Below are 88,027 nucleotides of genomic sequence, written 5' to 3'. Positions count from 1 at the left end.
GCGGACGCATAGGGGGAGAGAAGTGTCACCTATGTATCCGGTTCAAAGTGTTACCCATCTATCGGCTGGACAGCTGGCCGCAGCCTCGGCGCCATCATGAGATGCTTGAGATTGGCGAAACCATGGACGCGAGCGACCCCTCTCCCCGTCGTACGGGGAGAGGATGCCGGCAGGCAGGTGAGGGGCGGCGCAAACATCGCGAGGACTTCATCCCTCACCAATCCACGGGATCGTTCTCCAACAAAATCGGCTTGCCGTGCGGGGTTGCATGCGCGGCGCGTTCCCAGGCGGCGGCGAGCGTGTCGACATCGTTTTTGCCGGCGACGCCCTTGGCCGCCAGCAGCGTTTCCAGCGCCGCCAGCCAATGCTCGTAGTAGTCGTGGCCGTCGCTTGCGGCGCCCGGCTTCTTCACTTGCGCCGACAGCGCATCGGCCCATTCGCTCCACGAAAACAGGCCCTTGTCATGCAGCGCCACCGTCATGGCGAAGGCTTCGGCCTGCCAGGGTTCGGCGAATACCGGTTCGTCCAGACCCGCCGGCAATGCACCTTCAGGCCGGCTCAAGATAGCTCTCCCAGGCATCGATCGAGACGGTCAGCGTCGAGTCGGCGCCCTCGCCCCAGATTTCCGAGCCATCGAAGACCACGGTATAGACCCATTGCGGGTTTTCACCGTTGCCATGCGCGTTGCTGTCGGGGAACACAAAACCGTCACGCACGGCCTCGATAACTCCGTGCTTGCCGCGCGCATAACGCGGTAGCCTTGTGTGGCCGGTGGGATTGAAATTCTTTGTCCGCACCGGGTCGCCGGCCTTGAAGCGCGGCGCCGTCTCAACCGGCCGGTCGCAGGGACTGCCCTTGGCCAGTACCGCCGGCACGTCTTCGGCCTTCAACACCCTTTTGGGCGTCGCCGCCGGATCGACCGCCCGACCTTCCGTCAGATCGCGCTCGCTGACGAAGCCATGGCGCTTCAGCAGCACCTCGAGCGCTTTGATCCATATCTGGTAGTAGCTTGAGGAATAATAGACGGCCGGATGCAGCGATTCCCTGGCGTGCCGGCTCTCGTCGATGTTCCACGCGCCCATGGCGCCGGCAGTCAGCGTCACGCCGAGCGCCCGCCTCTCCCAATCCGCATGGAAGTAAGGCTCGTTCCTTTCGGGCGCGACCGGCCCGAAACCCATCTGTCCACCTAGATCCTGCGGCCCGTTCATGCCGGTACCTTCTTTGTCCCGGGTTCTTTGGCCACCGCCGTGCCGATCATGGCATCGCGGCTGACCAGTTCGGCGAGTTGGTCCTCGCTCCAGCCTTCGGTACCGCCAGGCCGCATCGGCACCACGAGATAGCGCAGTTCGGCAGTCGAATCCCAGACGCGGATGTTTTTCTCCGCCGGTAAGGTCAGCCCGAACTCCTCCAGCACGCCGCGCGGATCGATCACGGCGCGCGAGCGATAGGGCGGCGCCTTGTACCAGACCGGCGGCAGCCCGAGCACCGACCACGGATAGCAGGAGCACAGCGTGCAGACGACGAGGTTGTGCGTCTCGTCCGTGTTGAACACGGCCTGCATGTGCTCGCCCTGGCGGCCGCTATAGCTCAGCGACGCGATCGCTTCCGTCGCGTCGCGCTTCAGCCACTCGGCAAAGGCCGGATCGCTCCAGGCTTTCGCCACCACCCTGGCGCCGTTGCGCGGCCCGATCTTGGTCTCGTAGGTGTCGACGATGACGTCGATCGCCGCCGGATCGATCAGGCCTTTTTCGGTGAGGATAGTTTCCAGCGCGCGCACGCGCGCCGCAAACGAGTCGAGTTCGTTGTCGTGGTCATGATCATGGGACATGACCTCAGATTAGGATCGGCGGCACGCGGCCGCAAGCATGACAGCTTGGGCCACGGGCCATCGCCTATTCGGCGGCGGCCCTTTGCGGCTCGAGCCGATCCTCGGGAGCGAACAGCGAGGCCTGCTCGCCGCTCTCGACCGCATGCAGCTCCGGCCTGTTCTTTTTCGAAGAGAAGAAGCTCATCAGCCAGCCGGAGAAATTCTCGAAATAGACATAGATGACAGGGGTGACGAACAGCGTCAGCGCCTGGGAAGCGAGCAGCCCGCCGACGACCGCGACACCGAGCGGTTGGCGCAGCTCAGCACTGGCGCCGGTGCCGAGCGCGATCGGGAACGTGCCCATCAGCGCCGCCAACGTCGTCATCATGATCGGCCTGAAACGCATCAGGCACGCCTTGTGTATGGACTCCTTGGCCGACATGCCTTCTCGTCGCAGCTCCAGCGCGACGTCGACCATCATGATGCCGTTCTTCTTGACGATGCCGATCAGCATCAGGATGCCGATCACCGCGATCACCGACAGGTCCATGCCGGCAAAGCGCAGCGCGACCACCGCGCCCAGCACCGCCGAAGGCAGGCCGGTCAGGATGGTGAGCGGATGAATGAAGCTCTCATAGAGGATGCCGAGCACGATATAGATGGTCAGAATGGCGCCGCCGATCAGCAGGCCCTGATTGGCGAGCGAATCCTGGAAGGTCTTGGCGGTGCCGGCAAAGCTGGTCGAAATCGCCGGCGGCATGCCGATCTGCTCCTTCAGCGCGGCGATGCGGGCCGTGCTGTCGCCCAGCGCCACGCCTTGCGGCAGATTATAGGAGATGGTGACCGCCGGCAGCTGGCCGAGCTGGTTGACCGTCAGCGCGCCGGCGGTGCGGTCGACGCGGGCAAAGGCGCCGAGCGGCACCAGGCTGCCGCTTGCCGTCCTGACCTGGATGGCCAGCATGCGCTCGGGCGACCATTCGATGTTGGGATCGAGCTCCATGATGACTTCGTAGCTGTCGGCCGAGCCGAAGATCGTCGAGACCTGCTCCGTGCCGAAGCCGCCATAGAGACTGGAGCGCAGCGTGTCGGTGTCGATGCCGAGCGACGCCGCCTTGTCGCGATCGACCACCAGCGTCGCCTGCAATGAATTGTTCTGCAGATCGCTGGTGACGTCGGTGAAATTCGCATGATCGGCCGCCATCGCATCGTTGAGCTTTTGCGCCCATGTGTCGGTCAGGCCGGTATCGAGGCCCTGAACGACGAGCTGGTAGGCGCTGGCGGAAGAACGCGCGCCAAGTCGCAGGTTCTGCACCGGCTGCATATAGGCATCGATCCCCGGCACGACGGCCAGCTGCCGCCGCAGATCCGACAGCACCTTATCGATGTCGGGGCGCTGGCTCTTGTCCTTCAGCTGCACATAGAGCTGGCCCTGGTTCAGCGCATTGTTGCCGCCGCCGGCTGACCAGGCCACATGCGAGACATAGGGCGAACGCGAGAAGACACTTGCCGCCTGGTTCTGCAGCTTGACCATGGCGTCGTAGGAGATGTCCTGCCTGGCGATCGTCGTCACCGAGATCTGGCCGATATCCTCTTGCGGGAAAAAGCCTTTCGGCGAGACCTCGATCAGCCAGACCGACCCTGCCGCCGTGCCGACGAAGACGAGGAACACCAGAAAAGTGTGGCGCAGGCAGAAGGTCAAAAGCCGGTCATAGCCGCGGGTGACGATATCGTGCTTGTGGCCGGGGGCATGCTTGTCGCGATCGGCCTTGGTCACCGACAGCAAGCGCGAACACAGCATCGGCGTCAGTGTCAGCGACACGAACATCGAAGCCAGGATGGCGACCGTCACCACGACGGCGAATTCGTTGAAGATGCGGCCTATGACGCCGCCCATCAAAAGCACGGGGATGAACACCGCCACCAGCGAGATCGAGATCGAGATGATGGTGAAGCCGATCTCGCGCGCGCCTTTCAGCGAGGCATCGAAGGCCGAGAGACCGTCCTCCTCCATGTGGCGAAAGATGTTTTCCAGCATGACGATGGCGTCGTCGACGACGAGGCCGACTGCGAGCGTCAGGCCCATCAGCGAGATGTTGTCGATGGAAAAGCCGAACAGGAACATGGCGCCGAGCGTCGCGATCAGCGAGATCGGCACCGCCACGGCCGGAATGATGGTTGCGGTCACCCGGCGCAGGAAGACGAAGATCACCGTCACCACCAAAGCGATCGTCAGAAGCAGCGTGAACTGGACGTCGTCGACGGCCTGGCGGATCGAGGTCGAACGGTCGTTGAGCAGCTTGATGTCGGCGGCGGCCGGCATTTGGTCCTTGAACGACGGCAGCATCGCCTTGACCTTGTCGACGACGTCGACCGTGTTGGCGTCGGGCTGGCGCTGCACCGCCAGGATGATGGCGCGCGTGCCGTCGTACCAGCTTGCGGTCGTCGTGGTCTCGACCGAGTCGATGACGCGCGTCACCTCGCCCAGCCGCACCGGATGGCCGTTCTTGGTGGCGATGATGAGGTTGGAGAACCCGGCGGCATTGGTGAGCTGCGTGTTGGCCGTGATGGTCAGCTGCTGCTTGTCGTTCTGCAAGACCCCGAGCGGCGTGTTGGAATTGGCCGAGGCGATCGCCGTCTGCAGCTGGTCGATCGAAATGCCGCGCGCCGCCAGCGCCGTCGGGTCGATCTGCACGCGCACCGCATATTTCTGCTGGCCGAAGATCGACACCTGCGCCACGCCGTCGATGGTCGACAGCGAGGGCGAGATGACGTTTTCGGCGAAGGCGTCGAGGTCGGTGAGCGGAACCGTGTCGCTGACCAGCGACATCAGAAGGATCGGCGCGTCGGCCGGATTGACCTTGCGATAGCTCGGCGGCGACGTCATCTCCGGCGGCAACTGCCGCTGCGTGCGCGCGATCGCCGCCTGCACGTCGGCGGCCGCCGCGTCGATATCCCGGTTGAGCACGAACTGGATGGCAATGGACGTGCGTCCCAGCGAATTGCTGGTCGAGATCGAATCGATGCCGGCGATGGTGGCGAACTGCTTGATCAGCGGCGTCGCCACCGAAGTGGCCATGGTTTCGGGCGAAGCGCCGGCCAGGGTGGCCGAGACGTTGACGACCGGGAATTCGGCGCTCGGCAGCGCCGCCACCGGCAGGAACTTGTAGGCAAACAGCCCGCCCAGCACGAGGGCGAACGACATCAGCAGCGTGGCGACAGGCCTGCGTATGCAGAATTCGGAAATCATTGGGCAGCCGCCTTGCCGGCCTCGGCGACCTTGGGAGCAGCTTGATCACCGCTGGCCGCCTTGCCTTCGTGAATGGCGGCGCCGTCCTTCAGCCTGGTCTGGCCCTCGACCACCACCTTCTCGCCTGATTTGACGCCCTCGCTGATGGCGCTGTTTTCGCCTTCGGTCAGCGCCACCTGCACCGGTCGCATCTCGACCGTGTTGTCGGGCTTGACGACATAGACGAACGGTCCCTTTTGGCTAGGCTGCACGGCCACGGTCGGGATGGATGTCATCTGCGGCATGATGCCGGCGTCGAGCACGACATTCACATATTGCCCGGGCCACAGCGAAAGATCGGCGTTGGGGATGCTCGCCCGTGTCGCGATGGTGCCGGAAGCGGTGTCGACGCTGGAATCGACGAAGTCGAGCGTGCCTCTGCCGATCGGCGTCGGGTCGCCGTCCTTGGTCAGCGTGACTGCCCCCTGCTGCGGGTTGGCCAGCGCCTTGTGCAGCAGCGCCAGGTTGCTCTCCGGCAGGTTGAAGTTGACTTGCAGCGGATCCATCTCGGTGATCGTCACCAGCGGCGTGGCCGTGCTCGAGTTGCCGTTGCTCAAGGTGACGAGGTCACCGACCGAAACGTTGACCGCCCCCAGCCGGCCGGCAATCGGCGCCTTGATGCTGGCAAAGCCGAGCTGGACATTGTCGGCGTCGATCGTCGCCTTGTCGGCATCGACCGTCGCCGCGGCAGCCTTTTGCGCCGCCACCGCCTGATCGTAGGTCTGCTGCGTGCCGGCCTGCTTGGCGACGAGATCCTTGGCGCGCTGGAGGTCGGAGCCCGAACTGGTCAGCAGGGCCTGGTCCTTGGCGAGCGTCGCCTGATCCTTGGCAAGCTGCGCCTTGAGCGCCCTGTCGTCGAGCGAGAACAGCAGGTCGCCGGCCTTCACCATCTGGCCGTCCTTGACGTCGATCGATACGATCTGGCTGGACACGCGGGCGTTGATGTTGACCACGGCCGGCGAAGACACGAAGCCGATGGCGTAACGGCGGATTGGAAAATCGGCCATTGTCGCAGTGGCCGAGACGATCGAGGCCGAACGGGCGGCATTACCGCCGGCGCCGGATTTGCCCCCAGCCTTGTCGGCCGAAGCCTTGTCCGATCCAGCCGGCTTGTCCGTTGCTGCCGCCTGCCTGGCGCCCGGCAGCATCTGCTGCAGACTGCTCATTGCCGCCGGCGAAAAATAGACCCATGCCGCGGCGACACAGGCCGCTGCCACCACCACCGCCAGAACGACTTTTCCGCGCATCGACTAAAAGCCCTATGATCCGACACGCCGAACCCGGTGGTCTCATTCTACCCAATCACGGCGCCTTGCCGCGATCTCGCCGAAGTAGATAGGACGCACATTTGTCGGAAAAGGGCCAAAACACGGCATTACGAAGATTTAATGTGCACTGCACAATGACTATGCAGCCGGCTCAGCAGTCGGAAAACCAGCCAGGATGCGGTTGAGATTTCAGGCCGGATGCGTCTATCTCAGCATCGGCCAGAGCGTCGCCGCCAGGAGCACGCCCATGGCGATGTTGAACCATTTCAGCCGCACCGGATCCGACAGGAATCCGCGCAGCGCCGTGCCGAAGCCGGCCCACACCGAGACGCTCGGCAGGTTGACGACGGTGAAGGCGATCGCGATCAGCGCCACCGACAGGAACGGGTGGTCCGGATTGGAGTAGACGGCCATGGCGGTGATCGCCATCACCCAGGCTTTCGCATTGACCCACTGGAATGCGGCTGCCTCGATGAAGCGCATCGGCCGTGCCTCCGTCTCACCCTTGCTGGACAGCGAGCGCGACATGGCGATCTTCCAGGCGAGATAGAGCAGATAGGCAGCGCCGGCGATCTTCAATCCGGTGTGCAAGGCCGGAAACGCCGTAAGCACCGCGCCCAGGCCAAAGCCGACAGCAAGCAACAGCACCAGGAAACCCATGCTGATGCCCAGCATATGCGGAATGGTTCTGACCAGGCCGAAATTCACGCCCGACGCCAAGAGCATGAGGTTGTTCGGCCCCGGCGTGATCGAGGTCACGAAGGCGTAGACCAAAAGGGCAAGGAAAGCGTCGAGGGTCATGACGGCTCACAAAGGTCAGCAATGCTGACTTAAATCGACAGAGCGCTGGACGCAACCTCATTCCATTGGTCCAAAGCGCTCCGCCGTGATCCGTCTATCCCGAGCCAGCCAGGCCGGCACAGTCTACCTGCCGTGGGCCCGCGCCGACAACAGGCTGGGAGCGGCGGCCGCCTCCTGACGGCCAGCCACACGCCGCAGGCCTTTGCGCCTCGGCGTGTTCCCGGGAAGCTTCACGCCATGCGCGAGGCCGAGGGCAGCCAGGATGCGGATGAAGAGCCAGCCGAGATCGATCTGCCCGAGTTCCAGGCCGAGCTTTGCGGATTCGGGAAACGCATGGTGATTGCCGTGGAAACTCTCGCCAAAGGTCACCAGGCCGAAACGCGGCAGGTTGTAGCCCTGCACGGCAACGCCATCGACGCGCCAGCCCTGCTGCCCGCTGCGATGTGCGAAATGCCCGACCAGCCAATGCCCGGTCAGCGACACGGAGATACGCACCGCAATGCCCCAGACCACCCAGCTCCACCCGCCGAGGAGCAAGAAAAGGATCGCCCACGGCAGTTGCTGCAGCATCCAGGTCCGCTCGACGAATTTGTAGAAGCGGTCGTTTCTGATCGACGGCTCGATGACGAAGTCAGGCGGATTGCGCAACGCTACGGCGCAATGCATTTGCCAGAAAGCGTCGGTGAAGAAAGGCCGGCGGTGGGCGTGCAGGTCGTGACAAGCCGTCTGGCGCTGCGCCCAGTCTCGTATGTCATGCGCATAGATCATGCCGAACGGACCGGCCATGCCGACGAGCGTCCCGAGATAGACCAGCGCGTGTTCGAGCCAGATGTGAACCTTGAACGAGCGATGGATGAGCAGGCGATGCATGCCGACCGAGTGTCCGGCGCAGATCGTCACCGCCGTCGTCGCTACGAACAGGGCGAAAGCGCTCCAGCTGAAGGTCAGCGGCCCGAACACCAACGCAATCAGCGTCATCGCACCGACCCAGATCGACTTGGCCGGCATCCAGACGACCTCGCCATCTTCGGCATCGCTCAAGGGCTGCGAGATCATTCTGCCTGTGGATATGGTCTTCATCGGCACCCCTCCTCTGCAGGAAACATTTCCGGACCAAAGAGCCTTGCCTTCCGGCGCGCCGGCGCTTATTTAGGCAATAAGCTAACTATCTACTATTCCGATTTAGGTATTTAGGCAATAGACTAAATACCGGAAGCGAAACGACAGAGGCAGGCGGTGATCGAAGACAATGCAGCGGATGGCGACACGGCTATCGGGGCAAGCAGCGCCATACAGCGCGTGTTCGAGGCGCTCTCATCGCAGCCGAGGCGCAAGATCCTCGCCTATCTCGCCCACTCCTCGCTGACCGCGGGCGAGATCGCGGCGCGCTTCGACATGTCGAAGCCGTCGATCTCGCAGCATCTGAGCATCCTGGAGACGGCCGGCCTCATCGCCAGGGAGCGGCAGGGACAATTCATCCGCTACTCGCTGGTCCAGAACAATCTGGTTAACACGCTGAACGGCTTCGTCCAGGACGTCTGTCCGGTATCGCGCCCGATCAAAAGGGAGAGTAAGAATCTGGCGAGCGGCAAGGTCGATCCCAAGCCGGTAAAATAGTTGGACTGAGACTACATCCCTTGCGGGCCGCGGTTCATCGCCGCCACGCCGGTGCGGCAGATCTCGACCAGGCCGAGCGGCTTCATGATGGCGATGAACTGGTCGAGCTTCGAACCCTTGCCGGTAATCTCGAAGATGAAGTGCTCGGTGTTGGCGTCGATGACCGAAGCGCGAAAAGCGTCCGCCAGACGCAGCGCCTCGACGCGGGCTTCGCCGGTGCCGGCGACCTTGACCAGCGCCAACTCGCGTTCCAGCGGCCGCTCCTGGCCGAACTCGTGCGAGCGCACGGTGAGATCGACGACGCGATGCACCGGTACGATGCGTTCGAGCTGGTGCTTGATCTGCTCCAGCACATGCGGCGTGCCGCGCGTCACGATGGTGATGCGCGACAGGTGCTTCTCGTGTTCGGTCTCGGAGACGGTGAGGCTCTCGATGTTATAACCGCGGCCGGAAAAGAGGCCGATGACCCGGGCAAGCACACCGGGCTCATTGTCGACCAGCACGGAGAGCGTGTGGTTCTCCGGCTTTTCCGTTTCCTTGGCGATGAAATAGGCGGAGCCGGTCGGTTGAAGCTGTGCGTTCATGACATGAATCTCGATTTCAGACTTTGAGCTAATTCTCTGTTTGCGCACGGCTTCTCGCGACAGCCCTGCCCCGGCTTGGACCTAGACCAGTTCCCTGCCCTTGGCGTCGATGGCGTTGGCCACGGCTTCGTCGGTCGCCTCGTCGGGCAGGAGCATTTCATTATGCGCCTTGCCCGACGGGATCATCGGGAAGCAGTTGGCGAGCGTCGCCACCCGGCAATCGAACAGCACCGGCTTCTTCACCGCGATCATCTCCTTGATCGCATCGTCCAGCTCGTCCGGTTTCTCGCAGCGAATGCCATGACCGCCATATGCGTCGGCCAGCTTGACGAAGTCGGGCATCGCTTCGGTGTAGGAATGCGACAGACGGTTGCCGTGCAGCAGCTGCTGCCACTGGCGCACCATGCCCATATACTGGTTGTTGAGGATGAAGATCTTGATCGGCGCATTGTGCTGCACCGCCGCGCTCATCTCCTGCATCGTCATCTGCACCGAGGCATCGCCTGCGATGTCGATGACCAGCGCATCCGGGTGCGCGATCTGCACGCCGAGCGCCGCCGGCAGGCCGTATCCCATCGTGCCCAACCCGCCCGACGTCATCCAGCGGTTCGGCTTCTCGAAATGATAGTGCTGCGCCGCCCACATCTGGTGCTGGCCGACCTCGGTGGTGATGTAGGTGTCCATGTCCTTGGTCAGTTCGTAGAGCCGCTGGATGGCATATTGCGGCATGATCACATCGTGGTTCATCTTGAACGCGAGCGAGTCACGCGCGCGCCATTTGGCGATCTGCTCCCACCAGGGATGGAGCGCCTTCTTGTCGGCCTTGGCGCTCGCCCGCCACAGCCGCACCATGTCCTCCAGCACCCGGCCGACATCGCCGATGATGGGCACTTCCGTGTGCACGTTCTTGTTGATCGACGATGGATCGATGTCGATGTGGATCTTCTTCGAGTTGGGCGAGAAGGCGGTCAGCCGTCCGGTGATGCGGTCGTCGAAGCGCGCGCCGATGCAGATCATCACGTCGCAATCATGCATCGCCATATTGGCTTCATAAGTGCCGTGCATGCCCAGCATGCCCATCCAGTTCTTGCCCGATGCCGGATACGCGCCGAGGCCCATCAGCGTCGAGGTGATCGGGAAGCCGGTGAGGTCGACCAGTTCGCGCAGCAGATGGCTGGCCTCCGGACCGGAGTTGATGACGCCGCCGCCCGAATAGATGATCGGCTTCTTGGCGCTGGCCATCAGTTCGACGGCGGCCTTGATCTTTTCCAGGTCGCCCTGGACCTTCGGCTGGTAGCTGGTGCGCGGCGCCGCCTGCGGCGGCACATAGATGCCTTTGGCGAACTGCACATCCTTCGGAATGTCGACCACCACCGGGCCGGGGCGGCCGGTCGTCGCGACATGGAAGGCCTCATGGATGGTGGCGGCCAATTCGTTGACGTCCTTCACCAGCCAGTTGTGCTTGGTGCAGGGGCGCGTGATGCCGACCGTGTCGCACTCCTGAAACGCGTCGGAGCCGATCAGCGAAGTCGGCACCTGCCCGGTCAGGCAGACCAGCGGGATCGAATCCATCAGCGCATCCTGCAGCGGCGTCACCGCATTGGTGGCGCCCGGGCCGGAGGTCACCAGCATGACGCCGGCCTTGCCGGTCGAGCGGGCATAGCCTTCGGCCGCATGCCCTGCGCCTTGCTCGTGGCGGACGAGGATGTGCTCGACCTCGTCCTGCTGGAAGATTTCGTCATAGATCGGAAGCACCGCGCCGCCGGGATAACCGAAGACATGCTTGACGCCATTGTCCTTCAGCGCCTGCACCACCATTTCGGCGCCAGTCATTTCCCTGTTTGGCATTTCGCGCCGTTCGTTCTGTCCGTTGCTCATCGGTCTGGTCCCGTACTTCTAGCCATGAGGCGATTGCTGGTCGTTTAGTCGTGTTTCGGGCAATAAAAAAGGCCCCCGATGGGAGCCTGTGTGTTGCGCATGGGAGGTTTTCGCCCGGCGGTTACACCGCCTTGCCCACGCGCTTTCCTACGAGAATGAGTGCCTTTTTCATCGTGGCGGACACTACGAGGGTGAAAGGCAGGGTGTCAACGGGAAAAACGCGCGATGCGAAAGACAAAGCAAGTGGCCCGCCGCCTCTGGTCGGCGGGCCACCGCGGCGCATACGATACCCCTCAATCGCACCGCGCCGGGAACAAGAGTCACTGCCGTGTCACGTCAGGATCAGCACGATCTTGTACGTATCCGGGTCGACGATGACGATGCGCCCGTCGGCCAGCACGAAGTACTCATAGGATTCGTAGGCCGGGACGATCTTGACAATGCGCGCCGGCAGACGGTGCAGGCGCACTTTGTGCCGCGGCACCTCGATGCCGACCGAAATGTCGAAGTCTACGTTCTTCACCGGCTCAACCCTGGTCTCGTGGATGATCTGCGTGACCTGCGTCTTCTGCTCGACGGTCACGTTGTTGATCGAGGCCGTATTGCCCTGGTCGGTCTGAACGTTTGTGTTGCCCTGAGCGTTCTGCTCGGTGGTGGTCCCGGCCTTGCCCTGGGCCTGCTGGTCCGTGCTGGTGCCGGTCTGGCCCTGAGCGTTCTGCTCGGTGCTGGTCCCGGCTTTGCCCTGAGCCTGCTTCTCGGTGCTGGTGCCGGTCTGGCCCTGAGCGTTCTGCTCGGTGCTGGTCCCGGCCTTGCCTTGGGCCTGTTCATCCGTCTTGAGCTTGGCCTTGCCCTGAGCCTGCTTCTCGGTGCTGGTGCCGGTCTGGCCCTGAGCATTCTGCTCGGTGCTGGTCCCGGCCTTGCCCTGGGCCTGTTCATCCGTCTTGAGCTTGGCCTTGCCCTGAGCCTGCTGATCGGTCGTGGCGCCGGCCTGACCCTGAGCATTCTGCTCGGTACTGGTCCCGGCCTTGCCCTGTGCCTGTTCATCCGTCTTGAGCTTGGCTTTGCCCTGAGCCTGCTGATCGGTCGTGGCGCCAGCCTGGCCCTGTGCATTCTGATCGGTCTGTGACTTCATCTTGCCTTGCGCCTGTTCGCCGGCCTTGCCGCCCTTCTGGCAATCGGCCGCGCCGGCGGCGCAGTTGTCGCCACCGCTCGGCTGCACGGCCTGGGTCTGGGCGATCGCGGCGCCGCACCCGACGCCAAGCGCAATCATGCTCGTGATCAACACATGTTTCATCTGCTTTCTCCTTTAAAGAGTCGGTCCCTCAGCCTAGCCAACTCTGCCAAAAATACTTTGTTCCACATTTTGTGAATAAAATCGGGCTTCTAAGAAGACCAATGAATGTTGGCAGTAATTTTGCAACAATCACCTACAAATTGCATCAAACAATTAATGCAACGCAACATTTTGTTTTTTCCTGAGCTTGTGATCCCATAGCGATGACACCAGCCTCACAAGCTTAGAAGTACTCCCGTCGTCATGACCAGGATGGCTACCCCGAAAACAGGCAAGAGCAACCATCGTGCCTGATGGACGCTGTTGTCCATTAACGCCNTAACGCCTCCCACAAGTGCTGATCTCAACGATGCCGAGAACCCTGTGTTCCGCCCTGAGGAGGCTCTAGGACCTCTACAGCCTGGCACCAGACTTTGGTCCCTCCCCCTATCGTCCATTGGCCCGATGACGCCCGGACCGAAGCCCCACGCGGGAACGCAGCCGCGAAAAGCCCGTTCGGCTCCCGGTGTGCATCAACCTCATCAACACCACCCGTATCGGAATCGAGCTCGCGCAAGATGCATGAGCGTTGCTCGCATGAAGGAGAGAATCATGACGACCATGTACCAGTCGACCGCAATTGCCGGATTCTTGCTGCTCGCGAGCGCGGGCGTAGTTGCCGCTCAAGACGTCATCATCGCGCCGGAGCAGGAAACGGTTGTGCGCGAATACGTGAAAAAGCAGCCCCTTGCGTCGGTGAAGATTCCAGGTGTCGAATTGAACGTGGGGACCGCCATTCCCGACACGGTGGAACTGCATGAAGTGCCGAGCGTCAAGTATCGCTACGTTGTGGTCGACGGGCGAACCGTGCTGGTCGACCCCGGCACGCGGAAGATCGTCAAGATCATACAGTAACGCTGATCCCACCGCCGTTCCCCGCGGGTGGCGGTGGGATCATGCCCTGAAATTGCGGTTTCCCCGGCATTCAACCTAGCGCTTGCTCGCACCATCGACCGTTCTAGATGTAGGATGGCTTAGGCATTTTGGCACGGCCAAAGTCGCGGGGTCGGTTGAGACGTGCGCTACATTGATAGTCTCTATCAAAACTGGAACAGGCTATCGTTGGCTTGGCAGTTCATCATAGTCGGAAGCATTGGGCTGCTGTCGCTGATGCTGGTCGTCGGCCTATGGGTCACCTCGCAAATACGAGATGGAGTGATCCGCAACTCTGCAAGCACGACCGCGCTTTACGTCGACAGTGTCATCGCGCCAATCCTGCCGGATATGCGCAAAAGCCAGCAGCTCAGCGACACCGTTAAACGGGCACTCGATGAAACCCTGGACCAGGGTGCTCTCGGAAAAAAACTGGCGTCGTTCGTGCTTTGGCGGCGTGATGGCAAGGTGCTGTACGCCAAAGACGCGGCTCTTATTGGCCAGACCTTCGAGCCAAATGCGAACTTGCTGCATGCGTTCGGCGGAAACGTGGTGGCGCAATTCAATGATCTGGACGAAAATGAAAGGAAGGAACGCAAGAGCCCCACCGCCTCGCTGCTCGAGATCTACAATCCGGTTCGAGAGCCGTGGTCGGGCGATGTTGTGGCCGTTTCCGAGTTCTACGAGATAGCCGACGATCTTCAGGGCACTTTAAACTCGGCACTATGGTCGAGCTGGCTGCTCGTGGCTGGCGCGACCGCGGTCGCCTTGGCGATGCTCTCGGGAATCGTGCTTCGCGGCAGCAGCACTATCGAAACGCAGCGTTCAGCGCTTGAGACACAAGTGGCGGAGCTTCAGTTGCTTTTGGAGCAGAATTCCGCTTTGCGGGAGCGCGTCCAGCAGGCGTCGCGCCGCGCAACGGCAATCAACGAACGTTACTTGCGTCGCATCGGGTCTGATTTGCATGACGGTCCAGCTCAGCTCGTCGCACTGGCTGCGCTGCGCATGGACAGCCCTCTACTGCTCGATCCCGCCGCATCCCCAAGCCACCGCAAGACCGAGATCGCCGATATCCATCATACGTTGGATGAGGCGATGCGGGAGATCCGCGCCATCTGCACCGGCCTCGTGCTGCCACAGATCGAAGCTTCGACAGTCGCGGAGATATTGCGGCTTGCGGTTGCCGAACATGAACGCCGTACAGCCTCTTCCGTATCGCTTTCACTGCCATCTCGCCTGCCCGACCTGGGGACGTCCGAGAAAATAAGCATCTTTCGCTTCGCGCAGGAGGGGCTAAACAATGCCTGGCGACACGGTCTGGGCAAGGGGCAGGCTGTCAAGGCGAGAGTGACGCAGGGCAAGCTCCTCATTCAAGTGCTTGATCACGGCCCTGGATTCCAGTCGGGATCGTGTGAAGGACTTGGACTCGCCGGTATGAGGGAACGTATCGAAAGTATCGGAGGTCACTTCGAGACCTTTTCGAGCCCCAGGGGGACCCGGCTGACCATAACGCTCAACATCGAGGACCAGAAATGACCGCTCCCATAAGGATTGCCATTGTTGATGATCATCCGCTGTTTCGCGAGGGTGTGGCTCGCAGCCTCGCCGAAATCGGCGGCTTCGAAGTCGTTGGTGCGGGCGAAACCGCGGCGGATGCCGAACAGCTTGCGGCCTTGGCAAATCCCGACATATTGCTGCTCGACATCAGTTTGCCGGGAGGGGGTCTGGCGGCAGCGGAAAATATTCTTGCAACTCAGCCTGACTGCAAGATCGTCATGCTCACCGTCTCGGAGGCGAACGCCGATTTGGCGACGGCGCTCAGGCTGGGCGTACGCGGATATGTGCTGAAAGGGATTGGGGCGGCATCGCTGGCCGAGGTGCTGACTTATATAGCCGCAGGAAAAAAATATGTTTCGCCGACCCTGTCAGCGCAGCTTTTGAATGAACTGATCCGGCCGGAAAAGCGCACAACCGATCTCGTTGCCAATCTCTCGGGACGCGAGCTTGGGATAATCTCCTTGGTAGGCGAAGGACTGAGCAATAAAGAAGTCGCCAAACGTCTCAACCTGCAGGAGAAAACGGTAAAACACCACATGACTCGGATATTTCAAAAGCTAAAGGTGCGAAACCGCACCGAAGCAGCCATTCTTATGCACGCGCCCAAAACGGGTCTTGTATAGGGAGATCGGGGCTTGTCTGAAGGTCGGATGCTGGTTGGCGAACCAACAGTTACAGCCCTTTCAGACGAGCAATGTCGGAGGCCCTTACGGCGCGTTCGACAATTGTCCTTCCAAGCGGATCCTTCATAGTGAAGCGGCCGGCCTCGATGCTTTCGCTGAATCCATCGCGATGCACGACCTGGATTTTGGCGCCCTGTACCGTCACCGTGTCGCCAGCGGCATTGACTTGGCTACTGGGAGCTTGGCTACCGGGGGCGTTGTCGCCGGCACCATTTTTTCCCTTTCCGTTGGCGTTGCCATTCCCGGCGTTGCCGCCTGAGCCATTACCATTACCACTACCGTTGCCACCACCGTTACCATTGCCATTGTTTCCGCTCTTGGCGCTGGCAGCGGCGAATTCGATCTTGTAGCCGTCGACATGGCTCAACCGCAGACCAAGCACCGGCATCGTCACCGCAACCGCCGCGAATACGCGCAAGCTAAAGTACGCCCAGCGACGCACGGATGAAAACAGGGGCTGCCTTTCTCCATTCATGCCACCATCACATCATGATGTGTCACGGTATTCAAGAATGAACAGCCCAAAATTGCGGCTTACAAACGCTGAGGAAACTCTCCTTTCGTGCTTTCAGCTCGATTCTCAGACCTTCGTCTGAGTCAAATATACACCGAAGTCTGACCTACTGATCTTGGCCGCGCCGACGGATGTCGCAATAAAATCCGCGGTGACAAGGCTCGTCACCGGTAGGGATCGGCAGCGAGGCGCGAGCGCCTGCGGCACGCAGACGCTTGCGGCAGGTCTCCGGCATACGGTTAGCGCATGCTCGCCGTCGAAGCAGGAGCACATGCCGTTTCTTCCCCGGATTATGATCAGGCGCGATTGGCGAAGTCGCGGACAACCCGTTGCAACAGCGGCACGTAGTCGCGAAATGCCCGGGTCTTCATATTGCCGATCTTGCCGGCCTCGTCCCAGATGCGAACCCGCACCGCTTCCTCGTGGAACGGGTTCTTGCGGAACTCGGCCACCTCTTCGGCATTCATCGGCCCGCCTTGCAGCGACAGCGTGTGGACCGAGGCCTGCGACAGCCTGCCGAAATAGGTGGGGTCGGTAGCGCAGAGGTAGCGCTTGGCCGCGACATGCAGCCTGACGCATTCGACGATCACCGGTGGAAAGAACGGCGCCAGCACCTCGCCGCCGGCTTCGTCATGATGCTTGTCCTCGACATCGTCGGGCGAATAGGTGCCGAACTCGCTGGTGTAGTGGCCGATATCGTGCAGCAGTGCTGCCGCCACCAGCACATCGGGCGCGCCGTCCTTTTCGGCGAACCAGGCGCCCTGCAACATGTGCTCCGACATGGTGACGGGTTCGCCGAGATAGGATTCAGCCCCTCGGCGTTCGAAAATATCGGCGATGAATTCGACGATGTTGCTCGCGTTCAAATCCTGGCTGCTCATTCCGCTGCTTCCTTGAATTCGTGTTCGATCGCCGACAGCGTCGACAAAAGGCCATCCTTGTCGGCGTAGCAGCCCTGCAGCCAGCGCTTGCCGGCGCCGGAGAACTGCTTGCGGGCATGCATGACGCGGGTGTTGTCGACGATGAAGGCCTGGCCCGCCTCGAGCTTGAAGGTCACTTCGAAGGACGGATCCTCGATCAGTTCGGCAAACCGGCGATAGGCGGCGTAGTAGGCCTCCATCTCCGCGAACGGCACATCGACGGTCGGCGCCAGCGAGCGGTTGTTGAAGCGGATGGCGATGAGTTCGCCATCCGGCCCGAGCTCGATCATCGGCCGCTTGGCCTGCAATCGCACGCCCGACGAGCCGGCATATTCGAAGCGCGCCGGGTATGAACTCAACAGCCGGAAGCCTTCGGGGTTTTCGGCCTGCAGCGCGGCCGCCACGGCAAAACCATCGACGACGCTGGATTCGCCGCCCTCGACCGTGTTTTCGATACACGACAGGATCTGCAAGGTCGGCACCGGATCACGATAGGGGTTGTCGGTATGCGCCTGCAGGCCAAGATTGGTGTAGGCCAGATTGGTTGGATTGACCTCGGCGCGCACCTCGAACCAGCGGCCGTAATTGGTCTCCCTGATATAGCCGAACAGATCGGACACTTTGCACAGCGCCCCGGATTCGGCCGGCAGATCGTCCATCACCGCGAAGCCGTAGGTCTTCACCGCCGACAGCCATTGCCGCAAGACGGCGCGGTCGCGGCTGGCCGCGACATAGCCGGCGCGCGGCACCGAATTCTGCATAGAGGCCCTGGTCCATCGCACGGTGCCCTCGCCTGTCCAGCCGGGCTGTCGGGCGGCATCGCGGTCATAGGCATTGGCGCTCAGCCATGCCGCAGGAAAGCGCACCGTCTTTCCCTCCGGTTCGAAACTGACTTCAAGCGCATCGCCCTTGATCGCGGCTGCGCCGATCCGCGTTTGCGCCGGAATGTCGAGAATGGTGATCAGCCGCTGGCCGTTGCCGGCGCTGCGCGTCTTGTCGTCGAGCGCATTGTCGCGCAACCACATGGCGTGAAAGCGAGTGCGCGCGCCGTCCTTCCAACCGAGGTCGATCGTTCTTCCTTCGTCGCCGATCAGCGCCTGGGTAAGCATGGAGATCCGTTCCTGTCCGCTGCGCCCCGCAGCCAACTCCGCAGGGTTTCCGATTGCATCGTGATGATGTCGAAGGCATAACTCAAATTATCATTTTGCAGCCAAAGGCCCTAAACGGTTTATGACTGAAACAACCCTGCCCTTGCCCCCGCTTGACTGGCTGCGGAGTTTCGAGGCCGCCGCGCGGCTGTCGAATTTCACCGCCGCCGCGGCCGAGCTTGGCCTGACCCAGGCTGCGGTCAGCCAGCACATCCGTTCTCTCGAAGAGCGGTTGAAGCAGCCGCTGTTCATCCGCCTGGCGCGCGGCGTCGAATTGACGCCGGCGGGTGCCGCCTACCTGCCGCATCTGCAATCGGCCTTCGCCGTGATCGCCAACAGCACGCGCGAGCTGTTTGAACCCAAGACCGTCCAGAGCGTGACGATACGCTCGCCGATCTCGTTTGCCGTGCTGATGATCGCGCCGAAGCTGCCGCAAATGGCCAAGGACCTGCCCTTCGTCCAGCTGCAGATCGAGACCATCCACACACCGGCCGATTATGGCGAGCGCTTTGTGGGTCTCGACATCCGATTCGGCATTGGCTCCGGCTCTTTTGCCGGACGGCAGGCCGACCGCCTGACCCGCGAAACCTTGACGCCGATGGCGTCGCCGCATCTCGCCAAGGCCAAGGATTGGACAGGATTGCCGAGACTTACAGTGGTCGGCGCGCGGGAAATGTGGGGCGAGTGGTTCGCCGTCGCCCGGATGAAGCCGGCGCTGGGGCCGACGCACAAATTCGACAGTTTCGTTACCGCGTTGGAGGCGGCGAAGCACGGCGCCGGCATGGTGCTGGGATCGCGACCGTTGGCCGACGCGGCACTGCGCGAAGGATCTCTCGTCACCCTGTCCGGCTTTACGCTGTCGAGCGGTGCCGGCCACTATCTGACCGCACCTTCGGGCGCGCATCTGAGCCCGGCCGAAGAAGCGGTCCGCCGCTGGTTCGCAACGGTCTTCGGCGTCCCGATTTCCCGATAAGCCCCTGAATACGCGGCAAACTATTGGACGACGTGACGCGGCGCATAATTTGTCGCGATACTGCGCCAGGCCGGACGTCAAGCTTCGGCAGGGTTCCGCTCGCTACAGGCGGCCAAGAAAAATCGCGGAGGAAATTCAATGCTCGACAAGGCCCCCAACAAGAAGCTTTCCGACCTGCTCGATCGCTTCGGCGCGGCACTCGCCGCCGGTGACATCGACAAGGCGGTCGCCTGCTTTCAGGAGGATTGTTTTTGGCGCGATCTCGTCAGCTTCACCTGGAACATCAAGACCATGGAAGGCCGTGACCAGGTGCGCGACATGCTGGTGAGCCAGCTGGCCAAAACCAACCCATCGAACTGGGCGATCGCCAAGGGCGAGGACGCCACTGAAAACGATGGCCTGCTCGACGGCTGGATCAGTTTCGAAACGTCTGTGGCGCGCGGCTTCGGCCACATCCGGCTGAAGGACGGCAAGATCTGGACGTTGCTCACCACCATGGTCGAGCTGAAGGGCCATGAGGAGCCGGCCGGTTTCGACCGCCCGCTCGGCGCTAAGCACGGCCATGGCAAGAACCGCCCGACCTGGAAGGAGGAGCGCGAGAAGGAGGCCGCCGAGCTCGGGTTCAAGACGCAGCCCTATACGCTCATCATTGGCGGCGGCCAGGGCGGCATCGCGCTCGGCGCGCGGCTGCGGCAGCTCGGCGTGCCGACCATCATCGTCGAGAAGAACGAACGGGCCGGCGACAGCTGGCGCAAGCGCTACAAATCGCTCTGCCTGCACGATCCGGTCTGGTACGACCATCTGCCCTATATCGACTTTCCCAGGAACTGGCCGGTCTTCGCGCCCAAGGACAAGATCGGCGACTGGCTGGAAATGTACGCCAAGGTAATGGAGCTGAACTACTGGTCGTCGACCGAGGCCATGAGCGCTGTCTATGACGACAGCAAGAAGGAATGGACGGTGGTGGTGCGCCGCGACGGCAAGGACATCACGCTGAAGCCGAAACAATTGGTGCTGGCCACGGGGCAATCCGGCAAGGCCAACATGCCGAACTTCAAGGGCATGGACACATTCAAGGGCGACCAGCATCACTCCTCGAAGCATCCGGGACCCGATGCCTATGTCGGCAGACAAGCTGTCGTCATCGGCTCGAACAACTCCGCCCACGACATTGCAGCAGCCCTTTGGGAGGCCGGCGCCGACGTCACCATGGTGCAGCGCTCGACCACGCACATCGTCAAGTCGGACACGCTGATGGAGATCGGCCTGGGCTCGCTCTATTCGGAAAAGGCGGTTGCGAGCGGCATGACCACAGCCAAGGCCGACCTCGTCTTCGCCTCCCTGCCCTACAAGATCCTGCACGAATTCCAGATTCCGGCCTATGCCGAGATGAAGAAGCGCGACGCCAACTTCTACAAAGGCCTGGAGAAGGCCGGCTTCATGCTCGACTGGGGCGACGACGGCTCCGGCCTTTTCATGAAATATCTGCGACGCGGCTCGGGCTATTACATCGATGTCGGCGCCTCCGACCTGATCATCGACGGGTCGATCAAGCTGAAAAGCGGTGTCGACGTGAAGGAGATCAAGGAGCATTCGGTCCAGCTCAGCGATGGATCGGAACTGCCGGCCGATCTCATCGTCTACGCCACCGGCTACGGTTCGATGAATGGCTGGGCGGCCGATTTGATCTCACGGGAGGTCGCCGACAAGGTCGGGAAATGCTGGGGCCTCGGCTCCAACACCACGAAGGACCCAGGCCCCTGGGAAGGCGAGCTGCGCAACATGTGGAAGCCGACGCAGCAGGAGGCGCTGTGGTTCCATGGCGGCAATTTGCACCAGTCGCGCCATTACTCCCAGTTCCTGGCGCTGCAGCTGAAGGCGCGCATGGAAGGCATCGCGACGCCGGTCTACGCGCTGCAAGAGGTTCACCACAAGGCTTAGGCAGCGCCGCCGATGCGCTTCCAGTAGATGAGCGTGCCGGTCAGCCCGCCATGCGGTTTCAGGGCAAAGTCCGGTATTTCGCCAGTGAGCGTGAAGCCGAGTTTTTCGTAAAGGCCGGAAGCGCCCTCCTCGGTTGCGGTGTCCAGCACCAGAAGCGTGCGGCCTTTCTCGACGGCGAGCGTTTCGGCCGCCCGCATCAGCCGGCTCGCTATGCCCTTGCCGCGGTGTTCGACGCGGGTCATGAGCTTGGCGATCTCGGCCCGGTGCGGCTGATTGACCGGAAAGTCGAGCAGCAAGGTGACGGTGCCGATCAACGCGTCGCCATACCAAGCACCCAGCACCGCTCTTTCACCTCTCTCCGCTGCCATCAACGAGTTGCTCCAGAAGGTTTCCGCCGCTTGCCTGGATAAGGGATGCATGAAGCTGACGGAGCCGCCGGCCGCGACCGTCTCGATCAGGAGGTCGGCCAGCATGTCGCGTGTTTCCGCAGTCAGCGACCTGATTTCGATGGGACTCACCTGCACTTTCCCTTGCTAATCCAGACGCGCGACGCGGCGCCGCTTTCGTCTCGCCTTGATCGCGGCGATGCGATCGGTGTCTTTCGGCTGCAGATGCAGCCCGCGTTCGAGGATTTCGAGCGTGTATTCCTCATAGGTCAGGCCAAGCCGCTCGGCCTTTTCCATGCGCATCAGCATCACGTCACGGCTTGACGCCTTCCACGCCTTGGCATGCGCTGCCTGCCAGGCCAGGAAGATGTAGGGATCGCCCCTGCCCCATGGCGGACCCTTGTAATCATCGAGCGGCGGTCCGCCATTGTCGGAGCGCTTGGGACGTCTTGCCACGATTTCAGCCCCTGACCAGCGCAACCAGATAGTCGGCCGGCTGCGGTCCGACGGCATGGAACGTGCAGTCCGACGGCGCGCCGAGCGCCAGGCAGTCGCCGGGCTCGAGACTATGCACCATATCACCCTCGGTGAATTCGAGCCGCCCGGAGATCAGCCACATCTGCTGCTTGATGAAGGCATAGGACGCCGCCGGGAAGCTCACACTGGCGCCCGCCGGCAACTGCACCCGGATCAATTCGAGCGGCGTTTCGGAAACCGGCGACAGATGCCGACGGACATAGCCCGTACCGGGGTCGCGCCAAACCGGCTGCTCACTCTCGCGCAGCAGGCCGCCACCTTGCTGCTCGGCGCGCGCAATCAGCGTCGACAGCGTCATGCCGAAAGCAGCGGCGATGCGCACCAGCAGCGCCGCCGTCGGACTGGTCATGCCGCGCTCGATAGTGCTGAGCATGGCTTTGGAGACGCCGGAGCGGTTCGCCAGGTCGGCCAACGACCAGTCCCGCAAGGCTCTTTCGGCGTGGATTCGTCTGCCTATCGTGGCCGACATGTCATTCGCTATATCAGTCATTCGTCCAATATATCGAATCTTCGGATTGGGGGAAGAGGCCGGCCGATTGAATTTTCGCTGACGGGTTAACCCCTGCTACACCATCCCGCATCACGCCACCTTAACCCCGTCTGTGTAGGATCGAGGCTCCACGGGAATGGGGATCGGATCGTATGTTTGTCGAGCGCGAAGCCTCCGTCGGCGAACCGACCTCGCAGGAGCGCCGCCGGGCAGAGCAGAGCGACAAGCGCATTCTCGGCAACGTCGTGCAGTGCGACGGTGCGCGCGCCACCATCAGCGCCTATGCCGACGACATCGAAGGAGCGGTCACCGGCCTGTGGACCGTCGGCAAGATGATCTCCATCAATCTCGGGACATCGCGCACCGTTGGTCTGGTCTACGAAATCGGCAAATCGGATCGCGCCTGGAGCAATGAGGGACAAAATCCCATCGAGGTCAGCGTCGAGCTGATCGGCGAAGTGCGCGACGGCGCCGAACCGGGGGCCAAACCGGTGTTCGACCGCGGCATCACCACCTATCCGCATATCGGCGCCATAGCGCACCGCATCCGTACCCGTGATCTGCAGGCGGTCTACGATCTCGCCGGGCGTCATTCGATCACCATCGGCACGCTGTCGCAGGATGAGTCGATCGACGCCAACATCGCTATCGAGGACACGCTGGCGCGCCATTTTGCCGTTGTCGGCACAACCGGCGTCGGCAAATCCACCGCCATCTCGCTGCTGCTGCGCAAATCGATCGCGGCCCGGCCCGATCTGCGAATCCTCATCCTCGATCCGCACAATGAATTCGCGGCGTCGCTGCCTGAGTTCTGCGTCCGGGTCGATTCCAAGACGCTTGACCTGCCGTTCTGGATGTTCAGGCTTGAAGAATTCGCCGAAGTGCTGTTTCGCGGCCGAGAGGTCGTGCCGGAAGAAGTCGATGTCCTGCGCGACCTGATCCCCGCCGCCAAGAACCTCTATCGCAATCCCAATTCAGGCTCTTACGTGCGCCGCGGCAGCGATGCGCTGACCGCCGACACGCCGGTGCCCTACCGCATGGTCGATCTCATCAAGCAGATCGACGAGCGCATGGGCCTCCTGGAAAGCAAGAACGACCGCCCGACGCTGAAATCGCTGAAGACGCGCATCGAGTCCGCCGCGTCAGACCCGCGCTATCGCTTCATGTTCAATTCACGGCTGATCGAGGACACGATCCACGAGACGATCGGCAATATTTTCCGTGTGCCGCATCATGGCCGCCCGGTGACCTGCTTCGAGATGGCCGGCATGCCGTCCGAAGTGGTCAACTCCGTCTGTTCGGTGCTGGCGCGCCTGGCCTTCGACCTTGCGCTGTGGAGCGAGGGCCGGCTGAAGCTGTTGCTGCTGTGCGAGGAAGCGCACCGCTATATGCCGGCCGATCCTCGCCTCGGCTTCGCGCCGACAAGGCATGCACTGTCGCGCATCGCCAAGGAAGGCCGCAAATATGGCTGCTATCTCGGCGTCGTCACCCAGCGCCCGGGTGAACTCGATCCGACCATCCTGTCGCAATGCTCGACCTTCTTCGCCATGCGGCTGGCCAATGAGCAGGACCAGGCGATCATCCGCTCGGCGATCGCCGATTCCTCCGCCTCGACGCTGGCCTTCCTGTCCTCCATGGGCCAGCGCGAAGCCATCGCCTTCGGTGAAGGCGTGGCGACGACCATGCGGCTGAAGTTCGAGAAACTGGCGGAGAACCTGATCCCCGGCACCGCCAAGCGAGAGCAGGACGAGTTCTCGCAGGACGGCAACGACGTCGATCTCGCCGCCATCGTCGAGCGGCTGCGCAACGTCCCGAAGCCACAGCAGCAGATGGCCTTCGCCGAGGTCGTGGACTCCGGCCGCCAGGCCGGCGATCCCGATTACCGCAAGCCGGCCACCGCCCAGCGCATCCAGCCCGACGACGATTTCGACCTGCGCTATGGCCTCAAGCCCACAACCTTCGGCATGCGCCCGCAGAACGATTGACCTTCAGCGTAGCGACTTTTTTGCCGGCCAATTGAGAAGCCGCCGGAGCGCCAGGGCTCGGCTTCGTTGGCCCGCTTGGGCAAATCCCGAAAGGGAATTCATCAGGCCGGATTGAATGGCGTGGCTTTCGAGAAGCCGGAGCGGAGCGGACATTTAGTCCGTGAGCACCGGAAGTCGAGAAAGCCACGTCAGGCAACCGGCCTCATGAATTCTTCTTCGGGATTTTAGGCGCAGACGCGGTTGCGGCCTTGCCTCTTCGCCTCGTAGAGCTGGCGGTCGGCGCGGCGGTAGAATTCCTCGGCGGTTTCCTTCCGATCCCAGACGGCGAGTCCGACGCTGGTGGTGATCTTGAGGCGGACATTGCCCGACAGCACCGACATGTTGGCAATCGCCTTGCGGATGCGTTCGGCGAACTTGCCCAACAGCTCCGCATCCATGTTGGGCGTAACGACGGCGAACTCCTCGCCCCCAAGCCGCGCCACCACATCGTGGTAGCGCGTCATGCCTTTGAGGCAATTGGCGACTGCCCTCAGCACCTCGTCGCCGACATCGTGGCCATGCGTGTCGTTGACCTGCTTGAAATGATCGAGGTCGAGGATCATGAGCCCGACGGGCTTTTCGATGCGGCGGAATTCCTCGAGATATTCCTTCAGCGCATCATCGAAGTAGCGCCGGTTCTGCATGCCGGTAAGGCCGTCGGTCAATGCCGCATGCTGCAGCGTTTCCGAGCGGGCGCTGAGCGAAACCGTCATGGCGCGCAGCTTGCCCTCTTCCGTGGCCTGCCTACGGATCAGCGGGTAGATGAAGAACACGCCGAAGAACAGCGCTGTCGCCAGCAGCACCCCGGTGACAAACAGCAGCGTGTTGAGATAGGCGATCCTCTCGACCCGGGAAGTCGTATCGTGACCGACCGCGATGAACTGCAATTGACCATAGGCATAAAGCGTCACCAGGCCTGCGGCCAGGATCACGAAAATAAAGACGAAAAATGCGGATTCCGCCTTGTGGAAACGCATCTGCTCCCCGTTGGAAAAGTATCCGCCGGATCTGTGGCATGCTGGCGCCTTACGGACGGTTAATCCAGACAACCGGAGCGGGAATATTCATTCCTACTTCTGTTTCTTTAATTGTATTGGCAGCACGAAAATCAAATCACGGTTTGCAGGCCGTCGCCGGGCTGCAATCTCAGCCATTCGGGTCCCAGCTGATGGCGAAACCACGTCGTTTGCCGTTTGGCATATTGCCGCGTCGCTGCCTTGCAGCGCTCGATGGCCTGGGGAAAGCTGGTGTCACCCGCCATGGCAGCCGAAAGTTCGCGAACGCCGATCGCCTTCATCGCCGGCAGCTCGGGATCGAGGCCAAGCGCCGCAAGCCGTTTGACCTCATCGAGCGCGCCGAGATCGAGCATGCGGTCGAACCTTGTTTCGATCCGCTCGACAAGGGCGGCGCGGTCCGGCTCGATAACGAAGAACCGGGCGCTGTCGCGGTCGATCAGCGGCCGGCCGCGCGCTGCCTGCCATTCGAGGATGGAGCGGCCGGATGCGTCGAGCACCTCCAGCGCCCGCACGATGCGCTGGCCGTCGGTCGGCTTCAGCTGCATGGCGACCGCCGAATCCTCATGCATCAGGATGCGGTGCAGCTTGGCTGCGCCTTGCTCCTTTAACTCGTAGCGCCAGCGGTCGCGTACCTGCTGCGGAATGTCGGGCATTTCCGAAATGCCCTCGGCAAGTGCGCGAAAATAGAGCCCGGTGCCGCCGACGAAAATCACCGGACGTTCAAAGCCGGCGTCATCGGGCTGTCGGGCGAGCGTGCCGTCATCGATCAGCTTCATCACGTCCCGCAGCCAGGCGCCGGTGGAATAGGCGGTGGAGGGATGCACGTGGCCATAGAGATAGTGCGGCGCGCGGGCGAGGTCGGCGGCATTTGGCCGCGCCGTCAGCACATCGAGCACCGAATAGCCCTGCATGGAATCGGTGTTGACGATGACGCCGCCCTTGCGCTCGGCGAGGTCGAGCGCCAGCGCCGACTTGCCGCTGGCGGTCGGCCCGGCTATCAGGATCGCGTTCTTCACGCGGCCCTCGCCCGCCTGCCCGCCCTCGCCCAGCTGCTTGGAAGCCTCGATGCCGCTCATTGCCACGCTTGTGTCCCACCCCGTCCGCCGCGCGATGTCGGCCTCGCTTGCGAATATGGCCTCACGGTCGGTCGGCGCAAGCGCTGTTCGCTGGCTGGGCGAAGGCGTCGCCTGCGACCTGGTGCTGCCCGAGGGTGCGGAAGCCGCTGAGGCAAGTGCCGCCTTGCGCTTGGCACTTGGCTCCGAGCCGGTCGACGTGATCGTTCAGCAGGCCGAAAGCCGCCGCAAGACAATCCTGCTTGCCGATATGGATTCAACCATGATCGACCAGGAATGCATCGACGAACTCGCCGACGAGATCGGCGTCAAGGACCGCGTCGCCGCCATCACCGCACGCTCGATGAACGGCGAGATCGCTTTCGAGCCGGCGCTGCGTGAACGCGTGGCGCTGCTGAAAGGCCTCGATACGGCCGTCGTCGACCGCATCATCGCGAACCGCCTGACGCTGGCGTCGGGCGGCCGCGCTCTGGTGCAGACGATGCGCGCCAATGGCGCCTGGACGGCGCTTGTCTCGGGCGGCTTCGACGTCTTCACCAGCCGTGTCGCCGCCATGCTCGGCTTCCAGGAAAACCGTGCCAACCGCCTGATCGAGGAGAACGGGCGCTTTGCCGGCCTTGTCGCCGAGCCGATCCTCGGCCGTGCCGCCAAGGCCGATGCGCTGAACGAGATCTCGGCCCGCCTCGGCCTGACGCCATTCGATGCGATTGCGGTCGGCGACGGCGCCAACGACCTCGACATGATCCGCCTGGCCGGCACCGGTGTCGCGCTCCACGCCAAGCCGGCCGTTGCTGCCGAAGCCAAGGTCCGCATCGACCATGGCGATCTCACCGCGCTGCTTTATCTCCAGGGCTACCGCCAGGAAGAGTTCGCCCAATGAAACCGATGCGCACCGAGCGCCTCATCCTGCGCAACTGGGAAGACCGCGATCGCGAACTCTTCCACCGCATCAATTCGGACGAGCGGGTGATGGAATTCTTTCCGTTCCGCCGCGACCGCGCCGAGACGGATGCCAAGATGGACGAGTTTCGGGGCTGGATCGCCGAGGACGGCTTTGGTTTTGCCGCCGCCGAGATCGCCGCGACTGGGGAATGCATCGGCTTCGTCGGCCTCTTAAAGACCGATCACGTGCCGTCCCTGCCCTCCGATACGATCGAGATCGGCTGGCGGTTGGCGCCGGAATTCTGGCGAAAGGGCTATGTCACGGAGGCCTCCGAAGCCTGGCTCGCCTTTGGCTTCGAGACGCTTGACCGGGACGAGATCGTCTCCTTCGCCGTCGCGGCCAACCGCCGCTCGACGGCCGTCATGGAGCGTCTTGGCATGAGCCCTGACCCGGCTCGCGATTTCGACCACCCATCCATCCCTGACAGCCACCCGCACCTCAAGCGGCATGTCCTCTACACCCTGTCGCGCAAGGACTGGCAGGCAAGAAAAAGGGCGGCTAACTAGCCGCCCTTTTCATTTCGAAATCAGATCGTTGCAGGCCTGACCGGACTCAATCCATCCGGATCGTCACGAAGCGCAACTCGCCTGTCTTGGACGCCAGCATCAAGAGCGCATTCTTGCGGCCCTGCTCCTTCAGCGCGCCGATCCGGTCCATGACGTCTTTCGGGGTCGCGACCGATTCCTGGGCGATTTCGGTGATTACCTCGCCGGCCTGGATGCCGCGCTCGGCTGCGGCCGAATCCTTGGTGACGTCGGTGATGACGACGCCGGAGACATCGGCGGCGATGCCGAATTTTTTCCGTGTGTCGTCATTGAGCTCGCCGACGGTCATGCCGAGCACCGAGGCCGTGGAGACGGCGGGCGCCTTGTCGCCGCCCTTGTCCTCATCGGTAGTGCCGTCCTCACCGGCGGCAACCTTCTCGCCGTCCTCAAGCCGGCCGAGCGTCACCTTCACCGTCTGCTCGACGCCCTTGCGCACGATGATCACGTCGACCGCCTTGCCAACCGGGCTTTCCGCCACGACGCGCGGCAGATCGCGCATTTCATGGATGTCCTTGCCGTCGAACTTGATGATGACGTCGCCGGCGAGAATTGTGCCGTTGTCGACCGGTCCGCCCTTGATGACGCCGGCCACCAGCGCGCCCTTGGCGGTGGCCATGCCGAGGCTCTCGGCGATGTCGTCGGTCACCGGCTGGATGCGCACGCCGAGCCAGCCGCGACGGGTCTCGCCGAACTGGCGCAGCTGGTCGACGACGCCCGAGGCAAGCTGCGAGGGGATGGAGAAGCCGATGCCGATCGAGCCGCCCGACGGCGAGATTATCGCCGTGTTGATACCGATGACCTCGCCCAGGCTGTTGAACAGCGGCCCGCCGGAATTGCCGCGGTTGATGGCGGCGTCGGTCTGGATGAAGTCGTCATAGGGGCCGGAATTGATGTCGCGGTTGCGGGCCGAGACGATGCCGACCGTCACCGTGCCGCCAAGGCCGAACGGATTGCCGATCGCCATCACCCAGTCGCCGACGCGCATCTTGTTGGAATCGCCGAATTTCACCGCCGTCAGCTTGTGGCCCTTCGGGTCGACCTTGAGCACCGCCACGTCGGTCTTGGTGTCGGTGCCGACCAGCGTCGCCTTCAGCGTCACGCCGTCGGAGAAATTCACCTCGATGTCGTCTGCATCGGCGATGACGTGGTTGTTGGTGACGACAATGCCTTGCTCGGCGTCGACCACGAAGCCGGAGCCCAGCGACTGTACCTTTTGCGCGCCGCCATCCTTGTCGCCGCCACGGTTCTTGAAGAAGTCGTCGAAGAAATCCTGGAACGGCGAACCCTCGGGCAGCTGCGGCATCGGCACCGCGCCCGGACCTTCCGTGCCCTTCACGGTCTGCGAGGTCGAGATGTTGACCACCGCACCGAGCAGGCCTTCGGCGAGGTCGGCAACCGAAGCCGGTCCGTCCGCGGCCATCGTCGGCGTCACGAAAGCTGGAACGGCAAGCGCGCCGACCAGAAGTGCCGCAGCACCTGCGATGAACGTCCGCCGCGCCGCGCGCAGAAGGGTGTTGGATGTCATCGAAAGCCTCCCGGATTGCTGAAAAGAAAAGCGCTTCGGCAAAACGCCGCGTCGCGTCATGTTGGCAAGAAATACGGCACGTTTGCGGCTATGGCCACATCAGGAGGATAAATCCTCCGTTACACCTTAGAACGGTTCGCCGTTTCGCGGAAACGGCGAACCGTTCGATCCCTTTGCTTTTACGCAATTCCGGACGGAAAACCGCTCACACTTTCCTGGAATTGCAGATCAGCGGTCCTCAGCCACGCACCAACCAGACGATGCCGACGCCGATGGCGATCGCCACTAGCCCGACGATGCGCAGCGCAATTTCCGGCGTCGACAGCACTTCGCCGGCAAGACGTTTGGCAAGGCCGGGAAAGCCGCCATAGACCAGACCCTCGACGACGAGGACCAGGCCTATGGCCGCAAGGAAATCCTGCACCGCCCTACTGGGCGGGTGCAGGTTGTGCAGCCGGCGCGGCAGGTGCCGTCGCCGGCGCGGCAGGTGCCGTCGCCGGAGCCGCAGGTGTCGCCGGCTTCGCGTCCGTACCGTCCGGATTGCGGAAGAAGCGGAAGAACTCCGAGTTCGGCGAAAGCACCATCGTCGTCCCGGAGTTGTCCAGCGCCGTGCCATAGGCATTCATCGACCGGTAGAAGTCGAAGAACGCCGGATCGCGTTTGTAGGCGTCGGCAAAGGTCGCACTGCGCTGGGCTTCACCTTCACCACGCAGGATTTCCGATTCCTTGCGCGCCTCGGCGACGATTTCCACCACTTCGCGGTCGGCGCGGGCGGTGATGCGCTGCGCGGCCTCCTTGCCGCGCGCTCTCAGCCGTTCGGCCTCGGCCAAACGTTCGGCCTTCATGCGGTCGAAGGTCTGCTGCGAAACCTCAGCCGTCAGATCGGTTCGGCGGATGCGCACATCCTCGATCTGCAGGCCGAGCGAGGTGGCGTCGGGCCGCAGCTGATCGCGCACTTCGCGCATCATCACGGCCCGCTCTTCCGAGAGCGCCGCCTCGAAGTCGCGCAGACCGTAGACACGGCGCAGCGCCGCATCGAGACGCGTCCTCAGTCGTGCTTCGGCCAGTGTGATCTGACCGGACACCGCGGAGCGGAACACCCGCGGATCCGAGATGCGGTACGCGATGAAAGCGTCGACCTCATAGAACTTGCCGCCCGAAACCTGGACGCGGATGTTATCGAGATCGAAGCGCAGCACCCTGTTTTCGATCAATTGCACGCTGTCGGCGTCGAAGAAGGCGAAAGGCGCCTTGAAATAGATGCCGGGTTCATTCTTCACGTCGACGATCTCGCCGAACCGCAGCACGAGCGCCTGCTGGCGCGCGTTGACCACGAAGACCGAGGAGTAGAGCAGGAACAGAAGCACGGCCGCGATGACCGCGATGATGGGAAGACGATTGGCCATCACTGGGCTCCTCCCGTGGTCGCAGGCGGCGGCGCCTTCGGCTGCAGTGCCGGCAGCGGCAGATAGGGAACGACCCCTTGCCCATTGCCCTGTTCGACGATGACCTTGTTGGAATCCTTCAGCACCTTCTCCATCGTTTCCAGATAAAGCCGCCGGCGCGTCACGTCGGGCGCCTTGGCGTATTCGTCATAGACCGAGATGAAGCGCTGCGCCTCACCTTCGGCTTCCTGGACGACACGGTTCTTGTAGGCTGCCGCGTCCTCGCGGATCTGCGCCGCGGCGCCACGCGCCTGGCCAAGCTTCTGGTTGGAATACTGGTTGGCCTGCTCGACGAACTTGTCTTCGTCCTGCTCGGCGCGCTGCACTTCGTCGAACGCGTCGGCCACTTCACGCGGCGGCGCCGCGTCCTCGATCGAAACCGCGTTGACATTCAGGCCGGCCTTGTAGCCGTCCAGCGTCGTCTGGATGATTTCACGCACCGACGCGGCGATGCCCTGACGGTCGTCGCGGAAGATGTCCTGGGCCGGTCGCCGGCCGACCGCTTCGCGCATGGCGCTCTCTGCGACCTGCTGCAGCATGCCTTCGGGATCGGAGACGTCGAACAGATAGGCCCGGGGATCGGAGACCTGATAGGCCACCGAAAACTGCACGTTGACGATGTTCTGGTCGCCGGTAAGCATCAGCCCCGACGAGTTGCCGCTCGTCGCGCCGCCACCACCGATATCGACGAGTTGTTCGGCGATGTTGGCCGTCTCGACGGTTTCGACCGGCCACCAATGGAAATGCAGACCCGGCTGCGACAGCTCCGCCTTCGGCTTGCCGAAGCGCAGCTCGACCGCAACCTCGTCGGGCTGCACGGTGTAGACCGCCTTGAACGCCCACAGCACGATCAGAGCCGCTGCGATCAGCGCAAAGACGGCCGGGCTGGCGCCGCCGCCACCGGGCAGCGCGCGCCGCAGCCGGTCCTGGCCGCGGCGGATGATGTCTTCGAGATCGGGAGGTGACCCCGGCGGGCCGCTAGGCCCCTTCGGTCCCTGCCCCCAGGGTCCCTGATTGTTGCCGCCGCCGCCCCATGGGCCGCCGCCGCCGCTCTTGTCGTTCCAGGGCATGAATGTCCTTTCGCTTGGGATTCCCTCAGCGCCGACGTTGCGGCGCAAAATCCAGTTGTTCTTCTATAGGGACGCAGCGATGCGCTTTCAACGCGATCCGCTGCCGAGCATGTCCGTTTTGGACGTTCGCGACCCTTTTATCGTCTCAATGCACGCCGCGGCGTCGCTCGTAAACCGAATAGCGCGTCGCATGGCTGTCCTTTTCACCGGCCGGAACGTCCTGAGCGCTGACAAGGCGCCACAAATCCGGATCGATGTCGGGAAAATGCGCGTCGCCATCGACCGCCGCCAGCACATGGGTGACGTGCAGCCGGTCTGCCAGCGGCAGCGCCTGCGCATAGATCTCGCCGCCGCCGATGATGCAGATTTCGTCGACGCCGGCCATGCAACGCCCGCGCACCGTGGCCAGCTGGATCGCTGCCTCCAGCGAGTGCGCCACCTCTATGCCCTCGGCGCGCCAAGCCTTGTCGCGGGTCACCACGATGTTTAATCGGCCCGGCAGCGGCCGGCCGATGCCTTCATAAGTCTTGCGGCCCATGATGACGGGCTTGCCCATCGTATCGGCCTTGAAGCGCTTGAGATCGGTGGACAGCCGCCACGGTAAGCCGCCGTCGCGCCCGATGACGCCGTTCTGCGCAATGGCGACATAGATCGCGACGTCCATCAGTTGGCTCCCCCGGCGCCGTCATCCGACGGCTCCAAAAGCAATATGTCGATGTTGTGCTCGGGATAGAGATCCTGCGCCGCCGTCTCGAAGGTCGTCGGCCCGACCTTCTTGACATTGTCGCCGCAAAACGAGATCAGCGCTTTCGGATTTCCCTTGTCGACGGTTAGCTTGAACTTGCCGATGCTGCCATTGGCCCAGTTGCCGCCGGTGGTCAGGATATAAGCGATACGGTTCTCGTAAAACTTGGGATAACCGTCCGGATCGTCCTTGGCCGCCTTGCGCACCGCATCCTCGAACGCGTCGTCCATGCAGAACCGGGTCTTGTAGCTTGTATATTGGCTGCCCTCGGAGAACTTGCCGTCATAGAAGAAACTGACCGATGACGTGCCGCCGACGCTCGGTTTGTAGCGGTGCGAGACATGGACATCCTTGTTGGCCGGAAATGTCGAGCGCCACCAATAGGTCGAGCGCAACTGCCACCACGGCGTATAGACCTTGTTCGCCTCGGTACCGTCGCTGCCCGTATCCTCGATGATGATGCCGCGGTTTTCCCAATCCTCGGCAACCGTTTTCGGCAGCTTCGCCAGGGCCGCCTTGGCCGCATCGCCGAACGGATTGAACGGCACGTTCTGCGCCTTCAGATCGGCGCCGATATCGATGCCGACAGCGAACACTTTCTGCTCGAGCTGCGGCTTTGCCGGCGCTCCGTCGATCGTCACCTCGAAGCCAAGGAAATTGTCGCTCTGGTTTTCCGGGATGGCCGGCATTTCCTCCGGATTGCCTTCGATGTCCGGCAGCGGAAAAGCGACGATGGCATTTACATCCTTGTCGGTGTTGTTGTGGAAGACGTAGTCGACCGTGATCTTTTCCGGCGAGATATAGAGATCCTCGCTTTGCATCGACACCGCGTCGCTACGCGACAGGATCAGGCCACCTGTGCCGAGTTCGGCGGTCGTATCATTGGCCAGCGCGGGCACGGCTAAAAGCGCCAGCGCTACGGACAGAACATATTGCAACATCGAAGCCCCTCGCCAAGAATGCCGCGACCCTAGCCGTTTCAATGTGGCGTTTCAAAGCCTTCCGTCTCCCAGCAGGACGCCACAGTGTCTGGACACGCCAATCGGCGGTCTGGACTAACAGGTTTCGATCGGGCAGGAGTTCGCGTCATGCGCAAGCTTCTCGTCATCGGCATCGGCGCCGGCAATCCCGACCATATGACCGTGCAGGCCATATCAGGCCTAAACCGGGCGGACGTCCTGTTTATCCCCGACAAGGGGGCGAAGAAGAACGACCTTGCCGAATTGCGCCGCCATATCTGCGACCGTTTCGTCAGCAATCCGAAATCGCGCCGCGTCGAGTTCGACGTGCCGGTGCGCGCCGAGCCGGCGCCTTCCTATCGCTCGACCGTCGATGACTGGCACGAGGCCATCGCCCAGATCTATGAGAGCCTGGTCCGCGACGAACTTGCCGAGGACGGCTGCGGCGCCTTCCTGATCTGGGGCGACCCCTCGCTCTATGACAGCGCGCTGCGCATTCTCAAGCGCGTACGGCTCAGAGGCAATGTCGCATTCGAATTGGAGGTCATTCCCGGCATCACCGCCGTCCAGGCGCTCGCCGCCGGCCACAAGATGGCGCTGAACCGCATCGGCGACCCCGTGCTGATCACCACCGGCCGCCGCCTCGCCGAACAAGGCATGCCGCACTATGCCGGCAGCGCCGTGGTCATGCTCGACGGCAAATGCGCCTTCAACACGCTGGCAGACAAGGATCTGATCATCCATTGGGGCGCCTATCTCGGCACACCGGACGAGATCATCGTTTTCGGTCGCCTGGGTGATGTCGGCGAGGAGATTGAGAGGACGAGAGAAGAAGCCCGGAAAAGAAAGGGCTGGATCATGGACACCTATCTGCTGCGTAAAGCAGGAGAGCCCGAGGAATAGCGCGCTCAAAGGTCGAGTTCCTTCGCGCCCCCCTCTGTCCTGCCGGACATCTCCCCCTCTAGTGGGGAGATTGGCCGTCACGGAGGATTTCGCCAATCGCCTAACAGATTAGCGCCCGTCTACGGGCTAGCTGGTCTCCCCCCTTGCGGGGGAGATGTCCGGCAGGACAGAGGGGGGTGTGACGGATCGCAAGCTTCAACCCTCACCCAGCATCGATCTCCGCCTGCAAGGCGTCCATATGCGTGGCCGCCGCTGCCGCCGCAGCGCGCTCGATAGCGCGAAAACGGCTGACAACTGCAAGGCCAACTGAGGTCAGCTGTGCGCCGCCGCCCTTTTTGCCGCCGGTCTGCGCCGCGACCAGTGGCTTGCCGAACACACGGTTCATATCTTCCACCAGATCCCAGGCGTGCTTGTAGGACATCTCCATGCCGCGTGCCGCAGCCGAGATCGAGCCGAAAGTGGCGATCTGCTCCAGCAATTCGATCTTGCCCGGACCTATGCGCCCGTCCGGATCGAGATTTATCCGCAGGCTCAGCGACGGCATCTCTTGTCCTCCACAGTCACACTAGCCCCTCTCGACCCATAGCGCTATTCCAAAACGATATAGCGGTTATCAGCCATCCGCTTCGGCCGGCAGCCCGGCGCCGGTGTTGGCACGGTCGAAACTGACCGTCTTGATCACCGCGAAGACCTTGCCGCCGAGTTGAAGGTTCAGTACCTGCCTGGATTGTTCGGTAATGCGCGCAAGCACGGTTGCGCCATTGCAGTCGATGCCGATTTCGACCGTCGGCCCCTCGCCCGAGCCGATTGTGACGATGGCGCCCGGCAGGATGTTGAGCGCACTGAGACCTTTCGGCTGTTCGGTGGCGATCATCACGTCGCGGGCGCGGATTCGGATGCGCACAGGCGCGCCGACCGAGACCGCCAGAAGCGGCACCCGGATTTCGCCCGCCGCCGAGCCGAGCACGGTCATCCCGAAGATCTCATCATGGCGCAGCACCTTGGTGTCGAGAACCGCGCCGCCCTCGCCGCGTTCCTCCGCCGGCAGCAATTCGAGCCGTTGCATGATCGCGCCGGTCGGGCCTGAGGCAGCGACCTTGCCTTGCGCCATCACCACCACGTCGCTGGCCAGCCGCGCCACCTCGGCGACGGAGTGGCTGACATATACGATGGGCAGCTTGGTCTCGTCGCGCAGCCGCTCGATATAGGGCAGGATCTCGGCTTTGCGCGCATCGTCGAGCGAGGCCAGCGGCTCGTCCATCAACAGCAGTTTCGGGCTGGCAAGCAGCGCCCGGCCGATCGCCACGCGCTGCTTTTCGCCGCCCGAGAGCTTTGCCGGTCGCCGGTCGAGCAGAGGACCGATGCCGAGCAGTTCGACGACCGCGTCGATATCCGCATAGCGCTCCGCCGGTGGCGTGAACCAGCGGCCATAGCGCAGATTGCCGGCCACGCTCATATGCGGAAACAGCCGCGCGTCCTGGAACACCATGCCGATCCGGCGCTTGTGCTTCGGCACGAAAATGCCGGCATCGGTGTCGACCAGCACGCGGCCATCGACCGCGATACGCCCTTTGTCCGGTCGGATCAGGCCGGCGATCACGTTGATCAGCGTCGTCTTGCCGGAGCCCGATGGCCCGAACAGCGCCGTCAGCCGCCCGGCGCTTTCGAAACGCGCGTCGACGGCGAAACCGCCGAGCCGATGGCTGATGTCCACCAGCACGCTCATTCGATGTCCATCCGCCGGCCGACGCGCCGCGCCAGCACTTCCGAGGCGACCAATGCGGCCATCGAGATGACGATGGAGATCAGCGTCAGCCTGAGCGCCCCGTCATCGCCGCCAGGCACCTGCGTGAAGGTGTAGATCGCCGAAGGCAGCGTCTGCGTCTCGTTGGGAATGTTGGAGACGAAGGTGATCGTGGCGCCGAACTCGCCCATCGCCTTGGCGAAGGACAGGATCGAGCCGGCGATCAGCCCGGGCAGGATCAGCGGCAGCGTGATGGTGGCGAAGACCCAAATCGGGTTGGCGCCGAGCGTTCCCGCCGCTGCCTCCATTTTGCGGTCGACCGCCTCGATCGACAGCCGGATCGCCCGCACCATCAGGGGAAAGCCCATGATACCGCAGGCCAGTGCGGCGCCGGTCCAGCGAAACGAGAAGACGATGCCGAAATGCTCGGCCAGGAACGCTCCCGCCGGCCCGCGCCGGCCGAAGGTAAGCAGCAAGAGATAACCTGTCACCACCGGCGGCAGGATCAATGGCAGGTGAACCACACCGTTGAGCAGCGTCTTGCCCCAGAATTTTCCGCGGGCCAGCAAAAGCGCCATCAAGATGCCCGGCGGCAGGCTGAACAGCATCGCCACCGTTGCCACCTTGATCGACAGCCGGACCGCATTCCATTCGTCGGGAGTGAGGTCCAGCAGCCAGTTCATGCGTCAGCCGCTACCTTAATTGCTCGGCGTGAGCACGGTGAAACCCTGATCCCTAAACAGCTCCACCGCCTTGGAGGACTGCAGGCACTTCAGGAAAGCCGGGGTATCCTTGTCCTTCGAATCGGTGGTCTGGGCAACCGGATAGATGATCGGCGGGTGCGAATCCTCCGGGAAGGTGCCGACCACCTTGACTCCCTTGTCGGCATGCGCGTCGGTGGCATAGACGATGCCGAGCGCGGCCTCGCCCGTTGAAACCAGCTTCAGCGCGGCGCGCACATTCTCGGCCTGCGCCACCTTGCCTTCGACCGACGACCAGATGCCGAGCGATTCAAGTGCCGCCTTGCCATACTTGCCGGCCGGCACTGCCTTGACGTCGCCCATGGCGAGCTTGCCGTCGCTGATCAGCTTGGCGAGGTCGAAGCCTTTCTCGATCCTGGTTTCGACCTTGGAATCCTTCGGCGCCACCAGCACGATCTGGTTGCCGAGCAGTTTCACCTCGGTGTCCGGCTTGGTCAGTTTCTTGTCGGAGAGATATTTCATCCAGTCGAGGTCGGCCGAGATGAACACATCGGCGGGCGCCCCGAGTTCGATCTGCTTGGCCAGCGCCGAGCTCGCGGCGTAGGAGACGGTCGCCGCTTCACCGACATCGGCTTCGCAGGCCTTGGTGACGGCGTCGAGCCCGTCCTTGAGGCTGGCTGCGGCAAACACGATCACCTTGTCTCCCGCGTGAGCCGCCGGCATCGCGGCCATCAGAGCTGCGGCAAAGCCGCCAATCGCGATTGCCCTCATACCAAAACCTTTGTGCCCCAACATGAAAACTCTCCCTGGGCTTGAAATCTGCTGGCTCGACTCCTGCCGACCGATATATCTGGATGAATATAACTAGGGAAGGCCGCCTCCTGCGAAAGCGTATGTTCGGCATCGATTGTTCTGGTTTGGACGTGCACCGAAACCCGGAAAGGAACTCCGATGAAGATCAGCGCCCGCAACATCCTCAAGGGAACGATCGTCGAGATCGTCGAAGCACCTCGCCTGTCCGCATCGATGTCGCCGGCTCCGTCGTCACGCTTCGATCACCAACGAGGCCGTTGCCGATCTCAAGCTCGAAAAAGGCAAGCAGCCTATGCCATGATCAAGGCAACCGACGTCATGGTCGACATCGATTGAGGGTCGGAATTGATTGACGGTGGACGGATCAGACCGCGATCGGCGCCTTGATCGACGCGTCGGCAAAATAGTTTTCCAGCCGGAAATCCTCGAAGCGGAAGGCGAACAGGTCCTTCACCTCCGGATTGATCCACAGCGTCGGCAGCGCCTTGGGTGTGCGCCGCAATTGCTCGCGCGCCTGCTCGAAATGGTTGGAATAGAGATGCGCATCGCCCAGCGTATGGACGAACTCGCCGGGCTTCAGCCCGGTCACCTGCGCCACCATCAGGGTCAGCAGCGCGTAGGAAGCGATGTTGAAGGGTACGCCGAGAAAAATGTCGGCCGAGCGCTGGTAGAGCTGGCAGGACAGCTTGCCGTCCGAGACGTAGAACTGGAACAGGCAGTGGCAGGGCGGCAGCGCCATCGCCTCCACTTCGGCCGGGTTCCACGCCGAAACGATCAGCCGGCGTGAATTCGGATTCCTGCGTATCTCCTTCAGAACATTGGCAATCTGGTCGATCGACCGGCCATGGCCATCCGGCCAGGAGCGCCACTGCTTGCCATAGACCGGGCCGAGATCGCCATTCTCGTCGGCCCATTCGTCCCAGATCGAAACGCCATGATCTCTAAGGTATTTGATGTTGGTGTCGCCGGCCAGGAACCACAGGAGTTCATGGATGATCGACTTCAGATGCAGCTTCTTGGTGGTGGTGACGGGAAAGCCGCGCGACAGGTCGAAGCGCATCTGGTACCCGAACACCCCACGCGTGCCGGTGCCCGTGCGGTCGCCACGGTCGGCGCCATTGTCCAGCACATGCTGCAAAAGGTCGAGATACTGGCGCATCGGCTTCGCCTCGATTCGGGGTTACCGTCATCATAACCGACTGGCCGCCGGCCGAACACAGCAAAAGGGACCAGAACGCGGCTTGCCCCATCTCTCAAGAGGTGGCGCTGCCCCTCACCTGCCTGCCGTCATCCTCTCCTCGTATAGGGACGGGGAGAGGGGCGCTGTCATCAGCGGTTTCGCCAATCACAAGCTTGTTCGAGAGAGAGAGCCAAGGCTGCGGTCAGCCCTTTCTCCCCGTCACTATACGGGGAGAAATGCCCGGCAGGGCAATGAGGGGTGGTGCTGACCTCCGGTGAGGAGCAAATCAAACGCGCGCTCTGCCTATCGGCAATAATCTCTACAAAGAGCCGAGCTTGCCCAGATCCTTGGCGACCAGATAGTAGAAAGTCACGCGGCTCTTGGAGCTGTCGGCGGCCAACGCCTTGCAGGTCTTCTCGATCGCTGAGTCGGCTTTCGCCCCGTCGGTCACGCCGAGTTTCTTGGCAACCCAGTTGGTCTTGACGCGCTCCAATTCCTTGGGGTCGGTGCAGGATACCAGCGAGGAATCGCGGTTGCGCAGCGCGATGCCCAGATGCTTCACAATCTTGGCAACCACATCGGCATTTGCGGCGGCGTCGTATTTCTTCACGTCTGCGAGATAATCGGCCATCAAATTTCCCCATGTCGGCGCCACGGGATCCGATCGATGAGGGCTGTGGCGCGCTGCCGCAACTTGTGCGCTCGGTCGATACTCCTCACCATCGCAAAGCTTCGGTTGAGACCGCGCGCGAGTCAACCCTCGGCGCCGCAGTTTGGTGCGGCCAAGAAGTGTCATTGCGGCCTTTCATTTTGTGCGCCCGCCCCCTATATTCGTTTTGTCGGCTTGACCGACTATGGCGATAAATGGGCGATGTAATAAGCCGTTCGGACCCGGGGGCGGTACCCGGCGCCTCCACCAAGAACCGCTCTGTGATCAGAGCGGCTGTTGCTGGGGGCGAAATAGGATCGACGAAGGTGTAAAGATCGTACTTTTGCCCGGCATGGTACCACCGTCATCGGGCTAAACCTGTAGTTGCAAATGACAACTATGCGGAAGCACGTCTCGCCGCGTAAGCGGTGCGATAGCTTCAAATCAAGCCCTAGAGGTTCGCACTTCTAGGCGGGGTTCGGAGGTACCTGGCAACAGAAACCTCCACTTCTCCCCTCCTCGATATCGTACGCTCAATGCCGGCTGCCGCTGGCCGGATTTCGCATGACGATGGGCCGCGAAGCCTACACCAAATTGAGCCATGAGCTGGTGCAATTTGCCGCTGGCGTCGGTCGAAGGCCGTGGTTCTGGCCGGGGCCGGATTACCCCAGACGTGAAAAAGGCCGGGATGACCCGGCCTTTCCGGTCGATTGCGGTCAGCTTACTCGGCCGGCGCTTCAACGGCTTCGCGCGAGCGGCCAAGCGTCAGTTTGGCCAGCGTGAACGAGATCACCGCGCAGAGCGTGATGCCGGCCACCATGGGCAGCGGGGTGCCGTCGAAGAAGATGCCGGCGACGCCCATCGCCAGCGCACCGATGGCGAAGTGCAGCGTGCCCATCAGCGCCGAGGCCGTGCCCGCGATCTCGCCATGCTCTTCCATGGCCAGCACCGACGTCGTCGGGATGACCAGGCCAAGGAAGCCGTAGCCGACGAACAGCAGTGCCGCCATAACATCGAGCCGGTCGACGCCGGTCGCCATGACTGCGAACAGCACAACCATCGTCGTGGCATAGCCGGTTACCGCCACCCAGACGACGCGCTTCAGCCCGAAGCGCTCCGACAGCATCCCCGTCAGTTGCGACATGCCGATGAAGGCCACCGCATTGATCGAGAAGAACACGCTGTAGACGGAAGGCGACAGCCCGTAATGGTCGATCAGGATGAAGGACGAACTCGAGAGGTAGACGAAGAAGCTGGCGATGCCGAAGCCGGCGATCGCCACCAGGCCGAGGAAATTGCGGTCACCCATGAGGAAGCGATAGCCGGCGAGTGCGGTTCCGAAGGAGGAACCGACGCGTTCTTCCGCCGGCCGCGTCTCCTTCAGCGAGGTCGCCAGCAGAATGGTGGCCAGCAGGGCCGCGCCCGTCACCGTCCAGAACACGGCGCGCCAGCCGAGATTCTCGATGATCTGGCTGCCGGTCAGCGGCGCCAGGATCGGCGACACCGAAAACACCAGCATCAGCAGCGACATCAGCTTGGCGGCCTCGGTGCCGGTGTGCAGGTCGCGCACGATGGCGCGCGGCACCGCCATGCCGGCGCTGGCGCCCAGTCCCTGCAGGAAGCGGAAGGCGATCAGCCATTCGATGGTCGGGCTCATGGCCGAACCGATACCGCCGACCATGAACAGCGCAAGGCCGCCGTAAAGCGGCAGCTTGCGGCCGACCATGTCGGAGATCGGTCCGACGACGATCTGGCCGAAGCCCATCGACAGGAAGAAGATCAAAAGGCTCATCTGAACGGCGGCGGTGCCGGCATGCAGATCCTCGCCGATCGAAGGCAACGCCGGCAGATACATGTCGATAGCGAAGGGGCCGATAGCGGACAACAGGCCGAGCACGACCGCGATGCGGAGGAATTTGGGACTCATGATAAAGGCTTCTTTCAAGTCTGGTTGGCGCCGCCAACGCGACGACTAACCCTAGGACGTTCCATCCCGTTGAAATCCGACGGCTCAGAGCGAGATTATTCGTCTCTACGGAGCGAATTCCCATTTATTGTGTCCACAAATTTAGACAGCCTTGTCTAATTCGTCAATCACCTCTATATAGATTTCTATGAAGCTTGCCGTTTCTCCTGACATTTTCTCGCCACGCGGCCACGAGGCCAAGCGTATGTCGATTATCGATGCGGCGGCTTCGGTCTTCTGCCGGGAAGGCTTTGCCGGCGCCAATATCGACCTGATCGCGGTGGAGGCGGGCGTGTCGCGCCAGACCATCTACAATCACCACCGCGACAAGGAAAGGCTCTTCATGGCTGTGGTGCGGGATCTGACGGAGCGCTGCAATGCCGGCATCTTCGCCACCTTCGCCTCTTTCCCAGACCAGCCGAAGGATCTGGAAGCCGACCTGATCGGCTTTGCCGTGCGCCTGAATCAGAACTGCATCTGCAACCGCGACGGACGCTTCCTGCGCAAGCTGATCCAGACCGAAGGCGAGCGCTATCCCGAGCTCTTCGCAGAATGGCGCGACCAGGGGCCGGGCCGGACCTGGCCCGCACTTGCCGCCCGTTTTGCCCGCCTCGCCCATGCCGGCCATCTCGCGGTCGACGATCCCGATGTCGCCGCGCGCCAGTTCCTGGCGCTAGCCAACGCCGAACTGCAGACCACCTTCATGCTAGGCGGCATGCCGTCGGAAGACGAAGTGTTGCAATCCGCCACCCACGGCGTGCGCACCTTCCTGCGCGCTTTTGGCAAGCGCAGATCCGCGGCAGCGGTGGAAAAACAGCTGGCCAGCGCCTGAACGTCAAAGCCGGCGATCAAATCGTTCGTCACGGGCTTCGCTTCGGCGCATCAGCGATCTATATCCGGTTTACGCCGCGCTCAAGCTTGATTACAGCTATGCGGACGATTCAACGGAACCCGACCAGCACATGGCCGACGACCACATCCGCTACGACATTCTGGCCCAGGAGGCATTGCGCGGCGTCATGCGCAAGGTCCTGGCCGAAGTCGCGCGCACCGGCCTTCCCGGCAATCATCATTTCTTCATCACATTCCTGACCGGCGCGCCGGGCGTGCGGGTGTCCTCCAGGCTGCGCGAGCGCTATCCCGAACAGATGACCATCGTCATCCAGTTCCAGTATTGGGACCTCAAGGTGACCGATACCGGCTTCGAGGTCGGGCTGTCCTTCTCCGACGTGCCGGAGAAGCTGGAAATCCCGTTCTCGGCCGTACGCGGCTTCTACGACCCATCGGTCAATTTCGAACTCGAATTCGACGTCAAGACCGACGTCCCGGCGGAAGACGATGCAGCCGCCCAGCCGGCTGCCGAGCCTTTGGCTATCGTCTCCGAGAAAAAGCCAAAGGCCGAGAAGAAGGCAGCTGCCACTGAGGCGGAGAAAAAGCCCGCCGTGGCCGATGCCGCCGCCGGCAAGGGCGCCGACGTCGTGTCGCTCGACGCCTTCCGCAAGAAGTAGCGGGACGGTCGGCGCGACATGGGCGAAATCGTCAACCTTCGCCAGGTCCGCAAGCAGAAGGCGCGCACCGAAAAGGAAAAGCTCGCCGGCGAGAACCGCGCTCTGCACGGCCGTTCCAAAGCCGAAAGAACTCGTGACCGTCTGACATCGGACAAGGCCGAAAAATTCGTCGCCGGCCACCGCCGCGAACGCCCGGAAGACCAGGGCGATTGATGGACCGCCTGCGGTGAGCCCGGTCGAAAAACGCTCCGTGACCATCCGCGGCCATCGCACCAGCTATTCCCTCGAAAAACCCTTTTATGACGATCTCGTCGCCATCGCCGCCGCGCGCAAGCTGACCCTTGCTGCCCTGGTCGCGGAGATCGACGAGACAAGACCGCGCGATGCCAATCTGTCCTCGGCGCTCAGGCTCCACGTGCTGGACTGGGCCAAGCGCGGCGCGGTCTGAATGGTTCTTAATTGCCCAGCGACTTCAGCAAATTGTCGACGGAGAACGGATTTGTCCTGGGCTTCGGCGGCGCCGGGGCCGAACCGTCGTTGACACCGGGAAGTGAGCGGTCGACCTTCGGCGCCTGCTCCTGAGCCTTGCGCTCGGCCTCCAGCCTGGCTTTTTCCTGCGAAGCGGTCCGCATCGCCTGCTCAGCCTTCTTCCGTTCGTCCTCGGCCTTTGCGGCGTCTTCGGCAGCCTGCTCTTCGGCCTGCGCCTTCGCGTCCGCATCCGCCTTGGCCTTGGCGTCAGCCTCTGCCTGCGCTTTCGCATCGGCATCGGCCTTTGCTTTGGCATCCGCCTTGGCCTTGGCATCCGCTTCGGCCTGTGCCTTTGCGTCGGCCTGTGCCTTCGCCTTGGCGTCGGCCTCGGCTTTGAGCCGTGCCGCTTCCTCCTGCTTGCGCAATTCCTCGGCCGCGTTGTCGCGCTCGGTCTGCAGGGCGGCGTAGTAGCGCACCTCGCGCCGCAGCCGCTGCTTCTCGAGCAGTGCTGCCTGCATCGCCTCGACCCGCTGCTGCTCCTTTTCCAGCGCGCGCTGGGTCAAAAATTGCGCCAGCGGCTCGCTGTCGAACTGCTTCTTCAGCGCCCCGAACGGCCCATCGACGCTGAAATTGACCGTCGGATCGGAGCCGACCAGCGCCTCGTCGCCAGGCTTGTAGGTGACCGCGCCCTTGGTGGCGACGGTGCCGGTGTTGAGGTCGGCCGTGATGTCGGCAGACAGCGTCGCCGCCTGGTTTTCGAATTTGATCGGTGGTGCCCGCAACGTGCCGCCGGCGACCGTGAAGGCGATGTCGGCATCGCCGGCAGCAAAGCTGCCGTCGCCAGCGATCTCAGGTGCAAAGCCCGCAGTCTTGGCCACGTCGATGTCGCGCCCGATCGCATCGGCCTTGGCAATCAACGCGCCGAAGGCATCGGGATTGACGCCGGCAATGGTGAGGCCTTTCAGCGCCGCCGTGCCCGAGCCGGAGAGTGCGGCAATCATCGCGTCGACCGATTTGCCGCTGGTCGACAGCCCTGTCGAGAAGTCGCCGCTGCCACTCAAGCCGGCAGCCGGCAGCACAGTCGCCAGGTCGGCGCCGGCAAGCCTCATCTGGCCGGAGAACAGCCCCGTGCCGTCCGTGTTCTTCAACTCGAACAATCCGGTGAGCGCGCCGCCGAGCAGTTTTGCCTTCAGGTCCGAAACGCGGATGCCTTCCTGGTCCAGTTTCAACGACAGCGACGCGTCATAGGCTGTCGCCAGCGGTCCGGCGGCAAGCGTCGCCGTCGCCAGGTCGAGATCGGCGCTGAACGGCAGGCTGGATTTCTGGCTGAATGGCGCCGTCGGCCAGTTCGCGTTGCTGCTGAGGAACGACTGGTCACCGAACAGCGCAACCGCAATCGGGTCGAGGTCCAGTTCGTCGAGCGCCAGCGCACCGGCAAAATGCGGCAGCCCCTGCTTCGCATCGATGTTGACGTCGCCCGAAATCTCCGACTCGTTGATGGATCCGCTGAGGCCGCTCAACACCAGCAGGCCGTTGCCGAAATCGGCATCCGCGCTGAGCGAGGTCGAGGTGCCCGTTCCCATACCCGGCAGGCCGGCGCCGGTCGTCATCAGCCAGGGCTCGATGTCGGAAGCGTCGAGGCCGATCTTGCCCTTGGCGGTGGCGCCTTGCGGCGTCTGAGCGACGGTGCCGTCGAACGTCGCCTTGAAGTCATCGGCGGCGAAATTGAAGCTCGTCGCCAGGCCGCCGCCGAGCGTGCCTTTGGCCGAAATATCGGTGCTTGCCTGGCCGAGCATGCCGAGCGGCAGCGCCGGCAGGCCGTAGAGCGCCAGCAGCACGGTGGCGTCGGGATTTTTGGCGTTGAAGGTCAGCGTCACCGGCGCGTCGAGCAACTGGCCGACGGCACCCTTGCCCGACAGCGACGCCGAAAAGGCCGAACCGCCGGCCTTGCCTTGTCCGCTCACCGCCAGCCCGGTCGTGCCGTCGCCATTGTCGGCGGCGCTCGCCACCAGATCGACGCGCGCGTCCTGGAACAGTTCAGGATAGGCGGCCGTGCGGCCAGCCAGTCCCTTCAGCATCAGATTGTCGGGATAGTGTTGCGCGGCAATGTCGATCAGCGGCTTCAGATCGACGGCGACCACCGAGGCATCGAGCTTGCCGGTCGGGCTTGCCGGAAAATCCTTGATCCGGCCGGTGGCGCTGATCGAGGCGCCGGCAAGGCCGCCAATCGACAGCCGGTCGATTTCGAGCAGCCCGTCGCGGAGCCGGAGCGCGGTATCGACCGTGTCGGCGGTGAGCCCGCCGGCATTGACCGGCCCTGCCTTGATCTGAAAATCGAGGTCACGGTCGGAAAAGCGGTTGGCGCCCTTGTCGCTGACGAAGATCGAGGCGAAGGCCGTCAGCCCGTCGACATCGAGTTCGCCGCCCTCGAGCCGCATCAGCACCGAGGACTTGGCGTCGTCGGGCTGGTTGGAATCGATGCGGCCGGTGAACTTCGACTTGCCGAGGATCAGTTCGAGATCGCTGAACGCCTGGCGCTTCTCCGACAGGTCCACCTTGGCCTTGAAGCCGGCGGCCGGCAGCCGGCGGATCGCCTCGTCGACATCTTTCGACAACCAGGCAGCAAAGCCGGAAGGCTGCGCCACCGCCAGCAGCATGGAGCCGCTGAAACGGAAATGATCTTCGACGCTGAGCATGCCGCTGGCTTCCAGCGTCGTGCGCCCGGGCAAGGTCGCGGCCAGCGATTTCACCGACCAGCCGCCCTCGACCGGCTCGGCCGAGAGATGCACGTCGCGCACCGTGGTGTCGCCAGCCACCACCGCCGGCAGCTTGACCTCGACAGTGCCGGGGATGCTCGGCTTCGGCAGGACGAGCAGCGCCTGCTCGATTCCGGCAATGCGCTGGTCCAGCGTCAGGCCGGCGCCCTTCTCAGCGCCCACCGCCTCGTCCAGTTGCACCTGCGCGCCATTGGCCTCGATGGCGAAGTTCGGCCTAAGGCCGAGATCGACCGAAGCCTTGCCGTCGGCTGTGTAGGGATTGTCGAGCGGCCCGGTCTCGAAGCGGAATTCGTCGACGCCAAGCTTCTGGTGGTCGAGCGAGAACTTGCCGTTCAGCCTGAACCCCGGATCGGGTTTGCCGGCTCTGATTTTGACGCTCTCGCCATCGCCGCCGCGCAGTTCGGCGCTGTTTTTGTCGTTGCCGGAAATCTTGAACTGGCCGGAATAGACGGCAGCCCCATTGACGATGCCGGCATTGCCGTCGGTTTCGATGACCAGTGGATAGGCATCGGGATCGACCTTGAGCCTCAGCCGCATCTGGCCGCTGCCTTCGGCCTTGCCGGTCGAAGCCGCAACCGTCGAACGCAGTCCGTCGAGCAGCAACGTTCCGTCCATGCGCCACGGCCCGGCCAGCGACTTGGCAGAGATGGTCGAATTGATCTCGGAAATCAGATGGCTGCGCCCGCCTGCGGCATGGCGGAGCGCAATTTCTCCCTCCGTCACCGTGAGCTTCTCGATCGAGATCTGGTTGAGATCGAAGGGCGAGGACGGCCGTATCGCCCAGTCGACCGTGCCGTTATCGGCGATGTCGATCGTCGCCTTCGGATGCACCAGCCGCATGTCGAAAATCAGCACTTCGCCGCGCAGGAACGGCGCCAGTTCCGCGTCCATCGAAAAGGTCTCGACGGTCATTGCCGGCTGGCCGCCGGGGCCGCCGGCGACCGTGACGTTTGAGAAGGTCACCGAGGGGAACGGCAACAGGCGCGCCGTGGCGTCGCCTTGCACCGTCACCTTGCGGCCGAGAATGGCGCTCGCCTCGCGCTCGAATTGGGCGCGGTACCCGGTCCAGTCGACAAAATACGGCACCACCAGCGCCGCAACCAGCACCAGCACAAACAAGCCACCGAAGATCACGAACAGGCGTGCGAGCATCAGCTCCGAACGGGTTGATTGAAAGTCAGCCGCACTCTACCCGCATCAGCGTGTCGATAAAGAGGCAATTCATCCAGAGTTGCTTGATCTCTGATGTATCTGGAAGAGCAGAGATTTTTGGACGCCTTTGACCGCGGTCCGGCCTGTGCGCAAGAGACTATCCTGCCATGGCCCGTCGGCGATATTCGTTCAGCAGCACCACCATCTCCTCGGGCGACAATGTCCAGCCCTGCGGTAATGCGGCTTCGGCGCCGAGGCTTTTGGTCACGCTGCCCATGACGGAGCTTTTCTTGACCCCCGGTGCGAAATTGTACCCGATCATATCGCCTATCCTGCGCCGGCGATGGACGACGAAGAAGCTTTCGATATTCTTCCAGGGGACCAGGTTGGGCGATCGAACAAGGCCTCCGCCGAGACTGAAACCTTGTCCGTTCAGCACCAGAATCTGCGGCCGCACAAGCTGCCAGGCAAACACCAACGCGACCAGCCCGAAAAAGGCCACGCACCACCAAAGGCCGGCGGTGTCGCCGTCCTCGGAGACATAAATCAGGAAAGCGCAGGCCAGGACAAAGAAGAGGCTGGCCGACAGCAGTAACAGTGTCTTGCCAAGCGATGCCCTTATAATCAGGGTATCCATTGCCGCTCCTCACATTTCGGCTATGCAGGTAATATCTTGCCCGGGTTCATGATGTCTTGCGGGTCGAGCGCTTTTTTTATGGAGCGCATGATGTCGACACCATGGCCGAGCTCATGGCGCAGGAAGCCGATCTTGCCCTGGCCGATGCCGTGTTCGCCGGTGCAGGTGCCGTCCATGGCGATCGCCCGCATGTTCAGCCGCGAGACGAATTTCTCCGCCAGCGCGATCTCTTTGGGGTCGTTGACGTCCATCAGCACCAGCACATGGAAATTGCCGTCGCCGGCATGGCCGACGATCGGCGCAACCAGGCCCATCTCGGCAATGTCGGCCTCGGTTTCGGCAACGCATTCGGCCAGCCGCGAGATCGGCACGCAGACATCGGTCGAAAGGCCCTTGGCGCCCGGCCGTAGCGTCAGCGACGCCCAATAAGCATCGTGCCTGGCTTTCCAGAGTTTCGTGCGCTCCTCGGCGACGCTGGTCCAAAGGAATGGCCCGCCGCCATTGTCTTCAGCAATGGCACCGAAGGTCTCGGCCTGTTCGGCGACGCCGGCATCGCTGCCGTGGAACTCGACGAACAGGCACGGGCTCTCGGGATAATCGAGCTTCGAGTAATTCTTCATCGCCCGCATCTGCAGTCCATTGACCAGTTCGATCCGCGCCACCGGAATGCCCATCTGGATGGTCGCGATGACCGCGTTGCAGGCCGCCTCGAGGTTTGGAAACGGGCAGACGCCGCCGGAGATCGCCTGCGGAATGCCTTGCAGCTTCAAGGTCAGCGAGGTGATGATGCCGAGCGTGCCTTCCGAGCCGACCAGAAGCCGCGTCAGATCGTAGCCGGCCGAACTCTTTTTCGCCCGCTTGCCGGTCGTCACCGTCTCGCCATCGGCCATGACGGCCGTCAGCGACAGCACGTTTTCACGCATCGTGCCGTAGCGCACCGCATTGGTGCCGGAGGCCCGCGTTGCCGCCATGCCGCCGAGCGAAGCATTGGCGCCGGGATCGATGGGGAAGAACAGGCCGGTATCGCGCAGGTGCCGATTCAAATCCTCGCGCGTTACGCCAGGCTCGACCGTGCAGTCGAGATCCTCGGGGTTGACCGACAGGATGCGGTTCATGCGCGAGGTGTCGACCGAGATGCCGCCACCCGGCGCGTTGGTGTGGCCCTCCAGCGAGGAACCGACGCCGAAGGCGATGACCGGCACGCGGTGCGCGGCGCAGGCACGTACGATCTCCTGCACCTCTTCTGTCGTCTCCGAGAACGCGACACCGTCAGGCGCCTGCGTCGGAATATAGGTGGTGGTATGCGCATGCTGCGAGCGGATCGCCGCGCCTGTCTGGAAGCGTTCGCCGAGCTGCTGCTTGAGAATGCCGAGCACGGCGGCGATGCCTTCCTCGTTGCGTTCGACCGGATTGAGGTCGCTCAGAGCCATGAATTCCTCCGGGAATGGACCAGCGTCCACGCTTGTTATGCGATTATGGATGCGTAGTCTCGACTGCCGCGCTCTGTCCAGCACCAGAACAAGGAACTTTCCATGCCTGTTCCCGCCCCCTTAGTTTCCAAACCGATGGACATCGAGAAGGACTGGATCGACTACAACGGCCATCTCAACATGGCCTATTACAACGTGTTGTTCGACCGCTGCTCGGATGAGGCGTTCGAGGCGATGGGCATGGGGCTGGACTATGTCGAAGAGCGGCGCCTGACCATCTACACGGCCGAAGTCCATGTTTGCTATGTCCAGGAACTGCACCTCGAACACAAGGTCGTCGTATCCTTCCAGCTGATCGATCACGACGACAAGCGGCTGAGGGCCTACCAGGAAATCCGCCATGTCGATGGCTGGCTTGCCGCCACCTCCGAAACCCTGTCGCTGCATGTCGACATGTCCGGGCCGAAAGTCGCGCCCTTCCCCGCCGATGTGCAGGCCAAGGTGGAAGCCATGCGCGCCGCCCATTCTGCACTGCCGATGCCCGAGCGCGCCGGCCGTTCGATCGGTATTCGCCGCAGGACCGCTTGAAGCGCTGCCGCGCCCGCGTTAACCTTACCAAGGTTTTAACGTGAACAAGCCATTTGGGCCATTGAACGACTCAGCTGACCGTTTGAGAACGGTGCCATGCGAGTTGTGACGCGGGCGGCGGGCAACAGGCGGTTCGAGGAACGTGCATGAAAACCGACATCAAGGTCGAGGTGGACAGGCTGGCTGCCGATCCGCGCATCACCGACTATGATTTCTGGCGCTCGTTGAAGAACGTCAACAACGAGATCTTCCACATCGCCAACAACAACGAGCCTATCCCCTTCGACATGATCCGCTGGCGCGCCATCCTGAAGCAGGCGCGCATGAAGCGTGGCCACGCCTGATGTTTCCGCTGTTCTGAGAAAGCCGCCACCGGCGAGCGCCGCCACGGACCATTGCGACCTGATCATTTCCAAAGGTCTGCGCCAGCCCCGCTTTCAGCGAATCGGCTGCATCCGACAACCTTCAAAAACCGTTCATTTCGACAGTTTGCGCAACCGGCGATTCGGTTTCGCAAACGGCTGCCTGCGACAAGAAGATCAAGATTGAACCAATTCCACGTCTAAGCCGTTGTGACCCCTGAAAAACGGCTTGGAGTGAAAGCATGGACTGGAAAAGGACCAGGGAACCGGCCGACGCATGGCACATGACGGACAATCTGCATGCCGAGCACGGCAAGGGCGATCCGTTCGCGGCCGCCATCCGCGCCACCCGCATGTCGATGGTCATCACCGATCCCCGTCAGGCGGACAATCCGATCGTCTTTGCCAATGACGCGTTCCTGCGCCTGACCGGCTACGAGCGCGACGAGGTCATGGGCAAGAACTGCCGCTTCCTGCAGGGGCCAGAGACAGACAAGGCAGCTGTGGCTAGCGTGCGCGACGCGATAGCAGCGGGAACCGATATCGCCATCGATCTGTTGAACTACCGCAAGGACGGCTCGACATTCTGGAATGCGCTCTACATCAGCCCGGTTTCCAACGACAAAGGCGAACTCCTGTTCTTCTTTGCCTCACAGCTCGATGTCTCCGATCGCAAGCGCTCGGAGGATCGCATCACCGCCGACAAGAACCGCTTTGAAAAGGCTGTCAAGGAACGCACGCGCGAGCTTGAGGCCGCCCTTGAGGCGCAGACCACGCTGCTGCACGAGGTCGACCATCGGGTGAAAAACAACCTGCAGATGATCTCCTCGCTGATCATCATGCAAAGCCGGGCAATCAAGGATGAAGCGACAAAGCGATCGCTGGCCACCATGCTGGAGCGCATCGAGGCGCTGAGCACGGTGCATCGCCGTCTCTACCAGTCAAAGGATGTCAGCCGCTTCGATGTCTCGGATTTCGCCAGGGATCTGGTCACCGACCTGCTGACCGCATCCGGACGCGCCGAGATCAAGCCGACGCTGGACCTCGAACCCATCGTCATTCCGGCCGAAAAAGCCACGCCTGTTGCCTTGATGGTCAATGAGCTTGTCACCAACGCGCTGAAGCACGCCTTCAAGGCAAAGCCGGACGGCACCACCGCGGGGCGCATCGGCATCAAGATGAGCCAGCCCGACGGCCACTTCAACATCGAGGTTTCCGATGACGGCGTCGGCATGGCCGAGGCCAGTGGCGATGCTTCCTTCGGCATGCGGCTGATCAAGTCGCTTGCCCGGCAGTTGCATGCCGACATCGAATGGCGCGACGCCGGCCCGGGCACAAAGGTCGTCATCTCGATGCCGAACGAACCGCAGCAGAAAGGGAAGCTGTCATGAACGAACCGCTCAAGGTCCTGATCGTCGAGGACGAGGCGTTGCTGGCGATGGAACTGGAAAGCCTCGTCGAGGAAGCCGGCCACAGCGTTGTGGGTTGGGCGACATCCTTGGCCGAAGCAAGAGGTATGATTGATACCGCCGATGCCGATATTGCCTTTGTCGATATCCACCTCGCCGACGGACCAACCGGGGTCGAGGTTGCCGAGCATATCCGCGAGGGTAACCGTTCCATGGTGGTGTTCATGACCGCCAATCCAAAACGCATCCCCGACCATTTCGCCGGCGCGATCGGCGTCATCGCCAAGCCCTACACGATGAACGGACTGGTGTCGGCGTTGCGCTATCTGCAGGAGGGCGTGCGGCGCCCGCCCCCGGTCTCGGTGCTGCCGGCCGGTTTTACGCTGTCGCCGGCCTATGAAAGCGTATGGGCGTCGTCGGCGGCCTGAAGCCTACGCCAGCTTCTCCTTGAGGAAAGCGATCGTCCGTCCCCAGGCGAGATCGGCTGCCTTCTTGTCGTAGCGCGCGGCCGAGGTGTCGTTGTTGAAGGCATGGTTGACGCCGTCATAGACATAGAGCGTGTATTCGACATGGGCGGCGTCGAGCGCTTTCTTGTAGGCATCGATGCCGGCGTCGATGCGCTCGTCGAGCCCGGCATAGTGCAGCAACAGCGCCGCCTTGATCTTCGCCACATCCTCGGCCTTCGGCTGCATGCCGTAATAGGCGACGCCGACGGCGAGATCGGGCGCGTTGACCGCCAGATTGTTGACCGTGCCGCCGCCCCAGCAGAAGCCGACAGCACCGACCTTGCCGTTGCCGTCCTTCTCGCCCTTGAGATAGGCGATGGTCGCCAGGCCATCGGCGGTGACCTGGCTGGCGTCGAGCTTGGTGAACATGTCGCGCGCCTTGTCTTCGTCAGCGGGCGTGCCGCCGAGCGGCGACAGGAAATCCGGCGCCAGCGCCACGAACCCTTCCAGCGCAACGCGCCGCGCAACATCCTTGATATGCGGGTTGAGCCCCCTGTTCTCATGCACCACGATGACGGTGCCGAGCTTGCCGGACTGGTCCGCCGGCCTGACCAGATAGCCCTTCATCTCACCGCTGCTGCCGGAATAGGTGATATCTTCAGCCTTCACGCGCGGATCGTTGTCGGCGACGATTGCCGCCTGCGCCGAATTCGCCGCAAGCAGCGGCGCGATCGCGGCCGCCGCCGCGCCCGATCCGGCAAGCCTGGTCAGCTGTTCCATGAAGCGGCGGCGGTCGAGCGTCAGATGCGTGTATTCGTCATAGGCATCGATCATCGCCTGGGTGATGGCAGGTTTGGCAGGTTTGACGGCTTCGGCGGTGGGTTTCGTCATGGCGTGCTCCTCGTTAGGAGATGATCTCACGGTCACTCCGGGATGACCTCATGGTCACTCCGGGATGACCTCGCGGTCACTCCGGGATGACTCGCGGATCAAGATAGGGTGCAAGCTCGCACGGTCCAGTCTCGGATGGGTGACGCTTGCGCCATCGAACGATGCGGCCGCCCCGCCGAACGCGCCCATCACATTTTGGTCATTTCAGAGAATGTCGATGGTGCCGCCACAATATGGAAGGAAGCTGATGATGGTCTCGCTCGTAGCGGCGAGCCCGACGAGAAGGAACAACGCCATGACCTTGTCTACTCCGATCCTTGCAAGCGCGCTCGTGCTTGCTGTTGCTGCCTTGCTGGCAATGCGCTCCGCTGCTGCCGCAGCCGCCGCTCGGATGGTGAAGGTCCGCGTCGACCGGCGTCGGCCGGCACCACGCTGATCCAGCAGGCCGAAACAGGGCCGCAGCTAACCAATGAAGTACTGGGCTCCGTGCCCAGCCTCAAAGGCCATCTCTTACGCAAGCTGACCAAGGCTGCTGCTGCCCTCATCGCCCTGCCGGGCACTTCTCCCCGTATAGATGCCGGCAGGCAGATGAGGGGCGGCGCGACAGAATATCTGCCGGGCCGATCACTTACCTAAGTCACATCGCTGCTACTTCGGCAGCGTATAGGCCATCACATAGTCGCCGGGCTTGGTGCCGACCGAGCCATGGCCGCCGGCGACGATGACCACGAACTGGCGGCCGTCGGCGACGGTGTAGGTCATCGGCGTCGACTGCCCACCGGCCGGCAGCCTGGCCTGCCAAAGCTGCTTGCCCGATGTCAGGTCATAGGCGCGCAGATAGTCGTCGACCGCCGCGCCCAGGAAGACGACGCCGCCGGCGGTGATCATCGGCCCGCCAATGCCGGGAACACCGACCTTCAGCGGCAAGGGCAACGGCGTCATGTCGTAGACGGTGCCGTTGCGGTGCTTGTAGGCGATCTTGCCGGTTCTGAGGTCCGCTCCCGCCACATAGCCCCATGGCGGCGCCTGGCAGGGCACGCCGAGCGGCGACAGGAACGGCCCCATCACCACCGCATAGGGTGCGCCCTCATTGCGGTTCAGCCCCTGCTCGCTGCCGCGCCCCTCATCCGGCGGCGGCACCTGGTCGCGCGGAATGAGCTGCGATTTGAACGCCAGATAGGTCGGCATGCCGAACATCACCTGCCGCACCGGATCGACGGCGACGCCGCCCCAGTTGAATGTGCCGAAATTACCGGGATAGACCAGCGACCCCTGCACCGATGGCGGGGTGTAGCGGCCCTCGTAGCGCAGGCCCTGGAATTCGATCCGGCAGGCCAGCTGGTCGAACATGGTGATGCCCCACATGTCGGCGCCGGTCAGCGGCCTCGGATTGAAGGAGAGATCCGAGACCGGCTGCGTCGGCGACGTGTGATCGCCCTCGACAGCGCCGCCCGGCGCCGGCACTTCCTTGATCGGGATGATCGGCTCGCCGCTGCGCCGGTCGAGCACGTAGAGGTCGCCCTGCTTGGTCGGTCCAACCAGGCCCGGAACGACGCCGGCAGCGGTGGTGATGTCGACCAGGGTCGGCTGTGCCGGCACATCCATGTCCCAGAGGTCGTGATGCACGGTCTGCCGCACCCAGCGCACTTGTCCGGTGGCCAGATCGAGCGCGGTGATCGAGGAGGAAAACTTCTCGACATTGGCGCTGCGGCCCATCCCGAGCTGGTCCGGCGTCTGGTTGCCGAGCGGCACATAGAGCAGGCCGAGCTTCTCGTCGGCGCTTGCCGTCGACCACATGTTGGGCGAGTTGTGGGTGTAGGTCTGGCCTGCCGCCAGCGGCGTTGTCTGGTCCGGATTGCCGGAATCCCAGTTCCACACCAGGGCGCCGGTGTCGACGTCGAAGGCCCGGATGACGCCGGACGGCTCTTGCGTCGAATAATTGTCGTTGACCGCGCCGCCGATGATGATCTTGCCGCCCGCAATCAGCGGCGCCGAGGTCGAGTAATAATAGCCCGACTTCGGATACGGCATGTTGGTCAACAAATTGAGCGTGCCGGCTTCGGCGAAGGACGGGCAGACCTGGCCGTTGGCGGCGTCGAGCGCGATCAGCCGCGCATCCGAGGTCGGCAGATAGACGCGCGTCGCGCAAGGCTGGCCGGCGGCGATCTTGGCATCGGCATAATAGGACACGCCGCGGCAGGTCTGGTGCTGGCGGTCCTTGTCGAGCTTGATCTTGGGATCGAAACGCCATTTCTCCTTGCCGGTGGCGGCATCGATGGCGATGGCGAAATTGTGCGGCGTGCAGATATAGAGCGCATCGCCCACCTTCAGCGGCGTCACCTGGTAGGTGGTTTCGCCGACATCGTCCGGCCCTTTCACGTCGCCGGTCTGGTAGATCCAGGCCGGCTGCAATTTGGCGACATTGTCGGGCGTGATCTGGTCGAGCGGCGAATAGCGCTGGCCAAATTGCGTACGGCCGTAGAAATGCCATTCGCCCGGAGGCACATTGCCGCCGAGATCGGCAGTCGGCGTCACCTTGTCGGCGCTGAGGTCGCCGGCGATGTCCTTGGGATCGGCCGTCATCGAATAACCGGCGACGGCGAGCGATGCGAGCACGGCCAGAATGAGCGGCGCGCGCGCGTCGGGGCCGATCAGGCCCCGCCTTGCCCAAGGCGTCAGCAGCCACAGCGCCAGAAGCACGATGATGCCGCCGCGCGGTCCGAGTTCCCACCAGTCGAAGCCGATTTCCCACACCGCCCAGGCCAGCGTGCCGAGCACGATCGCCGCGTAGAGCCAGAGCGCCGTCGATTTGCGCCGGAAGAGCAGCCATGCGGCGATGAGGAAGGCGAGACCGGTGACGACATAGTACCAGCTGCCGCCCAGCATCGCGAGCCAGACGCCGCCGCCGCCAAGTGCGAGGCCGATGAGGAACAGGATGAGGGAGGTGATGACGACAGCCAAGACGATACTCCTTCGACTGATGCGCTTTGCAGCGCCTCACGGGCAGCCGCCCCTGCCCTGTCGCCAGCTTTCTCCCCCAGGCCGCGTGTGTCAAGCTGGCCCTGCCAGCATAAGGCGAGAGCAAACGCTCGACTTCATTCCGCTCCCACGCTGCAGCACCTCCACGACATTGTCGGGCGTCGGGACGATGAAATTCGCACTGCGCCCCAGAATCTCACTTTCAAACCAGAACAAAACGTAGACACTTCTGGTCTTTCGCTCCCGAATCACTACATTCGGGGGAGATGTCCGGCTTTGCGGAAGACATGCCCTTTTTTGACGAACCCAATGCGCGGCCCGCAGCCCCGTCGGGCATAGCTGCGCGCGCCATGGCGGCCCGCAGCGGCCCCAACAGCGCGCCCGATTATCTCAACGGCCTCAACCCCGAGCAGCGGCTGGCGGTGGAAACCACCGAAGGCCCGGTCCTGGTGCTGGCCGGCGCCGGCACCGGCAAGACCCGCGTGCTGACCACCCGCATCGCCCATATCCTGGCCACCGGCAGGGCTTTCCCCTCGCAGATCCTGGCGGTGACCTTCACCAACAAGGCCGCGCGCGAGATGAAGCAGCGCATCGGCCATCTCGTCGGCGAAGCCGTCGAGGGCATGCCGTGGCTCGGCACCTTCCACTCCATCGGCGTCAAGCTCTTGCGCCGCCACGCTGAGCTGGCCGGGCTCAAATCCGATTTCACCATCCTCGACACCGACGATGTCGTACGGCTGATCAAGCAGCTGATCCAGGCCGAAGGCCTCGACGACAAGCGCTGGCCGGCCAAGCAGTTCGCGCAGATGATCGACGGCTGGAAGAACAAGGGCCAAGGCCCCGCCGACATTGCCGAGGGCGACGCGCGCAGCTTCGCCAACGGCAAGGGCCGGGAACTCTACAAGGCCTATCAGGAGCGGCTGAAGACGCTGAACGCCTGCGACTTCGGCGATCTGCTCTGCCACCCGATCCGCATCTTCCGCGCCAATCCGGACGTGCTGAAGGACTACCACAAGCGCTTCAAATACATCCTCGTCGACGAGTACCAGGACACCAACACCGCGCAATACATGTGGCTGCGGCTGCTGGCGCAAAGACCTACCTCCCCCTCGATGGGGGAGGTCGCGCCGCGTAGCGGCGCGAGTGGGGGTGGCAGCGCCGGCGCCAGTCACCCCTCCCCGCCGCTTCGCGGCGACCCTCCCCATCCAGGGGAGGGTAAAGCGCGCTCGGCCAAAGGCCGCATGCCCGACCGGGCGTCCGAGCCGTTGCGAGGGCCCGCGCCGGCAGGCGCGGAACAGCCCGTGAGCGTGAATATTTGCTGCGTCGGCGACGACGACCAATCGATCTATGGCTGGCGTGGCGCCGAGGTCGACAACATCCTGCGCTTCGACAAGGATTTTCCCGGCGCCACCATCATCCGTCTGGAGCGCAATTATCGCTCGACCGCGCACATCCTCGGCACTGCCTCGCACCTCATCGCCCACAATGAGGGCCGCTTCGGCAAGACGCTGTTCACCGAGAAGGTCGCCGAGGACGACGAGAAGGTGCATGTCCACGCCGCCTGGGATTCCGAGGAGGAGGCGCGCGCCGTCGGCGAGACCATCGAGACCTACCAGCGTGCCAAGCACAAGCTCAATGATATGGCCATCCTGGTCCGCGCCTCCTTCCAGATGCGCGAATTCGAGGATCGCTTCGTCACGCTCGGCCTCAACTACCGCGTCATCGGCGGCCCGCGCTTCTATGAGCGCATGGAAATCCGCGATGCACTGGCCTTCTTCCGCGTCGTCGCGCAGGGCGCCGACGACCTCGCCTTCGAGCGCATCGTCAATGTCCCCAAGCGCGGCCTGGGTGAAGCCACCATCCGCCAGATCCACGACACGGCGCGGAGCTTGCGCATCCCGATGCTGGAGGCAGCCGCCAAGCTCGCAGAAAGCGACGAGCTGAAGCCCAAGCCCCGCGCGGCCTTGCGCGAAGTGGCGGCCAATTTCGAGCGCTGGCAGAAGGCGCTGGAAACCACGCCGCACACCGAACTCGCCGAGACCATTCTGGAGGAGAGCGGCTACACCGACATGTGGAAGAACGACCGCTCGGTCGAGGCGCCGGGCCGGCTGGAAAACCTGAAAGAGCTTATCCGCTCCATGGAGGAGTATGAATCGCTGCGCTCCTTCCTCGAACATGTCGCCCTGGTCATGGACGCCGAGCAGAACGCCGAGCTTGACGCCGTCAACATCATGACGCTGCATTCGGCCAAGGGCCTCGAATTCGAGACCGTGTTCCTCCCCGGCTGGGAGGAAGGCCTGTTCCCGCACCAACGCGCGCTGGACGAAGGCGGCCGCTCCGGCCTGGAGGAAGAGCGCCGTCTCGCCTATGTCGGCCTGACCCGGGCCAAGAAGAACCTGCATCTGTGGTTCGTCTCCAACCGCCGCATCCACGGCCTGTGGCAGTCGACCATCCCGTCGCGCTTTCTGGACGAACTGCCGGAAGCCCATGTCGAGGTCGCCGAAAGCGGCAACTCCTATGGCGGCTACGGCAATTCCTATGGCGGCGGTTCGTTCGCGTCGGGCCGTGGCGGCCAGGGCGCAGGGCGGCAGAACCCCTACGGCGCCTCGCGCTTCGACAATGTCGGCGCGGAAAAATCCGGCGCCTTCTCCAACACCTATGCGACGCCCGGCTGGCAGCGCGCGCAGGCCAACCGCACCGAGGCGACCGACCGCAACTGGGGCTCGCGCTCCGGCCACCAGGTCGAGCGCATCGGCTATGGCGAGACCGACTCCGGCTACGGCGCCGGCCGAACCAGCGTCAAAGGCCGCACCATTGACGGCGAACTGGTCGCCAAATCCGTCGCCGACACGCCGTCGCCCTTCAGCGTCGGCGACCGCGTCTTCCACCAGAAATTCGGCAACGGCAACATCTCCAACATCGAAGGCAACAAGCTGACCATCGACTTCGACAAGGCCGGCCAGAAACGCGTGCTGGACGGGTTTGTGGCGGCGGTGTGAGCGCCCGCTTGTCCTGTTGTCCTACAAGCGACCACATTGTTGTAGTCTGGCGGAGCCCTCCCCGCCTCGTCATCCACGGGCGGAGCAAGGAGCGTAGCGACGCAGCGTAGACCCGAGGATCCATCCCGCGTCTTCAACGCGTTGCCACGGTGCGGAATCCTGCGCAGCTGCACGCCAAGGTCGCGGAATGGATTCCAGGGTCTACGCGACGGAGCTTCGCTCCTGCTCCGCCTTAGAATGACGAAGCGACGGGCGTCTGCCCAGTCGTCGGGGCATGCGGTCCGCAACATGAGCGTCCCCGTCAATTTAGCCCGCCCCTCACCTGTACCGCGCCTGGTTCCACTTGTGCCCCAGCAGCGACAGGATGATGATCAGCCCGTTGAAGAACTGGACGTAGAAGCCGCTCAGGCCCGCCGCCACGACGCCGGTCTGGATGAACGACACGGTGACCGCGCCGATCGCTCCACCGGCAACCGTACCGATGCCGCCCCAGGTCGGCGTGCCGCCGACGAACACCGAAGCCAGCACCGGCAAGAGATAGCCGTCGCCCGCGGTCGGCCACCAGGTGAAGTTGATCATCACCGAAAACGTGCCGGCGATCGCGGCCCCGATGCCGGTGAAGATGAACACTTTCACCCGCACACGCTTGACGTCGATGCCCATTTGCTGGGCGCTGTCGGGGTTGTCGCCGACGACCCTCACCTGCGCGCCGAAGCGGTGCCGGTTGTAGAGCATTGCCGAAAAAATGACGAAGGCGAGTGCCCATAAGACCTGTACCGGAAAACCCCACACCTGACCGGAGAAGATGGTGTACGCCCAGCTGTCGCTGAGACCGGTCAATGCCGTCGATCTGCCCTCGTTGATGATCTGGATCAGTCCCCGCAGCAGGAAATTCATGCCGAGGGTGGCGATCAGCGACGACAGCCCGCCATAAACGACCAGGGATCCGACGAGAAAGCCGAGCAGCGTGCCGGTGAGAATCGCCGCTGCGATGCCGAGAAACGGATCGTAGCCGGCCTGCACCACCAGCGCGAACACCCAGGAGGCAAAGCCCATGGTTGCGGGAAACGACAGGTCGATCTCGCCGCAGGTGACGACGAAGACCAGCGGCACCACCACGAACAGGGCAACCGGCAGCGTGGTCAGCACGGATCTGTAGAGATACCAGGTGGTGAACACGGTCGGGTTGGCGATCAGGAACGCCGCCATCATGATGATGAACACGGCGAGCGTGCCGAGCGCTGCGCGGTTGTCGATGACGAAACCGCGCAGCCAATGGTCGGACGGGTGCTTCCACTCAGGCCGGGCCGCCTTGCCGCCGAGCGGGCTCTGCAGATCGGGTTCCATGGTCTTGCTCATCGTGCTGCCCTCTCCGCGTCGCCGGCCTCGTGCAGCCCCGGCAATCCTCCGGGATGCGCAACGTCTTCCATGAAATTGATCAGCTCTTCGGCCGACTTGACCTCGGTGCGATCGGCGGTCAGCGCCACCTTGCCGCGGTCAATCACCACGAAGCGGTCGGCGATGTCGAAGACATGGTGGATGTTGTGGCCGATGAACAGGATCGAACGGCCGCTCGCCCGCACCTGGCGCACGAAATGGAAGACCTTGGCGGTCTCGGTCAGCGACAGCGCCGTCGTCGGCTCGTCAAGGATGATCAGCTCGGCCTGCTTGTAGATGGCGCGCGCGATCGCCACGCCCTGGCGCTCGCCGCCCGAGAGCTGGCCGACGATCGAGTGCGGCGTGAACACCTTCGAGGTGAAGCCGATCTCGCGCATCAGCCGGCTCGCCTCCTCTATCTCTTTATTGACCTTCAGAAAGCCCATGAAGCCGGTGAGTTCGCGGCCCATGAAGATGTTGCGCACAATGGTCTGCTGCACGGCCAGCGCCCGATCCTGGAAGACCGTCTCGATGCCGGCGTCGCGCGAGCGTGCCGCACTCCAGCCGGTCACCGGCTTGCCGCGCACCAGGATCTCGCCGCTGGTCGGCTTGACGACGCCGGACAGGATCTTGATCAGCGTCGATTTGCCGGCGCCATTGTCGCCGATCAGGCCAACCACCTCGCCGCGGTCGACCGAGAGATTGACCCCGCCCAGCGCATAGACCTGGCCATAGGATTTGCTGATGTCGCGCAGTTCGATGATGCGTTCGGCCATGGCGATCCTCGCTCCTGTGGTATCATCCCGGCCTGGTGCCGGCGGTCCTGCCGGCCGGGCTTGCGCCCAGCCGGCAGTTTGGGAGGTCAGCGCAGCGCCTGCTTGGCGAGCTCGGCGACGATCTCGTAATTCTGCGGCGTGACGAAGCCCGCCCCGGTGTCGACATTCATCGGCGCCAGGCCCAGCACCACCTGCTGGCAAAGGCTGAGGATCGGCAGATAGCCTTGCAGAAACGGCTGCTGATCAGCCGTCAGCTGCACCCAGCCGCCCTTGAACGCCTCGACGATCTGCGGGCTGGTATCGAAGCCGAAGTTGAAGATGTCGCCGGGCTTGCGTCCTGCCGCCTGCATGTAGGTGGCGACGTTGCCCAGCATCTGGCCGCCGGGATAGCCGACCGCCTTGACGTCGGGATTGTTGAGCAGGGCCGCGGTGATCACCGGTATCGCCAGATTGGGGTCGGACGCCCATTCGCCGCTCGGCGGCGACGACAGCTGGATGACCTCGACGCCGGCTTCCTTGAGTGCTGCCACCGTGCCGCGCTCGCGCGCGCCGCGGGCCTCGTTCTCGAACGGACCGATCATGATCGCCTTGTCGCCGGACTTGAGCTTCCCGAGCTTGAACGCCTCAGTGCCGAGCGCGCGGCCCTGCTGCTCCTGCTGGGCGCCGACATAGCCGCCGCCGAACGCGTCCACCACCTTCGGCACCGGCACGTTCTGGTACATCATCTTGATGCCGTCCTTATGCGCCTGTTCGGCCAGCGGCATGATCGCGGCGTCGCCCGGATGGCCCATCATGGCAATGCCGTTTGGCTTCACGGCGACGGCCTCACGCAATTGCTGCACCATCTTCTCGACGTCCCACTGCGAGAAGATGTAGTCGACCTTCGGCCCGAGATCGGACGCCGCCTGCTTGGCGCCATTGTAGACGATGGTGCCGAAAGCGTCGCCCTCGGCGCCGCCGACGAAAAAGCGGATGTGGACATCCTTGCACCACTGGGCGTCGAGCGCCTGCGCCGGCAGAGTGGAGATGGCAGCGCACAGCGCCGTGGCGGCGGCCACGACGGTCGAGCGCAGAAGTGTCGTTCTCATTGCGATGCTCATGCACGTTCCTCCCTTTTGTCCTCGGTGAGCCGAGGGGTTTCGTCGTTCGCCTGTCGGCAGTGCTTGTCGGCAGTGCTTGGCAATCTGTCAGGCCGGCTCCTCCCACCGGCCCTCGGTCACGCCGGGTTCGGCAGGTAGGTCGCTCCTCCCCGGCATTGCTTGAGGTATTCCAGCCCGCGCACCTGGCCTGTGATTTCGAGGTCGCCGCGATAGACCGGGTCGTGCCAGCCCTCGATGTCGATGGCGCCCTTGTAACCGGCCAGCCGCAATTCGCTGATCACCCGCGTCCAGTCGCTGTCGCCAAACCCGGGCGTGCGCATCTGCACGAAGGGCAGCTTGCCGAACACGCCGTGCTCGCGGATCACATCCCAGCGCACCGTCGCGTCCTTGCCGTGGACATGGAAAATGCGCGGCGCCCATTTGCGGATCTGCGGCATCGGGTCGATGAGGTAGACAAGCTGGTGGCAGGGCTCCCATTCGAGGCCGAGATTGTCGTCGGGCAATTCGTTGAACATCAACTCCCAGGCATCGGGATTGTGGGCGATGTTCCAGTCGCCGGCCGCCCAGTTGCCATCCATGGCGCAATTTTCGAAGGCGATGCGCACGCCCTTGTCTGCGGCGCGCCTGGCCAGCGGACCCCAAACCTCTCGGAAGCGCGGCAGGCTGTCTGTCAGCTTCTTGCCACGCAGACGTCCGGTGAAGCCGCTGACGATCGAAGCGCCGAACAGATGCGCATTGTCGATGACGGTTTCCCAGGCCGCGAGCACGCCGCGATCGACCTCGCCATCCTCCAGCGGATTGCCGAACACGCCGATCGACGACACGGCGACATCGGCATCGCCGATCGCCTCGCCAATCTCACCGGCGAGCCGCGCCAAATCCTTGCCGCCCAGCGTCTGCCAGAAGAAGGGCTGGATGCTCTCGAAGCCGAGCGGCAGAATCTCTTTGATGTAGGCGGCCGGGTCTTCGAGATTGGCCCGCACCATGGTGCCGATGCGGATGTCGAGAAGCGGGTTTGGCATCATGATGCTTCCTGTGTGATTGCGACGCGCCGTCCGGTCTCGGCGCTTTCGATGGCGCCAAAAACCATGGCCAGGCTTTTGATGTTGTCGCTGCCACGGGTTTCCGGCTCGCTGCCGGTCTCGATGGCGTGGATGAAATCCTTGATGATGCCGAGATGACCGCCGACGCGGTCGGCGGAATCGAGCGGCGGTACTGTGATGGGCTGGGTCAGGTCGAACAGGCCGTCGCGGACCGACAACACAACTTCGGCCTTCAGTCCGTCCTCGCCGTCCCAGACCAGGCTGCCGTGCTCGGCGACGATGCGCCACGTGCTCTCCCAGCTGGTGCGGAAGCCCGCCGCGCACCAAGAGCCTGCATAGGTGAACACCTTGCCGCCGCCGAGATCGAAGATAGCGCTGGCCGACGATCCCTGCCGGTACCAGGAATTCGCCGGCTCCCATTCCTGGCAAAAGACGCCGGCGGGATCGCCTGCGACCATGTAGCGGGCGGCGTCGAATGTGTGGATCGCCATGTCGAGCAAAAGCACATGCGCCATCTCCTCGCGAAAGCCGCCGAAATGCGGCGCGACGAAGAAATCGGCATGGATGCTGGTTGGCTTGCCGATGGCGCCGGAGTCGAGAAAGCGCCTGATGCGCCGGACATTGGCGACGTAGCGGCGGTTCTGCACGACCGCATGGATACGCCCCGCGTTACGTGCCGCATCGACGATGGCGCGCGCATTTTCCGGAGTATCGGCCAGCGGCTTTTCCGTCAGCAGATGGCAATTATGGGCAAAGGCGGCAAAGGCGACATCACGCCGGGCGGCTGGAACCACGACATCGAACACCGCGTCGGGCCTGGTCTGGTCGAGCACCGCGTCGAGGCTGGTGCCGATTACCGCGCCGTCGAGCCCGTATTCGCGCGCCCTCGCCTTCGCCCGTTCTGCGTCGAGATCGACCAAGCCGACAATGGCCAGCCCGTCGATCTGCCTCGCGGCATCGAGCCAGGCCTTGCTCATCGCACCACAGCCGACGAGGACGGCATTCATCATCCGGCATTCCTCCCGTCCGGTCCCTCCAGACCGAATGTCACGGCATTTCCGGCACCACCGTAAACGTTTCTCCGTAAACGTTTACGAGAACACACCCGATGGCGTAGAATGTCAATCGGCTGCCAGCGAAAATCATCCCGAAGCCTTGGCCTGGGCGGCAGCCGGTGCTAGCCAAGACAGGGGGAGAACTGTCCTTGGCGTCCAGCATCCATGACCTTGCGCGTCACCTGAACATTTCGATCGGCACCGTGTCGCGGGCGCTGAACGGCCGCGCCGACGTCAATGCCGACACCCGCCAGCGCGTGCTCGCCGCCGCCAAGCAATTGAACTATTCGCCCAACCAGTCCGGCCGCAGTCTGCGGCAAGGCACCACCCATTCGATCGCCTTCATGCTGCAGCCGCATCCGGGCGACCAGCAATATGGCGAACCCTTCTTCATCCCGTTCCTGATCGGTCTGCAGGGCCGACTGGCCGAGGATGACCTGGATCTGATGGTCGTCATGGGCGAGCCCGGCCAATATCAGCAGGAGAGGCTGCGCCGCGTGGTTGAGACGCGCCGAGCCGACGCGGTCGTGTTGGCCAATACACGGCGGGAAGACGATCGGATCGACTATCTCAGCAAGGCTGGCTTTCCCTTCGCCACGCTTGGCCGAAGTCAATCCGGCGACGACACCTATCCTTCGCTCGATATCGATTTCGAGAGGGCGGGTGATGAAGCCGTCGACCGGCTGGTCGCGCGCGGCCACCGCCGCATTGCCGCCATCCGCCCTTCGCTGGATCTCAACTTCGGCTACCTGTTCCTCGACGGCTACCGCAAGGCGCTGGGGCGGCATGGCATCGAAGTCGACCCCGGCCTGATCGCCGACGGCTTCATCAACGAGGCCGGAGGCTACCAGGTGACGCCGCGCGTGATGCTCTCCAAGGACCGGCCCACAGCCATCATCTTCAACAATGACGCAATGGCGCTCGGCGGCTGCAAGGCACTGGCCGAGATGGGCATCAGGCCCGGCCACGACATCGCGGTGATCGTCATCGTCGACACGCCGCTCTGCCGTTATTTCTCGCCGGCGCTGACCGCCTTCCGTCCGTCGCTGGAGCCGATGGGCCGGCGGCTGGCCGAAATGCTGCTGGCCTCGCTTCCCGCCTTTGCCGGCCCGGAAGGTCCGCGCATCATCCGCGAAGTCTGGCCGCTGGAACTGATCGCCCGCGACAGCGATTGATCATTGCGCTCTTCCCTCTCTACAAGGGAGAAGGAAGAGGCCCTCTCTGTCACGCAAGTATCATGTTCGCGTCCTAGACCGCTTTGCGAGAGGGCGACATCGTCGATGCGATGCGGTGGCCCCTTTGCGCCGCTCAAGGCTTGTCACAAAAAGGATCTCCATGAAAATCTCGCACCGAACCGTGTCGCTCGGCGCCGCGCTGGCGCTGTTTACCGCCCTGACCCCTGCCCTTGCCGACAGCACCGCCACCGTTGGCGGCTTCGTCAACAAGGGCCTGGTCGGCGTCGGCCGCATCCCGGCCGATCAGAAGGACAAGTTCGGCGAGACCTTCGGCTCCGGCTCCGGCATGTCCATCGACGCCGCAAGCTGGACCCGTGGCGCGGACGGCTACAAGGGCTCGCTCTGGTTGCTGCCGGACCGTGGCTACAATGTCGTCGGCACCACCGATTACCGGCCGCGCCTCAACACTATTCGCATCGAGTTCACGCCGACCGCACTGGGCGCCACGCCCACCTCCGGCCAGGAACAGACAGGCGTCAAGGCGACGCTTGCCGATTCCCTGCTCCTCACCGACGACAAGGGCGCTGACGCCACCGGCCTCGATCCGCTCAACGGCGTGCGCGCGGCCAATGGCGACCTGCCGATCCTGCCCGAGGCCAATGGCAAGCTGGCGCTCGACAATGAGGCGATCGCGCGGCTGCCCGACGGCACCATGTTCATCTCTGACGAATACGGCCCCAACATCTACCGCTTCTCGGCCGACGGCCATCTTTTGTCGGCAACGCAGCCGCCCGCCGCTTTGGTGCCGATGCGCAAGGGCGCGCCGAACTTCGCCTCCGACAATCCGGGCCCCGGTGCAGCCGAACCCGATCCGAAGGATCCCGAAACCGGCCGCCAGAACAATCAAGGCCTCGAAGGCATGGCGCTGACGCCGGACGGCAAGTCGCTGATCACTGTGCTGCAGTCGGCGCCCCGCCAGGATGGCGGCGATTCGCCCGCGACGCGCCAGAACACCCGCGCGCTGGTCTACGACGCCTCCGACCCGGCCCATCTCAAGCTGGTGCATGAATATGCCGTGCCGCTGCCGGTGTTCAAGGACGCCAAGGACAAGACCAAGGTCGCCGCGCAGAGCGAAATCGTGGCGCTGTCCGACAAGACCTTCCTGATGCTGGCGCGCGACAGCGGAAACGGCCAGGGGGTGAAGGGCGATACTTCGCTGCTGCGCCAGATTTTCGTCGTCGACGTCTCTGGCGCCACCGACATTGCCGGCGGCGCCTTCGATGCCGCCGACAAGCCGCTGGCGCCCAAGGGCGTGCTCGACCCCTCGGTGACGCCGGCCAAGCTGACGCCGTTCATCGACATCAACGACAACAAGGAACTCGGCCGTTTCGGCCTGCATGACGGCAAGCCCAACGACAAGAACAATCTGTCGGAGAAGTGGGAAGCAATGTCGGTGGTCAGCGTGCTCGATCCGGCGCTGCCCGACGACTATTTCCTGTTCGTCGGCAACGATAACGACTTTCTCACCGAGGACGGTTTTCAGGTCGGCGCGCCCTACAAGGCCGAAGACGGCGCCGATGTCGATACCATGTTCCTGGTCTATCAGGTCACGCTTCCGGGCCTCGCCAAGAAGTAGCCGTATACGGAGAGGCGGACGCGCCCGGCGCGTCCGCCTCTAACCGTTTGTCGGCGATCAGCGATGCCGTGAAGGCACCTATTTCAAAATCTCCGCATCCCTTGGCACGCCGGCATCGATCGGCTCGGCGGTCCGGCTTGACACAGCCATGATCTTGCCCGCGGCCGACAGGTTCGGGCGCACATAGACCTGGGCTACGCCGTTGACCCGGCTGTAGAGGTCGATGATGTCCTGGTTCATGAAGCGCACGCAGCCTGACGACGCGTTCTTGCCGATGGAATCCCATTCCGGCGTGCCGTGCAGCCGGTACATCGTGTCCTTGCCGTCGCGGAACAGATAGAGCGCGCGCGCACCGAGCGGGCTCTGCGGTCCGGGCGGCATGCCGTCCTTGTATTTCGCCAGTTCCGGCCGGCGCTGGATCATTTCGGGCGGCGGCGTCCACACCGGCCATTTCTTGCGCGCCTGGATCACGGCGCTGCCGGTCCAGCCAAACCCGGCCTTGCCGAGGCTGACGCCATAGCGCATTGCCTTGCCGCCGTCGCGCACCAGATAGAGAAAATGCTCGGATGTATCGACGACGATCGTGCCGGGTTTTTCGCCGGTCGGATCGTCCACGATCTGGCGCACGAATTTCGGATCGAGCTTGGCGACGGGGATTGCCGGCAATGAAAAGCCCTCATCGACGCGCGCCGAATACATGGTGGCGGCATCGCCGAAAGCGGGCTCGGGTGCGGGTGCCGGCGCCGGCGTCGGCGGTACTGCCACATCAGTGGTTGTGCAGGCCGAAAGTGCCATGGCAGCGGCACCCAAAGCGGATGCTCCCAGAAACGCGCGCCTATTCAGGCGCTCGGAAAATAATGGATTGTCGGACATGATCCCCCCGGTTTGCGGCCCCTCGCGGCGATGACCCATAGCCCATTACGCAAGCTTTGAGAACCTGATCGCCTCAGCCGCGTTAAGCGTGATGTTCCGATGCCGCATCGACCTTGTCCGTTAAATCGGCGATCATTGCCGGGCGGACTTTGAGATGAACCTTCGCCGAACAGCCCATGGACGAAAAAATACCACCGCGCCGGCGCACCGGCGATCTCACCAGCGGCCCAATCCCTCGCACGCTGCTGTTGTTCGCGCTTCCGGTGCTCGGTTCCAATGTGCTGCAGTCGCTCAACGGTTCGATCAACGCCGTCTGGGTCGGCCGCTTCCTCGGTGAATCGGCGCTGACGGCGACCTCAAACGCCAATCTGGTGCTGTTCCTGATTCTCGGCACCGTGTTCGGGATCGGCATGGCCGCGACCATCCTGGTGGCGCAATCGGTCGGCGCCCGCGACCTGCCCGAGGCGCGGCGCATCGTCGGCACCAGCGCCAGCTTCTTCTTCCTCGTCTCGGCTATCTTCGCCGTCTGCGGCTGGATCTGGGTCGACGCCATCCTCAACACACTGGGCACCCCGCCCGATGCGCTGCCGCTGGCGCGCTCCTATCTGCGTATCATCTTCGTCGCCGTGCCGATGATGAATCTTCTGTCCTTCGTGATGACGGTGCTGCGCGGTGCGGGTGATTCGCGCACGCCATTCTTCTTCATGGCGCTCGCCGTCGTGCTCGACATCATCCTCAATCCGCTGCTCATTCGCGGCATCGGCCCCTTCCCCGAGCTCGGCATCGCCGGCTCCGCCACCTCGACGCTGATCGGCCAGACAGTGAGCGTGATCGCCATCCTCGTCGTGCTTTATGCCAGAAAGCATCCGCTGCGGCTCGCCGGCGCCAACCTCGCTCTGCTGCGGCCGGATCCGGCGCTGCTCAGGATCGTCGTCTTCAAGGGCGTGCCGATGGGCCTGCAGATGATCGTCATTTCGGCGGCGGCGCTGACCGTCATGGGCATCGTCAACTCCTACGGCTCGCAGGTCGCCGCCGCCTACGGCATCGCGGCGCAGCTGTGGACCTATATCCAGATGCCTGCACTGGCGATCGGAGCCGCAGTCTCGTCGATGGCGGCCCAGAATGTCGGCGCCGGGCGCTGGGACCGCATCGGTCGCATCGCGGCGTCCGGCGTCGGCTTCAACCTGGTGCTCACCGGCGCCCTGGTGGCGCTGCTGTTCTTCTTCGACAGGCCGGTGCTCGGCCTGTTCCTCAGCGGCGACAGCACCGCAATCGACATTGCAGCCCACATCAACAAGGTGGCGTCCTGGTCGTTCATCCTGTTCGGCGTCACCATCGTGCTGTTCGCCACCGTGCGCGCCACCGGTGCCGTGATGCCGCCGCTGATCATTCTGGTGATTTCCGTGCTGGTCGTGCGTACCGGCTTTGCCTACTTCTTCAGGACCTACATCGGCGAGGAAGCGCTGTGGTGGAGTTTTCCGGCGGGATCGATCACCTCGCTGGTGCTGGCCGCCGCCTATTATCGCTTCGGCCGCTGGCGCACCATGCACATGATCGAGGACCGGCCGGCCGCCGGCGAGCCGCCCGACACCGGCCTCGGCATCCCGCGCGGACGGGCAAACATGGCGCCCGAGACGCCAAACGGGTGAGGCTCAGCGCGCGTATTTGACGCCGAACCCCAGCGCTACGACAGAGAACAGCGTGATCATGCCGGCGAACGCCAGGCTTGCCGTCGTCGGAGTGGTCCAACTCGACAGCAGCCCAATGCCGATCACCGGCAGCGCATTGCCGCAGAAGCAGCAGATGAAGAACGCCGACACCAATTCGGCGCGACGCTCGGCAGGTGCGATCTGGTTCACCACCTGCAGGCCGCCGCGATAGCCGAGCGCCGCCGCCACGCCGCACACAGCGGTGGCGGCAACCATCAGGGACATCGACGCGAAAAACTGAGCAGCAACCATCAGCCCTACGGCCGGGATCATCAGCGCCAGCGCGGCCAGCATGCCGGCGCGGCTGGACAGTCGGGTCGTGGCCAGAATGGTCGCGGCCGCAACGATCGACAGTTCAAAGAACAGCGCGCCGGCCTCGGCATGGTTGGCCACATGCAGTTGCTGCGCCAGGATGCTCGGCGCCAGGGCTGCATAGAAGCCGACCAGCGCCATGGCGCCGAAACCGGTGACCGCCGGCGCCACGAAGGCAGCGCGGATATCGCTCGGCACCGATAGCCGTGGCCGCAACGAAACGTCGGTCAGCCTGCCCGGCCGGGACACGGTTTCGCGGGTACGCCAGATCAGCAGCGTCACCACCACCAGCAAGGCAAGATAGACCGCAAACGTTAGTCTCAACGGCCAGGGCGCATATTCGGCGAGCAGGCCCGATGCCAGCGCGCCGAGGCCAAGGCCAACGAAGTTGGTGCTGGTGGCGATGATTGCCGCGCGCGATTTGTCCTTACCTTCGATCAATTCGGCAAGCCAGGCCGTGCCGGTTCCCGCGCCGACGCCGATGCCAAGGCCGCTCAATATGCGGGCGACATCGAGCCATGCGACATTCTCGGCCAGCAGGAACACCACCGCGCTGACCACCGCTATGGCCATCGACGCCAGCGCCGCAGGACGGCGGCCAATGCCGTCGGACAAGCGCCCAAACATCAGCAATGCGCCGAGATTGCCGACGACATAGACGGCGTAGACCAGCGTCAGCGTGATCTGCGAGAAACCGAAGGCCTGCTTGTAGATGACGTAAAGCGGCGTCAGCACCGTGCTGCCGGCGAACAGCGCGGCGATCATGGCGGCAACCGCGGCCATCGCGGGCCGGCCATCGAGTCCGTTGTCGCGCGTCGTGGTCTCGGCATAGCTGGTCATGGCAACCTCCGGCCAATCGCCCAACGCCCAATTGCGCCCCAACGTCCATGTAAGGATGGCCGTTCCACGCGCCGAACTTCATCCTGACAACCTTGTCAGGATGGTCTTGCCCGAAGTCCTCGCTTAACGTCTTTCCATCGAGAGGGAGAATCCATGGGAAAAGGTAGAGTCGAGGCATTCACCGATGGGGTGGTCGCCATCATCATCACCATCATGGTGCTGGAGCTGAAAGTGCCGCATGGCGAGGATTTTTCAGCGCTTCTGCCGCTGTGGCCGATCTTTTTCAGCTATGTCTTGTCGTTCATCAATGTCGGCATCTACTGGAACAATCTGCACAACATGTTCCACACCGTCCAAAGGGTCGACGGCCGCGTGCTGTGGGCCAACCTCAACCTTCTGTTCTGGTTATCGCTGATGCCGGCAACGACGGCCTTCATGGGCGAGAACCATTTCGCGCCGGTCCCCGTCGCCGTCTATGGCATCGACCTGGTGCTGTGCGCGGTCGCCTACACCTTTCTCGCCACCAAGCTGCACCATTTGCACGGCAACGACACCGCCTTCGCCAAGGCGCTGGGCAATGACCGCAAGGGCAAGATCTCGGTGGCCCTCTACGCCGCCGCCGTCCCGCTTGCCTTCGTCAACCAATGGATCGGCGTTGCGATCTTCGTGCTGGTGGCCGCCGTCTGGTTCGTTCCGGACACGCGTTTTTCGCGGGTGCTGGAAAAGTAGCGTAGGACGCCTCTACTTGCGCATCGCCTTCAGCTTTTCGGCAACCGACGCGGCTAGGTCGGCATAGCGCTCCTCCAGCCGCTCGGCCGCCTTGATGATCGAAAAATCATGGCCGAATTTTTCCAGCGCCATGCGCAATTTCTCGACGAACTCGGCCTGTTTTTCGAGTGCCGAAAACAAGGTCTTCACCTGCGCTTCGCTTATGTCCGGATTGGCAAGCATCTGTGGCACCTCGCGGCCCATCTGGTCGCCGGTGGCGGTCTGCTCCTTCAGGATCGCAACCCAGTCGGTCAATCGGCAGTCTCCTGTTCAGCCGCAGCATGCACAGCCGCCGTTGATGCGGTCAACCCGAACACGCGGGACGGCCTTGCACGATGCGCGTCCCGCGCTAAGTTCGGCGCCACCCGAACCCTAGGAAAAAGATCATGACCTCCGACGCCGAAATCCAATCCGCTTTGCCCGCCCTCAGCCGAGGCAACGTCGCCGTCATCACCGGGGGCGCCAGCGGCATCGGGCTTGCCGCCGCCAAAAGGCTGGCGGCTATGGGCATGAGACTGGTGCTGGCCGACATTGGCGGCGCGCGCCTCGATGCGGCCCGCCAGGCAGTCGCCGCGATCGCCGGCGAGAATGCCGTGCTTGCGGTCGCCACAGACGTCTCGAAGGCCGACGAACTCGGCCGGCTGGCGGAAAAGACGCATGCCGCTTTCGGCGCCGTATCGCTGCTGATGAACAATGCCGGCGTCGGCAACAATCCGGGAAAACCGTGGGAGAACGGCGACGCCTGGAAGCGGCTGATCGACATCAATTTCTGGGGCGTCGTACATGGCGTCGAGGCCTTTGCGCCGGCCATGCTGGCCTCCGGAGAGCCGGGCCTGATCATCAACACCGGCTCCAAGCAAGGCATCACCACGCCACCCGGCAATCTCGCCTACAACGTATCCAAATCGGCATTGAAGACGTTCACCGAAGGCCTGGCGCACGCATTGCGCAACGAGCCGGGCGCGAAGGTCGCGGCGCATCTTCTCATTCCCGGCTTCACCTTCACCGGCCTCACCGAAGGAGCGGTCGAAAAACCCGCTGGCGCCTGGACCGGCGAGCAGGTGGTCGACTTCATGCTGGCTTCGCTGGCGCGCGGGGACTTCTACATCCTGTGCCCCGACAATGAGGTGATGCGGCCGACCGATGAAAAGCGCATGGCCTGGGCGATCGGCGACATCATCGAGAACCGGCCTGCTCTCTCGCGCTGGCACCCCGACCATAAGGACGCTTTCGCGGCCTTTATGGGAAACTGATCGTCGAACTCAGCCAAAGCCGAGACTCAGGCGGGCGCGCGTTTTTTCGCGGTGCGCTTTTGCGCGACGGCCTTCTTGCCCGCCAGTTCGGCGAGCTCGTGGTCATGGCGTTTTGCCGCCCGCTCGCATTTGTCTCTGATCTCCTCGACCTCGGATTCGGTCAGGTGCTCGATGCCGATGAAATGATTGTGGCCCTCGCTGACGCGGATCAGTTCGTCGAGCTTGGCCTGAACCGCGGCGCCGTCGCGGTTCTGGGTGTTCTGAATCAGGAACACCATCAAAAAGGTGATGATCGTCGTTCCCGTGTTGATGACGAGCTGCCACGTATCGGAGAAGCCGAAGAATGGCCCGCTTACCGCCCAGACGATAACGATGGCGCAACAGGCGATGAAAGTCGGCGGCAGGCCCGCCAAGTGCGAAACGGTGTTGGCGATTCTGGTAAACAGCTTTTCGATCATTCACATCCTCAACCGTTCAAAGCGCGACGAGCTGACCAAGGCCGCATTCATCGCTCCAACAATAAACAACCGGCAGCCGCTTCCGGTTCCCTGTCGCAGAGGGCATCGCTGGTGCAATTGTATGCACGCCAAAGGCGCAGCGCCGTGAAAAGCCGCCTTATCGGTTTGTTGCCATTAGTCACCATGCAGGCCAAAACCTGTTCGTTCCGCTTCACGGCGGATTTGTCTCCAAGCCCCTTCCGCTGCGCCACCCCCGCATGGCGGAAGGGGTCCGTTGCGTTGCCGCAGACCGGCGGAACTCTTCCCGACACGTGCCGTTCAGAATTTTGGCGCCAGGATTTCGGCCAGCCAGTCGATGAAACCGCGCACGCGCGGCGAGCTCTCAGGAATGCTCTTGCTCCCAACGATCGAGGAAATCCTCAATCGGCAAGGCCTGCATGTCGGGAACCGCTTTGGCGAGTTTCTCCGGCGGCCAGTCCCACCAGGCAAGGCTTTCGATCCGCGCCGCGATCTCGGAGGGAAAGCGCATGCGCAACGGCTTCGCCGGTACGCCGGCGACGATTGTGTAGGCCGGCACATCCCGCGTCACCACCGAATTGGCGCCGATGATGGCGCCATTGCCGATGCTGATCTCGGGCATGATGACGGCGCCATGGCCGATCCAGACATCATTGCCGATGCCGACCGCCTTGGCCTGCCGCCGCGCGCGGAACGCCGCGTCGACGCCCAGCCAGCGGAAATACTCGTTCGGCCGGTAGCTGAGCTTGTGCTGCGTGATCCGCTCGATCGGATGCTCCAAGGCATTGATGCGGCTGTTGGCGGCGATCGAGCAGAATTTTCCGATCGTCGTGTAGATCGCCTCGGCGTGGCGCTCGAAATAGGAGAAATCGCCGACATTGACCTCGCGCAGCACCACCCGTTCGCCGATCGAGGCATAGCGGCCAAGCTTGCACGCTTTCAGCTCCGCGGTCGAATGGATGCGCGGCTCGGGATCTTTCAGGACGAGGTTTTCGGTACGGTCCATCTGGCGGATTTACCCCCGCGCAATTGCGGAAGCAATTGTCGCGTTGCGCCCGGAGGATCGTTATTTCGGCTTGCCGCCGGTCCACACCACGTTCTGGCCGAACAGCGGCACGGTCGTCACCGACATTTTCGCCGAGCCGTCCTGCACTTGGCGCGAATGCGAGAGATAGATCAGCGTCTCGTTCTTCTTGTCGTAGATGCGGTTCACCACCTGCTTCTTCCAGATCAGGCTGATGCCTTGCTTGAACACCTCTTCGCCGCCCTCGCTCATGTCGATGTCGCCGATGGTGATCGGCCCGGTCTGGCGGCAGGAGATCGAGGAATCAGACGGATCCTCGAACCAGTTGCCCTTGTGCAGCCGGTCGATGACGCTGCGGTCGAAATAGGAGACATGGCAGGTCACGCCGTCGATCTTGGGATCCTTGATCGCCTCGACGATGATGTCGTTGCCGACCCAATCGACGCCGACCTTGCCGACTTCCTCTGCCGCTGCGGCACCGGCGCCAAGGGCAATGCATGCGGCCAGCGCGCCGCCGATCAGTTTCTGCCCAATCCGTCTCTGCCCAGTCCGTCTTTGCAAGGGAGCCTCCTCAGGTTCAGTTTGCCGGTCTCAGGTGGGATAAGGGCCAGCTGTTTGCAAGGTAGCGCCCAGCCCGGTTGCGGCAACGCGGCATCTTTGCCTTGCCCCCTGCGACCGGCTAAGACTGCCGGCAGAGAGGCGCCGATCCGGCGCTCGATGATTTCTGCTACGGACAATTCCTGATGATGCGTTCAATTCTGGTCGGCATTCTCGTTCTGATGGCGGCGGGCATCGGCTGGCTCACCTTTGACTTCTATCGCGGCCACTATGGTGGCGAACCGTATGGCGCGCCATTCACGCTGGTCGACCAGAAAGGCGCGCCAATCACCGAAGCCGCCTTCCGGGGAAAACCCAGCATCGTCTTCTTCGGCTTCACCCATTGCCCGGAAGTCTGCCCGACCACTTTGTTCGAAATGGCCGGCTGGCTGAAGACGCTGGGCGACGACGGCAAGAACCTCAACGCCTACTTCGTTACCGTCGATCCAGAGCGCGACACGCCGCCTGTGATGAACACTTACGTCAGCAATTTCTCCGACCGCATCGTCGGCATATCGGGCGATCCCGACAAGGTGCACGCCATGGCGAAGTCCTTCAACATCTACTGGAAGAAGGTCGACACCGGCGACGGCGATTATACGATGGACCACACCGCCTCGGCGCTGCTGCTCAATGCCAAGGGCGAGTTTTCGGGCACCATCGCCTATGGCGAAAGCGCCGATACCGCGATTGCCAAGCTGAAGCGGCTGGCAGCAGGCTAGGCATGATCCCTAAATGTGGAATCCGGTTTTCTCGGACAGAAAAGTGTTGTCCAGAGATCATGCTCAAGCAAGAGACCAACTGATGGGTCAGACCAGGCTCCACTTCATCGCTGGGAAGATCGAGGCCGACCGCATCTTTGCCGCGCTCGAGCCGGCTTTCGAGGATGAAGGCCTGCCGATCGCCGTGCTCGAACTCGATGAAGACCGCGACATCTACGAGGTTTCGCTCTACACCGACGGCAATGTCGACGCGGTTGAGGCGCGGCTAAGGGACAGCCTTGCCGGACTGTCCCTGTCGAAGCCGATCGAGCGCGAGGTTCTGCCCGATATCGACTGGGTGGCGCGCTCGCTGGAGGGACTGAAACCGGTGCGCGCCGGACGTTTCTTCGTCCATGGCGCGCATGACCGCCGGAAGCGCCACAGCGGCGAACTCGCCATCGAGATCGAGGCTGGCCTTGCCTTCGGCACCGGCCATCACGGCACCACTGCCGGCTGCCTCGAAATGCTGGAACGGGTCGTGCGCCGCGAACGTCCCAGGAATGCCCTCGACCTCGGCACCGGCAGCGCGGTGCTGGCGATCGCCGTCGCCAAACTGGCGCATATTCCGGTGCTGGCGACCGACATCGATCCGATCGCCGTCAGGGTCGCCGCCGCCAACGCCCGCCTCAACCACGTCAAGGCGCTGGTCGAAACGGTGACGGCGCCCGGCTTCCACCACCCGATCTTCGGCAAGCGCGCGCCTTTCGACCTCATCGTCGCCAACATATTGGCGCGGCCGCTGATGCGGCTGGCGCCTGAGATGGCGAGGCACATCAGCCTCGGCGGCTCGATCGTGCTGTCCGGCATCCTCGGGCGCCAGTGCAATGCGGTGATCTCGGCCTATGTCGGCCAGAATTTCCGCCATGTCAGGACCTTGCACCGCGAAGGCTGGGTAACGATCCACCTCAAGCACTGAGACGCAACGCGCTTTGGACCAATCCGAGCCTGTTGCGATTGGCGAAAATCGATTCCGGTTTTCCGGGTCATGCGCTACGGTCACGCCCGATACAGGAGGCATACCATGTTCCAGACCTTCGATTCCGCAGGCGACCCCAGCGTCGGCAAGCCGCGCGTGACGTTGCTGCGGCGATGGCTGGCGGATAATGGCCTCGACGGTTTCCTGGTGCCGCGCGCCGACGAGCACCAGGGCGAATATGTCGCCGATCGCTCGGCGCGGCTGAAATGGTTGACCGGCTTCAGCGGCTCGGCCGGCGTAGCACTTGTGCAGCGTGACCGCGCCTTCATGTTCGTCGATGGCCGCTATACCTTGCAAGTGCGCCACGAAGTCGATCTCGACATTTTTGCAATCGAGAGTCTCGTCGACAACCCGCCGGCCTCCTGGATCAAGGACAATCTCGGCAAGCGCGCCAGGCTTGGCTTCGACCCCTGGCTGCACACGATCGCTGAGGTCAAGGCGCTGAAAACCTCGGCCGAGCAATCCGGCGCGACGCTGGTGCCGCTCGACAGGAACCCGATCGACATCATCTGGAAGGATCAGCCGGCACGGCCCGTGGCGCCGGTCGAAATCCACCCGATCGGCTTTGCCGGGGAACTCGCCAAGGACAAGCTGGCGCGGCTGGCGGCGGTAATCGGCAAGGAGGGCGCGTCGCACGCCGTGCTCACCGACCCCTCCTCGATCGCCTGGGCCTTCAACATCCGTGGCGGCGACGTGCCGCACACGCCGCTGGCGCTCGGCTTCGCGATCCTTGCCGCCGACGGCAAGCACCAGCTGTTCATGGACCAGCGCAAGTTTTCGCGCACGGTCGCCGCCTATCTCACCCAGCTTGCTGATTTGCACGAACCCGGCGAGTTCGAAGCGGCGGTCGCAGCCCTTGCCAATGGCGGCGCCAAGATCGCGCTCGATCCGGTGCTGGCGGCGGAAAAGCTGAGAATGCTGGTCGAGGACAATGGCGGCGCATTTGTTTCAGCGGCCGATCCCGCCCGCATTCCGCGCGCCACCAAAAACCCAGCGGAAATCGCCGGCAGCCGCGCCGCGCACCGCCGAGACGGGGCGGCGGTGGCGAAACTGCTGTGCTGGCTGGAACGGCAGAAGCCGGGCACGCTCGACGAAATAACCGTTGTCACCAAGTTGGAGGAAACGCGCCGGCAGACCGGCGAGGAAACGCAGATGCCGCTGCGCGATGTCTCCTTCGACACCATTTCCGGCGCCGGGCCGAACGGCGCCATCATGCACTACCGTGTGTCGCGCGCCACCAATCGCAAGCTGGCAAAGGGCGAGCTGTTCCTGCTCGATTCCGGCGCCCAGTATCAGGACGGCACCACCGACATCACCCGCACCGTGCCGATCGGCCAGCCGACCGAGGAGATGCGCGAGCGCTTCACACTGGTGCTGAAAGGCATGATCGGCATTTCCACGCTGCGCTTTCCCGCCGGCACGCGCGGCTCGGAAATCGACGCAGTGGCGCGCATGGCGCTGTGGAAGCATGGCTGCGACTTTGCCCACGGCACCGGCCATGGCGTCGGCTCCTATCTGGCGGTGCACGAAGGGCCGCAGCGCATCGCCCGCACCGGCACCGAAAAGCTGCTGGCCGGCATGATGCTGTCCAACGAGCCCGGCTATTACAAGGAAGGCTCCTACGGCATCCGCATCGAGAACCTGATCCTGGTTACGCCTGCCGAACAGGTCGAAGGCGGCGACATTGCCATGCACGGTTTCGAGACGCTGACACTGGCGCCGATCGATGTCAGGCTGATCCGCACCGACCTGCTGACGCGCGAGGAGTTGCACTGGCTGGATACTTACCATGCCGGGGTGCTGGCCGAGATCGGCCCGATGCTCGACGGCGAGACGCTGGCCTGGCTGGAGAAGGCAACAGCGCCGCTACCGCACGACGCCAAGATTTGAAATGAGCTTCTTTCTCCCCGTCACTATACGGGGAGGTGAGGAGCGGTCCGCGAAGCGGACGAAAAGCCAATTGCTTGGCTTTTCGAGTGACGAACGCCCGGCAGGGCAATGAGGGGCGGCGCCGACAGTTCGAAACTGTTCTGCCGGCAGGCGCCCTATGCCACAAACTGCCGCGCTAGGATCAGCACCACCGCCCCTGCCAGAAACATCGCCATCAGGCCGCCACGTAGCGAGACCACAGCGGCGACGACCAGGGCCGCCCATTCCGCCGGTCCGGCGCTGAGTGCGGCGGGCGCCACCAGCGTCGTCAACACCGCCGCCGGCACGGCGTTCAAGCCAGCCTCGACGCGTGGATGGATGTGGTCGAAGCGCGAGATCACCAGATGGCCGCCGACGCGGGTGAGATAGGTGGCGATCGCGCCGGCAATGATGATCCACAAGGTCGCGCTCATCGTTTTGCCTCCACACCGCTATGGTGCGGCGGCAGGATGACGGCCAGAAGCACGCCGGCAACGGCGCCGATGGAGACGTGCCAGGGCGAGCCCACAGTTTTGTAGGCAATGATCGACGCCGCGGCGCTGGCGATCACCACCGGCAGCCACAGCGGCCGCTTGCGAAAGCCCATGACCAGCCCGAGGAAATAGATCGGCAGCAGGAAATCGATGCCCAGGGCATGCGTGTCGGGGATCAGCTTGCCGAACACCGCACCCAGCGCGCTTTCAATCCCCCAGAACACATAGACCGGCAGGCCAAGGCCCATGTACCAGGCAAAGCCGACGGTCTCGCCGGCTTCGGCCCTGCGCTCGGCCACCGCGAACTGCGGATCGGTGAGCACGAAATAGCCCAGTGCTTGGCTGATAACCGGCCAGTGCGCGATTCGCCGGCCGATGGTGGCGGAGTAAAGCACGTGACGGAAATTCACCGCGAAGATCGACAGCACGACCAGCCATGGCGCGACATGCTGGCCGAACAGTTCGATGCCGACCATCTGGCTGGCGCCGCCGAAGATCAGCGCGCTCATCAAGAAAGCTTCGAGAACGGAAAAGCCGTTGTCGACGGCGATGGCGCCGAACAGCAGCCCAAATGGCGCCGCAGCGACAACCACCGGCATCGACAGCCGCACGCCGTCCCAGAAGTCGCTGGCCACGGAATTTTCGCTTAAGGTCTCTGCCGACATGTCACATTCCCATCTCGCGCTGCTATGTAGGAGCCGGCGTTTGAAAAGTCAGACGAATTCGCTTGAGCCAACAAATCAGCGAAACTGATGTTGTAAAAACAAATGAGGGGGTTCGGATGATCGCTTATGATTTCACCGGCAGGCACGCGGTCGTCACCGGCGCCGGTGGCGGCATGGGCGAGGCGATCTCGCTGGCGCTGCTCGAGGCCGGCGCCTCGGTCACCGCCATCGACGTCAAGCCGCGTCCGGCGTCGCTTGCCGCCTATGACGACCGGCTCACCTTTGCCCAGGGCGACCTCACCGACGCCGCCTTTGTCGAGCAGACCATCAATGCCGCGGGCCGCAAGCGCGGCGGCATCGATTATCTCGCCAATGTCGCAGGCGTGCTCTGGTTCGGCCGCGACAAGTCGGCCCTCGAGATGGACCTTGATGTCTGGGACCAGGTCTTCAACATCAATCTGAAATCCTTCGTCCACACCGCGCGGGCGGTGGTTCCCCATATGCGGGCCGGCGGACGCGGCGGCGCCATGGTGCACTTCTCCACCATCCAGTGGTATCGCGGCGATCCGACCCCGCAGGATGCCTACCAGGCATCGAAGGCCGGCGTCTGTGCGCTGTCGAAGTCGCTCGCCATGCAGTTGGCGGGCGATGGCATCCGCTCCAATTCGATCTGCCCGGGCATGGCGTTGACGCCGCTGCAGGCGCGATGGGATACCGAGGAGAAACGCGCTGCCGTTGCCAATTATGCGCCGCTCGGCCGCATCGGCACGCCGCAGGACATGGCCAATGCCGCGCTCTTCCTGCTTTCCGATGCGGCAAGCTACATCACCGGCATCGAGCTCGCCGTCGACGGCGGTCTTTTGATGCGGATGTAGCCGTGCAGTGCGCCGGGCTAGCTAGATTCTGTCGCTCGATCGAGCGGAATACTCAGACATTGTTAACCAGAATGGAGCAGACCAAGTAATGTGGTTAGTTGGATATACCTAGTTATATATATTAGGTAATGCTGAACTTTGTTCTAGTTGCCCGCAGAGAAGATACCTGCTAACCTCAATTTGTATACGCTTAGCCATAATACGAATCACCTGTTGCGAACTCCGTTAAACGGGATCGTTGATAATGGGGTATATAAGTATTTCCTATTGAGATTACGGTTGATCGCTTCCGTTTTCTACAACGGATCTTGCATGTATTGGAAATGAAGTAGACTTCACTGAAGCATACAGGGATATTAGGATCGCGATGAAGATATTGCGTCGGATTTCTCTCAGTATCGGGTTGGCTTCGCTTGTGCTCTCGGCTGCATATGCTGAGTCGTTGCCGACGACGTTGCCCAAGGTAACCGACCCCAAGCCAGCGACGACGCCCGCCGGGCAGCAATCCAACGTTGCGATATTGCCGCTGCCAAACAAAGCAACCGGCAGCGAAAAGCCGATGCCTAAGTCGGCGGGACCGAACAATGCCTCGGCGGCTTCCAGTACTGCAGCGCGGGGCCTTCCGGAGACTCCGATACAACCTTCCCCGACTCAACAGTAGTCGACAGCTATCGAATTGGCGCGATTGCCCCTATCCGATCTGGGCAATTTCTTGGATTTATACAGGGGGCAACCATGCATGCAGCATTGAGTTTGATTTCGATCAGATTCAGCAACTGGGCCATTGGTCTTATCTGCGCGCTGACTGTTCTGGCCACCTCGAGCGCTAGCATGGCCAGTGGCTGGGGCGGTATCGTCCCGGGTAGCAACGATTACAACCATCCGGTCCTCTATCCAACCCCAGGCGAGGCCTGCTCATCGGTTCAAAACAGTTACGTGCCCAACTTCGGCTTTCAGGTCTATGGCCTCATCGCGGTGACGGCATGGCCCGACAGTACCGACCCGAGCGATGGCACCATACACTCGGCCATGGGATGCAAGATGAGTGCTGGCGCTAACGGCACTCCGACGATCGTCGTCCTGCTGGGGTGCGACGGAACTGACAAGGGGGCCCAGGGGGCCTGCGTCCCATCCGACTACCCCAAAACGGCAGAGCCGCTGTGCGGGGGTAGTCTTGGCACGCCGGGATCCTGCCCTACGGTGGGCGACCCGGTCTCCCTCTCGTCTGGCGCCAAGGTGGAGATGGTCACCGACTACACCAGCGGCGGGGCCTATCCAATTGAGGTCAAGCGTTACTACCGCAGCATGATGATGCCTCCTTCTGGCTCCAACGATGGCATGGGCGGTGTGTGGCAGATGGACATCCTGGGGCGGCATGTCGAGATAGTCTACCCTCACTACAACATGATCATCCGCCGTGAGGATGGGGCTCGGACCCGCTTCATGAATACGATGTATCAATACGATCCGAATGCATTAGGCGTCTGGAAGGCGCTCACCATCGAAGGTCAGTATAACAACAACAACGAGCTATATCACTACAGCACGCCCGATGCGCGCGATAAAATCGTTGAAGAAACCCTGGGGACCTACAAGTACACGGACGAGAACGACCGGACCGATACTCTGGCGCTTGTGAACGGCGCCTATATTGTGACGCAGACGACCTGGAAGGGCGGCTACATCCGGAACTACACCTACGACGGCGGCAACCACCTGACCGGCTTGACCGACAGTCTGGGCCGTTCGGTGACCTTCACCTGGACGGGCAACGTCGTGACGCAGGTGGTTCTGCCAGACGGCACTAAGCTGCAGTACACCTTTCAGCAACAGTCAGTTGGGGGCGTATCGGTCCCGGGCACGGAGCTGCTGACCCAGGTCACGCGGCGCAAGGCCGACAACACGTTGATCGATTCCACGACTTACGAATACGACCGCGGCACGACGTCGACGCCGCTGCTGACTGCGGTGAAGGACACCAACGGCGCGGTGATCGAATCGACCACCTATGACGCCCGCGGCCGTGCCCTGACCGCCCAGCGCGCTGGCGGCGCTGACTACACCAGCATCGTCTACGACGACGTCAACGACAAACGCACGGTAACCAATGCGCTCGGCCAGGTGAGTGTCTACACCATGGTCCGGCCCGCCTTCGTCTTCATCCCTATCCCGACGGTGTTCGAGCTCTCCAGCGTCGCCCGCCAGGCAAGCGCCACCGTGCCGGCCGCGACCCTGACCCAGACCTACGACTTGAACGGCTTCCTGTCGCAACGGGTCGACTTCAATGGCAAGATTTACAACTTCACCAACGACAGTGCCGGCAACGAAACAAACCGCGTGGAGGATGCGGGCACCGGTGGACTGGCGCGGTCGGTAACTACAACTTGGTCGACCACCTTCAAGCTGCCCACTCAGATTGTTGCGCCCAACCTGACGGTCGATCTGACCTACGATGCCGCGGGCCGGCTGACGCAGCGCAAAGAGACGGACACCACCATTGCCCACAGCCCGCCATCCCGCACCTGGACCTACACCTGGACGACCGCGGGTCTGCTGCAAAGCGTGACGGGTCCGCGCACGGATCTGACCCAGACGACCAGCTACACCTACGATACTGCCGGCAATCTGGCTACCGTCACCAACGCTCTCAGCCAGGTGACGACGATCCTCTCCACCAACTCCATGGGCCTGCCGACGTCGACTAAGGACCCGAACAACGTCATCACCAACCTGACCTACGATCCGTTGGGCAGGCTCCTGACCGCCATAGTGCAGGGCCCGACACCGGCGACAACCACGTTCACCTATGACGTCAATGGCCTTCTGACGTCGCTGACCACACCGGCGGGCGTAACTTTGACCTACGGCTACAATGCGGCCCATCAGCTGACCTCGATGACCGACCAGGCTAGCAACCAGATGGTCTTCACGCTCGACGCCTTGGCCAACCACCTGCAGACACAGGTGGTCAACGGCTCGTCGCAGGTACTGATGACCAACAGCGCGACCTTCGACTCGCTGGGTCGTCTGCTGACCAGCATCGGGGCCGCTAACCAGACGACCGCCTACCAGTACGACGGCAATTCCAACCGGACCAGGATTACCGATCCCCGCAATGCCGCTACGCAGAACGCGTTCGATGGCCTCAACCGGGTTAAACAGGTCACTGACGCGCTGAACGCGGTGACGCAGATCGGCTATGACGGACAGAACAACGTCACTTCGATCACCGACCCCAGGCTGCACCCGACGACCTATACCGTCAACGGGTTCGGTTTTGTGACGCAGGTGGTCAGTCCCGACAGCGGCACCACCATCTACACCTACGATTTGGCCGGCAACATCCTGTCGCGAAAGGACGCCCGCAGGATCACGGTGAACTACACCTACGATGCGCTGAACCGGATCAAGACCCGGACCTCTCCTGCTACAGCGCTCAATGTCAGCTACACTTACGACGCCACTGCTGGCGGCAATTACGGCGCGGGCCGGCTGACCTCGCTGACCGACGCCGCCGGGTCAGCCAGCTTCACCTATGACGCTTATGGCAATCTGGTCAGCGAAAATCGGACAATCTCCTCGGTGCAGTATACCACCGGTTATGGCTACGACTTGGATAAGAACCTGACCCAGATCACCTATCCCTCCGGGCTGCTCGTCAGCTACCAACGGGATGCGCAAGGCCGCGTCGTTGGCATCACAAGCAAGCTGAACGTCACGGCTTCGACGGTGACGCTTGCCTCGGGNGACAGCTATACCTATGATGCCGCCGGCAACCGGCTGACCCGTTCGCTGGTCAACGGGGGAGCGACCTCGACCACCTACACCTACACGAGCACCAACACCCAGCTCGCCCAGGCGGTGACGGGATCGACGACACTCAAATACGCCTACGACGCCAACGGCGCGCTGCTCTCGCGCAAGCTCGGCAACACCACGCAGCAGGCATACACCTACAACGATGACGGCCGGCTGGCGACGGTGGCGGGTGTCACGCTGAAGTACAACGCCTTCGGCCAGCGCCAGACCTCGACCGTCAGCGGCGGAGGCGGCATCTTCATCTTCGGCCGGAATGGGCTGCTGCTCGCCGAATACACCCCGCTCGGCGTGCTCATGAGGAACTACATCTATCTGGAGGGCAAGCCGTTCGCCATCGAGAACCTGGCCGGCGATGTCTTCTACATCCTGAATGACCAGGTGTCCCAGCCGCAGAAGATGCTGTACGGGTCGCCCGCGGCCGTCGCCTGGCAGCGTGTCGCCGGCATCTTCGGCAACACCGTCTCCCAGCCGGTCGGCGCCACCAGCGCCAATCCGCAACGCTTCCCCGGCCAGCAGGAGGACCCGACCAGCGCTCTCTACTACAACTACTTCCGCGACTACGNCAATCCGCAACGCTTCCCCGGCCAGCAGGAGGACCCGACCAGCGCTCTCTACTACAACTACTTCCGCGACTACGACCCAGCCACCGGCCGCTACATAGAGCCAGACCCGATCGGGCTCAATGGCGGTATCAATTTGTATACATACGTCGAAGGGAATCCCACCCGGCGGGTGGATCGGTTTGGGCTCTATACAGAAGCCATCTTCTTCAAGCCCGTTGGCTGGTTCGCCTCATCTTTTGGCCATGTCGCAGTCAATATCAATGGTACAGTCTATTCGTGGAACACGAACGGAATGGCGATTGAACCAAAGGATGACTATCTGGATCGAAACAAGTTCAGGGACGCTTTGGGTTTCCCCTTAAGCTTGACCCACGCTCAGGAAAATCAACTAGAGGGCAGCCTAAGAAGTTACGGAAAAGATCATTCCTATGATAAGTTCTCCTCTAATTGTGCTGATCCACTTCAGCATGGTTTGGAAGAGCTTGGGTATCCGTTCGGGGCCTTCACACCAACACCGTCACAAATCAGAGACAACCTGGTCTTTGACGGACTAGCGAATGGGAATAACTACAACTACTATCCTGCCAATCCAGCCGACAAAGCGCCTTGGTGGGTTCCAAGTGCACCGTGGACTCCATACCAGTAAGGGGGAAGGCTCTGCAAAAACGTGGAATCCTCATTCTCGCTATCATTGCTGCAATTCCTTTGGCGATCGTTGCCGATCAGACATTCGGGAAGGGATTTTCGTGGCAAGATATGGATTGGAACGGTGATGGTCATACCTCGTTTGCAGAGTTCTTTCATGCGTTTGACGTGGGCTCGCGCGAAGTACAAGTAGATGGTAGGCAGTGCAGGGAAGCCTATCTCTTGAAGGATGGCGCGCCGGTTAAGCTACTCTGCCCCTGACAAGGGGCCGATACATCGGGCCGCAGAGGCCTAATTGTCGAAAGTGAGGAGATATAACTCGGTAGCGCCACACCCGGTTAGACCGTCGTTGCAGGCAATTTGTTTGTTGGTACTCCGGTTCGGTGATTGCGGAGGGCAAGCCGTTCGCCATCGAGAACCTGGCCGGCGATGTCTTCTACATCCTGAATGACCAGGTGTCCCAGCCNCAATCCGCAACGCTTCCCCGGCCAGCAGGAGGACCCGACCAGCGCTCTCTACTACAACTACTTCCGCGACTACGCGCCCAGCCACCGGCCGCTACATCGAGCCAGACCCGATCGGGCTCAACGGCGGTATCAATCTGTATGCATATGCTTTAGGCAACCCGGTTAGCCTAATTGATCCTCTTGGTCTTTGGACCGGACAGCTGGGTCTTGCGTTGAATTTCCAATTCGGCCCAGTAGTTGTACAGTTCTCGGCTGGGCTTGCGATTGATGGTACAGGCGCGCTCGGTACTTACTACGCTGCTGGCGGAGGACTTGGGGTGGGGGCAGATGTTTCAGGAGGAGTATCAGTTGCCTACTCGCCCAACGCATGCTCAATTGACGACTTGAACGGTCCCTTCAACAACGTTAGCCTTGGAGGAGGTTGGGGACCGCATGCGTCGGGCGATGGTTTTTTTGGGAAAGGAGCTAACGGTCGATCCATAGCCGGAGCGGGGATTACGCTTGGGGCTGGGTTGGGCGAGGGCGGAGCGGACACAGTTACGACGACCAACGTTACCCCCATTGGGCATATCTGGTGAAACGGTTTGCTGCGGTGCTCTTGATTGCGTTGGGATTGGGTTCCTTTGCATTCCATGCCGGATTGATAGTTTATTACAGCAATGTGCTGCCGCGCGATCCTCGACCTGAATTCGGAAGGACTTACCCAATCAACAATCACGGTACTGTCGTTTATCTAACCGAGTGTGAGCAACCGGAATTGACGTGGCTGTATTTCGCAGCGTTCGCCTTCGCCATCTCGGGCGGAGTGCTTTTTGCGTCAAACAAAAAGAAAGTCTGAAAGTATACACGGCAATGTGGTCAGCGAAAATCGGACAATCTCCTCTATTCAGTATGCAGCCGGATATGGCTACGACCTGGATAAGAACCTGACCCAGATCACCTATCCCTCCGGGCTGCTCGTCAGCTACCAACGCGATGCGCAAGGCCGCGTCGTTGGCATCACAAGCAAGCTGAACGTCACGGCTTCGACGGTGACGCTTGCCTCGGGAGGGCAATACCTGCCGTTCGGCTCGATGAACGCCCTGGCGCAGGGCAACGGCGTGCAGATGACCTACAGCTACGACCAGGATTACCGGTTGACCCGGATCCAGGCCGGCGCCGCTCAGGATCTCACCATCGGCTACGATGCGGCCAGCCACATCGCCAGCCTAACCGATGGGGTGACTCCCAGCCTGACGCAAACCTTCCAGTATGATCTGGTCGGGCGGGTCACGAACGGGGTGGGTACCTATGGCAA

The 88,027-nt window shown here is 62.8% G+C and carries 82 protein-coding genes, 1 other RNA gene and 1 pseudogene; 35 read left to right on the top strand and 49 right to left on the bottom strand.

From position 1 onward, the window contains the following. Nucleotides 1-214 precede the first annotated feature (214 nt). The 7 genes from X728_RS139880 to X728_RS139910 all read right to left on the bottom strand — a co-directional run bounded on the left by X728_RS139880 (nt 215) and on the right by X728_RS139910 (nt 8,242). On the bottom strand, nt 215-562 hold the full coding sequence (locus tag X728_RS139880) for a nitrile hydratase accessory protein (RefSeq protein ID WP_031196003.1): 348 nt from the start codon (nt 560-562) through the stop codon (nt 215-217). Next, on the bottom strand, nt 549-1,208 hold the full coding sequence (gene nthB, locus X728_RS139885) for a nitrile hydratase subunit beta (protein WP_031196002.1): 660 nt from the start codon (nt 1,206-1,208) through the stop codon (nt 549-551). Before nthB ends, X728_RS139880 begins: the two co-directional genes overlap by 14 nt. Beyond that, entirely contained in the window at nt 1,205-1,828 is a 624-nt protein-coding gene (gene nthA, locus X728_RS139890; RefSeq protein ID WP_023832901.1) for a nitrile hydratase subunit alpha, read from the bottom strand. The genes nthB and nthA overlap by 4 nt, the downstream gene beginning before the upstream one ends. A 64-nt stretch (nt 1,829-1,892) precedes the next feature. Further along, nucleotides 1,893-5,054 carry an efflux RND transporter permease subunit gene (locus X728_RS139895; protein ID WP_023832900.1) on the bottom strand — a complete coding sequence of 1,054 codons (3,162 nt, stop codon included), beginning with the start codon at nt 5,052-5,054 and terminating at the stop codon, nt 1,893-1,895. Further along, nucleotides 5,051-6,340, bottom strand: coding sequence for an efflux RND transporter periplasmic adaptor subunit (locus X728_RS139900; protein ID WP_023832899.1), 1,290 nt, complete (start codon nt 6,338-6,340; stop codon nt 5,051-5,053). The genes X728_RS139895 and X728_RS139900 overlap by 4 nt, the downstream gene beginning before the upstream one ends. 225 nt (nt 6,341-6,565) lie before the next feature. After that, nucleotides 6,566-7,162: a LysE family translocator gene (locus tag X728_RS139905; protein ID WP_023832898.1), complete on the bottom strand. Its 597-nt coding sequence runs from the start codon at nt 7,160-7,162 to the stop codon at nt 6,566-6,568. Between the two features lie 123 nt (nt 7,163-7,285). Next, nucleotides 7,286-8,242 carry an acyl-CoA desaturase gene (locus X728_RS139910; RefSeq protein ID WP_023832897.1) on the bottom strand — a complete coding sequence of 319 codons (957 nt, stop codon included), beginning with the start codon at nt 8,240-8,242 and terminating at the stop codon, nt 7,286-7,288. A gap of 156 nt (nt 8,243-8,398) precedes the next feature. Between X728_RS139910 and X728_RS139915 the strand changes: the two genes are divergently transcribed. Beyond that, nucleotides 8,399-8,779, top strand: a complete 381-nt coding sequence (locus X728_RS139915) for a metalloregulator ArsR/SmtB family transcription factor (protein WP_023702997.1) — start codon at nt 8,399-8,401, stop codon at nt 8,777-8,779. A gap of 11 nt (nt 8,780-8,790) precedes the next feature. Here the strand turns inward: X728_RS139915 and ilvN are convergent, their stop codons facing one another. The 3 genes from ilvN to X728_RS139930 form a co-directional block, all read right to left on the bottom strand. Beyond that, the gene (ilvN, locus tag X728_RS139920) at nt 8,791-9,363 is read right to left on the bottom strand and encodes an acetolactate synthase small subunit (protein ID WP_023668352.1); all 573 of its coding nucleotides are present in this window, start codon (nt 9,361-9,363) and stop codon (nt 8,791-8,793) included. An 81-nt stretch (nt 9,364-9,444) separates the two neighbouring features. Beyond that, on the bottom strand, nt 9,445-11,241 hold the full coding sequence (locus tag X728_RS139925; RefSeq protein ID WP_023668351.1) for an acetolactate synthase 3 large subunit: 1,797 nt from the start codon (nt 11,239-11,241) through the stop codon (nt 9,445-9,447). Nucleotides 11,242-11,572: 331 nt separating this feature from the next. Continuing rightward, nucleotides 11,573-12,535, bottom strand: a complete 963-nt coding sequence (locus X728_RS139930) for a DUF1236 domain-containing protein (RefSeq protein ID WP_023668350.1) — start codon at nt 12,533-12,535, stop codon at nt 11,573-11,575. A 600-nt stretch (nt 12,536-13,135) separates the two neighbouring features. Here X728_RS139930 and X728_RS139935 point away from each other — a divergent pair. The 3 genes from X728_RS139935 (at nt 13,136) to X728_RS139945 (ending at nt 15,627) form a co-directional block, all read left to right on the top strand. Beyond that, complete coding sequence (locus X728_RS139935; protein ID WP_023668349.1) at nt 13,136-13,429, top strand: DUF1236 domain-containing protein; 294 nt, start codon at nt 13,136-13,138, stop codon at nt 13,427-13,429. A 162-nt stretch (nt 13,430-13,591) separates the two neighbouring features. After that, the gene (locus X728_RS139940; protein WP_023690914.1) at nt 13,592-14,983 is read left to right on the top strand and encodes a sensor histidine kinase; all 1,392 of its coding nucleotides are present in this window, start codon (nt 13,592-13,594) and stop codon (nt 14,981-14,983) included. Further along, entirely contained in the window at nt 14,980-15,627 is a 648-nt protein-coding gene (locus X728_RS139945; RefSeq protein ID WP_023682079.1) for a response regulator transcription factor, read from the top strand. The genes X728_RS139940 and X728_RS139945 overlap by 4 nt, the downstream gene beginning before the upstream one ends. 49 nt (nt 15,628-15,676) lie before the next feature. On the opposite strand, the gene X728_RS139950 is transcribed toward X728_RS139945, so the two are convergent. From X728_RS139950 to X728_RS139960, 3 genes are all read right to left on the bottom strand, one after another. Further along, entirely contained in the window at nt 15,677-16,105 is a 429-nt protein-coding gene (locus X728_RS139950) for a hypothetical protein (RefSeq protein WP_023699032.1), read from the bottom strand. Between the two features lie 392 nt (nt 16,106-16,497). Further along, nucleotides 16,498-17,082, bottom strand: coding sequence for an HD domain-containing protein (locus tag X728_RS139955; protein ID WP_023832895.1), 585 nt, complete (start codon nt 17,080-17,082; stop codon nt 16,498-16,500). Next, on the bottom strand, nt 17,079-18,230 hold the full coding sequence (locus X728_RS139960) for a gamma-butyrobetaine dioxygenase (protein WP_023682082.1): 1,152 nt from the start codon (nt 18,228-18,230) through the stop codon (nt 17,079-17,081). Before X728_RS139960 ends, X728_RS139955 begins: the two co-directional genes overlap by 4 nt. Before the next feature lie 121 nt (nt 18,231-18,351). Between X728_RS139960 and X728_RS139965 the strand changes: the two genes are divergently transcribed. Together X728_RS139965 and X728_RS139970 are read left to right on the top strand one after the other, a co-directional pair. Beyond that, the gene (locus X728_RS139965; RefSeq protein ID WP_023832894.1) at nt 18,352-19,242 is read left to right on the top strand and encodes a LysR family transcriptional regulator; all 891 of its coding nucleotides are present in this window, start codon (nt 18,352-18,354) and stop codon (nt 19,240-19,242) included. A gap of 138 nt (nt 19,243-19,380) precedes the next feature. After that, entirely contained in the window at nt 19,381-21,183 is a 1,803-nt protein-coding gene (locus X728_RS139970; RefSeq protein ID WP_023832893.1) for an NAD(P)/FAD-dependent oxidoreductase, read from the top strand. Here X728_RS139970 and X728_RS139975 read toward each other — a convergent pair. The 3 genes from X728_RS139975 to X728_RS139985 are packed head-to-tail and all read right to left on the bottom strand — an operon-like array spanning nt 21,180 to nt 22,596. Next, the gene (locus tag X728_RS139975) at nt 21,180-21,701 is read right to left on the bottom strand and encodes a GNAT family N-acetyltransferase (protein ID WP_023668341.1); all 522 of its coding nucleotides are present in this window, start codon (nt 21,699-21,701) and stop codon (nt 21,180-21,182) included. The genes X728_RS139970 and X728_RS139975 overlap by 4 nt on opposite strands. A 15-nt stretch (nt 21,702-21,716) precedes the next feature. Continuing rightward, nucleotides 21,717-22,025: a hypothetical protein gene (locus X728_RS139980; RefSeq protein WP_023832892.1), complete on the bottom strand. Its 309-nt coding sequence runs from the start codon at nt 22,023-22,025 to the stop codon at nt 21,717-21,719. A gap of 4 nt (nt 22,026-22,029) precedes the next feature. Further along, entirely contained in the window at nt 22,030-22,596 is a 567-nt protein-coding gene (locus X728_RS139985; protein WP_031195996.1) for an XRE family transcriptional regulator, read from the bottom strand. Between the two features lie 152 nt (nt 22,597-22,748). Between X728_RS139985 and X728_RS139990 the strand changes: the two genes are divergently transcribed. Next, nucleotides 22,749-24,581, top strand: coding sequence for an ATP-binding protein (locus X728_RS139990; protein ID WP_023832890.1), 1,833 nt, complete (start codon nt 22,749-22,751; stop codon nt 24,579-24,581). A 224-nt stretch (nt 24,582-24,805) separates the two neighbouring features. On the opposite strand, the gene X728_RS139995 is transcribed toward X728_RS139990, so the two are convergent. Next, the gene (locus tag X728_RS139995) at nt 24,806-25,597 is read right to left on the bottom strand and encodes a GGDEF domain-containing protein (protein ID WP_023668337.1); all 792 of its coding nucleotides are present in this window, start codon (nt 25,595-25,597) and stop codon (nt 24,806-24,808) included. A 131-nt stretch (nt 25,598-25,728) separates the two neighbouring features. Beyond that, nucleotides 25,729-26,712 carry a tRNA (adenosine(37)-N6)-dimethylallyltransferase MiaA gene (miaA, locus tag X728_RS140000; protein WP_023832889.1) on the bottom strand — a complete coding sequence of 328 codons (984 nt, stop codon included), beginning with the start codon at nt 26,710-26,712 and terminating at the stop codon, nt 25,729-25,731. Here miaA and serB point away from each other — a divergent pair. Next, on the top strand, nt 26,702-27,589 hold the full coding sequence (gene serB, locus X728_RS140005) for a phosphoserine phosphatase SerB (protein WP_031196004.1): 888 nt from the start codon (nt 26,702-26,704) through the stop codon (nt 27,587-27,589). The genes miaA and serB overlap by 11 nt on opposite strands. Continuing rightward, nucleotides 27,586-28,158: a GNAT family N-acetyltransferase gene (locus X728_RS140010; protein ID WP_023703010.1), complete on the top strand. Its 573-nt coding sequence runs from the start codon at nt 27,586-27,588 to the stop codon at nt 28,156-28,158. The genes serB and X728_RS140010 overlap by 4 nt, the downstream gene beginning before the upstream one ends. Before the next feature lie 46 nt (nt 28,159-28,204). Here X728_RS140010 and X728_RS140015 read toward each other — a convergent pair whose 3' ends face one another. The 6 genes from X728_RS140015 to X728_RS140040 form a co-directional block, all read right to left on the bottom strand. Further along, nucleotides 28,205-29,722 carry a DegQ family serine endoprotease gene (locus tag X728_RS140015; RefSeq protein ID WP_023668334.1) on the bottom strand — a complete coding sequence of 506 codons (1,518 nt, stop codon included), beginning with the start codon at nt 29,720-29,722 and terminating at the stop codon, nt 28,205-28,207. A gap of 238 nt (nt 29,723-29,960) precedes the next feature. Next, nucleotides 29,961-30,146: a DUF2065 family protein gene (locus X728_RS140020; protein WP_023668333.1), complete on the bottom strand. Its 186-nt coding sequence runs from the start codon at nt 30,144-30,146 to the stop codon at nt 29,961-29,963. Nucleotides 30,147-30,150: 4 nt separating this feature from the next. Then, entirely contained in the window at nt 30,151-31,128 is a 978-nt protein-coding gene (locus X728_RS140025; RefSeq protein ID WP_023668332.1) for a protease modulator HflC, read from the bottom strand. After that, entirely contained in the window at nt 31,128-32,237 is a 1,110-nt protein-coding gene (hflK, locus tag X728_RS140030) for an FtsH protease activity modulator HflK (RefSeq protein ID WP_023682090.1), read from the bottom strand. The genes X728_RS140025 and hflK overlap by 1 nt, the downstream gene beginning before the upstream one ends. A 145-nt stretch (nt 32,238-32,382) precedes the next feature. Next, entirely contained in the window at nt 32,383-32,901 is a 519-nt protein-coding gene (locus X728_RS140035) for a dihydrofolate reductase (RefSeq protein WP_023667408.1), read from the bottom strand. After that, entirely contained in the window at nt 32,901-33,923 is a 1,023-nt protein-coding gene (locus tag X728_RS140040; RefSeq protein ID WP_023832886.1) for a DUF4424 domain-containing protein, read from the bottom strand. The genes X728_RS140035 and X728_RS140040 overlap by 1 nt, the downstream gene beginning before the upstream one ends. A gap of 147 nt (nt 33,924-34,070) precedes the next feature. On the opposite strand from X728_RS140040, the gene cobF reads away from it, so the two are divergent. Then, nucleotides 34,071-34,844: a precorrin-6A synthase (deacetylating) gene (gene cobF, locus X728_RS140045; protein ID WP_023725335.1), complete on the top strand. Its 774-nt coding sequence runs from the start codon at nt 34,071-34,073 to the stop codon at nt 34,842-34,844. A gap of 202 nt (nt 34,845-35,046) precedes the next feature. Here cobF and X728_RS140050 read toward each other — a convergent pair whose 3' ends face one another. From X728_RS140050 to modA, 4 genes are all read right to left on the bottom strand, one after another. Next, nucleotides 35,047-35,388, bottom strand: coding sequence for a winged helix-turn-helix domain-containing protein (locus X728_RS140050; RefSeq protein WP_023667411.1), 342 nt, complete (start codon nt 35,386-35,388; stop codon nt 35,047-35,049). 69 nt (nt 35,389-35,457) lie between these two features. After that, nucleotides 35,458-36,570: a molybdenum ABC transporter ATP-binding protein gene (gene modC, locus X728_RS140055; protein ID WP_023725336.1), complete on the bottom strand. Its 1,113-nt coding sequence runs from the start codon at nt 36,568-36,570 to the stop codon at nt 35,458-35,460. After that, nucleotides 36,567-37,271 (bottom strand): molybdate ABC transporter permease subunit, encoded by a 705-nt coding sequence (gene modB, locus X728_RS140060; RefSeq protein WP_023667413.1) that lies wholly within the window; start codon nt 37,269-37,271, stop codon nt 36,567-36,569. Before modB ends, modC begins: the two co-directional genes overlap by 4 nt. A 15-nt stretch (nt 37,272-37,286) precedes the next feature. Further along, nucleotides 37,287-38,081 carry a molybdate ABC transporter substrate-binding protein gene (gene modA, locus X728_RS140065; protein WP_155924036.1) on the bottom strand — a complete coding sequence of 265 codons (795 nt, stop codon included), beginning with the start codon at nt 38,079-38,081 and terminating at the stop codon, nt 37,287-37,289. A gap of 159 nt (nt 38,082-38,240) precedes the next feature. On the opposite strand from modA, the pseudogene X728_RS140070 reads away from it, so the two are divergent. After that, nucleotides 38,241-38,438, top strand: a pseudogene (locus X728_RS140070) (TOBE domain-containing protein). Between the two features lie 28 nt (nt 38,439-38,466). On the opposite strand, the gene X728_RS140075 reads toward X728_RS140070, so the two are convergent. Together X728_RS140075 and X728_RS140080 are read right to left on the bottom strand one after the other, a co-directional pair. After that, nucleotides 38,467-39,261, bottom strand: coding sequence for a thymidylate synthase (locus X728_RS140075; protein ID WP_023832883.1), 795 nt, complete (start codon nt 39,259-39,261; stop codon nt 38,467-38,469). A 340-nt stretch (nt 39,262-39,601) separates the two neighbouring features. Next, entirely contained in the window at nt 39,602-39,913 is a 312-nt protein-coding gene (locus X728_RS140080; RefSeq protein WP_023668323.1) for a DUF2853 family protein, read from the bottom strand. A gap of 168 nt (nt 39,914-40,081) precedes the next feature. Between X728_RS140080 and ssrA the strand changes: the two genes are divergently transcribed. Beyond that, nucleotides 40,082-40,440: a transfer-messenger RNA gene (gene ssrA / locus X728_RS1000000169585) on the top strand. Between the two features lie 212 nt (nt 40,441-40,652). Here ssrA and X728_RS140085 read toward each other — a convergent pair. Beyond that, entirely contained in the window at nt 40,653-41,858 is a 1,206-nt protein-coding gene (locus X728_RS140085; RefSeq protein ID WP_023712465.1) for a multidrug effflux MFS transporter, read from the bottom strand. Between the two features lie 187 nt (nt 41,859-42,045). On the opposite strand from X728_RS140085, the gene X728_RS140090 reads away from it, so the two are divergent. From X728_RS140090 to X728_RS140105, 4 genes are all read left to right on the top strand, one after another. After that, nucleotides 42,046-42,729, top strand: a complete 684-nt coding sequence (locus tag X728_RS140090; protein WP_023832881.1) for a TetR/AcrR family transcriptional regulator — start codon at nt 42,046-42,048, stop codon at nt 42,727-42,729. Between the two features lie 130 nt (nt 42,730-42,859). Next, nucleotides 42,860-43,405 (top strand): SspB family protein, encoded by a 546-nt coding sequence (locus tag X728_RS140095; RefSeq protein ID WP_023667419.1) that lies wholly within the window; start codon nt 42,860-42,862, stop codon nt 43,403-43,405. A gap of 18 nt (nt 43,406-43,423) precedes the next feature. Further along, a complete protein-coding gene (locus tag X728_RS140100; protein ID WP_023667420.1) occupies nt 43,424-43,618 on the top strand; it encodes a DUF4169 family protein in 195 nt (64 codons plus the stop codon). 13 nt (nt 43,619-43,631) lie between these two features. Beyond that, nucleotides 43,632-43,853 (top strand): ribbon-helix-helix domain-containing protein, encoded by a 222-nt coding sequence (locus X728_RS140105; RefSeq protein ID WP_023668319.1) that lies wholly within the window; start codon nt 43,632-43,634, stop codon nt 43,851-43,853. A gap of 7 nt (nt 43,854-43,860) precedes the next feature. On the opposite strand, the gene X728_RS140110 is transcribed toward X728_RS140105, so the two are convergent. The 3 genes from X728_RS140110 to X728_RS140115 all read right to left on the bottom strand — a co-directional run bounded on the left by X728_RS140110 (nt 43,861) and on the right by X728_RS140115 (nt 49,869). After that, the gene (locus X728_RS140110; RefSeq protein ID WP_023832880.1) at nt 43,861-47,802 is read right to left on the bottom strand and encodes an AsmA-like C-terminal region-containing protein; all 3,942 of its coding nucleotides are present in this window, start codon (nt 47,800-47,802) and stop codon (nt 43,861-43,863) included. A 157-nt stretch (nt 47,803-47,959) separates the two neighbouring features. Further along, a complete protein-coding gene (locus X728_RS03270; RefSeq protein WP_023667425.1) occupies nt 47,960-48,439 on the bottom strand; it encodes a hypothetical protein in 480 nt (159 codons plus the stop codon). A 20-nt stretch (nt 48,440-48,459) separates the two neighbouring features. Next, nucleotides 48,460-49,869 carry an FAD-linked oxidase C-terminal domain-containing protein gene (locus X728_RS140115; protein ID WP_023725338.1) on the bottom strand — a complete coding sequence of 470 codons (1,410 nt, stop codon included), beginning with the start codon at nt 49,867-49,869 and terminating at the stop codon, nt 48,460-48,462. A gap of 102 nt (nt 49,870-49,971) precedes the next feature. Between X728_RS140115 and X728_RS140120 the strand changes: the two genes are divergently transcribed. From X728_RS140120 to X728_RS140135, 5 genes are all read left to right on the top strand, one after another. After that, nucleotides 49,972-50,457, top strand: a complete 486-nt coding sequence (locus X728_RS140120; RefSeq protein ID WP_023699589.1) for a thioesterase family protein — start codon at nt 49,972-49,974, stop codon at nt 50,455-50,457. 146 nt (nt 50,458-50,603) lie between these two features. Then, on the top strand, nt 50,604-50,801 hold the full coding sequence (locus X728_RS140125; RefSeq protein ID WP_013531006.1) for a hypothetical protein: 198 nt from the start codon (nt 50,604-50,606) through the stop codon (nt 50,799-50,801). Further along, nucleotides 50,788-51,006, top strand: coding sequence for a hypothetical protein (locus X728_RS1000000171135; RefSeq protein ID WP_155929625.1), 219 nt, complete (start codon nt 50,788-50,790; stop codon nt 51,004-51,006). The genes X728_RS140125 and X728_RS1000000171135 overlap by 14 nt, the downstream gene beginning before the upstream one ends. 55 nt (nt 51,007-51,061) lie before the next feature. Next, complete coding sequence (locus tag X728_RS140130; protein WP_023682107.1) at nt 51,062-52,210, top strand: histidine kinase dimerization/phosphoacceptor domain -containing protein; 1,149 nt, start codon at nt 51,062-51,064, stop codon at nt 52,208-52,210. Continuing rightward, on the top strand, nt 52,207-52,656 hold the full coding sequence (locus X728_RS140135; RefSeq protein WP_023668313.1) for a response regulator: 450 nt from the start codon (nt 52,207-52,209) through the stop codon (nt 52,654-52,656). The genes X728_RS140130 and X728_RS140135 overlap by 4 nt, the downstream gene beginning before the upstream one ends. A gap of 3 nt (nt 52,657-52,659) precedes the next feature. Here the strand turns inward: X728_RS140135 and X728_RS140140 are convergent, their stop codons facing one another. Beyond that, nucleotides 52,660-53,565 (bottom strand): dienelactone hydrolase family protein, encoded by a 906-nt coding sequence (locus tag X728_RS140140; RefSeq protein ID WP_023682108.1) that lies wholly within the window; start codon nt 53,563-53,565, stop codon nt 52,660-52,662. 135 nt (nt 53,566-53,700) lie between these two features. Between X728_RS140140 and X728_RS1000000170595 the strand changes: the two genes are divergently transcribed. Beyond that, a complete protein-coding gene (locus X728_RS1000000170595; protein ID WP_155923825.1) occupies nt 53,701-54,201 on the top strand; it encodes a hypothetical protein in 501 nt (166 codons plus the stop codon). Nucleotides 54,202-54,213: 12 nt separating this feature from the next. Here the strand turns inward: X728_RS1000000170595 and X728_RS140145 are convergent, their stop codons facing one another. Next, the gene (locus tag X728_RS140145; RefSeq protein WP_023682110.1) at nt 54,214-56,526 is read right to left on the bottom strand and encodes a glucose/quinate/shikimate family membrane-bound PQQ-dependent dehydrogenase; all 2,313 of its coding nucleotides are present in this window, start codon (nt 56,524-56,526) and stop codon (nt 54,214-54,216) included. A gap of 284 nt (nt 56,527-56,810) precedes the next feature. Between X728_RS140145 and X728_RS140150 the strand changes: the two genes are divergently transcribed. Then, a complete protein-coding gene (locus X728_RS140150; RefSeq protein WP_023688055.1) occupies nt 56,811-59,543 on the top strand; it encodes a UvrD-helicase domain-containing protein in 2,733 nt (910 codons plus the stop codon). Nucleotides 59,544-59,861: 318 nt separating this feature from the next. Here X728_RS140150 and X728_RS140155 read toward each other — a convergent pair whose 3' ends face one another. The 5 genes from X728_RS140155 to X728_RS140175 all read right to left on the bottom strand — a co-directional run bounded on the left by X728_RS140155 (nt 59,862) and on the right by X728_RS140175 (nt 64,849). After that, nucleotides 59,862-60,902, bottom strand: coding sequence for an ABC transporter permease (locus X728_RS140155; RefSeq protein ID WP_023682111.1), 1,041 nt, complete (start codon nt 60,900-60,902; stop codon nt 59,862-59,864). Next, nucleotides 60,899-61,696 (bottom strand): ATP-binding cassette domain-containing protein, encoded by a 798-nt coding sequence (locus tag X728_RS140160; protein ID WP_023668308.1) that lies wholly within the window; start codon nt 61,694-61,696, stop codon nt 60,899-60,901. Before X728_RS140160 ends, X728_RS140155 begins: the two co-directional genes overlap by 4 nt. 86 nt (nt 61,697-61,782) lie before the next feature. Further along, nucleotides 61,783-62,796 (bottom strand): substrate-binding domain-containing protein, encoded by a 1,014-nt coding sequence (locus X728_RS140165; RefSeq protein ID WP_023699592.1) that lies wholly within the window; start codon nt 62,794-62,796, stop codon nt 61,783-61,785. Nucleotides 62,797-62,912: 116 nt separating this feature from the next. After that, the gene (locus X728_RS140170) at nt 62,913-63,821 is read right to left on the bottom strand and encodes a sugar phosphate isomerase/epimerase (RefSeq protein ID WP_023832879.1); all 909 of its coding nucleotides are present in this window, start codon (nt 63,819-63,821) and stop codon (nt 62,913-62,915) included. Further along, the gene (locus X728_RS140175; RefSeq protein WP_023832878.1) at nt 63,818-64,849 is read right to left on the bottom strand and encodes a Gfo/Idh/MocA family oxidoreductase; all 1,032 of its coding nucleotides are present in this window, start codon (nt 64,847-64,849) and stop codon (nt 63,818-63,820) included. The genes X728_RS140170 and X728_RS140175 overlap by 4 nt, the downstream gene beginning before the upstream one ends. Nucleotides 64,850-65,043: 194 nt before the next feature. Between X728_RS140175 and X728_RS140180 the strand changes: the two genes are divergently transcribed. After that, nucleotides 65,044-66,069 (top strand): LacI family DNA-binding transcriptional regulator, encoded by a 1,026-nt coding sequence (locus X728_RS140180; RefSeq protein WP_023697001.1) that lies wholly within the window; start codon nt 65,044-65,046, stop codon nt 66,067-66,069. 160 nt (nt 66,070-66,229) lie between these two features. Further along, nucleotides 66,230-67,705: an esterase-like activity of phytase family protein gene (locus X728_RS140185; RefSeq protein WP_023832877.1), complete on the top strand. Its 1,476-nt coding sequence runs from the start codon at nt 66,230-66,232 to the stop codon at nt 67,703-67,705. 78 nt (nt 67,706-67,783) lie between these two features. Here the strand turns inward: X728_RS140185 and X728_RS140190 are convergent, their stop codons facing one another. Then, nucleotides 67,784-68,578 carry a L,D-transpeptidase gene (locus X728_RS140190; RefSeq protein ID WP_023705536.1) on the bottom strand — a complete coding sequence of 265 codons (795 nt, stop codon included), beginning with the start codon at nt 68,576-68,578 and terminating at the stop codon, nt 67,784-67,786. A gap of 176 nt (nt 68,579-68,754) precedes the next feature. On the opposite strand from X728_RS140190, the gene X728_RS140195 reads away from it, so the two are divergent. Then, entirely contained in the window at nt 68,755-70,227 is a 1,473-nt protein-coding gene (locus tag X728_RS140195) for an MATE family efflux transporter (protein ID WP_023705537.1), read from the top strand. A gap of 3 nt (nt 70,228-70,230) precedes the next feature. Here X728_RS140195 and X728_RS140200 read toward each other — a convergent pair whose 3' ends face one another. Then, nucleotides 70,231-71,439, bottom strand: coding sequence for an MFS transporter (locus tag X728_RS140200; protein ID WP_023705538.1), 1,209 nt, complete (start codon nt 71,437-71,439; stop codon nt 70,231-70,233). Nucleotides 71,440-71,592: 153 nt separating this feature from the next. Here X728_RS140200 and X728_RS140205 point away from each other — a divergent pair, with 153 nt between their 5' ends. Beyond that, nucleotides 71,593-72,168 (top strand): TMEM175 family protein, encoded by a 576-nt coding sequence (locus X728_RS140205; protein WP_023682120.1) that lies wholly within the window; start codon nt 71,593-71,595, stop codon nt 72,166-72,168. Between the two features lie 12 nt (nt 72,169-72,180). Here X728_RS140205 and X728_RS140210 read toward each other — a convergent pair whose 3' ends face one another. Then, nucleotides 72,181-72,462, bottom strand: a complete 282-nt coding sequence (locus X728_RS140210) for a hypothetical protein (RefSeq protein WP_023668298.1) — start codon at nt 72,460-72,462, stop codon at nt 72,181-72,183. A gap of 131 nt (nt 72,463-72,593) precedes the next feature. Here X728_RS140210 and X728_RS140215 point away from each other — a divergent pair, with 131 nt between their 5' ends. Next, entirely contained in the window at nt 72,594-73,460 is an 867-nt protein-coding gene (locus X728_RS140215) for an SDR family NAD(P)-dependent oxidoreductase (protein ID WP_023682121.1), read from the top strand. Between the two features lie 26 nt (nt 73,461-73,486). Here X728_RS140215 and X728_RS140220 read toward each other — a convergent pair whose 3' ends face one another. The 3 genes from X728_RS140220 to X728_RS140230 all read right to left on the bottom strand — a co-directional run bounded on the left by X728_RS140220 (nt 73,487) and on the right by X728_RS140230 (nt 75,521). Beyond that, nucleotides 73,487-73,918, bottom strand: coding sequence for a low affinity iron permease family protein (locus tag X728_RS140220; RefSeq protein ID WP_023750938.1), 432 nt, complete (start codon nt 73,916-73,918; stop codon nt 73,487-73,489). Nucleotides 73,919-74,300: 382 nt separating this feature from the next. Then, entirely contained in the window at nt 74,301-74,942 is a 642-nt protein-coding gene (locus tag X728_RS140225; RefSeq protein WP_023733062.1) for a DapH/DapD/GlmU-related protein, read from the bottom strand. 60 nt (nt 74,943-75,002) lie between these two features. Then, on the bottom strand, nt 75,003-75,521 hold the full coding sequence (locus X728_RS140230) for a CreA family protein (RefSeq protein WP_023753104.1): 519 nt from the start codon (nt 75,519-75,521) through the stop codon (nt 75,003-75,005). Nucleotides 75,522-75,703: 182 nt separating this feature from the next. Here X728_RS140230 and X728_RS140235 point away from each other — a divergent pair, with 182 nt between their 5' ends. From X728_RS140235 to X728_RS140245, 3 genes are all read left to right on the top strand, one after another. Beyond that, nucleotides 75,704-76,279, top strand: a complete 576-nt coding sequence (locus X728_RS140235; protein WP_023697009.1) for an SCO family protein — start codon at nt 75,704-75,706, stop codon at nt 76,277-76,279. A gap of 82 nt (nt 76,280-76,361) precedes the next feature. Further along, nucleotides 76,362-77,234 (top strand): 50S ribosomal protein L11 methyltransferase, encoded by an 873-nt coding sequence (locus X728_RS140240; RefSeq protein ID WP_023832876.1) that lies wholly within the window; start codon nt 76,362-76,364, stop codon nt 77,232-77,234. Between the two features lie 105 nt (nt 77,235-77,339). Next, entirely contained in the window at nt 77,340-79,184 is a 1,845-nt protein-coding gene (locus tag X728_RS140245) for an aminopeptidase P family protein (protein ID WP_023832875.1), read from the top strand. Nucleotides 79,185-79,339: 155 nt separating this feature from the next. Here the strand turns inward: X728_RS140245 and X728_RS140250 are convergent, their stop codons facing one another. Both X728_RS140250 and X728_RS140255 read right to left on the bottom strand, forming a co-directional pair. Next, nucleotides 79,340-79,636, bottom strand: a complete 297-nt coding sequence (locus X728_RS140250) for an AzlD family protein (protein WP_023690882.1) — start codon at nt 79,634-79,636, stop codon at nt 79,340-79,342. Further along, complete coding sequence (locus tag X728_RS140255) at nt 79,633-80,361, bottom strand: AzlC family ABC transporter permease (protein WP_023832874.1); 729 nt, start codon at nt 80,359-80,361, stop codon at nt 79,633-79,635. Before X728_RS140255 ends, X728_RS140250 begins: the two co-directional genes overlap by 4 nt. Before the next feature lie 116 nt (nt 80,362-80,477). Between X728_RS140255 and X728_RS140260 the strand changes: the two genes are divergently transcribed. The 4 genes from X728_RS140260 to X728_RS01000000167230 form a co-directional block, all read left to right on the top strand. Beyond that, entirely contained in the window at nt 80,478-81,236 is a 759-nt protein-coding gene (locus tag X728_RS140260) for an SDR family oxidoreductase (RefSeq protein WP_023688040.1), read from the top strand. Nucleotides 81,237-81,971: 735 nt separating this feature from the next. Continuing rightward, on the top strand, nt 81,972-86,264 hold the full coding sequence (locus X728_RS140265) for an RHS repeat-associated core domain-containing protein (RefSeq protein ID WP_081732497.1): 4,293 nt from the start codon (nt 81,972-81,974) through the stop codon (nt 86,262-86,264). A 1,040-nt stretch (nt 86,265-87,304) separates the two neighbouring features. Next, a complete protein-coding gene (locus X728_RS1000000171130; RefSeq protein WP_196815110.1) occupies nt 87,305-87,568 on the top strand; it encodes a hypothetical protein in 264 nt (87 codons plus the stop codon). Then, nucleotides 87,543-88,027 (top strand): RHS repeat domain-containing protein (locus X728_RS01000000167230; protein WP_196815109.1); only part of this gene is annotated, 485 nt, incomplete at its 3' end. The genes X728_RS1000000171130 and X728_RS01000000167230, both read left to right, overlap by 26 nt.

It is taken from the genome of Mesorhizobium sp. L103C119B0, from assembly GCF_000502235.1.
In the GTDB taxonomy this organism is placed as follows: Bacteria; Pseudomonadota; Alphaproteobacteria; order Rhizobiales; family Rhizobiaceae; genus Mesorhizobium.
The sequence above is the reverse complement of the archived record's forward strand: the minus strand, read 5'-3'. Positions and strand labels throughout refer to the sequence as shown.

Bases quoted from the DNA above. Each gene is read 5' to 3' on its own strand.
- X728_RS140100 (WP_023667420.1), top strand. From the start codon at position 43,424: ATGGGCGAAATCGTCAACCTTCGCCAGGTCCGCAAGCAGAAGGCGCGC.
- modB (WP_023667413.1), bottom strand. From the start codon at position 37,271: ATGAACTGGCTGCTGGACCTCACTCCCGACGAATGGAATGCGGTCCGG.
- X728_RS140150 (WP_023688055.1), top strand. From the start codon at position 56,811: ATGTCCGGCTTTGCGGAAGACATGCCCTTTTTTGACGAACCCAATGCG.
- X728_RS140190 (WP_023705536.1), bottom strand. From the start codon at position 68,578: ATGTCCGACAATCCATTATTTTCCGAGCGCCTGAATAGGCGCGCGTTT.
- X728_RS139905 (WP_023832898.1), bottom strand. From the start codon at position 7,162: ATGACCCTCGACGCTTTCCTTGCCCTTTTGGTCTACGCCTTCGTGACC.
- X728_RS140015 (WP_023668334.1), bottom strand. From the start codon at position 29,722: ATGACATCCAACACCCTTCTGCGCGCGGCGCGGCGGACGTTCATCGCA.
- X728_RS140160 (WP_023668308.1), bottom strand. From the start codon at position 61,696: ATGGCCGAACGCATCATCGAACTGCGCGACATCAGCAAATCCTATGGC.
- X728_RS139910 (WP_023832897.1), bottom strand. From the start codon at position 8,242: ATGAAGACCATATCCACAGGCAGAATGATCTCGCAGCCCTTGAGCGAT.
- X728_RS140235 (WP_023697009.1), top strand. From the start codon at position 75,704: ATGATGCGTTCAATTCTGGTCGGCATTCTCGTTCTGATGGCGGCGGGC.
- X728_RS140245 (WP_023832875.1), top strand. From the start codon at position 77,340: ATGTTCCAGACCTTCGATTCCGCAGGCGACCCCAGCGTCGGCAAGCCG.
- X728_RS140095 (WP_023667419.1), top strand. From the start codon at position 42,860: ATGGCCGACGACCACATCCGCTACGACATTCTGGCCCAGGAGGCATTG.
- X728_RS139970 (WP_023832893.1), top strand. From the start codon at position 19,381: ATGCTCGACAAGGCCCCCAACAAGAAGCTTTCCGACCTGCTCGATCGC.
- serB (WP_031196004.1), top strand. From the start codon at position 26,702: ATGCCGCTCATTGCCACGCTTGTGTCCCACCCCGTCCGCCGCGCGATG.
- X728_RS140255 (WP_023832874.1), bottom strand. From the start codon at position 80,361: ATGTCGGCAGAGACCTTAAGCGAAAATTCCGTGGCCAGCGACTTCTGG.
- X728_RS140085 (WP_023712465.1), bottom strand. From the start codon at position 41,858: ATGAGTCCCAAATTCCTCCGCATCGCGGTCGTGCTCGGCCTGTTGTCC.
- X728_RS139930 (WP_023668350.1), bottom strand. From the start codon at position 12,535: ATGAAACATGTGTTGATCACGAGCATGATTGCGCTTGGCGTCGGGTGC.
- X728_RS139960 (WP_023682082.1), bottom strand. From the start codon at position 18,230: ATGCTTACCCAGGCGCTGATCGGCGACGAAGGAAGAACGATCGACCTC.
- nthB (WP_031196002.1), bottom strand. From the start codon at position 1,208: ATGAACGGGCCGCAGGATCTAGGTGGACAGATGGGTTTCGGGCCGGTC.
- X728_RS140120 (WP_023699589.1), top strand. From the start codon at position 49,972: ATGCCTGTTCCCGCCCCCTTAGTTTCCAAACCGATGGACATCGAGAAG.
- X728_RS140195 (WP_023705537.1), top strand. From the start codon at position 68,755: ATGGACGAAAAAATACCACCGCGCCGGCGCACCGGCGATCTCACCAGC.
- X728_RS1000000170595 (WP_155923825.1), top strand. From the start codon at position 53,701: ATGGGTGACGCTTGCGCCATCGAACGATGCGGCCGCCCCGCCGAACGC.
- hflK (WP_023682090.1), bottom strand. From the start codon at position 32,237: ATGCCCTGGAACGACAAGAGCGGCGGCGGCGGCCCATGGGGCGGCGGC.
- X728_RS140130 (WP_023682107.1), top strand. From the start codon at position 51,062: ATGGACTGGAAAAGGACCAGGGAACCGGCCGACGCATGGCACATGACG.
- X728_RS140125 (WP_013531006.1), top strand. From the start codon at position 50,604: ATGAAAACCGACATCAAGGTCGAGGTGGACAGGCTGGCTGCCGATCCG.
- X728_RS139900 (WP_023832899.1), bottom strand. From the start codon at position 6,340: ATGCGCGGAAAAGTCGTTCTGGCGGTGGTGGTGGCAGCGGCCTGTGTC.
- X728_RS140075 (WP_023832883.1), bottom strand. From the start codon at position 39,261: ATGCGCCAGTATCTCGACCTTTTGCAGCATGTGCTGGACAATGGCGCC.
- X728_RS139895 (WP_023832900.1), bottom strand. From the start codon at position 5,054: ATGATTTCCGAATTCTGCATACGCAGGCCTGTCGCCACGCTGCTGATG.
- X728_RS140155 (WP_023682111.1), bottom strand. From the start codon at position 60,902: ATGAGCAAGACCATGGAACCCGATCTGCAGAGCCCGCTCGGCGGCAAG.
- X728_RS140025 (WP_023668332.1), bottom strand. From the start codon at position 31,128: ATGGCCAATCGTCTTCCCATCATCGCGGTCATCGCGGCCGTGCTTCTG.
- X728_RS140140 (WP_023682108.1), bottom strand. From the start codon at position 53,565: ATGACGAAACCCACCGCCGAAGCCGTCAAACCTGCCAAACCTGCCATC.
- X728_RS140050 (WP_023667411.1), bottom strand. From the start codon at position 35,388: ATGCCGTCGCTGAGCCTGCGGATAAATCTCGATCCGGACGGGCGCATA.
- X728_RS140205 (WP_023682120.1), top strand. From the start codon at position 71,593: ATGGGAAAAGGTAGAGTCGAGGCATTCACCGATGGGGTGGTCGCCATC.
- X728_RS140185 (WP_023832877.1), top strand. From the start codon at position 66,230: ATGAAAATCTCGCACCGAACCGTGTCGCTCGGCGCCGCGCTGGCGCTG.
- X728_RS140215 (WP_023682121.1), top strand. From the start codon at position 72,594: ATGACCTCCGACGCCGAAATCCAATCCGCTTTGCCCGCCCTCAGCCGA.
- X728_RS140010 (WP_023703010.1), top strand. From the start codon at position 27,586: ATGAAACCGATGCGCACCGAGCGCCTCATCCTGCGCAACTGGGAAGAC.
- X728_RS139985 (WP_031195996.1), bottom strand. From the start codon at position 22,596: ATGACTGATATAGCGAATGACATGTCGGCCACGATAGGCAGACGAATC.
- X728_RS140135 (WP_023668313.1), top strand. From the start codon at position 52,207: ATGAACGAACCGCTCAAGGTCCTGATCGTCGAGGACGAGGCGTTGCTG.
- X728_RS140225 (WP_023733062.1), bottom strand. From the start codon at position 74,942: ATGGACCGTACCGAAAACCTCGTCCTGAAAGATCCCGAGCCGCGCATC.
- X728_RS140080 (WP_023668323.1), bottom strand. From the start codon at position 39,913: ATGGCCGATTATCTCGCAGACGTGAAGAAATACGACGCCGCCGCAAAT.
- X728_RS140040 (WP_023832886.1), bottom strand. From the start codon at position 33,923: ATGTTGCAATATGTTCTGTCCGTAGCGCTGGCGCTTTTAGCCGTGCCC.
- X728_RS139955 (WP_023832895.1), bottom strand. From the start codon at position 17,082: ATGAGCAGCCAGGATTTGAACGCGAGCAACATCGTCGAATTCATCGCC.
- cobF (WP_023725335.1), top strand. From the start codon at position 34,071: ATGCGCAAGCTTCTCGTCATCGGCATCGGCGCCGGCAATCCCGACCAT.
- X728_RS139995 (WP_023668337.1), bottom strand. From the start codon at position 25,597: ATGCGTTTCCACAAGGCGGAATCCGCATTTTTCGTCTTTATTTTCGTG.
- X728_RS139965 (WP_023832894.1), top strand. From the start codon at position 18,352: ATGACTGAAACAACCCTGCCCTTGCCCCCGCTTGACTGGCTGCGGAGT.
- X728_RS140110 (WP_023832880.1), bottom strand. From the start codon at position 47,802: ATGCTCGCACGCCTGTTCGTGATCTTCGGTGGCTTGTTTGTGCTGGTG.
- X728_RS140035 (WP_023667408.1), bottom strand. From the start codon at position 32,901: ATGGACGTCGCGATCTATGTCGCCATTGCGCAGAACGGCGTCATCGGG.
- X728_RS03270 (WP_023667425.1), bottom strand. From the start codon at position 48,439: ATGGATACCCTGATTATAAGGGCATCGCTTGGCAAGACACTGTTACTG.
- X728_RS140260 (WP_023688040.1), top strand. From the start codon at position 80,478: ATGATCGCTTATGATTTCACCGGCAGGCACGCGGTCGTCACCGGCGCC.
- miaA (WP_023832889.1), bottom strand. From the start codon at position 26,712: ATGAGCGGCATCGAGGCTTCCAAGCAGCTGGGCGAGGGCGGGCAGGCG.
- X728_RS140240 (WP_023832876.1), top strand. From the start codon at position 76,362: ATGGGTCAGACCAGGCTCCACTTCATCGCTGGGAAGATCGAGGCCGAC.
- X728_RS140175 (WP_023832878.1), bottom strand. From the start codon at position 64,849: ATGATGAATGCCGTCCTCGTCGGCTGTGGTGCGATGAGCAAGGCCTGG.
- X728_RS139935 (WP_023668349.1), top strand. From the start codon at position 13,136: ATGTACCAGTCGACCGCAATTGCCGGATTCTTGCTGCTCGCGAGCGCG.
- X728_RS140090 (WP_023832881.1), top strand. From the start codon at position 42,046: ATGAAGCTTGCCGTTTCTCCTGACATTTTCTCGCCACGCGGCCACGAG.
- X728_RS140115 (WP_023725338.1), bottom strand. From the start codon at position 49,869: ATGGCTCTGAGCGACCTCAATCCGGTCGAACGCAACGAGGAAGGCATC.
- X728_RS140200 (WP_023705538.1), bottom strand. From the start codon at position 71,439: ATGACCAGCTATGCCGAGACCACGACGCGCGACAACGGACTCGATGGC.
- X728_RS140220 (WP_023750938.1), bottom strand. From the start codon at position 73,918: ATGATCGAAAAGCTGTTTACCAGAATCGCCAACACCGTTTCGCACTTG.
- X728_RS140165 (WP_023699592.1), bottom strand. From the start codon at position 62,796: ATGAGCATCGCAATGAGAACGACACTTCTGCGCTCGACCGTCGTGGCC.
- X728_RS140250 (WP_023690882.1), bottom strand. From the start codon at position 79,636: ATGAGCGCGACCTTGTGGATCATCATTGCCGGCGCGATCGCCACCTAT.
- X728_RS139925 (WP_023668351.1), bottom strand. From the start codon at position 11,241: ATGAGCAACGGACAGAACGAACGGCGCGAAATGCCAAACAGGGAAATG.
- X728_RS140170 (WP_023832879.1), bottom strand. From the start codon at position 63,821: ATGATGCCAAACCCGCTTCTCGACATCCGCATCGGCACCATGGTGCGG.
- X728_RS139945 (WP_023682079.1), top strand. From the start codon at position 14,980: ATGACCGCTCCCATAAGGATTGCCATTGTTGATGATCATCCGCTGTTT.
- ilvN (WP_023668352.1), bottom strand. From the start codon at position 9,363: ATGAACGCACAGCTTCAACCGACCGGCTCCGCCTATTTCATCGCCAAG.
- modC (WP_023725336.1), bottom strand. From the start codon at position 36,570: ATGAGCGTGCTGGTGGACATCAGCCATCGGCTCGGCGGTTTCGCCGTC.
- X728_RS139990 (WP_023832890.1), top strand. From the start codon at position 22,749: ATGTTTGTCGAGCGCGAAGCCTCCGTCGGCGAACCGACCTCGCAGGAG.
- nthA (WP_023832901.1), bottom strand. From the start codon at position 1,828: ATGTCCCATGATCATGACCACGACAACGAACTCGACTCGTTTGCGGCG.